This is a genomic window from Patescibacteria group bacterium (assembly GCA_028717685.1).
In the GTDB taxonomy this organism is placed as follows: domain Bacteria; phylum Patescibacteriota; class JAQUNI01; order JAQUNI01; family JAQUNI01; genus JAQUNI01.
In genome coordinates this window covers 1-115,343 of the sequence record JAQUNI010000003.1, presented here as the reverse complement: position 1 = coordinate 115,343, position 115,343 = coordinate 1, and the positions used below count along the sequence as shown (strand labels likewise).

107 protein-coding genes are annotated in these 115,343 nt (G+C 39.2%); 78 read left to right on the top strand and 29 right to left on the bottom strand.

Annotated elements, in window-relative coordinates; genetic code table 11:
- Positions 1-88 precede the first annotated feature (88 nt).
- The 16 genes from PHW01_04755 to PHW01_04680 all read left to right on the top strand — a co-directional run bounded on the left by PHW01_04755 (position 89) and on the right by PHW01_04680 (position 15,728).
- Positions 89-847 carry a Wzz/FepE/Etk N-terminal domain-containing protein gene (locus tag PHW01_04755; GenBank protein MDD5627288.1) on the top strand — a complete coding sequence of 253 codons (759 nt, stop codon included), beginning with the start codon at positions 89-91 and terminating at the stop codon, positions 845-847.
- Positions 848-1,088: 241 nt separating this feature from the next.
- The gene (locus tag PHW01_04750; GenBank protein ID MDD5627287.1) at positions 1,089-1,913 is read left to right on the top strand and encodes a hypothetical protein; all 825 of its coding nucleotides are present in this window, start codon (positions 1,089-1,091) and stop codon (positions 1,911-1,913) included.
- Positions 1,910-2,650, top strand: coding sequence for a hypothetical protein (locus PHW01_04745; protein MDD5627286.1), 741 nt, complete (start codon positions 1,910-1,912; stop codon positions 2,648-2,650). Before PHW01_04750 ends, PHW01_04745 begins: the two co-directional genes overlap by 4 nt.
- A gap of 96 nt (positions 2,651-2,746) precedes the next feature.
- Complete coding sequence (locus PHW01_04740; protein MDD5627285.1) at positions 2,747-3,586, top strand: hypothetical protein; 840 nt, start codon at positions 2,747-2,749, stop codon at positions 3,584-3,586.
- Between the two features lie 123 nt (positions 3,587-3,709).
- Positions 3,710-5,077 carry an O-antigen ligase family protein gene (locus PHW01_04735; protein ID MDD5627284.1) on the top strand — a complete coding sequence of 456 codons (1,368 nt, stop codon included), beginning with the start codon at positions 3,710-3,712 and terminating at the stop codon, positions 5,075-5,077.
- Positions 5,067-5,945: a glycosyltransferase family 2 protein gene (locus PHW01_04730; protein MDD5627283.1), complete on the top strand. Its 879-nt coding sequence runs from the start codon at positions 5,067-5,069 to the stop codon at positions 5,943-5,945. The genes PHW01_04735 and PHW01_04730 overlap by 11 nt, the downstream gene beginning before the upstream one ends.
- A gap of 66 nt (positions 5,946-6,011) precedes the next feature.
- A complete protein-coding gene (locus PHW01_04725) occupies positions 6,012-7,226 on the top strand; it encodes a glycosyltransferase family 4 protein (protein ID MDD5627282.1) in 1,215 nt (404 codons plus the stop codon).
- Between the two features lie 68 nt (positions 7,227-7,294).
- Positions 7,295-8,479, top strand: a complete 1,185-nt coding sequence (locus PHW01_04720) for a glycosyltransferase family 4 protein (GenBank protein MDD5627281.1) — start codon at positions 7,295-7,297, stop codon at positions 8,477-8,479.
- 9 nt (positions 8,480-8,488) lie between these two features.
- Positions 8,489-8,944 (top strand): dTDP-4-dehydrorhamnose 3,5-epimerase family protein, encoded by a 456-nt coding sequence (locus PHW01_04715; GenBank protein ID MDD5627280.1) that lies wholly within the window; start codon positions 8,489-8,491, stop codon positions 8,942-8,944.
- A 38-nt stretch (positions 8,945-8,982) separates the two neighbouring features.
- Entirely contained in the window at positions 8,983-9,561 is a 579-nt protein-coding gene (locus PHW01_04710; GenBank protein ID MDD5627279.1) for an NUDIX hydrolase, read from the top strand.
- Positions 9,562-9,605: 44 nt separating this feature from the next.
- Entirely contained in the window at positions 9,606-10,634 is a 1,029-nt protein-coding gene (gene rfbB, locus PHW01_04705) for a dTDP-glucose 4,6-dehydratase (protein ID MDD5627278.1), read from the top strand.
- A gap of 13 nt (positions 10,635-10,647) precedes the next feature.
- The gene (rfbD, locus tag PHW01_04700) at positions 10,648-12,054 is read left to right on the top strand and encodes a dTDP-4-dehydrorhamnose reductase (GenBank protein ID MDD5627277.1); all 1,407 of its coding nucleotides are present in this window, start codon (positions 10,648-10,650) and stop codon (positions 12,052-12,054) included.
- A 71-nt stretch (positions 12,055-12,125) separates the two neighbouring features.
- Positions 12,126-13,019 carry a sugar phosphate nucleotidyltransferase gene (locus PHW01_04695; GenBank protein MDD5627276.1) on the top strand — a complete coding sequence of 298 codons (894 nt, stop codon included), beginning with the start codon at positions 12,126-12,128 and terminating at the stop codon, positions 13,017-13,019.
- A gap of 30 nt (positions 13,020-13,049) precedes the next feature.
- Positions 13,050-14,345 (top strand): UDP-glucose/GDP-mannose dehydrogenase family protein, encoded by a 1,296-nt coding sequence (locus PHW01_04690; GenBank protein MDD5627275.1) that lies wholly within the window; start codon positions 13,050-13,052, stop codon positions 14,343-14,345.
- A 91-nt stretch (positions 14,346-14,436) separates the two neighbouring features.
- Positions 14,437-14,916, top strand: coding sequence for a hypothetical protein (locus tag PHW01_04685; protein ID MDD5627274.1), 480 nt, complete (start codon positions 14,437-14,439; stop codon positions 14,914-14,916).
- A 116-nt stretch (positions 14,917-15,032) separates the two neighbouring features.
- Positions 15,033-15,728: a topoisomerase DNA-binding C4 zinc finger domain-containing protein gene (locus PHW01_04680; GenBank protein MDD5627273.1), complete on the top strand. Its 696-nt coding sequence runs from the start codon at positions 15,033-15,035 to the stop codon at positions 15,726-15,728.
- A 249-nt stretch (positions 15,729-15,977) separates the two neighbouring features.
- Here PHW01_04680 and PHW01_04675 read toward each other — a convergent pair whose 3' ends face one another.
- The 3 genes from PHW01_04675 to PHW01_04665 are packed head-to-tail and all read right to left on the bottom strand — an operon-like array spanning position 15,978 to position 17,512.
- Positions 15,978-16,190 carry a hypothetical protein gene (locus tag PHW01_04675; protein ID MDD5627272.1) on the bottom strand — a complete coding sequence of 71 codons (213 nt, stop codon included), beginning with the start codon at positions 16,188-16,190 and terminating at the stop codon, positions 15,978-15,980.
- Between the two features lie 4 nt (positions 16,191-16,194).
- A complete protein-coding gene (locus PHW01_04670; protein MDD5627271.1) occupies positions 16,195-17,040 on the bottom strand; it encodes a hypothetical protein in 846 nt (281 codons plus the stop codon).
- A 19-nt stretch (positions 17,041-17,059) separates the two neighbouring features.
- Positions 17,060-17,512: a DNA polymerase ligase N-terminal domain-containing protein gene (locus PHW01_04665; GenBank protein ID MDD5627270.1), complete on the bottom strand. Its 453-nt coding sequence runs from the start codon at positions 17,510-17,512 to the stop codon at positions 17,060-17,062.
- A 118-nt stretch (positions 17,513-17,630) separates the two neighbouring features.
- Here PHW01_04665 and PHW01_04660 point away from each other — a divergent pair, with 118 nt between their 5' ends.
- From PHW01_04660 to PHW01_04490, 35 genes are all read left to right on the top strand, one after another.
- Complete coding sequence (locus PHW01_04660) at positions 17,631-17,954, top strand: YerC/YecD family TrpR-related protein (protein MDD5627269.1); 324 nt, start codon at positions 17,631-17,633, stop codon at positions 17,952-17,954.
- A 72-nt stretch (positions 17,955-18,026) separates the two neighbouring features.
- Entirely contained in the window at positions 18,027-18,554 is a 528-nt protein-coding gene (locus PHW01_04655) for a TIGR00725 family protein (GenBank protein ID MDD5627268.1), read from the top strand.
- A complete protein-coding gene (locus PHW01_04650; GenBank protein MDD5627267.1) occupies positions 18,538-19,242 on the top strand; it encodes a hypothetical protein in 705 nt (234 codons plus the stop codon). The genes PHW01_04655 and PHW01_04650 overlap by 17 nt, the downstream gene beginning before the upstream one ends.
- A 204-nt stretch (positions 19,243-19,446) precedes the next feature.
- Positions 19,447-20,406: a GDP-mannose 4,6-dehydratase gene (locus tag PHW01_04645; protein MDD5627266.1), complete on the top strand. Its 960-nt coding sequence runs from the start codon at positions 19,447-19,449 to the stop codon at positions 20,404-20,406.
- Entirely contained in the window at positions 20,403-21,704 is a 1,302-nt protein-coding gene (locus PHW01_04640; protein MDD5627265.1) for an oligosaccharide flippase family protein, read from the top strand. The genes PHW01_04645 and PHW01_04640 overlap by 4 nt, the downstream gene beginning before the upstream one ends.
- Before the next feature lie 5 nt (positions 21,705-21,709).
- On the top strand, positions 21,710-22,471 hold the full coding sequence (locus tag PHW01_04635) for a glycosyltransferase (protein MDD5627264.1): 762 nt from the start codon (positions 21,710-21,712) through the stop codon (positions 22,469-22,471).
- Positions 22,472-22,601: 130 nt separating this feature from the next.
- Positions 22,602-23,555 carry an SDR family oxidoreductase gene (locus PHW01_04630; protein MDD5627263.1) on the top strand — a complete coding sequence of 318 codons (954 nt, stop codon included), beginning with the start codon at positions 22,602-22,604 and terminating at the stop codon, positions 23,553-23,555.
- Positions 23,556-23,647: 92 nt separating this feature from the next.
- Positions 23,648-24,640 (top strand): glycosyltransferase, encoded by a 993-nt coding sequence (locus PHW01_04625; protein ID MDD5627262.1) that lies wholly within the window; start codon positions 23,648-23,650, stop codon positions 24,638-24,640.
- 3 nt (positions 24,641-24,643) lie between these two features.
- The gene (locus tag PHW01_04620; GenBank protein ID MDD5627261.1) at positions 24,644-26,122 is read left to right on the top strand and encodes a radical SAM protein; all 1,479 of its coding nucleotides are present in this window, start codon (positions 24,644-24,646) and stop codon (positions 26,120-26,122) included.
- 5 nt (positions 26,123-26,127) lie between these two features.
- Positions 26,128-26,550, top strand: a complete 423-nt coding sequence (locus PHW01_04615) for a hypothetical protein (protein MDD5627260.1) — start codon at positions 26,128-26,130, stop codon at positions 26,548-26,550.
- Positions 26,551-26,596: 46 nt separating this feature from the next.
- Complete coding sequence (locus PHW01_04610) at positions 26,597-27,610, top strand: glycosyltransferase family 2 protein (protein ID MDD5627259.1); 1,014 nt, start codon at positions 26,597-26,599, stop codon at positions 27,608-27,610.
- 439 nt (positions 27,611-28,049) lie between these two features.
- Complete coding sequence (locus PHW01_04605; protein MDD5627258.1) at positions 28,050-28,733, top strand: class I SAM-dependent methyltransferase; 684 nt, start codon at positions 28,050-28,052, stop codon at positions 28,731-28,733.
- Between the two features lie 42 nt (positions 28,734-28,775).
- Positions 28,776-29,294: an adenine phosphoribosyltransferase gene (locus tag PHW01_04600; protein ID MDD5627257.1), complete on the top strand. Its 519-nt coding sequence runs from the start codon at positions 28,776-28,778 to the stop codon at positions 29,292-29,294.
- Positions 29,295-29,299: 5 nt separating this feature from the next.
- A complete protein-coding gene (locus PHW01_04595) occupies positions 29,300-30,103 on the top strand; it encodes an S-methyl-5'-thioadenosine phosphorylase (GenBank protein ID MDD5627256.1) in 804 nt (267 codons plus the stop codon).
- A gap of 46 nt (positions 30,104-30,149) precedes the next feature.
- Positions 30,150-30,605: a DUF4430 domain-containing protein gene (locus tag PHW01_04590; protein ID MDD5627255.1), complete on the top strand. Its 456-nt coding sequence runs from the start codon at positions 30,150-30,152 to the stop codon at positions 30,603-30,605.
- Between the two features lie 21 nt (positions 30,606-30,626).
- Positions 30,627-31,193: a hypothetical protein gene (locus PHW01_04585; GenBank protein ID MDD5627254.1), complete on the top strand. Its 567-nt coding sequence runs from the start codon at positions 30,627-30,629 to the stop codon at positions 31,191-31,193.
- Positions 31,194-31,215: 22 nt separating this feature from the next.
- The gene (locus tag PHW01_04580) at positions 31,216-32,655 is read left to right on the top strand and encodes a radical SAM protein (protein ID MDD5627253.1); all 1,440 of its coding nucleotides are present in this window, start codon (positions 31,216-31,218) and stop codon (positions 32,653-32,655) included.
- Positions 32,656-32,693: 38 nt separating this feature from the next.
- Positions 32,694-33,830 carry a glycosyltransferase family 4 protein gene (locus PHW01_04575; GenBank protein ID MDD5627252.1) on the top strand — a complete coding sequence of 379 codons (1,137 nt, stop codon included), beginning with the start codon at positions 32,694-32,696 and terminating at the stop codon, positions 33,828-33,830.
- A 3-nt stretch (positions 33,831-33,833) separates the two neighbouring features.
- Positions 33,834-34,487: a class I SAM-dependent methyltransferase gene (locus tag PHW01_04570; protein ID MDD5627251.1), complete on the top strand. Its 654-nt coding sequence runs from the start codon at positions 33,834-33,836 to the stop codon at positions 34,485-34,487.
- A 170-nt stretch (positions 34,488-34,657) separates the two neighbouring features.
- Positions 34,658-35,428 carry a glucose-1-phosphate cytidylyltransferase gene (gene rfbF / locus PHW01_04565; protein ID MDD5627250.1) on the top strand — a complete coding sequence of 257 codons (771 nt, stop codon included), beginning with the start codon at positions 34,658-34,660 and terminating at the stop codon, positions 35,426-35,428.
- A gap of 23 nt (positions 35,429-35,451) precedes the next feature.
- On the top strand, positions 35,452-36,573 hold the full coding sequence (rfbG, locus tag PHW01_04560; GenBank protein MDD5627249.1) for a CDP-glucose 4,6-dehydratase: 1,122 nt from the start codon (positions 35,452-35,454) through the stop codon (positions 36,571-36,573).
- A gap of 223 nt (positions 36,574-36,796) precedes the next feature.
- Positions 36,797-37,228, top strand: a complete 432-nt coding sequence (locus PHW01_04555; protein ID MDD5627248.1) for a WxcM-like domain-containing protein — start codon at positions 36,797-36,799, stop codon at positions 37,226-37,228.
- Positions 37,215-38,351: a DegT/DnrJ/EryC1/StrS family aminotransferase gene (locus PHW01_04550; GenBank protein ID MDD5627247.1), complete on the top strand. Its 1,137-nt coding sequence runs from the start codon at positions 37,215-37,217 to the stop codon at positions 38,349-38,351. The genes PHW01_04555 and PHW01_04550 overlap by 14 nt, the downstream gene beginning before the upstream one ends.
- The gene (locus PHW01_04545) at positions 38,348-38,830 is read left to right on the top strand and encodes an acyltransferase (protein MDD5627246.1); all 483 of its coding nucleotides are present in this window, start codon (positions 38,348-38,350) and stop codon (positions 38,828-38,830) included. Before PHW01_04550 ends, PHW01_04545 begins: the two co-directional genes overlap by 4 nt.
- Positions 38,831-38,851: 21 nt before the next feature.
- Positions 38,852-40,042: a glycosyltransferase family 4 protein gene (locus tag PHW01_04540; GenBank protein MDD5627245.1), complete on the top strand. Its 1,191-nt coding sequence runs from the start codon at positions 38,852-38,854 to the stop codon at positions 40,040-40,042.
- Positions 40,043-40,384: 342 nt separating this feature from the next.
- Complete coding sequence (locus tag PHW01_04535) at positions 40,385-41,314, top strand: NAD(P)-dependent oxidoreductase (GenBank protein ID MDD5627244.1); 930 nt, start codon at positions 40,385-40,387, stop codon at positions 41,312-41,314.
- A gap of 25 nt (positions 41,315-41,339) precedes the next feature.
- Entirely contained in the window at positions 41,340-41,783 is a 444-nt protein-coding gene (locus PHW01_04530) for a dTDP-4-dehydrorhamnose 3,5-epimerase family protein (GenBank protein MDD5627243.1), read from the top strand.
- Positions 41,784-42,021: 238 nt separating this feature from the next.
- Entirely contained in the window at positions 42,022-43,041 is a 1,020-nt protein-coding gene (locus PHW01_04525; protein ID MDD5627242.1) for a glycosyltransferase family 2 protein, read from the top strand.
- An 803-nt stretch (positions 43,042-43,844) separates the two neighbouring features.
- Positions 43,845-45,824 (top strand): hypothetical protein, encoded by a 1,980-nt coding sequence (locus tag PHW01_04520; protein MDD5627241.1) that lies wholly within the window; start codon positions 43,845-43,847, stop codon positions 45,822-45,824.
- 234 nt (positions 45,825-46,058) lie between these two features.
- Positions 46,059-47,525 (top strand): hypothetical protein, encoded by a 1,467-nt coding sequence (locus PHW01_04515; protein MDD5627240.1) that lies wholly within the window; start codon positions 46,059-46,061, stop codon positions 47,523-47,525.
- Positions 47,518-50,151, top strand: coding sequence for a hypothetical protein (locus PHW01_04510; GenBank protein ID MDD5627239.1), 2,634 nt, complete (start codon positions 47,518-47,520; stop codon positions 50,149-50,151). The genes PHW01_04515 and PHW01_04510 overlap by 8 nt, the downstream gene beginning before the upstream one ends.
- Complete coding sequence (locus PHW01_04505; GenBank protein ID MDD5627238.1) at positions 50,139-50,885, top strand: glycosyltransferase; 747 nt, start codon at positions 50,139-50,141, stop codon at positions 50,883-50,885. Before PHW01_04510 ends, PHW01_04505 begins: the two co-directional genes overlap by 13 nt.
- A gap of 138 nt (positions 50,886-51,023) precedes the next feature.
- Complete coding sequence (locus tag PHW01_04500; protein ID MDD5627237.1) at positions 51,024-52,322, top strand: nucleotide sugar dehydrogenase; 1,299 nt, start codon at positions 51,024-51,026, stop codon at positions 52,320-52,322.
- Positions 52,323-52,353: 31 nt separating this feature from the next.
- Positions 52,354-53,967 carry a murein biosynthesis integral membrane protein MurJ gene (gene murJ / locus PHW01_04495; protein MDD5627236.1) on the top strand — a complete coding sequence of 538 codons (1,614 nt, stop codon included), beginning with the start codon at positions 52,354-52,356 and terminating at the stop codon, positions 53,965-53,967.
- Positions 53,954-55,090, top strand: coding sequence for a hypothetical protein (locus tag PHW01_04490; GenBank protein ID MDD5627235.1), 1,137 nt, complete (start codon positions 53,954-53,956; stop codon positions 55,088-55,090). Before murJ ends, PHW01_04490 begins: the two co-directional genes overlap by 14 nt.
- A 317-nt stretch (positions 55,091-55,407) precedes the next feature.
- Here the strand turns inward: PHW01_04490 and PHW01_04485 are convergent, their stop codons facing one another.
- From PHW01_04485 to PHW01_04475, 3 genes are all read right to left on the bottom strand, one after another.
- On the bottom strand, positions 55,408-55,854 hold the full coding sequence (locus PHW01_04485; protein MDD5627234.1) for a hypothetical protein: 447 nt from the start codon (positions 55,852-55,854) through the stop codon (positions 55,408-55,410).
- A gap of 148 nt (positions 55,855-56,002) precedes the next feature.
- Complete coding sequence (locus tag PHW01_04480; GenBank protein ID MDD5627233.1) at positions 56,003-56,953, bottom strand: glycosyltransferase family 2 protein; 951 nt, start codon at positions 56,951-56,953, stop codon at positions 56,003-56,005.
- A gap of 18 nt (positions 56,954-56,971) precedes the next feature.
- Positions 56,972-57,829 carry a ChbG/HpnK family deacetylase gene (locus PHW01_04475; GenBank protein ID MDD5627232.1) on the bottom strand — a complete coding sequence of 286 codons (858 nt, stop codon included), beginning with the start codon at positions 57,827-57,829 and terminating at the stop codon, positions 56,972-56,974.
- A 125-nt stretch (positions 57,830-57,954) separates the two neighbouring features.
- Between PHW01_04475 and PHW01_04470 the strand changes: the two genes are divergently transcribed.
- The 8 genes from PHW01_04470 to PHW01_04435 all read left to right on the top strand — a co-directional run bounded on the left by PHW01_04470 (position 57,955) and on the right by PHW01_04435 (position 68,615).
- Positions 57,955-60,435 (top strand): YfhO family protein, encoded by a 2,481-nt coding sequence (locus PHW01_04470; GenBank protein ID MDD5627231.1) that lies wholly within the window; start codon positions 57,955-57,957, stop codon positions 60,433-60,435.
- Between the two features lie 122 nt (positions 60,436-60,557).
- On the top strand, positions 60,558-61,742 hold the full coding sequence (locus tag PHW01_04465) for a CDP-glycerol glycerophosphotransferase family protein (GenBank protein MDD5627230.1): 1,185 nt from the start codon (positions 60,558-60,560) through the stop codon (positions 61,740-61,742).
- A 163-nt stretch (positions 61,743-61,905) separates the two neighbouring features.
- Positions 61,906-62,661, top strand: coding sequence for an acylneuraminate cytidylyltransferase family protein (locus PHW01_04460; GenBank protein ID MDD5627229.1), 756 nt, complete (start codon positions 61,906-61,908; stop codon positions 62,659-62,661).
- 54 nt (positions 62,662-62,715) lie between these two features.
- Complete coding sequence (locus PHW01_04455; protein MDD5627228.1) at positions 62,716-64,593, top strand: N-acetylneuraminate synthase family protein; 1,878 nt, start codon at positions 62,716-62,718, stop codon at positions 64,591-64,593.
- A 28-nt stretch (positions 64,594-64,621) separates the two neighbouring features.
- Positions 64,622-65,665 (top strand): GDP-mannose 4,6-dehydratase, encoded by a 1,044-nt coding sequence (locus PHW01_04450; GenBank protein ID MDD5627227.1) that lies wholly within the window; start codon positions 64,622-64,624, stop codon positions 65,663-65,665.
- Positions 65,665-66,366 (top strand): polysaccharide deacetylase family protein, encoded by a 702-nt coding sequence (locus tag PHW01_04445; GenBank protein MDD5627226.1) that lies wholly within the window; start codon positions 65,665-65,667, stop codon positions 66,364-66,366. The genes PHW01_04450 and PHW01_04445 overlap by 1 nt, the downstream gene beginning before the upstream one ends.
- A gap of 136 nt (positions 66,367-66,502) precedes the next feature.
- A complete protein-coding gene (locus tag PHW01_04440) occupies positions 66,503-67,378 on the top strand; it encodes a glycosyltransferase family 2 protein (GenBank protein ID MDD5627225.1) in 876 nt (291 codons plus the stop codon).
- A gap of 82 nt (positions 67,379-67,460) precedes the next feature.
- The gene (locus PHW01_04435; GenBank protein ID MDD5627224.1) at positions 67,461-68,615 is read left to right on the top strand and encodes a glycosyltransferase family 4 protein; all 1,155 of its coding nucleotides are present in this window, start codon (positions 67,461-67,463) and stop codon (positions 68,613-68,615) included.
- A 225-nt stretch (positions 68,616-68,840) separates the two neighbouring features.
- On the opposite strand, the gene PHW01_04430 is transcribed toward PHW01_04435, so the two are convergent.
- The 12 genes from PHW01_04430 to PHW01_04375 form a co-directional block, all read right to left on the bottom strand.
- The gene (locus PHW01_04430; protein MDD5627223.1) at positions 68,841-70,019 is read right to left on the bottom strand and encodes a glycosyltransferase family 1 protein; all 1,179 of its coding nucleotides are present in this window, start codon (positions 70,017-70,019) and stop codon (positions 68,841-68,843) included.
- A 75-nt stretch (positions 70,020-70,094) separates the two neighbouring features.
- Positions 70,095-71,372, bottom strand: a complete 1,278-nt coding sequence (locus PHW01_04425) for a glycosyltransferase family 4 protein (GenBank protein ID MDD5627222.1) — start codon at positions 71,370-71,372, stop codon at positions 70,095-70,097.
- Between the two features lie 74 nt (positions 71,373-71,446).
- Positions 71,447-72,631, bottom strand: a complete 1,185-nt coding sequence (locus tag PHW01_04420) for a glycosyltransferase family 1 protein (protein MDD5627221.1) — start codon at positions 72,629-72,631, stop codon at positions 71,447-71,449.
- Positions 72,632-72,863: 232 nt separating this feature from the next.
- Positions 72,864-74,906: a glycosyltransferase family 39 protein gene (locus PHW01_04415; GenBank protein MDD5627220.1), complete on the bottom strand. Its 2,043-nt coding sequence runs from the start codon at positions 74,904-74,906 to the stop codon at positions 72,864-72,866.
- A 49-nt stretch (positions 74,907-74,955) separates the two neighbouring features.
- A complete protein-coding gene (locus PHW01_04410; GenBank protein MDD5627219.1) occupies positions 74,956-75,990 on the bottom strand; it encodes a glycosyltransferase family 4 protein in 1,035 nt (344 codons plus the stop codon).
- Between the two features lie 200 nt (positions 75,991-76,190).
- Complete coding sequence (locus PHW01_04405; GenBank protein MDD5627218.1) at positions 76,191-77,324, bottom strand: glycosyltransferase family 4 protein; 1,134 nt, start codon at positions 77,322-77,324, stop codon at positions 76,191-76,193.
- Positions 77,325-77,485: 161 nt separating this feature from the next.
- Positions 77,486-78,481, bottom strand: coding sequence for a GDP-mannose 4,6-dehydratase (locus tag PHW01_04400; protein ID MDD5627217.1), 996 nt, complete (start codon positions 78,479-78,481; stop codon positions 77,486-77,488).
- A complete protein-coding gene (locus tag PHW01_04395) occupies positions 78,445-78,945 on the bottom strand; it encodes an adenylyltransferase/cytidyltransferase family protein (GenBank protein ID MDD5627216.1) in 501 nt (166 codons plus the stop codon). Before PHW01_04395 ends, PHW01_04400 begins: the two co-directional genes overlap by 37 nt.
- A 123-nt stretch (positions 78,946-79,068) precedes the next feature.
- Positions 79,069-79,539: a hypothetical protein gene (locus tag PHW01_04390; protein ID MDD5627215.1), complete on the bottom strand. Its 471-nt coding sequence runs from the start codon at positions 79,537-79,539 to the stop codon at positions 79,069-79,071.
- Positions 79,540-79,553: 14 nt separating this feature from the next.
- Complete coding sequence (locus PHW01_04385) at positions 79,554-79,988, bottom strand: hypothetical protein (protein MDD5627214.1); 435 nt, start codon at positions 79,986-79,988, stop codon at positions 79,554-79,556.
- A 6-nt stretch (positions 79,989-79,994) separates the two neighbouring features.
- Positions 79,995-80,936 (bottom strand): glycosyltransferase family 2 protein, encoded by a 942-nt coding sequence (locus tag PHW01_04380; GenBank protein MDD5627213.1) that lies wholly within the window; start codon positions 80,934-80,936, stop codon positions 79,995-79,997.
- Between the two features lie 99 nt (positions 80,937-81,035).
- Complete coding sequence (locus PHW01_04375; protein MDD5627212.1) at positions 81,036-82,484, bottom strand: polysaccharide biosynthesis C-terminal domain-containing protein; 1,449 nt, start codon at positions 82,482-82,484, stop codon at positions 81,036-81,038.
- Between the two features lie 240 nt (positions 82,485-82,724).
- On the opposite strand from PHW01_04375, the gene scpB reads away from it, so the two are divergent.
- The 14 genes from scpB to PHW01_04305 all read left to right on the top strand — a co-directional run bounded on the left by scpB (position 82,725) and on the right by PHW01_04305 (position 95,234).
- Positions 82,725-83,243: an SMC-Scp complex subunit ScpB gene (scpB, locus tag PHW01_04370; GenBank protein MDD5627211.1), complete on the top strand. Its 519-nt coding sequence runs from the start codon at positions 82,725-82,727 to the stop codon at positions 83,241-83,243.
- Positions 83,244-83,314: 71 nt separating this feature from the next.
- Complete coding sequence (locus PHW01_04365; protein ID MDD5627210.1) at positions 83,315-84,220, top strand: D-alanyl-D-alanine carboxypeptidase; 906 nt, start codon at positions 83,315-83,317, stop codon at positions 84,218-84,220.
- A gap of 142 nt (positions 84,221-84,362) precedes the next feature.
- Positions 84,363-85,436, top strand: coding sequence for a phospho-N-acetylmuramoyl-pentapeptide-transferase (mraY, locus tag PHW01_04360; protein MDD5627209.1), 1,074 nt, complete (start codon positions 84,363-84,365; stop codon positions 85,434-85,436).
- Between the two features lie 18 nt (positions 85,437-85,454).
- Positions 85,455-86,198 carry a peptidoglycan editing factor PgeF gene (gene pgeF, locus PHW01_04355; GenBank protein MDD5627208.1) on the top strand — a complete coding sequence of 248 codons (744 nt, stop codon included), beginning with the start codon at positions 85,455-85,457 and terminating at the stop codon, positions 86,196-86,198.
- A gap of 7 nt (positions 86,199-86,205) precedes the next feature.
- Positions 86,206-87,747, top strand: a complete 1,542-nt coding sequence (gene murD / locus PHW01_04350) for a UDP-N-acetylmuramoyl-L-alanine--D-glutamate ligase (protein ID MDD5627207.1) — start codon at positions 86,206-86,208, stop codon at positions 87,745-87,747.
- Positions 87,748-87,795: 48 nt separating this feature from the next.
- Positions 87,796-88,401 (top strand): phosphate propanoyltransferase, encoded by a 606-nt coding sequence (gene pduL / locus PHW01_04345; GenBank protein ID MDD5627206.1) that lies wholly within the window; start codon positions 87,796-87,798, stop codon positions 88,399-88,401.
- A 90-nt stretch (positions 88,402-88,491) separates the two neighbouring features.
- Complete coding sequence (locus tag PHW01_04340) at positions 88,492-89,538, top strand: acetate/propionate family kinase (protein ID MDD5627205.1); 1,047 nt, start codon at positions 88,492-88,494, stop codon at positions 89,536-89,538.
- A 43-nt stretch (positions 89,539-89,581) separates the two neighbouring features.
- Entirely contained in the window at positions 89,582-90,673 is a 1,092-nt protein-coding gene (locus tag PHW01_04335) for a ferredoxin oxidoreductase (protein ID MDD5627204.1), read from the top strand.
- A 118-nt stretch (positions 90,674-90,791) separates the two neighbouring features.
- On the top strand, positions 90,792-91,496 hold the full coding sequence (locus PHW01_04330) for a thiamine pyrophosphate-dependent enzyme (protein MDD5627203.1): 705 nt from the start codon (positions 90,792-90,794) through the stop codon (positions 91,494-91,496).
- Between the two features lie 157 nt (positions 91,497-91,653).
- Positions 91,654-92,205: a 2-oxoacid:acceptor oxidoreductase family protein gene (locus tag PHW01_04325; GenBank protein MDD5627202.1), complete on the top strand. Its 552-nt coding sequence runs from the start codon at positions 91,654-91,656 to the stop codon at positions 92,203-92,205.
- Between the two features lie 35 nt (positions 92,206-92,240).
- Entirely contained in the window at positions 92,241-92,705 is a 465-nt protein-coding gene (locus PHW01_04320) for a type II secretion system protein (protein MDD5627201.1), read from the top strand.
- 55 nt (positions 92,706-92,760) lie between these two features.
- The gene (gene recJ, locus PHW01_04315; GenBank protein MDD5627200.1) at positions 92,761-94,488 is read left to right on the top strand and encodes a single-stranded-DNA-specific exonuclease RecJ; all 1,728 of its coding nucleotides are present in this window, start codon (positions 92,761-92,763) and stop codon (positions 94,486-94,488) included.
- Between the two features lie 11 nt (positions 94,489-94,499).
- Entirely contained in the window at positions 94,500-94,931 is a 432-nt protein-coding gene (locus tag PHW01_04310; protein MDD5627199.1) for a ribonuclease HI family protein, read from the top strand.
- Between the two features lie 42 nt (positions 94,932-94,973).
- Positions 94,974-95,234 (top strand): hypothetical protein, encoded by a 261-nt coding sequence (locus tag PHW01_04305; GenBank protein MDD5627198.1) that lies wholly within the window; start codon positions 94,974-94,976, stop codon positions 95,232-95,234.
- Between the two features lie 155 nt (positions 95,235-95,389).
- Here the strand turns inward: PHW01_04305 and fmt are convergent, their stop codons facing one another.
- The 6 genes from fmt to amrS all read right to left on the bottom strand — a co-directional run bounded on the left by fmt (position 95,390) and on the right by amrS (position 101,406).
- Positions 95,390-96,328: a methionyl-tRNA formyltransferase gene (gene fmt, locus PHW01_04300; protein MDD5627197.1), complete on the bottom strand. Its 939-nt coding sequence runs from the start codon at positions 96,326-96,328 to the stop codon at positions 95,390-95,392.
- Positions 96,329-96,531: 203 nt separating this feature from the next.
- Entirely contained in the window at positions 96,532-96,978 is a 447-nt protein-coding gene (gene def / locus PHW01_04295) for a peptide deformylase (GenBank protein MDD5627196.1), read from the bottom strand.
- Positions 96,979-97,060: 82 nt separating this feature from the next.
- The gene (priA, locus tag PHW01_04290; GenBank protein ID MDD5627195.1) at positions 97,061-99,052 is read right to left on the bottom strand and encodes a primosomal protein N'; all 1,992 of its coding nucleotides are present in this window, start codon (positions 99,050-99,052) and stop codon (positions 97,061-97,063) included.
- A gap of 66 nt (positions 99,053-99,118) precedes the next feature.
- Positions 99,119-99,637 carry an AmmeMemoRadiSam system protein A gene (amrA, locus tag PHW01_04285; GenBank protein ID MDD5627194.1) on the bottom strand — a complete coding sequence of 173 codons (519 nt, stop codon included), beginning with the start codon at positions 99,635-99,637 and terminating at the stop codon, positions 99,119-99,121.
- Positions 99,638-99,716: 79 nt separating this feature from the next.
- Positions 99,717-100,328 (bottom strand): class III extradiol dioxygenase subunit B-like domain-containing protein, encoded by a 612-nt coding sequence (locus tag PHW01_04280; GenBank protein ID MDD5627193.1) that lies wholly within the window; start codon positions 100,326-100,328, stop codon positions 99,717-99,719.
- Between the two features lie 10 nt (positions 100,329-100,338).
- On the bottom strand, positions 100,339-101,406 hold the full coding sequence (gene amrS / locus PHW01_04275; protein ID MDD5627192.1) for an AmmeMemoRadiSam system radical SAM enzyme: 1,068 nt from the start codon (positions 101,404-101,406) through the stop codon (positions 100,339-100,341).
- An 80-nt stretch (positions 101,407-101,486) separates the two neighbouring features.
- Here amrS and thpR point away from each other — a divergent pair, with 80 nt between their 5' ends.
- Positions 101,487-102,035 (top strand): RNA 2',3'-cyclic phosphodiesterase, encoded by a 549-nt coding sequence (gene thpR / locus PHW01_04270; protein MDD5627191.1) that lies wholly within the window; start codon positions 101,487-101,489, stop codon positions 102,033-102,035.
- Here the strand turns inward: thpR and PHW01_04265 are convergent.
- The gene (locus tag PHW01_04265) at positions 102,002-102,307 is read right to left on the bottom strand and encodes an HTH domain-containing protein (protein ID MDD5627190.1); all 306 of its coding nucleotides are present in this window, start codon (positions 102,305-102,307) and stop codon (positions 102,002-102,004) included. The two genes, thpR and PHW01_04265, sit on opposite strands and share 34 nt — an antisense overlap.
- A gap of 18 nt (positions 102,308-102,325) precedes the next feature.
- Here PHW01_04265 and PHW01_04260 point away from each other — a divergent pair, with 18 nt between their 5' ends.
- The gene (locus PHW01_04260; protein ID MDD5627189.1) at positions 102,326-103,273 is read left to right on the top strand and encodes a glycosyltransferase; all 948 of its coding nucleotides are present in this window, start codon (positions 102,326-102,328) and stop codon (positions 103,271-103,273) included.
- Here PHW01_04260 and PHW01_04255 read toward each other — a convergent pair.
- Positions 103,270-103,743: a hypothetical protein gene (locus tag PHW01_04255; GenBank protein ID MDD5627188.1), complete on the bottom strand. Its 474-nt coding sequence runs from the start codon at positions 103,741-103,743 to the stop codon at positions 103,270-103,272. The genes PHW01_04260 and PHW01_04255 overlap by 4 nt on opposite strands.
- A 48-nt stretch (positions 103,744-103,791) precedes the next feature.
- Here PHW01_04255 and gltX point away from each other — a divergent pair, with 48 nt between their 5' ends.
- The 3 genes from gltX (at position 103,792) to PHW01_04240 (ending at position 107,130) form a co-directional block, all read left to right on the top strand.
- Complete coding sequence (gene gltX, locus PHW01_04250; GenBank protein MDD5627187.1) at positions 103,792-105,300, top strand: glutamate--tRNA ligase; 1,509 nt, start codon at positions 103,792-103,794, stop codon at positions 105,298-105,300.
- A gap of 84 nt (positions 105,301-105,384) precedes the next feature.
- The gene (locus PHW01_04245; GenBank protein ID MDD5627186.1) at positions 105,385-106,719 is read left to right on the top strand and encodes a peptidoglycan DD-metalloendopeptidase family protein; all 1,335 of its coding nucleotides are present in this window, start codon (positions 105,385-105,387) and stop codon (positions 106,717-106,719) included.
- A 12-nt stretch (positions 106,720-106,731) separates the two neighbouring features.
- Entirely contained in the window at positions 106,732-107,130 is a 399-nt protein-coding gene (locus PHW01_04240; GenBank protein ID MDD5627185.1) for a nucleotide pyrophosphohydrolase, read from the top strand.
- A 449-nt stretch (positions 107,131-107,579) separates the two neighbouring features.
- On the opposite strand, the gene nifU is transcribed toward PHW01_04240, so the two are convergent.
- The 3 genes from nifU to PHW01_04225 form a co-directional block, all read right to left on the bottom strand.
- A complete protein-coding gene (gene nifU, locus PHW01_04235) occupies positions 107,580-107,945 on the bottom strand; it encodes a Fe-S cluster assembly scaffold protein NifU (GenBank protein MDD5627184.1) in 366 nt (121 codons plus the stop codon).
- A 66-nt stretch (positions 107,946-108,011) separates the two neighbouring features.
- A complete protein-coding gene (locus PHW01_04230) occupies positions 108,012-109,193 on the bottom strand; it encodes a cysteine desulfurase family protein (GenBank protein MDD5627183.1) in 1,182 nt (393 codons plus the stop codon).
- Positions 109,194-109,453: 260 nt separating this feature from the next.
- Positions 109,454-115,343 (bottom strand): hypothetical protein (locus PHW01_04225; GenBank protein MDD5627182.1); only part of this gene is annotated, 5,890 nt, incomplete at its 5' end.

The following is a 115,343-nucleotide window of genomic DNA, read 5'->3' as shown; positions in this document are numbered from 1 at the left end:
ATCTTACTCAAAAATCTGTCAAGCACAAAAAAGCTTGACAGATTTTTAGATTTAGTGTACAATGTAATTTCACAAATCTTATGATCTTATGAATTATCAACAATATTTACAACGGATCCGCCAAAGCTGGCGCACTATTACGATTATTACTCTTGCCACGATTGTGGTAAGTTTAATCGCAAGTTCCCTTCAAAAACCGCTTTACAGAGCAAGCGGCCGGATTTTGATTACCCAAAAAACAAATGCCGACCTAGATATGTATAAAGCAAGCCAGTCTGCCGAGAGGTTGGCTATGCTGTTTGCGAAAATTATAAAAAGCAGTTCTTTTATGAATGATGTCTTGAATTCTGGGTTTCCGATTGATTCAATTTATTTTCCAAAGAAAGAAAAAGATCTCCGGGAAAAATGGGCTAAAATGGTTAGTTCCCGCGTTTCCACGGACACAAGTATTATTGAAATCAATGTCTATCATCCCGAAGCCTCGCAAGCAAAAAATATTATGAACGCCATTATTTACAATTTTTCCAAAAAAGGCAAAGCTTATTATAATTTAGGAGATGAAGTCGGAATCGTGGTTTTAGACACGCCGCTCGTCTCGGAGCGGCCCGTGAAACCGAATATTTTGCTAAACATTATCTTAAGCTTATTCGTAGGCCTTGCGATTAGCGCGATAGTAATTCTTTGGAAAACCCAAAGTCTGTCGCAAAAACCAACGCCTATTATGCCCCCCGAACCGCAAGAAAATGAAAAAACAGAGGTTATGGAGGTCGTGCAAAATGGCGATACGACAATAGAAGAGAAAAAGTCAGACCACTACATTGGCGGCTTAAAGATTGTTGAAAAATAATTTTTTAGTTATAATTTTAAGAATGTTCTTTGAAAAATAATTGAACTCATATTCTATAGAACTACATCATCTGTAATAAGGTGGGCATTTCCGTCATTGCGAGAAGGGCTTTCAAGCCCGACGAAGCAATCTCATCATAATATAAAAACGAGATTGCTTTGGTCGGCACTTTGTGTCTTCCTCGCAGTGACGGAGTGTCTTAATTAGAACTAAAGATTCTACAAGATCGAGAGGTGATAAAATGAAAAAATTGCTGGTGGTTTTGGTAATGATGTTGATGTTAGTGGTCAAAGTTTTTGCAGACGCGGATACGGCAAAATATCTATACACCGAAGCCCATATGAAAATAGATGAGCCGGTGTTCTTTGATATCATCCACAGCCGTAATTTCCGTGATGAAGAAAATACGGTGATGTATATCGTAATGCAAAAGCCGTTTGACCTGCCATGGTGTCTTTCTTTGGACGGCGGACCAATGGTCCACATCCAAGGTTATCAAAAATGGAATCCCCAATTTGCGAGACTAGAAAAGGATGAAAAAATAATCTTGGGCGCTTTCATCGTGCCAGAGATTAATCTGAATTGGGGATTAGGTAGTGTTTGGTGCAATGTCAGGACGCGCGATGAATTAAAACTGAAATGGAACGGTGAATTTGACACGAATTTATTTCTCGCCCAGATGCGAGCATGGCACCGTTTATTTAGTTTTGATGCCGCCTATACCACATTTGACCTCGGTAAACTCGGCGGTATCCGTTATCCCGGAACAGATAGTGAACTGCGTCTACGTCTAGGCGTGAATTTTCAACAAAGTCTGGAAATAGGTCTTCAAACAACTTGGGCCTATTACCAGAGTGAGATTTGGGAAAGTGAGCTTAGACCCAATGGCGGAGTGTATGCCAGAATTAATCTTCTCCCATTCTGGCTGGAAATTTCTTGGGAGAGAATGTTAGTAAAAGAGAAAGACCGACGGATGGGTAAAATAAATCCCGAATTTGATCAAGACAGAGTCTTGATCGGAGTCGGTTTTTCGCAAGATCCAAATGCAAGGAGGTTTCTCAAATGAAAAAGGTTTTGTCTGTTCTGTTAATAGGTTTATTTCTTAGTCTCACAATTGTTCTGATGGGTTGCGCTGTATACCCCTCAAAATGCAGCAACGATAATGAGATAATAGTCACCAAGGCAATGGCTGCTCGCGCGTTAATGATGCAAATGGAGCAACGCGAGCCCGTGAATTGGCACTGTACGCCAGGGTATCAAGGTCCTGTAGTGCACCCAGAGCCAAAACTGCGACTTTTCGGACAATCATCCGCGGCAACAGCGGCAACGACAGCATCTGCATCTGCTTCCGCAGCCGCCGCAGCTTCAGCAACGTCAACGTCTTATATTGCACCAACAGCATCTATTACTCAAGGTACGGGAGACTATATTATTGACATTTCTAGCGATGGTAATAATCTCCTTGTAGCTGTTGACGCAAGACTTATCCGACAACCCGGACCTGGTGAAAGAATCTATTTTGTTGACAGCTCCACAGCTTGGCGCCCAGCCCAAGGCAGGGAAATGACCTACAACCCCAATACAAAATGTTTGGAGGCTTCATTCCCCATGCCACCTGCGGGAGATTATCAAGGAAATGCCACAATTCAAGTATTAGGCATAGAACTTCAGACGGCTGACTCCTTCTGGGCAGCGGTGCATAAATCTAGTAGTAAGTGGGTTAAAATCAACCCGTCAACCCAGAAAGGGAGTATTAATTTCCGAATCGAAGGGGACAATATTGAACCCGGACCAGGAATATAACCATTACGTTGGTTCAGGTCTCCTGACCTGTCATCCCTAACGGGAGATCACCCGTTAGGGTGAAACCGTAAATTTCTGAACTGGAGGTATTAAGTAATGATAAGGATAATAACCACCTGCCTGATGGTGGTTTTACTGACATTTCTGTTCTTGGGCTGCGATCAGGCACGCAACCCATTTAGTAGTATTCTAGGCGATGAAATGGGAGAGCAGGTTTCCACCATTATTGCTAGGTTATCTCTGTCATACCCGGAAGGGACGATATTGCCCAGCATAACCACGGAAAGTAAAATGGCGCCATCCGCAACCGGAGCCATTGAAGTGGAAAGTAATCTTTTCGCAGACGGGAATGAATATCCTAATGTGAAAAAAATTACTTTCAACAGCATCAATGAATTTAACTCCTGCCGTGTTAAGGTATGGACCACTCTACCGGGTTATATTAAGGCATCATTCATTGGCGGTAGTGTCATCTATGATTTGTGGGTTAATAATGTCAAATTACAAAACATAGACGGCAGCGGTTCTTTCCAATTAATGTTTGACACTGATAGTAAGGTTCTACAACTGTCCGGTGGTGTAGGTATCCTCAATGTCAAATTCACTTTAACAACCGCAGAAAGTATAGGAACAACCATCTACCTCTCTTCAGATGTGACAGGTTGGGCAAGCGTGCCAATATCATATAAGAACGGCAGTTGGGAATGGAGCGGATCATACGTGCCAGATAAAGAATTTGCCTTCGTGCTTTGGTCAGATAAAAGAGCAAGATACACATCCGAGGTGAAAGTCAATGGCACAACGGCTGTTTATCTCATCAAGGTGGCAGATGGAACATCTAATAAATATCCGGTTTACCAGTTCAAAGGTAAATTGGATAACCGCGGCACCTTTATCAACTCCGGCGCTGACAATCGCACAGCGATTGTCAATTAAGGCACGGAGCAGGGTAAGGAGATTAAAAAGATTTTCAATTCAATTTAATTCTCTCCTTACCCTATTTTTTTACCATTTTATTTGACAAAAACTGACTTTTGATGTATAGTAAAGCTTAAAACTATGGTCAAAAAAATCCTTCTTATTTCCATACTTATTCTATTATTCGGTATCCTTATACCCTTGTTTTCTAATTGGGGAGACGAGGGATGGGGGCATTTACTCTTAACTTTTGGCATAATTTTTGGTCTCGCCATTCTTATCTTCCTTTACCTCAAAAACCCTGTTTTTGTCCTTATTCTGATTCCGCCTGCTATTGTCTTCGGTCAAATAGCTACCATCCGCATCCAGGATTGGTATTACCAAGTAAGCCTCGCTGAAATTTTGGTCATTATTTTAACTTTATTCTTTATTTTGAAGCTCATTGCCCAAAAACAATTTAAGCAAATAAGATTTCCTTTACTCTTAGGATGCTTTCTTTTGTATATCTTTCTATCTGTCTTATCTTTGGGCTGGGCGGATAATCTTTCCCGTGCCGTCATTGCCCTGCGCAATCTTGGTTTTCATTTTTTAATCTTGCTTTTAGCCGTAAATCTCATCAAAAACAAAAGGGATTTTAAAATCGCTCTTTTTTCTATCCCCATAACCGGATTGTTGGTTGCTACCCAGTTAATTTTCAAAGTCATCTCTCTGGGTGGTTTTCAAGGAGACTATGCCCTAGCCCGTGAAGCGATAATCACACCGGTAGGGAAATGGGTTTACATTGCGGCCATTATTATTATGACTCTGCCATTCACTTATATTCTATTATTAACTACCCGTAATAAATGGTTGAAAATGCTTCTCTTTGCCGAAACGATTGTGGGTGGAATGGCTACCTTCTTAACCCTTGGTAAAGGCGAGATTTTTTCCCTGATGGCTGGTTTTATTTATATTTTCAGAAAACAAAAAGTTAAAAAACTCTTTGCTATCCTTTTTATCTGCGTCCTTCTTGCCGTAATCGCTATCCCCCTTGCCTCTTATTCTGATAAATTTTTAGATCGTCTGACGCGAGTTTTGACGGATCCCAATACCCGTTTTCGGATAGTGGAATTCCGTTCTGCTTATCAAATCTTTGTTCATAATCCCATCTTGGGTGTAGGCACGGGCAATTTAAAATTGGAATACAAAAATCTTTTGCCTTGGTCCGTGGAAACGGAAAGTAATAATTTTTTTCTGCAAGTGCTTCTTGAACTCGGAATAATCGGTTTTGCCGCTTTTATGCTGGTTATTCGCGCCATTTATTTAGAAATTAAAAAGGCTCAAAAAATCTCTTTGAATCCGGAGGAAAAAATGCTTTATCTGGGATTTGTTTCCACGCTCATTATCGTGCTGCTAAATTCAATGGTGGAAGCTACCTTAATTGGGCTGTACTATGGAATGGTATTTTGGTATATTATAGGATTACTCGCAATTTACAATCAGCTAATTAACCAAAAAAATGCGAAATAAGATTAAACTTTCTATAATTATTCCTTCATATAATACCTGCACCCTGACTTTAGAATGCCTATCTAAAGTATTCGCGGCTTTTCTTAAAATACCTATTGAGGCAATTGTCATAGATAACAATTCTGAAGATAACTCTGTCGGGAGAATTAAAAAAGATTTTCCTCAAGTAAGGCTGATTATCAATGAAAAAAATCGCGGGTTCGCCGCCGCTGTGAATCAAGGAATCAAGATCGCGCGAGGCGAATATCTTTTGCTTTTAAACACCGACGCTTTTGCGCATCAAAATTTAAACAAGATTATTACCTTTTTAGACCGCCATCCAGACGTGGGCATCACTTCGCCCCGCCTGACTCTGCTAGATGGAAGCATCAATGCTAATTTTGGAAATTACCCCTCCCTCGCGACAGAATTTTTAGACCTAACCTTACTCTACAAAATCCTTCCCTGGGGCAGGGTAGTGATGCCTAATCTTTGGACACGTAAAAAATTCTACCAGACTCGGAGGGTAAAGTGGCTTTCTGGCACCTGCCTTTTCATCCGCCGATCCGTTTTGGAAAAAATTGGGCTTTTTGATGAAAATTATTTTATGTATTTAGAAGACATTGATTTCTGCAAAAGAGCACGGGAGGCTGGCTTTCAAATTATCTTCTGGGGAGAAGATGAAGTAATTCATCATCATCACGGATCATCCCAAGGTTCTCTCGCGCCTTGGCTATATTTGCGAAACAGCCTTCTATATTTTTGGAAAAAACATTACCCTCAACGAAGAATAGGTTTTAATATTATAGTTCTCTTAAGCTGGGTGAAGTTGAGAATAAAAATATTAAAAGTCAAATTTCAAAAGTCAAAAGTGAAATCTACAAGTTAAAAGTAAAAAGTTTTTACTTTTACCTTTCAGATTTGCCTTTTGCGATTTAACTTTTAACTTTCCCTGATGCGCATTCTCAACATCAACAAATTTTACCACATTCAGGGCGGAGCAGACCGTCATTATTTTGATTTAACTAAATTGCTAGAAAGGCACGGCCACAAAGTAATTCCTTTCTCTATGCGTAGCGATAAAAACGAGCCTTCTCCTCACGCGCAATATTTTGTAAATGAAGTGGATCTCTCGCGCCCCAAATTTTCCTTCAAGACTCTCGCGACCCTCGGCCGTATCTTTTATTCACTGGAGGCGAAAAGAAAAATCCGAGCTTTGATTCAAAAAGAAAAACCAGAGATCGCTCATATTCATAACATCTATCATCAAATTTCACCTTCTATTTTAGGAATTTTAAAAAAGCATAAAATCCCTATCGTAATGACAGTGAATGACTACAAACTTATTTGTCCAAACTACCAGCTTTTTCAGCATAATAAAGTGTGCGAAAAATGCAGAAAGAAAAAATATTATCAATGTTTTTTAAATAAATGCGTGAAGGATTCTTATCTTGCTTCTCTTGTTAACACTCTGGAAATGTATTTTCATAAAGCCTTTCATTTTTATGAACGTTATGTTAACATTTTCATCTGTCCGAGCAAGTTTATGCGCCAAAAACTTACAGCATGGGGATTGCCGCAAGCAAAATTAGTAACCCTGCCTTATTTTATTAAAGAAGAGAATCTGCTATCTGCGAAGGAAAAAAATTATATTTTATTTTTCGGCCGCCTTTCGCCCGAAAAAGGCTTGGATCTTTTAATCTCCGTGATGCAAAAACTGCCAGAAATTAAATTGAAAATAGCCGGGGAGGGTCCCGAGAAAGAAAAACTGGAAGCTTATATTCAAAAAAATTATATTACCAATATTCAGTTTCTGGGTTACAAGCAAGGAGACGAACTCAAAAAGATTATCCGGCAATCCCGCTTTGTGGTCGTTCCGAGCAGTTGGCAGGAGGTTTTCGGATTAGTCGTCCTAGAATCTTTTAATTTAGGTAAAGTGGTGCTCGCGAGCAAAAAGGGCGGTCTTCAAGAAATCATCCGCGAAGGAAGTACTGGTTTCTTTTTCCAGAATGCCGCGGAACTCGAGAAAAAAATCCAATCCCTTTATCAAAACCGCGAAGTCACGCGAAAGATCGGTCAAAGGGCAAAACGGGAAATTAGGCGCTACAATCCGGAAATCTATTATCAAAATCTGATGAAGATTTATCAATTTGCACGCCAAGGGCATTAGAACCAAAAGCTCTTGACTTATAACGATTTAAGATGTATAATAACTCTTCTACTATAAATCCCAAAATAATGAAAATAGCAATTATCGGCTCTAAGGGCATTCCCTGCCGCGATGGCGGAGTGGAGAGACATACCGAAGAACTAGCTGTCCGCTTGGTAAAAGCAGGGCACGAAGTTTTGGTTTACTCCCGCCGCCATTATACACAAAGCCGCGTTAGGCGATATAAAGGGGTGCGAATCATTTATACCCCTTATATCCCCACAAAAAATTTAGCCGCGATCACGCACACTCTAACCTCCTTAATTCATGTCTTATTTCAAAAGGTGGATATTATTCATATTCATTCAGTTGGACCCTCGCTCCTCGCTTTTCTGCCTCGGCTTTTAAAAAGAAAGACTCAAATCATCGCCACCTTTCATTCGCGCGACCGCTTCAATAAAAAATGGGGATATATTGCCCGCCTTTTTCTTGCTCTGGGGGAATGGGCCACGGTAAAATTTCCTCACGCCACGATTACGGTCTCAAAAAATCTGTATTCTTACTGCCGCCGCAAGTATCCGACCGCTCACATATTTTATATCCCCAATGGCGCACCTCTTTTCCCTCCGCAAAAAGCGCAACGAATTAAAAAATGGGGACTAACGGAAAATAGCTATATTCTTTCGGTTTCTCGCCTTATTCCTTTAAAAGGTATTCATTATCTTATTCGTGCTTTCCAAAATTTGAATTTGAATAAAAAGCTGGTGATTGTGGGAGATAACCCTAAAGAAAATCAAAACTATCTTGACTATCTTAAAGAATTAGCTCAAAATAATCCTAATGTAGTCTTTCTAGGCCACCAACAGGGAAAAATTTTGAACGAACTCCTTTCTAATGCCTATCTTTATGTTTTACCTTCGGAAGTGGAAGGATTATCTATTAGTCTTCTGGAGGCAATGGGATCTGGCCGTTGCGTTTTAGTCTCCGACATCCCGGAAAACCAAGAGGCGATTGGAGAAGCGGGTTACACCTTTAAATCAAAAAGTTTTGTTGACCTTACTCAAAAAATCTTATTTTTAAATGATCATCCAGAATTAGTTTTAAAAAATGGCCACCTGGCGCGAGAAAGGGTGAAAAGAAACTATAATTGGCAAAAAATCACGCGCCAAACTTTATCCCTTTATGCAATGCTTAAAGCGAAAAATCCAATAAGAATTAAAAATTCCCTGCCGAGGATTGCGAAAACTCATCCTATATATCTTAATCCAAAATAAATTCAATTTATGATTACTGATGTCCAAATCAAAAAATTAAATGTCCATCCCGACGAGCGCGGCAGAGTAATAGAGATTTTACGCCAAGATGACGACTTTTATCAAAACTTCGGACAGGTCTATCTCACCACTACCTACCCGCAGGTTGTGAAGGCTTGGCATTTACATAAAATTCAAACCGATTACATTTGTTGCATTCAAGGAATGATTAAACTTGTTCTCTATGATGGCCGTTTAAATTCTCCGACCTTGGGCGAAGTGAACGAATTTTTTATCGGTGAGCATAACCCAGTTTTAGTCCAAGTTCCCAAGGAGATTTATCATGGTTGGAAATGCATTTCCGACAAAGAAGCACTCATCATTAATGTTCCAACCCACCCTTATAATCCGCAAAAACCAGATGAATACCGCTTACCATATAATACCGAATTAATTCCTTACGATTGGAAGATTAAAATGGGATGACTTGCCCTTCTAGGACTTTTTCTGGTAAACTTAAATAGATGAGAAGAACACAGCACACATTAAAAAATATAAAAACAACCCGCTGGCGGAAGATATCTTCCCATAAAATTTACAGTTGCCAATACCTTGACCTTTTTAAAGATAAAGTAATCAATCAGTTGGGGAAAAAAGTAAACTATTATTATATTCGGAAAAAACCTTTTATAGCGATCATTCCTAGGGATGTAAAAGGCAATATCTATTTCGTGCGCCAATATCGCTACACCCTGAAAAGATACACCTGGGAAATCCCGATGGGGCGCAAAGAGGACAAAGAAAGCTACCTTGCCGCGGCAAAAAGGGAATTGGCGGAAGAAGCCTGTCTTAACGCCAAAAAATGGACTAAAATCGGCACGGAATTTGTCACTTCTACCGCCTATCCCCAGCATTTTTGGATCTACCTTGCAGAAGATATGTCTCCCATCCACAAAAAGCCCGATCCTGCGGAAATAGATAGGGTGCAAAAGTTCACCCCCGCGGAAATTGAAAAAATGATCATGAAAAATCAAATTCTGGGCGCTTCCATCTTAGCCAGTCTCTATAAATATGATCTCTATCAAAAATCATTGCCTCGTTAGAAATACGATTTCCGCGGGGAAAATGATTAACATACAAAAAATATATGCCAAGAAAAAATAATTTTATTTCTAACAGGGTGAAATTATTAATCACCGGTGGTGCGGGGTTTATCGGCAGCAACTTTATTCACTACCTCCTCAAAAAATATCCCCGTTACCGAATCACTAACCTAGATAAATTAACCTATTGCGGCAACTTAGATAATTTAAAAGACATCAAAACCTCTCGCTATAAATTCGTGAAGGGCGACATTACTGATGCTAAGCTGGTAAACAAAATAGCGAAAGATGTAGATGGGATTTTAAATTTCGCTGCCGAGACGCACGTAGACCGCTCCATTATGGGCGCTGATGATTTTATCCGTACCGATATTCTGGGTACTAAAAATCTTCTGGAAGCAGTAAAGGAATTCAAGATTAAAAGATATCTCCAAATTTCTACTGATGAAGTTTACGGCAGCCTCACTAATGGCAAAGCGAACGAAGAATCATCTTTAGCGCCAAATAATCCTTATTCAGCCTCTAAAGCCGGCGGAGACCTAATGGTTCGCGCCTATCACCGCACATTTAACCTCCCCGTATTAATTACGCGAAGCTCTAATAATTTTGGACCTTACCAATATCCGGAAAAGCTGATCCCTCTCTTTGTAACAAACATTTTAGAAGAAAAAAAGGTTCCCCTCTACGGCGATGGTAAAAATGTGCGCGACTGGATTTACGTTGAAGATAATTGTACGGCTCTTGATCTGGTGTTCCATAAAGGCAAGATAGGTGAAATTTATAATATCGGCGGCGATAATCCGAGAACGAATCTTGAAATTACTAAGTTAATTTTGAAAACCCTAGACAGAGACAAAAAAATGATTGAATATGTTAAGGACCGTCTCGGCCACGACAGACGCTATGCCCTAAATTCAAGCAAAGTTCGCCGTTTAGGCTGGAAACCGCAGTATCAGTTTCAAAAAGCAATGAAATGCACTATAGAATGGTATAAAAATAATGAAGAATGGTGGAAAAGAATTAAGTCCAAAGAATACCTTAAATATTACAAAAGACAATATGGTAAAAGGTGAATGAAATTTCATTATGAATAACCCTGATTTAAAAAAAATTACCGCCTACCTGAAGAAGAGTCTATCGGAGGATAGATTTTTTCATAGTCTATCCGTGGCAAAAACGGCGGAAAAAATAGCAAAAATCATCGGCGGTGTGAATCCTGCGAAAGCCTATTTTACCGGCTTAATTCACGATATGGCGCGCGATTTGTCCGAAGAAACTTGGATTCTGCTCGCCAAAAAGTACCGCATTAAGATAGACATTTTTACCAAAAAACACATTCTGCTTTTGCATGCCGCGGTGGGCGCGAAATTGGCTCAACAAGAATTCAATGTCCGTGACAAAACAATCCTCCAGGCGATAGAAAGACACTGTGTTCCCAAAATAAATATGGATATTTTGGACAAAATTATTTATCTCGCGGATGTAACCGCGCCAGCGCCAAAAGGCGGAGTTGGATCAGTTGAATTAAAAGAAGTCCTGTCTCTTGCCCGAAAGTCCTTAGATCGCGCTCTTCTCTATACTTATAATGAAGATATCAAAGAATTTGTGCGCAAGGGAATAAAAATCCATCCTGATCTTATCCGCAGCCGCAATAAACTATTAGAAAATTTCGGGAAAAAAATCTTAGTTTTAGGAAGCAAGGGTATGCTAGGCAGATCCCTAGTTCAAGAGTTTCAAGATTGCGAGCTCACTTCTTGGGATAAAAATAATGTGGATATTACCAGAAGAAAGACTCTGCGAAATAAAATTTCCCGTCTGAAACCAGACATTATCATTAACGCCGCCGCTTACACTAATGTTGAAGAAGCAGAGGGAAACCAAGAGCAAGCCCTAAAAGTGAATGGCAAGGCTGTCGGATATCTTGCGCAGATTGCAAAAAAACTTAATGCTGTTTTAGTTCATTATTCCACGGATTATGTTTTTGAAGGAAAAAATCGTAAAGGATATAAAGAAACTATCCAACCCAATCCAATCAACGTCTATGGAAAATCTAAGTTTTTAGGAGAAGCCCTTTTGCGCCGCCATTGTGAACAATATTATCTCATCCGTAGTTCTTGGTTATTTGGAAAGGAAGGAATTAATTTTGTAGATAAAATATTGCAGAAAGCACAGAGCAATGCTACACTTACGGTCGTTAATGATCAATGGGGAAAACCGACCTATACCCGTGACTTGGCCCGCGCGACCCGTCAAATTCTAGAACAGGAAAGACCTTTTGGTATTTATCATATTACTAATGAAGGTAAAACCAACTGGTATCAATTCGCGCGTAAAATTCTTCTCCTTAATGGAATTAAGGCAAAAATGAAGCCGATTTCCAGTCAAGAATATCGTTCCCGCGCCAAAAGACCGATGTATTCAATTTTATTAAACACGAAACTGCCTCGCTTAAGGCATTGGGAAGAAACATTGGAAGAATACCTAAATTCGTAATCGGTAATCGGTAATCGGTAAAAGGATAAATTCCCTGATTACTAATTACTGATTACTGATTACTAAAATTTATGCTTAACAAAGAAAATTCACAAAAAATAGCGACTCTCACTCGCGCAACCAGTAAAACTCACATCATTATTGAGGGAGAAAATCCCCGAACGGTAGTGATGGATATTGAGGAATATGAAAGATTAAGGTCGCAAAAAAAGGAACGCGCAGCAGAAACAGATGTCAAGGGAATTATTTTAGCTGGCGGCACAGGCACAAGGCTTCTGCCTGCCACCAAGGTGACCAATAAACATCTCCTCCCTGTCTACAATAAACCGATGATCTATTATCCTTTGCAGACTTTAGTTAATGCGGGAATCAAGGAAGTGATGATTGTCACGGGCGGCAATAGTCCAGGTGACTTTTTGCGTCTTTTAGGCAATGGCAAAGAATTCGGCCTGCGCGAATTAAGATATGCTTATCAAGAAGGGGCGGGAGGTATTGCTGAAGCTTTAGGTTTGACTCAAGATTTCGCCGATGACCAAAAGGTTGTTGTGATTTTAGGTGACAATATCTTTGAAGACAATATTGGTCCGGCGGTAGAAAATTTCCGCAATCAAAAAAAAGGAGCAAGGATTTTTTTGAAAGAAGTGCCTGATGCTAAACGTTTCGGTGTGGCTGAAGTTAAAAATGGCAAAATTATTAGTATTGAGGAAAAACCTAAAATACCAAAATCAAACCTGGCGGTAACTGGTATTTATATGTACGACAGCTACGTCTATGAAATAATTAAAACCTTAAAACCTTCCGACAGGGGAGAGCTTGAAATCACGGATGTGAATAATCAATACATTAAAGAAGGAACAATGGAATACGAAACACTGCATGGCTGGTGGACCGATGCTGGCATCCCGGAAACCTTATATCGAGCAACGACTTTAGTCAGGGATAAGGCATTAAATGAATCAAAATAACAATTTTCAATTTTTAATTATCTCATCACTATGAAACTCGCTGTTATTGGCACTGGTTACGTCGGCTTAGGCGTAGGGGTTTGCTTTGCTGACTTAGGTCACAAAGTAACCTGCGTAGATGTTGACAAAGCCAAGATCACCAAACTTAAAAAAGGGATCCCCACAATCTATGAAGAACATCTGCCAGAAATGCTCAAAAAAAACTTAAATAGCGGCAGAATCAATTTTACCACTTCTTTATCCGAAGGCATTAAAGACGCGAGCATAGTTTTCATTGCTGTCGGCACCCCTCAAGATAAAAACGGCAAAGCGGATCTTCGGTATGTCCTGCAAGTCGCGCGCGATTTAGGAAAGAATCTAAAAGACTACAAAGTAATTGTAGACAAGAGCACCGTGCCGATCGGCACAGGAAAGATGGTGAGGGAAATGGTCGCGAAAAATTACAAAGGAAAATTTGATGTTGTTTCCAATCCTGAATTTCAGAGAGAAGGGACTGCCATTTCCGATTTCCTCCATCCCGATCGTATTGTTTTAGGATTTGAAAAACCGAACGCCCCTGCCATAGAAATAATGAAAAAACTATATGCCCCATTTAAAGCACCGCTTGTTATTGCCAACTTAGAATCGGCAGAAATGATTAAGTATGCCGCCAATTCTTTTCTCGCTCTCAAAATCTCTTTTATTAACGAGATTGCCAATATTTGCGATAATTACGAAGCAGATGTGAAAATGGTGGCCAAGGGTATCGGTCTAGATTCCCGCATCGGCGACAAATTTTTAGACCCGGGCCCTGGCTATGGCGGCTCCTGTTTCCCGAAGGATGTCTCTGCTCTCTATTATTTTGCCCGCGCCGGCGGTTACTGGTTTAATCTTCTGGAGGCAGTAATGCAAATCAATCAACACCAAAGGGAAATTGTTGTGGCTAAGATCAAAAATATCTTAGGTGGTAAACTCCAAGGCAAAAAAATCGCGGTGCTAGGTCTCGCCTTCAAATCCCATACTGACGATGTGCGCGAATCGCCTGCTATTGACATTATTAACTTGCTTTTCAAACGCGGGGCTAAAATCAAAGCTTATGATCCTATCGCCGCGAACAACGCCCGCAAGGCGCTTGGTAAAAAAATTAGCTACGCGGGTAATCCTTACCTTTGCGCTAAAGGAAGCGATGTCCTGCTCATCGCCACCGATTGGCCGGAATTTCAAAATTTGAGTTGGACAAAAATCAAAAGATTAATGAGAACTCCCAATATTGTGGACGCGCGCAACATCCTTGAGCCTGCTAAAATTAGAGAAATGGGCTTTAAATATGTAGGGATTGGGAGATAAAGGAATTGCCTACAAATGAATTCTTTGCTAAAATATTAATAGACTTGAATAGCCGCTAAATTCCCAAGAGAGGAGGGCAGGGTCAATCCAAATGAATAAGCTTTCTAAAAAACAATTGCTCTTTTATAAAATTATCGCCGTGATTGCCATTCTTTTTTTGGTTGGCTTTCTGCGCTATGCGGGTGGCATAAAGCTGTTTTGCGCCCAAGATGGCAGTATCTTTGAAATCGCTAAAATAGTCTTTTGGGCAATGATTATCTATGGTCTTTTAGAATTCTTAATTCCAGGTTTTGCGGAAAGAGACAATATCTTTTTTGGCAAGCTCGCCGGCATCGTCAGCGCCACTATTTTGACTGCTGTTTTTATTATGATTACCCCTAGCGGTTTTACGACGGTATTTTTAAGCATAGCCATTGCTGTAATTATCGCTCAATTTTTGGAGCAATTTTTAAGCACTAAAGAACCAAACTGCTCGGTAATTTTAGTCACAACCCTTCTCTTTCTCTTCTTTCTAATAAGTTTTATCATCTTTAGCTATCACCCCTTGGGAGGTTTCCTTTTTAAAAGATAAGCTCTATAAATCTTTCTCAGTTTAATCTTTATCCTTAAAACCCCAAAGGTGAATTCCCAAGGCGGCTATTTTGGAAAATAAACAACACAAACCGCACTATAAAAATAACTCAAAATATGCTTGATTTGTACGCTTACCTCAAAAAAACTAAACTCGCTGCTTTTGCGGAAGAATATCGTTCTGCTTTTGACCGCGCGCCGGCAGCGGAAACCCATCATCATAATTTTACGGGCGGACTTCTTCTGCACACTACTGAAATTCTAGAAATAATGCTAAGGCTCAATAAATATCTGCCCTATAATAATCTATCCTATTCTCACCCCGATTTTACGGAAGAAGAGATGATTGTCGCCGCCTACCTCCATGATTTTGCCAAAATCGTAACCTATGTGGAAGATATTAAGGATGCTTGGCGATGGACAGACATTGAATTGCCAGCCGAGGTTTGGACCCTCAATGAGTTAGCCAAAGCTGGTATTGGCCTTAGTGATAATGAGCTTAATGCCCTGCTTTATGCTGAAGGCGGCTGGAGCGATTTTAAAGAATTCATTAAAAATATGAAACCTTTGGCGGTTATTCTCCATATGGCGGATATGTGGAGCGCTAAAGTTTTGTATTTTTCCGAGGAGGTTACTTGTCCTGCTTGCGGCGCTCCGATGCGCAAACGCCAAGGGAAAAACGGAGGAAATATGTTTTATGGCTGCACCCGTTACCCCAACTGTACGGGTTTAAAAAATATTGACGATGTGGAAAATGAAAGAAAAACCCTTCAGGCAAAAATAAAAAAATACCAGCATATTTATCTAAAATAAAGCTCCACGGGTTTCTAAGCCCGTTGCCCGCCCGGCCATGCAAGCCGAGCCTTGCGAGGCGTTGCGAGCGGGCTAATGGAGCAAAACCCTGTACCGTCCCGAATTTTTGAAAAATGAGGGACTGGTGCGTTGGATGATTTTCATTTTGGACAAATAAAAAATATCAAAAAATAAAAAAATCCCTTAAGAAACAAAAATTGTCATAAGGAATTTTTAAACGCCCACCTACACCATAGCTGGACGTTTATTTTATTTTTTCGCCAATATTCCCCTCAAAACAGCAGTCATAATCCCCGATAGTAAAACAAGACCTAAAATGATATTTAAACTAAAATAATTGCTAATGCATTGATTATACGCGCGATCTAACCAAAGAAAAAAAAGATAACCCACTAAACTAATCACAAAAAAGTCGCTCACTATGGCATAAAATAATTTCGCTTTTCCAACTTCCAGTTTCATAAAATTAAGGCCTATTTCTAAATAAATTTTGCAATTTAAGGAAGTAACGAGAAGGGGGTTCGTAAACAACGGCCTTGATATTAGTAATCACTACCTCGGGTGCTAGCTCTCCAGATGAGGCGACATAATTTTCAAAAAATGGAATACTAAAAAGATATTTTATATACTGCCGCAGAATAAATGAGTTGGATAAATCCAAATGCATGGTGGTTACAAGCCAGCCATCGGGTGTCGTCTCGGCCTTCTTGTAAGTAGTAATTAAATAATCAATCTCCTTTACAGGGCTCTGAAAATGGGTGAGACTCTTCGCATTTTTAATTCGCTCATCACCGAAAAAATAAACCGCATTATTTTTATCCAAAGGAACATTGCCCAAATATTCTTGAACCGAGCTAAAGTGCTTCTCTTTCTGATACAAAAATACCCCGTTGTTCTCCACGCAAGGCCAGTCAAGATTTTGGATAAATGCGTTATAAAAAGGATAAGGCTTATATTCTAAATTGTCGCCTACAGAGACTGTTTCGCCAAATCTAATTTCCGGCACTTCACTTTTATATTTTATAATCAGGTCAAGTTTACGATCTTTAGCAACAGGATATAGGGAAAAATAAACCAAAGGACCCTTTAAAATTTGATACCAATCTCCTTTCGCATCGCGGTAATACTCCGAAACCCGCTCCTTGGGCAATAAAGGGCTGATAAAATGGTTAATCTTAGGTGAAAATTCGTAGTCATAAGATCGCGGGACGCCAAAAGGGTTAAAATTCTGATATAAAACAAAAAGTAGGATCGCCGCAAAAAAGGCGATAAAAACAACTCTGAAGATAAAACGAATTTTAGATGGCAACATAAAAGTTAACAAAAAAAAGTTATGCTTTTATCTTGAAAACCAGCCAGTTTTTACCCTTTTTTGGCTGTTTCCCTATTTTAACCAAAACATACTTTCCCGTCAATTTTTTGCCTCGCAAATAAAAAACAAGCTTGCGGGGCTCGCGACTTTCTAGTTTAAACTTACCCTGGTCCCAAATCTGAACCACGCCAGCGCCATAATTCCCTTCGGGGATTATACCCTCAAAAGTAAGGTATTGCACAGGATGATCCTCGGTCTTAATCGCTAAATGTTTCTCCCCTAATGATAAAGGTAAATTCTTGGGTACAGCCCAAGACTTCAAAACCCCTTCAACCTCAAGGCGAACATCATAATGTAAAGTCCGCGCTCTATGTTGCTGGATTACAAAACGATTGTCCTTAGATTTTGCTGCTTTTCCCCGCGGCTCCGGAGTTTTTTGAAAATTTCTTTTTTCCTGATATTTTTCTAACATAAATTTATTATATCATACAAACAAGAATTTTCAATCTGATATTTGATCTCTTGACAAAAAAATTTGCCTTGCTATACTTTACTTAGATAAAGTGCTTTACTATAATAAAGTAAACATTATGTCACAATGGGATAATCAAACAACCAAAGACCTATGCCAAGCGATTTTGGCTTTAAAAAACCTTCAAGAAGCCAAGTATTTTTTGCGCGATCTTTTAACTGAGCAAGAAATTATTGAATTCGGAAAAAGATGGCGGGCTGCGCAGATGTTGGATGAAAAAAAACCTTACCTGAAAATTGAGAGAGAAACTGGATTAAGTTCTACCACAATAGCCCGAGTCTCAAAATGGCTCAATAGAGGTAAGGGTGGCTATCAATTAATTTTAAAAAGATTAAAAAACCATCATCACAATCTTTCTCCTTACGGGAAAAGGTTGGGTTGATTTTATTTGGATTTTAAAAATCATTTCATCCTCTTCCCGCAAGGGAAGAGATTTTTTATTTAACTGAAAAATATGAAGCAAAGAAACATTCAAATCGGCATCATTGGACCGGAAGAAAAAAACCTGCGAGGCGGGCGCCGAAGAAAAGAGGCAACCTTGGCTCTCGCGGAAGAAATTGGTCGCGCAGTAGCGGCCGCCAAAGCGATTTTAATTACCGGCGGCTGCTCGGGCGTGGTAGAAGCGGCTTGTCGCGGCGCTTATCAAGCCAGCGGCATTGTGGTCGGAACGCCGGGTCGCAAACGGGGTTTAAGCGTTCCTTGGGTTACGGTAGAAATCTGCACACCCGTTGACATTGGCGATTACATTTTCGCCGGAATTTTAAGTTCTGACGCGATTATCGTGATCCCAGGGGACGCGGGCACGCTCGCCGAGTTCGCGATTGCCTACCGTTACCAAAAACCTTTGATATTCATTAAAGGTTTTGGCGAGGATTTTTTGTCAATCTTGCAATTAGAGAATTGGCGAAAATATCCGTATTATGTTGCGCGATCCGCGCAAGAAACAGTGAAGCTGGCAATGAAGATTGCCAGAAAAAATTAGAGGAGGCATCAAGATGTCTTGGCAAGAAAAGGTGAGAAATAGACTACCGAATCTTGTGGTGAACGAATTTTGGTGGGTAAAAGGTAATATCTTTATTGACGATATCGGCTTGGATCAATTGGGATTTAGCAACGACATTCCCGAACTTAAAGCGCCATCTCAAATACTGACTCCAGACATGTTAAATGATCTGCTCTTAAAAATTTGGCAACCAGAGCTATTCCAAACAATTATTTGGCCAGGCAAAGGAGCCAAGTTTATGCGATGCACTCTAAAAATCGCCCAAGGCGTCAATATTGCTGCGGAGCGTCTTGGTTATAAAAATCCCGAAGCCTGGATTGCTGATTTTCAAGCGCCAAAAGATTCAAATATTGCGGTTGTTGACGATGTCGTCTCAAGCGGCATCACTGCGCGCAGAGTTTATGAAAAAGGCAAACTCACTAAAGCCTCGCTAGCTGCTTGGATTATGCAAAATCCAAGTGATATCCTGCTTCGTTGTTATGAAAAAATTTTTATCGCTTGTCTGGTGCGCGGGGATAATGGCAAGGTACCGATCAATTCCTTATCTGCTTTTTTAGAAAAATCAGAGGTACTGGAAGATTATGCTAAGCGATATGCGTGTAATGCGCAAGAATTTATAGAATTTTTTACTTGGTTAAAGGAGGAGGGATTAGGTCGTGAGGTTTGAATCTTTCCACCGTTCTTTCGGCGGCGCTGGCCCGCACAAAAGTGAAAAGGGAGAGGATATCTTTAAGATTCTTCTCCCTTATTTTTTTATATTTTGGCAAGAAATTACTAAATTATTATTCTTGACCAATCTATCTCTTTTCAGTTACAATAAGATAAGACCTTATCTATAGGGCTCAATTTTTTAATATATAAACCAAACTTTATGCCGACGGTACTTGTTACTGGAGGGGCAGGTTTTATTGGCGCGAATTTAGTCAAGAGATTATTAAAATTAAAACACAAAGTGTTAGTGATAGACGACCTTTCCACGGGCTTCCGCCATAATCTTCCTCTCACAAATAAAAATCTGGTCTTTTACGAAAAAAACATTAACGAAAATTTAAGACCAATCTTTCGCAAGTATAAAATAGATTATATTTTTCACCTGGCGGCCCAAATGGACGTGCATAAATCCCTCCAAAAACCAATCTATGATGCCAAAGTGAATATCCTAGGGTCCTTGAATATCATTAGAGAAGCGGCGAAAATTAAAATAAAAAAATTTATCTATGCCTCTAGCGGAGGAGCTGTCTATGGCGAACCCATAAAGATCCCTGTTCCGGAATCACACTCTGTAAATCCTCTATCTTGCTATGGCATTTCCAAATATACGGCGGAAAAATATTTAGAGATTTATCATAGGCTCTATGGATTGCCCTACATTACCCTGCGTTATGCCAATGTCTATGGTCCCCGCCAGAACCCTTTGGGAGAAGCGGGGGTGATCGCCATTTTTATTAATAAATTAATCCGAGGAGAAGCGCCTTCTCTTTTTGCTTATGGCAAAAATAAAAGGGATTATATTTTCGTGGAAGACATAGTGGAAGCTAATATCCAAGCAATGATCTCTCATCGAAACAAAACCTACAATATTGGCACGGGAAAAGCGACTACCACAGAACAAATATTTCAAATAATTAAAAAGGAATTGCAAAGTGAGATAAAACCCCAATATCTTCCTTGCCGCCCAGGTGAAGTAGATAGAATAAGTTTAGATGCGAGTCTCGCCCAAAAAGAATTAAAATGGAAACCGCGCTATTCCCTGGAAGAAGGAATCAAAAAAACCATAGAATGGTTTAAATCTAATCAACACCCTTCGCAAAGTAGTAGAGAGATAAAATGAATATTTTCCAAACCATTAACCTGAAACTGAAAAAAAATAAGCTAATTAAGAATAGTTATATTCTGTTCCTTGGCTCAATGTCAGCCAGCGTGGGGAATTATATTTTTCATCTAGTGGCAGGAAGAGCCTTGGGACCGGCGGACTATGGCGTTTTAGCCTCCTTAATCTCCGTGAGTATAATTTTATCCATCCCGATGTCCACCGTTAGTATGGTCATTGTTAAACTCGCGAGCAATCTGAAAGTCAACAAAAACTATGGAGAACTCCATTTTTTACTGCGATATCTTGTAAAAAATTTAATCCTGGTGGGTTTAGGCGTGTTCTTGGCTCTCTGCATTATGGCACCATGGCTTGCTCATTTCTTGCAAATACCTTCTTTAAAATTAATTCTGACTCTGAATTTTATCTTGCTTCTGGCTTTTGTAGTGCCAGCGACTCGCGGCATCCTTCAGGGTTTGCAACTTTTCAAATCCCTCGCCTGGAATTTGTTGACAGAGGCGTTAATTAAAACCTCTCTGGGCGCGGCTTTGGTTCTGACGAGCCTAAAAGTATATGGCGCGCTGGGCGCAATGGTTGTCGCGAGTTTAATTGCTTTTATAGTGAGTTTCCTGCCCCTTAGATTCATTTTTCTTTACACTCCGCGAAATAAAATTAAGGATTATAAAATTATATCCTTTGCCTTACCCGCATTGATTACCCTCTTCTGTCTCACGGCGCTTTACAACATTGACGTTATTATGGTGAAGCACTTCTTTTCCGCTCACGAAGCAGGGCTTTATTCAGCTCTTTCTAAATTAAGCCAAATTATCTTCTTTGCCACGGGCGCCATTGCGGCGGTGATGTTTCCAATGGTGGCGGAAAGGCATAAAAAGGGCAAGGATCACCAACATCTTTTAAAACAGTCCCTGAAAATAGTCGGCTTTGTTTCAGGCTTAGGGGTAATAGCATATTTCCTTTTTCCCCAACTAATTATTAAGATGCTTTTTGGCTCTTCTTACCTTGTTATTTCCCCTTTAGTGGGCTTTAGCGCTATCACTATGTTTTTCCTCTCGCTGGATAATATCTTAATTAATTATTATCTTTCCGTTCACAAATTTAAATTCATTTATATCTTAATCGCAACCAGCATCTTGGAAATCCTGCTTATTTTAATGCGTCACGGCTCAATCAGACAAATTGTTTTTAATCTCCTGATCTCCCTCGCTGGATTATTCGGAGGACTGATGATTTTCTATTTCTGGGAAAGAAGGGGAAATCTTGCCTTAAATAAATCAAAAAATACTTCAAATCTTCTGTAATCATAATGAAAATTTCCATTCTGATTCCTGCTTATCACGAGCAAGACAAAATTAGCCAAACAATTGAGGCGGTCCAGAATACCATTCAATCGCTCCCGTACCTCACGGAAATTATTGTAATTTGCGATGGCAAACAAGATAAGACCTACGAGATTGCCTCTGCTTACAACTCTCACTCTATCATCATTCTAGGCTATCCTCAAAATAGGGGAAAGGGTTATGCCCTAAAATATGGCTTCAATCATACAAGCGGCGATTTAATTATCTTCTTTGATGCTGGTCTGGAATTTGACCCCGCGCACATCATTCAGATTATCAATTGCTATCAGAAATTCAAAGTACCCGTGATTATCGGCTCAAAGAGACATCCGCAGTCGCGAGTGATTTACCCCCTAAAGCGTCAAGTCTTGAGCCGCGCGGCGCAGCTTATGGTTAAAACCCTCTTTCAAATGGATATCAAAGACAGCCAAGTGGGCTTAAAATTATTTAAACGCGAAGTGCTTGCCGAAATCTTCCCCAAGGTCCTCGTGAAGCAATATGCTTTTGACATTGAACTGCTCGTCTTGGCTCACCATTATGGTTACAAAATTATGGAAATTCCAGTCAATCTTGAAATGGATTTCAACCACAGCTCTATTTGTCTATCAGCAATCAATAAATCATTTTGGGACACTATGGCTGTTTTCTATCGTTTAAAAATATTGCGGTATTATGATCAACTATCGGAAAAACGGAAAAATATATCAAAAAAATATCAAAAAAATTGACATTAATCACTATATTAAGCTAAAATTTTAAGATTAATCCTTCGGCAAAATTCAGGCCGTTCAGGCTCTGAAGAGCCTTCAAGCTCGAAGAGGTACTGAGCAAGGCCGAAGCATTAAAAAGGTAAATTATATGGACAAAAAAACTATCTTAGTCACCGGCGGGGCGGGATTTATCGGCTCTAATCTGATTCGCTATCTGCTTCAGGAAAAGAATAAAATCCTGTGCATTGATAACCTTATTACCGGATCTTACGACAATATCAAGGAGTGGTTTTCTGACCCTAACTTTGTCTTTATGGATCACGATATTACGGAGAACATCCCTCCTTTGCCGGATAAAATTGACGAAATTTATAACCTAGCCTGTCCCGCTTCTCCCGTGGATTTTCCGCGTTATCCTACTAAGATTTTAAAAGCCTGCTCCGAGGGAGTGAACCGTCTTTTAGATTTAGCAATGGAACATCAAGCCATCTTTTTACAAGCCTCCACCTCTGAAGTTTATGGTGATCCTCAAGTACATCCCCAGAAAGAAAGCTACCGCGGCTATGTTAATACCTTAGGTCCCCGCTCTTGTTATGATGAGGGTAAACGTTTTGCCGAAAGTCTGATTATGAGTTATGTCCGAAAATACAGACTCAACGCGAAAATTGTCCGAATTTTTAACACTTACGGTCCGGGTATGCGCGATAATGATGGCCGCGTGATTCCTAACTTTATCAACCAGGCTCTAGATAATAAACCTATTACCGTTTATGGCAAAGGGAAGCAAACCCGCTCTTTCAGCTATGTTGATGATATAGTCATTGGTTTAATCAAGATGATGAAGAGTAAAGAAATTGGACCTTTTAATCTGGGAAATCCCCTGGAAACCAAAATTGATGATTTAGCCAGAAAAGTGATAGAACTCACCGGCTCTCACTCTAAAATCAAATTCTATCCTCTCCCCGAAGACGACCCCGTAAAAAGAAAGCCAGATATCACTCTAGCGCGCACAAAATTAGGATGGACGCCAAAGGTAAATTTAGAAGATGGCTTAAAAAAAACGATTATATATTTTGAAAAGCTAAAAACTAAACGCGATTAAAAAGTAAAATGGAAATGCAAAATTAGTATGTAAAATTTTAAATTTTGATCTGTCATTTTACATTTTTCATTTTTAATTTTATACTTTCAAGGATGCCTCAATTTTCTATCATCATCCCAGTAGTCAGAATCAATGATTATATCCACGAAACAGTTCGCCACCTTTTAAACCTTACCCATCAAAATTTTGAAATTCTAATTTTTCCTGACACAAAGTCAGAAGAAGCATTCCCCAAAACGAAAATTATCCCCACAGGGAAAATCGGTCCCGCAGAGAAAAGAACGCTAGCGCTTCAATACGCGGAAGGAGAGATTCTCGCTTTTCTGGATGATGACGCTTATCCACAAAATGACTGGCTGTCGCAAGCGGAAAAAAATTTTCAAGACCCCAGGATTGCCGCCCTAGGCGGTCCTGCCATTACCCCCCAAGACGATTCCTTGCACCAAAAAACCTCCGGCGCATGTCTTGCCTCCTCTTTCTGGGGAGGAATTGCGGACCGTTATATTCCAGGTAAAAAAAGGAAAACCGTGACCGACTGGCCTTCGGTAAATTTTTTAGTGCGCAAACACATATTCCAAAAAATAGGGGGTTTTAACTCCCAATATTGGCCCGGAGAAGACACAAAATTCTGTCTGGATCTAACTCAGACAGGCGGTAATATAATTTATGACCCTAAGCTCATTGTTTACCATCATCGCCGCAAAACTCTCTTAAGCCACCTGCGACAAATTGCGGGTTATGGCTTGCATCGCGGTTTCTTTGCCAAAAAATTCCCCGCAACCTCCTTGAAATTTGCTTACTTTATTCCCAGTCTTTTTGTGCTATTATTAGTCGCGAACCCGCTAATAGGCTACTTAGCAAAAAAGGATGGTTATATTCATTTCCTATATGGTGATATTATCATCTTACTGCTATATCTTGGCATAATGCTCTGGGCGGCGATTGAGTCTGCTTTCCGAGAAAAAAATCCTTTAGTCGGCTTATTGGTCATTCCTTATATATTCTTAACCCATTTAGTCTACGGCGTAAAATTCCTCCAAGGTCTGTTATTTACAAAAACCCTAAAAAGCAAATTAAGAATGTAAAAAATGTCAGAACACTTGAAAACTTTAATTACTTATCCACCTCTGCCATCTAAAAAAGGTTATCCTCTATTATCCCAGAACCGCCAATTCCAATGGTTTCGCCGCCATTGCCCCATTTATCCAGTGGTGCCGGCGCAAGCTGCCACTTTACTTCAAAAAAATGGTTTTAAGGTGATTTGGAAAGACGGCATTGCCGAAGAAATGAGATACGCGGAATGGTTGGAATTTGTGAAAAAAATTCAACCAAACATTGTGGTAATGGAAACGAAAACTCCAACCGTAAAAAGGCACTGGAAAATCACCAATGCGTTAAAAAAAGAAATCCCTGCATTAAAAACGATTCTTGTCGGCGACCATGTCACGGCGTTGCCTGAAGAATCATTCCAGAACTCCAAAGTGGACTTTGTTTTAACTGGCGGCGATTACGATTTTCTGCTTTTAAACTTCCTTCAAAATCTAAAACCCAATCTAGAACCTGTCCCCCAAAATCTAGAGCCAGGAATTTATTACCGCGATAATGAAGAGATTAAAAATACGGGAAAATTTGCGCTCAACCATAATCTCAATACCCTGCCCTTCATTGACCGCGAACTAACAGAATGGCAAAATTATGCCTACGATGTAGGCAATTTCTCCCGCACACCAGGAACTTATATTATGGCTGGCCGCGATTGTTGGCATCACGAGTGCACTTTTTGTTCTTGGACCACGCTTTATCCAAAATACCACACCCGCACCCCAGAGAATGTCTTGGATGAAATTGGAGAATTAATTAAAAAATATCAAATTAAGGAAATAATGGATGATACAGGCACTTTCCCGATAGGGGAATGGCTGCAAGAATTCTGCCGCGGGATGATTGAACGCGGCTATAATAAAAAAGTGATTTTGGATTGCAATATGCGCTTCGGGGCCCTTAACAAAAAAGAATATGGGTTAATGCGTAAGGCAAATTTCCGCTTTTTGCTTTTTGGTTTAGAATCAGCCAGCGAGAAAACGTTAAACAAGATAAGTAAAAATATGACGGTAGAGAAGATCATCTCATCCTGCAAGCTGGCGCGTAAAACAGGATTGTCTCCCCATGTAACAATTATGTTTGGTTATCCGTGGGAGACCGAAGAAGAAGCGCGGCAAACTGTGCGCTTGGGAAAATATCTCCTGCGCAAAGGCTATGCTAAAACACTCCAAGCCACTATTGTCATCCCTTACCCGGGTACCCCTTTGTTTCGTGAATGCCAGCAAAAAAAATGGCTCACTTCTGAAGACTGGAACCGTTATGATATGCGCGAGGCAATAATGCAAACCTCTTTTTCCTCCGCGCAATTGCAAAAATTTGTCCAGGACACCTATAAAGTCGCTTTCCATCCTGAATTTATCCTGCGCCAGATTGTCTCGCTGCGCGACCTCAATGATTTGAAATATCTTGCCCGCGGGGCTAAAGCTGTGTTCTCCCATCTTGCCGACTTTGAACAAAATTATTAAAAAATATGCGAATAAAAATACATGTTCTTTCCTCAACCCTCCTAGCCTTCACCTTCTACTATTTTACCCGCTCTTTAACTGGCGCGATTGCACTTCTTTTCACTGGCGTTATTCTTGACCTTGATCATCTTTTGGACTTCTGGAAAAGCAGACCCCGCAATCCTTGCAACATCAAAGAATTTTTGCATCCGGAAAACTATATGCGCCGAAATTCAAAAGTCCTGGTGCCATTACATTCGTACGAAATTGTCATTCTGCTTTGGCTCATCACCTGGCAATTCCATGAGCGAGCCATTTTAGTCGCTCTTGCCTGCGCGTTCACCCTGCATCTTATTCTTGATGATATTGGCAATGAACTCAAAACTTTTTCTTACTTCTTAATTTACCGCATATATAAAAAATTTAGAGTATTTAGTGAAGGAGAATAAACCCCGTTAAAAATTTATTTCTAAACGGGGCAAAAATAAAAAAGTTATGAATCTTCCTTCTATCTCTGTTATTATTCCTACTTATAATTCCACAAAAACTCTCTCTCAATGCTTGCACTCAATAATTAGGCAAGATTATCCCCGAGATCGGATAGAAATTATTATTATTGATGCTGGTTCCCAAGATAATACCTTAAAAATTGCCTATCAATACACTAATAAAATTCTCAAAAATCCTCTAAAAACCGGGGAGGCCGGAAAAGCCATAGGAGTAAAACAAGCGCAAAATAATATTATTGCTTTAATTGACTCCGACAATATTTTACCTTCTTGTGATTGGCTAAAAAGAATGGTTGCCCCTTTTTCTGATCCGGAAATAATAGGGACGGAGCCTATCCGCTACACATATCGCAAAAAAGATGGTATGATAACCCGATATTCCGCTTTAATGGGAATGAATGACCCCCTTTGTTATTTTTTAGGCAATTATGACCGCGAAAACCTCCTTTCTGAAAAATGGACCGGTTTTCCTGTTGTAAGTGAAGACAGGGGAAATTACCTAAAATTTAAACTAATACCACCCCAAATTCCTACTATAGGAGCTAATGGGTTCTTAATTAGGAAAAAGTATTTAGAAAAAGTTCCATTTAAAGACTACTTTTTTGATATTGATATAATTTGGTGCCTCACTCAAAAAGGATATTCCACTTATGCTAAAGTTAAAATAGGCATTATCCATATATTTGCCGGTAACATAGGAAGTTTTATCCAAAAACAAAAAAGAAGAATCAAGGATTATCTTTACTATCAAACAAAGGGCTTAAGAACTTATCAGTGGAAAAATTTTCCACGAGGGAAATTAGTTAAATTTGTCCTTTATTCTCTGACTTTCTTTCCCACCCTTTTTCAAAGCTTAAAAGGGTATTGGAAAAAACAAGACTCTGCTTGGTTTTTTCATCCTCTAGCCTGTTTTTTATCCTGCTTTATTTATGGCGGGATTAAGATCAAATCTATAATTTTTAAAACCAAAATTCAATCAAGGAAGAGTTGGCAGATATAAATGGAAAAGCTGGATAAAGTAGAAGTAATCAAAAAATACTAAAGAAATAATTTACCCCGTTAGAGAAAGCCGCTGACGAAATCGGTGGTAGGAAAAATATGGATGCTGACCCCGTTAGAAATAAATTTCTAGACGGGGTTAGAGAACGAAATTCTCTAACGGGGTTTACTAAAGTTCTCATCTAAACCTTATGCCTACCCAACCATTAGATTATATTTGTTGTTATAAATGTAAATCTGATTTAGAGAGAAAAAAAGAATTTCTGATTTGTAAGAGTTGTGGCAGAAAGTATAAAATAATTGATAATGACATCTTCTGTATTATGCCCCCCCTCCCTCCCGATGCGGAATTATCCCGATCTAAGTGGGAAAAATCATATCAAAATAATTTTAAAAATAAAACTTATCTGAAACTTTATAGAACATTTAAAAAACAAAATTTGCCTAATACATATCCCCAAATAACTGAGGTTAAAAAGATTAATAAGGATCTAACATTTCTAGAAATCGGCAGTGGTTATTTCTATACAGGGGAAGTATTAGCCAAAAAGGTAAATTTGGTTATTGGTCTAGATTTTAGCCTTAGCGCGCTTAAAGTTGCTAAAAAAATTCTACAAGCTCACGGCATTAAAAATTACTTATTTATTCAAGGAGATGTTGCTCACCTGCCGATTAAAACAAATCGCGTTGATTTGATCTACGGTGGAGGGGTTATTGAACATTTCAAAAATACTCAGCAATGTATTAATGAATTATATCGTGTCTTAAAAAAAGATGGTATTTCTTTCAATGCGGTTCCCTGTTTAAATCTTGGTTCCTTAACATATCGTCAAATTTGGGGCAACATTCCTTATTTTCCAATTTTAAAACAAATAGCGGAATTTATTCATATCAAGGTATTACAAGGAAAATATATGATCTTTGGTTATGAACTTTCTTTCTTAGGGTCAACCCTAAAAAAAATGCACAAGCAAGCAGGGTTTAAAGATGTTCTTATAGGTAAATTTAATGTCAAATTAACTTTTGATTTTATTTCCTCCAGATTACTAAAAAATGCTTTCATTAAAATAGCAAACAACAGCAGATTATTTTGGCCAATGATAAAGGTAATTGCCAAAAAATAACCATTTTGCAAAAATTTTAATTCTGTTTAGTCCAATATAAATATGGATTTAAAAAAATTTATTCGCGCCATTCCTGACTTTCCTAAAAAGGGGATTAGTTTTAAAGACATTACTCCTCTTTTAGAAAACGCGCGGGCTTATCATTATACTATCGATAAACTTGTCCAACCTTTCCGAAAGAAAAAAATTCAAAAAGTGGTGGGGATTGATGCGCGTGGCTTTTTGCTCGCCGCCGGAGTCGCCTATAAACTAAACGCGGGTATTTCCATTGTGCGCAAAAAGGGTAAACTGCCCCGCCAAGTCATTCAACAGACTTATGATTTAGAATATGGAAAAAATATTCTAGAGATGCATACCGATACAATTAAGGAAGGGGAAAGGGTTTTGATCGTGGATGATGTCCTTGCCACTGGCGGCACGCTCGCGGCGACAATAAAACTGGTCAAAAAGATGCAAGGTAAAATTATAGGCATTGCCCTTTTAGCTGAACTCATCTATCTTGATGGCAAGCGAAAAATTAGAGGATATAAAAAACATGTGCTTCTAAAATTAAATACCTAACTACTATGCCCCTTTTTAAAGCAGAAATTGGCGTCTTTGGCGGTTCTGGTTTCTATTCTTTAATCTCCCAAGCGAAAAAAATAAAAATAGATACTCCTTTTGGTAAACCTTCTGGTCCTCTTACGATTGGAAAATATAAAGGAAAGAGTATTGCGTTTTTACCCCGCCACGGCGAAAAGCACGAACTCCCGCCGCATAAAATTCCTTATCAGGCGAATCTTTGGGCATTTAAAAAAATAGGGGTCAAACAAATTATTGCGCCTTGCGCTTCAGGCAGTCTTACCCCCAAGATTCAACCCGGTGATTTTGTTATTTGCGACCAGTTTGTGGATCGCACGCGAGATCGAGCGGATACTTTTTTTAATGGTCCCCGCGTCGCCCACATCGGAATGGCCGATCCCTATTGTCCAGTTTTAAGAAAATTAGCCATAACAACCTGCGCCGAATTAAAAATTTCTCATCACGAGGAAGCGACAATTGTGGTCATCCAAGGTCCTCGTTTCTCTACGCGGGCAGAAAGTAAATGGTTTCAAACCCAAGGCTGGCAAGTGGTCAATATGACTGTCTATCCAGAGATAGTTTTAGCTCGAGAACTGGCTATGTGCTATGTTAATATAGCCTTAATTACGGATTATGATACAGGATTGGAGGGCTATCAAGATATAAAACCGGTAACTACGGCGGAGGTATTAAGAGTTTTTCAAAAGAATAATCAGAAAGTAAAAAAATTAATTTTAAAGATGATTGAAAAAATACCAAAACGTCGCGCCTGTCCTTGTCCCCAGGCTTTAGATAATGCCTTTATTTGATCTCTAACCAAATCTAAGTTATAATGCCATAATTAATGTTAAATTTATGCAAAGAAAAAATATTACTCTTTCTGCTTTGTTCATAATCTCCCTTTTGCTGCTCGGCGGCTGTGGAAGCCAAACTAATCTTAACCAAAAACCAGCTGAACAAGATGCTGCCCAAAATCTCCGAACCTCCCCCTCTGATATTTCCAAAAAAGAAGCAACCATTTCTATTAATTTCGGTAATGATCAAGTAAAAAATTTTACTTTAGAATTTCTGCCTGAGGAAACGGTCTATAATCTTTTGGAAAAATTAGCTAATCAAAATGAAATCAATTTAGAAACTAAACAATACGATTTGGGGACGTTGATTGAAGCCATTGATGGAATCAAAAATGGTCAGGACAATAAATATTGGCTCTATTATGTGAATGGGCAAATGGCGCCTGTAGGCGTTACGGAACAAAAAGTATCGCCTGATGACAAAATAGAATTTAGATTTGAAGAGAGTTCTTTCTAAATTCTTCTCCAAACTAAACTTATGCTTGCCAAACGAATTTCAAAAATTAAGCTCATAATCGCTATTTTCCTTATTGCTTTTGGCGCTATAGGTCGGATTATTCTCAAAGATATCCCGAATGTGGAAACCGTAATGGTAGCCAGTCTTCTGGCTGGTTCTCTCTTGGGAGGCGCATATACCGTCATCGTTCCGCTCACCATTATCGCTTTAACTGATATGTATATTGGCAACGATCTAATCTTAATCTTCACTTGGTCAGCCTGGGCAATGATTGGTTTTTTCGGCTGGCTCGTGCGCAAAAAGAGGGGATACAGTTATAAGTTTATTTTAAGCCTGACGGGGATGGGAATAGCAGCTTCTTTATTCTTCTATCTTTATACTAACTTTGGGGTTTGGTTGCTCTGGGATATGTATCCCCATACTTTGCTAGGGTTAATCCAATGCTACTTTATGGGCCTGCCTTTCTTGCGCAATAATTTAGTAAGCGACCTCATTTTCATTCCGACCACAAGCGCTGCCCTTGTTCTCTTCCTAAAATACTATTCAATCAAAAAACGCGCAATCTATGCCTGCAAACAAAAAACATAAAATATTTTTCTGAATTCATTTTATGACGCAAGTTTTATTAATTAATTGTCCTATAACTTTTAGCAGAAAAAATGAGCCGATGGGCGATGAAGTCAGCGATCCTCCTTTAGGACTCCTTTATATTGCTGCTTATTTAGAGAAACATAATATTTCGGTTAAGTTGTACGACGTCACAGTGCAAGGATTAACTCTAAAAAAACTAATGCAAGAAATCGAGAAGGAAAATCCTAAAGTCGTTGGCTTATCCGCTTTATCACCCAGTATTCGTTCTGCTTATCGGTTAGCCTCGGAGATGAAGAAGGAGTGGGGGAACCATGGTCCCATGGTTGGTTTAGGTGGTCCCCACATCAGTGCAGATCCGGATTTCGCCCGGCGATTCCCGATTTTTGATTTTTATGTTATTGGTGAAGGAGAGCTCACTATGTTGAAAATTGTTCAGAAAGTATTAGCTGGCAAGCGTGTGAAAGGAGTATTTTATGCAGAACCAATACAAAATCTTGACGATTTACCATTTCCCGCCCGACATTTGACCGATGTTTCTAATTATCACAGAGGAGTTGAAACCAAATTGACAAACGATGCCGCGGCAATTTATAAAAGAGCCTCAATGATTGGCTCACGTGGCTGTCCTTTTCATTGCTGTTTTTGCAGTCGGCCTGTCCATAAAACAAACTATCGTTTTCGATCGGCAGAGAACATCATTAAGGAAATGGAAACTATATATAATCAATATAATGGAAAATTCCATTTCCATGATGACACTTTTAGTTTAAATCGAGAAAATATTAAAAATTTTTGCCAATTATTAATCAAAAAGGGATTAAACGCTACGTGGGGCGCAATGACTAGGGCAAATAGTGTTAACGAAGAATTGATTAAATTAATGGCAAAAGCTGGCTGCAATAACCTACTCTTCGGTGTTGAGTCTGGCAATGAAAGAATCCGTAATGAAGTCATCCACAAAAATGTTAACAATCGAGATATCTTTAACGCGATTAGATGGTGCAGAAAGTACGGCATTCAAAGCAACATTTTTCTGATGCTAGGTTTTCCTGGAGAAACTAAGAAAGAAATTAAAGACACAGTCAATTTTGGTCTAATTTCTAAGGTGGATGTCATGGGTATACATATAACTGTTATTATGCCTGGAGCGGATTTGTACAAAACTGGCGTTGAAGAGGGAAAAATCAATATTAATTTAATTGATCGGTACATCAGAGGGGAATTGGGGGATGAGTTCAAATCAATTTGGCCCAAGTATATTCCCCGCGACCTGACACTAGAAGATTTAGTAAAAGCCAAAAAGCAAGCTTACCGCAGATTTTACCTCAACCCCGAATGGATTTTAAGAAGAATCTGGTGGGATTTGAGCAACTTCGATTTTCTTCGTGAAGATGCAAGACTCCTAAAGGCCGCCTTTCAAGCAATAACTCAAGGGGGAACGAAATCAGCAATGTCTTAATCGCCATTTGCAAAATTTTGAGTAAAATTTTTTAAATTATGAAAAATAAAAAAGTATTAATTTTAACTCCTTTCTTTAGCCCAAACGTAGGCGGCGTAGAAACACATCTAGATGATTTGGTGAAAAAATTAGATGATTTGGGCTATTATATCTTTGTCCAAACTTACTCACCCCTAACCAGCTCAATAAAGGCATCAACTCGCGAAAAGAAAGGTAAAAATATCTATATAAAAAGATATAGATGGTCTGGCAAAAACTTTTTTCATAAAGTAGAAAAGTTTCCCCTTCTTGACTTTTTATATTTAACACCATATTTATTCTGCAGAGTATTTATTTGGATCTTAACTAATAAAAATAGAATAGATGTAATCCATGCCCACGGCCTCAACGCCGCTTTAATAGGAGGAATTTTAAAAAAATTATTCCATAAAAAATTAATTGTTAGCATCCATGCTATCTATGAATTGGACAAAGATTCAAAAACAGCGAAAAGAATTGTCTACATATTAAATAAAACTGATAAAGTTCTATGTTTATCCAAAGGATCATATAATGAATTAATCTCTTTTGGTCTACACAAAGCAAAATTGGACTTATTTAAACATTGGATTGCCCTCAATATTTTCAAACCTCTAAATAAAACTTTGTTGAGGAACAAACTAAATATTGCGGATAAATTTACGGTTCTTTTTGCAGGAAGACTGCTAGAAAAAAAGGGGGTAAAAGTCTTGGTTAAAGTGGCAAAAAGATTGCCTCAAATTAATTTTGTTTTTGTTGGTAATGGTCCGGAGGAAAAATTTTTAAAAGAGCAAGAAAGAGAATTAAGTAATTTGAAATTTATTGGGTCCGTCGAAAACAAAATAATGTACAAATATTATAATATAGCAGATCTTTTTTGCGCTCCTTCACAATATGAGGAGGGATTTGGTAGATCAATAATTGAAGCCGTGGCCTGCGGACTACCAGTTGTTGGATCAAATAGAGGCGGAATCCCGGAGGCATTGGATAAGAGTGTTTCACTATTACTAGATCCAACTGTTGAAAATATTAAAGCCGCGATAGAAAAATTGTACATCAATAAAGAATTATATTTGAGATTATCTCAAAATTGCAGAAGATATGCTGAGACAAATTTTTCAGAAAAAAATATAAATTCCATTATCAAATATTATTAAATTATGAAAGATAAAAATTATTATGATAAATATTGGAATAAAAATATAAACGGGGGTATGTTATATTTACCCCCTCAATGGACGGAGGAAAATCTTCTATGGCATTTAGAATTTTTTAAAAACTACATTGGTAAAACCGTTTTAGATGTAGGCGCTGGCGATGGTACATTTTTAAACTTTTTAAATTCAAAAACCACAATTATAAAAAAGGCTGTTGCCTCTGAATTATCAAAAAAAGCATTAGAAATCGGAAAAAATAAATATAAAAATTTAATCTTTAAACAAGAAGATCTTGAAAGTTTAAGCTTTCAAGATAATTCTTTTGATACTGTTTTCGCTGTAGAAGTAATTGAGCACTTATTAGATATTGATAGATGTCTATCGGAAATTAATAGGGTGTTAAAAAAGAATGGTTTCTTTTGTATTACAACCACAGATTTTAATTTATTGAAAAAAATTATCATTGCTACATTTTTTTGGGATAAATTCTTTTATCCGAATAATCCCCATATTAGATTCTTGACTAAAAAAACACTTATCAATATTTGTAAAAAGCATAATTTTGAATTAGTAAATTATAAATGGAATAAGGGCTATTTTGGCATTATGCCAAAAGGACAAATGATTGTGTTTAGAAAAAAAATGCTTTTGTCTTAAACATATTGTTTTAAAGAAGGATACTATGACGGATGACAAAAAATTTGATTTCCATTTATAACAGTAAGGGGATTATTTCCACAACTCTAAAGTAAAAGCAGCAGCTTGCCTTGCATTAAAAAAATGATTCTTATTTTTTACCTTTAATTAACACATTATTGGAAAACAAAATGAAAGTAGTCATTTTAGCCGGAGGGACCGGAACCCGCTTAAGTGAAGAAACGGTCAACAAACCAAAACCAATGGTGGAAATAGGAGATAAGCCGATTTTATGGCATATCATGAAAATCTATTCTCATTTTGGATTGAATGACTTTATAGTTTGCTTAGGATATAAAGGATATTATATTAAAGAATGGTTTAATAATTATTGCCTGCACCATAGCGATGTCACTTTTGATTTTATAAACAAGAAGACCAAATTTTATAAAAATCGCGGTGAGCAATGGAAAGTAACTTTAGTTGACACTGGCGAAAATACGATGACTGGTGGCCGTATTAAAAGAGTCAAGGAGTACATAGGCAAAGGAACTTTTATGGCCACGTACGGAGACGGGGTAGGGAACGTTGACCTTAAGAAACTTTTAAAATTTCATCGCAAACACGCTAAAATTGCTACGCTGACTGCCGTCATCCCCGAAGGACGTTTTGGTGCTTTGTCTTTAAACCAAAAATCCAGAATAACAAAGTTTAGCGAAAAAACAGATAATCAAACTTATATTAATGGCGGCTTTTTTGTCTTAGGACCCAAGGTTTTTGATTATATCCAAGGCGACGATACAGTCTTCGAAAAAGAACCTTTGGAAAATTTAGCAAAGGACAATGAACTCTATGCTTTTCCTCATCATGGCTTTTGGAAACCTATGGATAAACTATATGACAAGAAAGAATTGGATAAAATGTGGGAAAGCGGCAATGCCCCCTGGAAAATATGGGATTAATTATATCAATTACAATTTAAGTGATGGGGAAAAAAAGCTTAAAAAAATTCTTTCGCGGCAAAAGAATCCTAATCACGGGACATACTGGCTTTAAAGGCGCGTGGTTGACTCAAATTCTTCTCAATTGGGACGCAAAAATCTGCGGCTGTGCGCTAACGCCAAACACAAATCCTAATCTATTTAACATCCTTAATTTAAAAGATTATATAGAACATCACCAAGTTGATATCCGAAATTTCCACCAGCTTAATCGGATAGTGAAAAAATTCAAACCCGATATCATTTTTCACCTTGCCGCTCAAGCCTTGGTCAGAAACTCTTATGATAATCCCCGCTCTACCTACACAACCAACGTTATTGGAACAATCAACGTGTTGGAGATTATCCGCCTTAATAATATTAGAGCAGGAATTATTATTACCACTGATAAGGTTTATCAGGATTTAGAAAAAAATGTCGCCTTTAAAGAAGATGACCGGCTTGGAGGTTACGACCCCTATAGTAACAGCAAAGCTTGCGCGGACTTGGCAGTGAATTCTCATATTTGCTCCTTCTTTAATTTCAAAAATAATCAAGCCGGAAATTATCCTCTGGTTGCTTCCGCGCGTTCCGGCAATGTTATTGGTGGAGGAGATTGGAATAAAGACAGGCTGCTTCCGGATTTAATTAGAGCCTTTTTTATCAACAATCAGAATCTCGTTATTCGCAGTCCCGACGCCATTCGCCCTTGGCAACATGTTCTGGAACCATTAAGGGGCTACCTATTATTGGCTCAAAGCTTATATGAAGGTCATACGGACAAGATGGGCTCTTGGAATTTTGGTCCTCAAAATGAAAGTATGCTGGATGTCGTTAGTGTAGTCAATATGGCAATTGATTTTTTGAAGAAGGGGAGCTTCACCGTCAGTGAAGACAGTTCAAAACACGAAACTAAAATACTGAAATTAGACAACTCCAAAGCGATTCATAACCTTAAATGGAAGCCCAAATTGAATGTTGCCAAGGCGATCCGGGAAACCTTATTATGGTACAAAACATTCTACTCAAACAAAATAGATATGCAAGCTTATACAACAAGACAAATCAACAGATATTTCAATACTGGTAAGGGCGAGTGTCTTGATGCTGAAAAAAAACGAAGTTAATTTTCAAACTCTCAATATTGGCTCAGGTGGACCGCTTAAAATTAAAGTTGTGGCTTTTAATGTGAGACATTACTATGCAGATATTAAAAAGGTGAAAAGAATATTAAAATGGAAACCGGAGATCAAATTCCAAATCGGAATCCTAGATGTGAAAAGATGGGGTGAGTTAGAAAAATTAATAGATTGATAAAGCGCATAATAAACTGCAAAAAGGGAAACTGGTTTGAAATATCTTTTATATCCTAACTTGATTATGGATTTTCAACTTCAACAATTGGAAAAATATAATGATGACCGAGGGCAATTAATCGTTTTTTTACAACGCAGAGAATTAAACAAAAAGATCAGAGAGTTTGGCCAAATATATTTTGTGACCTTTGATAAGGCAAATATAATAAGGGGAAATCATTATCATAAAAGATGGAGAGAGTGGTTTGGTATTATTTCAGGCCAACTAAGGGTCCATCTCAAAGATCTAAACACGGGAGAAGAAAAAAAATTAATCTTAAATGGGAATTCTAACAAATATAACCGTCTGGAAATTGGCCCTAAAATTGCCCATGTCTTTCAAAATATTTCTAAAACTGCTGCTTTATTAAATTATACAGACAAAGAATGGACAAAGGGTGATACTTTTAAATATAAATTGTTATAAATTTACGCAAATTGATTTTGTTAATTTAAAAAGACAATATCAAGCCATAAGATCAGAAATTGATCACGCTATCCGAGAAGTGCTGAATACTGCTTCTTTTATCGGAGGAGAAAAGATTCAAACTTTTGAAAAAGAGTTTGCAAAATATTGCGGGGCTAAGTATTGCGTGACGGTAAATTCTGGCACTGATGCTTTGAAATTTATTTGCCAAGCTTTAAATATTCAAGAAGGGGACGAGGTGCTTGTGCCAGTTAATACTTTTATTGCCACAGCCCTAGCTGTGAGTATGACCGGGGCCAAACCTGTCTTTGTGGACTGTGATGAAGATAGTTACAACATTGATACAAATTCAATTGAGCCAAAAATTACTTCAAAAACAAAGGCAATAATAGCTGTGCATCTCTACGGACAGCCAGCAGAGATGGATGAAATTTTAAAAGTTGCCAGAAAGTATAAACTGCCTGTCATTGAAGATGCCTGCCAGGCACACGGAGCAATTTACAAAAACAAAAAGGTAGGAAATTTTGGCATTGCTGCGGCTTTTAGTTTTTATCCTGGAAAAAATTTAGGAGCTTATGGTGATGGTGGGGCAGTGGTGACTAACAACCTAAAAATGGCTGAAAAAATTAAAAGATTAAGAGAATATGGACAAAAAGAAAAATATGTTCATTGGGAAAAAGGCACTAATTCAAGACTGGACGCTCTTCAGGCGGCAATTTTGGCAGTAAAACTAAAATATTTGGATGAGTGGAATAAAAAAAGACGAGAGGCAGCTGCATACTATATAGAACAACTCAAGGATTTGCCTATAAAATTACCCATGATTGAAAAAAACCATAAACATGTTTTTCATCTATTTGTTATAGAAACAGATCTACGTAACGAGATGATGGAATTTTTACAAGAGAGAGGCGTTTTTTGCGGAATTCATTATCCTTTGCCTATTCACTTGCAAAAAGCATACAAAGAACTGGGATATAAAAAAGGGGATTTTCCCATAGCAGAAAAATTATCCAAACGAATTTTATCTTTGCCAATGTATGCAGAATTAAAAAAACAAGAGATCGATTATCTTAAAGTGGAGTTAAAAAAATTCTTTTCCAAAAATTTATTAAAAATATGAGAAAGCTCACTGAAAATAACCCAAAGCAAAGTATTAAAAATGTTTTGGTGGGTCAAAATGTTAAAATCAATGATTTTGTCAACTTATATGGCTGTAAGCTTGGAGATAATTGTATGATCGGTCCCTTTGTTGAAATTCAAAACAATGTAAAAATTGGCAGAAGATGCCGCATCCAATCCCATAGTTTTATCTGTAGCGGGGTAACGATAGAGAAGGATGTATTTATCGGACATAATGTCACTTTTATTAATGACAAATGTCCTTCCGTGGAAAATGCTTTAAAAAAAACATGGAAATGTTTACCTACTTTAGTCAGAGAAAAAGCTGTTATTGGCAGCGGGGCAATCATTTTAGGAGGCATCACAATAGGTAAGGGTGCTTTTATAGGAGCTGGGTCTGTGGTTACAAAAGATATCCCCGCGGGCGTTACTGTGGTCGGTATTCCCGCCAAACCCTTAAAAGATAATCTGCATCATTAAAAAAATTTTGAGATAAGCTCAATGTACAACAAATCAGTTTTAATTCTATCACCATTTTTTAGCCCAAATATAGGCGGTGTAGAGAGTTATTTAGATGATTTAGTGCAAGGATTGACAAAAAGACAATGGAGGACTATCGTTATTACTTATTCCCCTTTAACTTCTTCCTTTAAAGCTCCTCTCTACGAAAAAAAGTTGGGATTGCAAATCTTTCGCCTGCCATGGATAAAATTTAATTTATTCTATAGATTGACAAAATATCCAGCCTTACAGTTTCTTTATCTGTTTCTGGGAATTTTTATTTTTAGCGTTTTTTATACCACTATTCTTTCTAGAAGAATTCAAGTTATTCATGGCCATGGTCTATCCGCAGGATTGGCAGCGGGTATAATCGGTAAATTGTTTTCAAAAAAGTCCATTATTAGTTTATACACAATATATAAATTTAAAAAAAAATCATTATCAGCAAAATTTGCTAAAAAAATCCTAGATAAAGCTAATATTATTACTCTTTTATCAAAAAAATGCGGCCAGTGTTTAATTTCTCTGGGTATTTCAGCCAAGAAAATAAAAATTTGTCATTGTTGGATTGATACAATTAAAATATTCAAACCCCGAAACAAAATTAAGATAAGAAATAAACTAAATCTTCAGCAAGGCTGTTTTATGGTTTTATTTATTGGCCGACTAACTGAAGAAAAAGGTGTGCATGAAGTAATAAAAATCATTAAACAAACATCAGAAAAGATTCAGTTTTTTATTATTGGTGACGGACCCTTAAGGATGGAGGTGGAAAAATTAGCGGCTACTCACAAAAATGTTCACTATCTCGGCAGCGTACCAAACAAGAAGATCCCTTTTTGGCTTTCAGCGGCTGATTTACTGCTCTGGGGGTCAGTTGATCAAGATTACGTCGGTCGTGTAACAATGCATGCTTTGAGTTGCGGAGTACCCCCTATTTTACCTGATCGGACTAAATATTTTGGTGAAGAGAGAAAAGTGGGATTAAATATTAAAAGCGGTCATGGAAAAATTTGGTTCATAATGCGTCCCCACATAAAAAATATAAGCCATGAACTTGAAAAATTAAGCCAAAATCCAAAAAATCTTGACCAAATGCGTATTAATTGCAGAAAATTTGCCTTAGAAAATTACAGTGAAGAAAAAAATATAAAAACAATCATTAATGCTTACCAATCGTGTTTGGTCTAAATCATAATAAGAAAATATTAGATGTTATCTTAGTCTATACCCCCAATATCCTCCAAAAAACATAGAAGAAATGACGAATTACAAAATGGCCAATAAAAAATAGGAGCATGACCTCCTTGAGGGCTTCATTATTTAGCGACCTGCCTGTGCAAACAAAAAATTAATACGAGAATTTTAGATACTTTTACGAAAGGATAATAAATTACTCATCCGCAGCAAGTTGTGGGAATAAATTTTCTGTTCTACTCAAACAAAATAGATATGCAAGCTTATATAACAAGACAAATCAACGGATATTTTAATACTGGATAATGGCCATAAAAACATTAAAAATTTAAAAAAATGATAAAAACAGTCTTAGTTACAGGAGCGGCCGGTTTTATTGGCTCTCACTTGTTAGAAAATTTATTGAAAAAAAATTACAGGGTCATTGCCTTATTGCACTCTGCCTCCAATAATACACGAATAGAGCCCTTCCGCCGTGCAGTTAAAATTTATTACTCCGACAAAAATGAATTAGGTTTAATTTTTAAGGAAAGCCATATTGATTGTATAATCCATCTCGCCACGAAATATATTAAGAAGCACAATAATCTTAACGAAGTGGAAGAGATGATTGACACAAATGTCAAATTTCCTTCCCTTCTTTGTCAATTGGCTATTCAAGCGGAGGTAAAATATTTTATCAATACTGGCACATTCTCCGAATATAAGATGAAAAATCTCCCCCTTAAAGAAGAGGATGAAAAATGTGCTTATAATCTTTACGCTGCCACCAAACTATCTTTTGCAGAAATTTTAAAGTACTATGCCAATAGTTATAATTTTAAAGTGATCGATTTCAAACTATTTGCCCCTTTTGGTGATCGGGATAACGAAAAACTGATGGCTTTTCTGATTAAATCTCTCAATAAAGGGGAGGAAATCGAGTTTTCTGGCGGCGAACAGAGATGGAACTTCACCTATGTCAAAGACATCGCCCAAGCTTATCTTTGTGCGCTGAAACATTTTAATAAAATTGTTAAATTTGAGGGTTTTAACGTAGGTTACGACAAAGCATACAGCATTAAGGAAATAACAAAAAAAATCGAAAAGATTGCTAATAAAAAATTTAATATCATTTGGGGAGCGAAACCTTATATTGAAAATGAGGTTTACTATGTAAATTGCGACAATTCTAAATTAAAAAAAATACTTAAATGGAAACCGCTTTATAACTTAGATTATGGTCTAGAAAAAACTTATTATTATTATCTAAATGGCAATGGATGAACAAATCTCCGGGATTAAGGGGCAGATGATCCAAGGAGTAATTATTAAAAAATTAAATATAATCCCTGATGAAAGGGGACGCATTTTGCATATGCTCAAAAAGGAAGACAAGGAATTTAATGGTTTTGGGGAAATTTACTTTTCTAGCGTATATCCGGGAGTGATCAAGGGATGGCATATTCATACAAAAATGGAATTAAATTATGCAGTCATCGCGGGTAATATAAAGCTAGTGCTCTATGATGACCGAGAGAATTCTGAAACCAAAGGTCATCTAACGGAAATTTTTACGGGGGAAGACAATTATCTCCTCATTAAAGTACCCCCCTTGGTTTGGAATGGCTTTCAGGGTTTTGGAAAAAAAGAAGCCCTGATAGCCAACTGCTCGACAATTTCACATGACCCTCAAGAAATCCGAAGATTAGATCCTTTCTCAAAAAAAATACCCTACGAATGGGGCTTAATATAAATCAAATATTGTATCCCGCAACCAAAAGAAAATGAACAGGAAACGAATCCTGCTAACCACAGGCTTCCCGTGGGGTAATAGAGATGCACATCACATCAGACTTTATTTTTTTTTAGAGGAGATCCCGATCTTGTCACTAAAGTGATTGCCTTAACTCGCGACATGGATATCTTTTACTAGAACCTTATGTGTCTCCTCATCAATAAAAACTCCAATAAATACTATTTAAAATAGAGTTATGGCTGCCTTAAAAAACAATAAGATGAATCAATTAGTCTCAATAATTTTAACTAACCACAACGGGAAAAAATGGCTTAAAAATTGTTTGGATTCCTTATACGCTCAGACATATAAAAATTTTGAAATTATTCTGGTGGATAATGCTTCCGATGATGACAGCATAGATTTTATAAAAAAGAATTATAAAGATATGACCGTGATCCAGAATGATAAAGACTTAGGTTTTGGAACCGCTAATAATATCGGGGTTAAAAATAGCAAGGGAGACATCTTGTTTCTTTTAAATAACGATACCCGATCCCCTAGTGATCTGCTCGAAAAGCTCATTGATTTTAAAAATAAAAACGATTTTGATTTAATTGGACCGCAAGCTTCAGGTAAAAATAAAATTGATTTATCAAAGAAGCAATACCCGGGGATGGATTTTCTGGGTTATCCAATTAGTGTGCCTTATCGAAAACTGTTTTACATTGATGGCTGCGCCTTAATGATTGACAAAAAAAAATTTATCAAACTAGGTGGCTTCGATGAAAAATATTATATGTATAGCGAGGATACAGACCTATCTTGGAGAGCCCACTTATTTGGCATGAGATTAGCGATTTGTCATAATGCTCATTTATTTCATTTCGGCGGCGGTTCGTCAGAAAGGACAAGATATAAAAAAAATAAACGTCATATTATTCCTACCTTTCGAAGATATGAAGTCAATAAAAATAATTTAAGAAATTTGTTAAAAAACTATAGACTAATAAACCTGTTTTGGATTATTCCCTTATCCATAAGCCAAGATATTTTAGAATCGCTATTTTACTTTGTTTCCGGTAATTTTAAAATGTTTATAATTGTTTGGAGAGCAATTTTTTGGAATATTATTAATATTCAAGATACTATTAAACAAAGAAAAATAATCCAAAGGAGAAGAAAAGTGGGTGATTTAAAAATTCTATCTATTATGAATTGGAATTCTGGCAAATTAAAAACTTTTCTAATGATCGGGGTGCCTAAATTTAAATAATGAATGAATATAAAATGAGACGCTTTTAAGAATTAAAAACTGATACTTGAACTATAAAAAAATTTTGAGCATACTCACAAAATCAAATAAAGAGTATACAGTTCTAAATAGTAAAAGTAAATACTTCTTAGCGAACAATGAGGCTTCATTTTGCGAGAATGTTTGACGCTATCTTACTGAAGGGTTTTATTTGCGCCGCTATAAACTACCAGTGATTAAAGATTAATATGAAAAATTTCATTAGCAACCTGAAAAAAATTTATATTTTTTTCGGAAAGCATAAATTATTAAAACGCCTTGCCATCTTTCTCTTATTATTTTTAATACCGTTTGCTATTTTTATAATTTTTGTAAAAAAATATGCAGTCGGCCTTGGTGACGACACCTCTCTCTTAGTATTCGGGAACTATTATTTCCAAAAACATAAATTTACCTGGAATCATGATTGTTTAGGCGAAACATCATTTCTTTCTTCCTTAATTTGGTACCTTTCGCAATTCCTTCTGTACAAAATCTTTAACTCTGATGTGGTTGCTAATCTGTCAATGCTTTTTATATTTCAGTATTATCTTCCTCTTGCTGGGATGTATTATTTCTTGAGAAAGATATTCAAATTAAATATAGTATATTCTATATTGGGCTCTTTATTTTACGTTTATAATCCCTTTCACCTTATAATTTTTTTCAGTCCGATTTATTCTCCCATTTTGTCTTTCTTCCCCTTTACATTTGCCTTTTACATCCTTGCTCTTAGGCAAACCTTGAAAAAAGTTAGTATAAAACAGCAAATTTTTTTCATAGGGATGATAAGTATTTTATTATCTTTAGCAATCAATGGCGTTAGCCACATTTCCTATGCGAATATTTATCTATTCGCTTTTGTATTTTATTACCTTTATACCTTAATTAAAATAATCAAAAAGAAGGCATATCATAAATTAATTCCCTTGCATTTAACGATTGTTGGAATAATCTTCTTAACAATTTTATTAAACCTTTATTGGCTTTATAATGACATTGAATTATTCCTGGGAACTTTAACAAACATCCAAGGTGGATTACTGCGAACCTTTGATACATCGGCAATGGAGTATTATGAGGCAATCCGTCTGCTTGGCAACTGGTCTTTCAGAGCAGCCGCATATTATGACTATTATCATCCTTATCACTATTACTTCTATACTCCTCTGGGCCTGTTTTTAACCTACGCCTTGGTTGTATTCATCTTCCTGCCCATCTTCTTCATTAAAAAAAACACTAAGCTGGTATTTTATTATGTTTATCTCTTTTTTGTGCTCTCAATCGCGGCCGGCGTAACTTCTCCATTGGGGGCGGTATTTAAGTATTTTTATGTTCATTTTAACATTTTTACAATCCTAAGAAGCCCCGATAAAGTAAATTTAAATATTATTTTTATCTATGCAATATTGCTTGCTTTTGCTCTTAAACTCCTCATTGAGAGAACTAAAAACAAAACCCTTAAAATCACTTTTGTCTCCCTCTTTATTCTTTCTTTCCTTTATACAATTTGGCCAAGCATGGCCGCCTACAACCTAAATAAAATGCATTTAAACGGCTCATTGGCTTCCCCTTATGAAAAAGTGCCAAGCTATCATTATGAACTAAAAAAAGATTTAGAAGACAAAACATTAATTAATAGGACGCTCATTTTGCCATATTATGTGTATGGGACTAAACAATACTGGGAAAAGGGTTCCAATCAAGGCTGGCCCGCTCCTTATTCTTTAATTAATAAACCAATATTATCAATCCGAAATATTGACCCTCCAACTTACAAAGAAGGGCTTTTGACCGGGGAATCCATTTTGAAACCGGAAATTCTAAAAATACTTAATGTGAAAAATATCATTCTATTAAGAGATGTTGACTCTCGCTATAATCAATATTATAGCAAAAAGGATTCCACAACCGAATACTATGACTATCATTTCTTTGAAAAAATTTTGAATAGCGAAAATTTTATCAAAGAAAAAGATTATTTTCTCTTCACTCCAAAATATGTCAACTCCCTGCCCAATGATGTGAGATCGCCGTATGAAATATATAAAGAAATAAATGATCTTAAGGGGAAATATGCAATCACTCTTTACCAAGTTAAAGATGAAAATTTTTTACCAATCTTTTATATTCCGAACCGTATAGTCTATACCCCTCCTCAAAAAGCAGACATTGAAGAAAGTAAAGATAAAAGAATTGCATATATTAAGAATGCCCCTGATTTTATTCAACAAAATTTAGAAAAAACTTCAGAAAATAACGCTCTGATTGAATATAAAGAAATATTCCCCTATAAATATAAAATCAGAATTTCAAATATTACTAAATCTTTCCCCCTTATATTTTCCAACCAATTCCATAAATTCTGGAAAATATATCCAACCAGATTTACTGAAAATAATAAAAACAACGAGTATATATCGCCAACCTTTCAAAATGCAACACAGGACAATAATATCCCTTCTGGCAAACTTTTGGAATCAATATCCTTGCGAGCTCTGGATGAAAAATATCACTTCCAAGTCAACGGTTATGCGAACGCTTGGTATTTAGATCTTGATTATCTTCAAAATTCATTCCCGGAATTTGTTCAATTAAACGAGAATGGTTCCCTGGATATAGAATTAATTATTGAATTCAAGAAACAAAATATTATCTATATTTGTTTAGGGATTAGTCTGCTTACATTATTCTTACTGATCATCTTTGCAATCTATTTCAAATTAAATTCAAGGCGTCAGCGGTTTTTAAAGACAATTTCTTAAAATATCCAAATGTTCTCAAAAGTAATAAAAAGTATTAAAAATTTTAGGGTTCGCCATCCACTCCCTTATTATTTCCTGTGGCTTAGCATTGTGTTAATCTCGCTCTATCTTTTGAATGCGCCCATTTATATTCTTGTGCTCACTGGTGCCCTTGTCAGTTCCATTATCCTTAAAATTTCAATCAGGCTTTCAGCTGTTTTGGGTTTGATTTCTCTGAGTCTATGTCCGATCTTTATGATCTTTAAGGATCTCATCCTGGCTGATCTCGCCGCGAAGTTTGCCTATTTATTTCTTGCTATCAGTGTTTTAACCTATACTAAAATATCTCTCACAAAACAAAAAATAGAAAAAGATAATCGCATCCCTTTAAAGACCTTTAGAAACATAGATTATGAAAAAATCAATGTTGCTATCTTAGTCTTTCTAACCTTAGTTCTTTTTCAAAAAGTTTTAGTAAGTCAAGGTCAGATTGAGATAGGGGATATTAGTTTTCCCATCCAGCAAGAAAGGGTTCTCGGGAATATATGGTTTTTGTGGAATAATGACGGAAGCTTCACCGAAGGCATAACAACAAATATATTTCCATTTGTTTTAATCAATTCTTTATTTAATCGTTTGTTGCATTTGTCAGCAGAATTGACTATAAAGCTTGTGATTTCAGAAGTACTGTTTATAGGTGTACTGTCTTTATATTTTTTAGGAAAGAAAATTTTAAAAAATTTTATTAAGCAAAAAAATTATCTAGAACTTTACAGCTCATTTTTGGTAATATTTTATATCTTTAATCCCTATGCGCTATCCCGTATTTCTCATTTTTATCACTGGATTGCCTACCTATTTCTTCCTCTGATTTTACTTATATTTATCAAACTCATTGAAGTCCAAAAAGCGCGTTTTGCTGTCATTCTGGCTTTTCTTTTAAATTTTATCTCTTTTTCTCCTCATTATTTAGTATATGCGTCTATAATGTTAGGATTATTCATAATTATTGAAATCCTAAATGCCCTTTTGAAGAATGGGTTAAAGGGGCTCAATTATTCAAATTTTTTAAAAAATATCGCTAATATCTTTATTTGTATTCTCTGTTTTATTCTCTTCTCCAGCCATTGGCTCATTCCCTATGTTAAAACAAGTTTTGCGAGAAACACTCCCCAAACTCCTGGCTATATGCTGACCAAAGAATATATTGAAAAACCAAAAGAAAAAATTAATCCCATTATCCAAACTTTAAATTTAAATGCAAAACCTACAGAAAGTAAAGTTTTAAATCTTTATTTTAAAATTTTGATTTTTATCCTGCCTTTTATTCTTCTAATCCCTTTATTTCCTTCCTTAAGAAACAAATATACAATCTTTTTTTCAATTTTAGGAATTTTTGCGGCCATTATGTCCACGATGCCAATCTGGCATTATAATTTATATCAAAAGTTCCTTTTTGACATTCCTTGTCTTAAAAATTTTGGCTGGCTCTTTCGGGAATCCTCCCGAATAAACGGCTTACTCGCCCTGTCTTATAGTTTTTTATTAACTTTTTTGTTTTTAAGATTTTTCGGAACAACCTATAGAAAAAAAATCAAGGAAAAAATTGATCTTTTATCTAAAAAAATGCGCAAAAAAGAGCTTAAGATTAAAAAATTAAACTCAAAGATTGAAAAAATGAAAAAGAAGTTGCAAAAAGTTAAAAATAGTACATATGCTTAAAAAATATTCCCGATACATTATCATTGGTTTTTGCTTTTTCTCCCTTTGGATTTATCTTCAAGGAACAGTGGATAAAGTTTTATTCCATGAGTTGGTCCCAGTAAAAATCCCAGAGGAATTTTATCATATCAATAACTGGCTAAGCGCTCAAAAAAATGATTTTAAGGTTACTTGGCTGCCACCGCAATTTGATGCGAGAATTTTAGACTGGGCATCCGATCGTCAAATCAACGATTTTGTCACCCGCTCTTCTGGAAAGCCTACAATTAATCCCTTATCGCCCTATTCTAAACTCTATTATTTATTTTTTGAAACGGCTATTGGTAACGTCTCTCACCTGGATAAATTCTTTGATGTCCTAAATACTAAATACCTTATTTTTAGAAAGGATTTGCCTGAAGATTATAGTGAATCGTTGCTTAATAATCTAAAAGATAATCCGGATTTAAAGGAAATAAATCTAAAAGAGATAGATCCAGGACTATTTTGCCAAAAATCTACTCTTACAGAAAAAAATTCCGGAGATATCCAAGAAAAAAAATATTTTGCAGTTTGTGATGAAGATAGAGAGAGCTATTTACAAATTTTTGAGAATAAAAATTATGCTCCTCAATTTTGGGCACCAGAAAATGTAAGCTTGGTAGTGGGCGGAATGGAAACCTTGGATATTTTAAATTCCCAAGAAAATTTTAACCCCATAAACCAAGGATTAATTTTTGTCAACCAAGAACCAAATATTTTAAAAAAAATTAAAGATTTAAAATTTAAAAATATTATTTTTAATAATACTAGCTTAGATGATCTTGTTTTTTCTCTAATCAAAGATAAATATTTTATAGATCTAACTCCTTTCACACAAGAAGGGGAAGGTGAATGGCATAAAGCTTCTACGGAAGAACCTTTGCACGGTGAATGGCACAGGGTTATTGACGATTTAAAAATTTCTAATTGGGATTTTGATTTTAATAAAAGTTTAATTTATTCAGAAAAACCTAACGAAAAAATAAACATACCCTTACATATTGATCAAGACGGGGAATATCTATTTGTGCTTCGTTATTTCCAAAATAACAAAGGGGGCAGGTTCAAAATGGTTTTGTATAATCAAGAAAAAATAGTTGAGACACTAAATCTTAATAATAAATTCACCACTGAAAAATCTTCCCAGTATTTTAAAAAAGGGAATTACTTCTTAAAAATTGAAAATTTAGAAGGATTTAATGCTGTCAATTTAATCGCTTTGATTCCCATGAGGGAATACCAACAATATGAAATGGAAGCCAAGACCATTTTAGAAAAAAATCGCATCCTCTATATTCAAAAAATCAGCCCGGAAATGACTATTGAACCTTTAGAATTTAATCTGCCCCGGAAAAACAATTATGAAGTTTCTCTAAGACTAAGAGGTAATCAAAATCAAATAAATGAAAATAATAAAGAGGAAACACAGGAAAAAAAAGAGGAAAATAATAAAGAGAAAATAGAAGAAGATAATCAATTAAATGAAAATGAAAGAATTATAGATATAGAAAAATTGGAGAAAGAAAGTATAGAGGATATTAATCTATTTAATTTTGGAAATAAAAAATATAATTTAATCCCAAACCTTTCACAAAAAATTTTTTGGCAAAATTTAGGAAAAATGTTTTTGGGGCAAAAAGAAAAAGTCCCGATTTATCAAAGAACTAAACCAACTAGTATTCTAACAATGAACAATTTTTTCATTCTGGACCAAGGCAATTTGGAAATTAGAGAAAAAAATCTCAAAATTTCCAACCTGATCCCTAAAATTGAAGTTCTTAAAGGCTCACAAGTTTCAGAAAGAAAAGGTAGAATAATTACTGATGCTATAAAAGTAAAGGAAGACCAAAATTTCTATCTAGAATATAAATTTCAAGGAGAAAATCTAAAAGGCGTAGATGCTAGAATCTTATTTTATGGCGAAGATTATGACCCTATCTATCAGCGCACTGCTTTCGAGGTAGAAAACTTAATGAATGACCAAATGGGAAATGTAGAACAGAAAAAAATTTCACATTTTTTTGGGCTCCCTGAAAATACCTATTATATCAAAATAGAGTTTAAAGCCGAGCCCAATTTAGAAGAAGAATCTTGGTTTGAAATTTCTGACTTCAAACTCTTCGAGGAGGAATCTCTTAGCGGTATAGATGCCTTAATGTTTTCTGAAGATAAGGAAGAATCAGAAAAAACAGAAAGTAAACCTACTGTAAGCTACGAAAAGATTAATCCTACCCAATATAAAATCTCATTTTCCAAAGTAGAAGAACCTTTCATCTTAGCCTTTGCCGAAAGCTACGATCCAATGTGGAAACTTAAAGAAAAAAAAGAGGAAGGCTATTTTAAAAAAAGATTTAACTCTTTATTTTCTAAAAATAATGATATTTTTCCCCACTTTCCTCTATATTCCATAATCAACGGTTTTTATATTGACCCCCAAAAGCTCAAAACCAATGAACTAATAATAGAATATGAGCCCCAGAATTGGTTTGAAGCGGGGCTATGGATCAGCGCGGGCAGTATGGCAATCTCTTTCTTGACATTTATTGTTTATAGAGTGTATAAAAAGCGTAAGGGGAGGAGAGATAAAAAAATATGCTTAATCTAGCAGTCATTATTCCTACTTATAACGAAAGGGAAAATATCCGGAAAATCATTGCCGAGGTTTTAAAACAAGAGCCTAAAATCCCCTCATGCAACCTCTCTATTATTATTTCAGACAGTCATTCACCTGATGGAACAGGAAGAATTGTGGAAAAAATAAACCGAAATAACCCCAAAGTTCATCTTCTAGATGTAAAACAAAGAGGAATTGGTATCGCCTTGAAACGCGGTTATGATCTCGCGATTGAAAAATTGCAAGCTGATATCTTAATGCAGATTGATGCTGATCTTTCCCATAATCCTGATGATATCCCTCGCTTTATCCAAAAGATTGATCAAGGCTTTAATTTTGTCCAAGCTTCACGTTTCATTTCTGGCGGCGAAAATAGGCTGGAGTTCTATCGCGATGTTTTTAGCAGGGGCGCTAATTTTCTTTGCCGCGCTATGCTGGGTGTCCGCGAAATCTCCGATTTTACCCCCTCCTTCAGGGCTTTTACAACTCGCCTTTACCAAAAAACGGATTTATCCGACATCCCTTGGCAAAAAAAGAGCTATATCTTTCAGCCTTCATTTGCCTATGCCCTATATCGCGCCGGTGCCAAGGTGGCAGAGGTGCCCATTGCCTTTACGGATCGCAGATACGGTAAATCTAAACTTAACGCGGGACAATACATTTGGGACCTTTTGGAATTTACCACCAAAATAAGGCTAAAAAAAATAAAAAATTCCTTATCATAAACAAAGCGCCCAAAACAAAAAGCTATTCTAGAAGAATACTTGAACAAAAATCAAAAATATATTATAATGTGATTTATAGATGTGAGGTATAATCATTAAAAAAAGACCTCTTTATTTTTGTTTTGAATACTTAAAATTATGGGAAATAAAGTAAGAAAAACCCAAAATGCCGCTATCCGCATTGCTGTGGTAGGCTTAGGTTACGTAGGTTTACCCTTGGCTGTTCTTGCCGCCAAGGCTGGCTTTACCGTTTTTGGCATTGACAAAGACCGCCAAAAAATAGGAATGCTAAAAAAACAAATGAACTACTTGGCTGATGCCAGTCTTACAGAAGCTCTCCGCCAAGCTATCATAAAGAAAAAATTGACACCTATTTTACAATTCGAGGCATTAAAGCAATGCAACGCGGTCTTCATTTGTCTGCCTACGCCAGTGAATGCGCAACTTCAGCCAGATATCAGTCTGCTTAAAAACGCGACGGAAAAAATAGGCATCTATCTTCAAAAGGGTGCAGTAGTCATCAACGAATCCACGGTCGCAATTGGCACAACCCGCGAGATAATCGGCAATATTTTAGAAAAAAGGTCAAAGCTTAAAATGGGACGCGATTTTTCTTTGGTTTGCTCTCCAGAAAGAGTGGATCCCGGCACAAGAAATAAAACTGAAAATATCGCTAAGCTTATCGGGGGAGTTGATCAGCAAAGTAGTGAGAGGGCTTATCAAATTTATAAAAAATTTATTAAAGCGCCTCTTATTACCGTGGAAAGCCCCGAAGTGGCGGAAGGCGCCAAGATGTTAGAAAATTCTTACCGTGCCTTGAATATCGCTCTTGTTAATGAGTTTGCGCGCCTTTGCGAAAAAATGAACCTTGATGTGCTGGAAGTAATTAAAGCTGCATCCACAAAATGGAGTTTTCAAGCCCATTGGCCATCACTCGGCACAGGTGGACATTGTATACCCATCGATCCCCATTATTTAACTGGTTTGGCTAGCCAGTATGGCTTAACAATGCCCGCGCTCTCTGCGGCTCTTAAGACAAACCGAGAGATGCCTCAATGGTTTACGCAGAAAATAATCAACAATTATCATCCCGGGAATAAAATATTGTTATATGGCTTAGCTTACAAAAAAAATATTAAGGATTTGCGCGAATCACCCGCTTTAACCGTTGCTTTGGCATTAAAAAAGAAAAACATCCCTTTTCAGGTTTATGATCCTTTTTATTCTAAAATAGAAATCAAAAAATTAGGTTTTAAACCCGCGCTAAAAGCCGGTCTTCTAGCTTATGATCTTGTTATTGTCGCCACGGATCATGACGCGCTGCAAAGAGATTCCAAAAAACTCATCAGTAAAAACACGATTGTTATTGATGGAAAAAACTATTTTCAGAAAAAAATAGGTAAAAAGGTAATTGGGGTGGGAAGGATTCTGGAATAAACACTATTCCATTACTCTTTGGTTTTTAACAATGAAACAATTGAACAATGGAACAATAAAATTTATGCGTTATCATCAGGCTGCCAAATCTACGCTTATCATCACATTCGTCACCTTAGTGGCTGGTGTTTTAGGATTTGCCCAACAAACATTGACCGCCTATGTTTTTGGCGCTGGCAAGGAAATTGACGCCTTTGTTGCCGCCCGCACGATCCCTGATATCTTTACTAAAATCCTTCAAGTCGGCATCCTCTCCATCGTTTTTGTGCCCATTTTTGTCAAATATATTCATCGAAATAAAGAAAAAGAGGCATGGAAGATTGCGGTCAATCTATTCAATATTATCTCCACCGTTTTTGTGATTCTCATTGTTTTAGGAATGATTTTAACGCCACTCATCGTGAAAATTCTTGTGCCTGGTTTTGACTCCCTGACGCAAAAATTGACCACCAACCTTACCTTAATTCTTTTCCCCGCCATTCTTTTTAATATCCTTACCATCCTCGGTACGTCAATCTTGTATGCCTTTAAAAAATTCACCATCCCTGCCTTAATTAAACTTATTCTACCATTAGTAGTGATTTCTGCACTTCTTGTTTTCCGCCAAAAACTGGATGTTTATATTTTAAGTTGGGCGTTTTTAGCTACTGCTGTTTTGGAATTTCTGGTGATCTTTCAAGCTCTCTATAAACAGGGGTTTAGATATTCCTTATCTTTTAATTGGCGTGATCCCATCATTCGTAAAATCATTATTCTAGTTTCCCCTTTTATCATCTCCACAATTTTAGCTCAAGCGAGCACGGTAACTAATCGTATGTTAGCCTCGGAATTAACAAGCGGCAGTCTCTCTGCTTTGTATTATGCCGAAAGGATAATGAAACTCGTGTCCCAGATTTTTCTTTTCGCTATTCCCATCGTCTCTTTTCCCGTCTTCGCAGAAAAAATCGCGAGAGGAGAACGTCAGGAATTATTAAAAGCGATTAGCCTCACCATCAGAATGATTCTTTTTGCCATCATCCCCGTAAGTATTGGCTTGGTCATCCTCCGTCTGCCGCTTACCCAAATTATTTTCCAAAGAGGAGAATTTACCTTCCAAGATACAGAAGCCACGGCTTATGCCCTTCTCTTCTTCACTCTCGGTCTCTTTGCCACGGGTATTACTAATATTCTAGCAAATGTTTTTTACAGTCTTGAGAAAACTAAAATCTTAGTCAAAATTACAATTTTGGTAATTACTTTTAATATTGCCTTAAATTTTCTTTTGGTCCGACCTTTGGCTCACGGAGGGCTGGCGCTTGCTACCTCCCTGACCAATATTCTTTCTCTCCTCCTTCATTCTTATTTTTTAACTCGGTATTTGCCGCAGATAAAATCGGTGCTCTGGGATAAATATTATCTTAAAATTTTGCTGCCAAGCCTGTTGATGGGAATCTTTCTCTTTTTAAGTAAACCCCTTATTTATAGCCATATCGACCGCTCCCGTCTTTGGGATCAAAGTTTAGCCCTCCTCGCCGTCGTTATTCCCAGTGTTTTTCTCTATTTCCTCTGCGCTTATTTAGTGAAGCTTAAAGAGATGAAGCTTATTTTAGAACTGGTACGGGCGAAAATTAACCAAAAATTTTTCCAAACCAATGTCCAAGAATAAAATTTCCCAAAAATATATAGAAAAAATGAGATTTGCCTGTATTGAATATTCCACTAAAACCGGCAGAATTTGGCAACCCACCCCGGAAAAACCTAATTATCTTTGCGATCCTGAAACGGAAATTGACCCTACTTCTTTTGGCTGCTGGACATCGGCGTTCTCTGGAGAGCATATTCCGGTCAACTTTTTGCGCCGCCGTCAAAATCCCCATACCCTTTCTTATAAACTCGGCCGCAAACTAGATCTGACCATGGAAAAGATTCAAAGAAAACCAATTTATCGCAATTTGGATTATCTTAAAAAATTTAATCTTATTTTGTTCCTGGTGCACAGCTTCTCTATGCCTCTAATGGCAGATTTAATCAGAAAAACGAAAAAAGTGAATCCCAACGCGATCTATTTAGGTTCCATTGTCAGTCCTTTAGGAATATTGCGCGAGGTCTGGAAAAAGGAAAATGAATTTCGCGCTTTTAAAACCTTTGCTAATAATTGTAATATCTTTATTAATGTGAATCACGACGCGCAGGATTATCTCCAATCCTTTCTTCCCGCCAAAGTAGTTTATTTTCCGCAATTCTATCCTTTTGAATATGCCCACCGGTTTTTTAAAAAAAGAGAAGAAAAAGAAAAAGTTATTCTCGTGGCTGGCGAAACCGGACGGACAGATAATTTCGCTGGCCAATTCGCCGCAGTTCAAATCCAGAAAAAATATCCAGAGTTTTTAATCCAGGTGGTAGATTACCCCCGTTCAAATATTGCGCCACTTGAAACAGCGCATGCCCGCTTTGAGATTATTCCTTTCTTAAAGTGGCAGGAAAATTTAAAGAGACTGGCGTGCTTTTTCCTGGTTATTAATATGGACCAGACTTGGACCTTGGGCCGCTTACAGGCTGATTGCGCCGCCGTAGGCACGCCCAGTATCGGCATAAACGCCAATAATCAATTAGAATTCTTCCCAAAACTGTCCATTCCTGATATTGCGGGGATAAAGCAGGGGATAGAGCTTGCGGAAAAATTAATCTCTGACCCCGCTTTTTATCAAAATATTCAACAACACGCGTCAGCCAAACTATCCGAAAATAATTATGCAAAATCAAAAGAAAAACTATTAAAGATACTATGAATTACGAGGCGTATCGTCATTGCGAGGGATCCGCCTTGGGCGGAGACCGAAGCAATCTCCTAAATCTGTATTAATATAGCTTGATGAGATTGCTTCGTCGGGCTTAAAGGCCCTCCTCGCAATGACGAAATATCAATGATTTAAGATAATAAAAAAGACCTCATGCATTTCCGCGTGAGACCTAAAATTGTAAGCGCATAATATTCCAATGACTTTAGTTCCAAAAATCCAGAAGATCCAAGAAACAAAGTCTTAAAGTACTAGCCCTTCCTCCGTCAGGCCGTTCGGCTCTGAGAGCCTCAGGCTCGAAGAGACTTTCAGCTTTCGAGCAACGCCGCGGGTTCGAAGTCGCTCCAGTCACTGTCAAGACCGTAGCAGCCCCAGCCCCAATTGCCATCGCGGAGAAAGAGGCAACGGACACAGAGGCTACCGCAGGAGTGGCGGAAAATGACTGCCCAGAAAAAGATAAAGACGTAATAGTGCTTACCCTTTTTCCAGTCCTCTGGAATAAACTTTGGACGATGAAGAATAAGAACGTCTAGAATATTCGGGTGGAGCACGGGCTTTCCTAAAAGTTCCTTACGAAGCTCACGCCCACTCATCCGGCCATTCTTCTGTTTTTCTGATAAATACAAAATAACTTTGTGGTCATCTATATATAAGCCGTCTTCGCGTTTTTCAACCTTAACCCATCCACCACCGATATTCTCTTCAACGCTCGCGTTATTAAAAGGCAGTTCCGGTGGAACGTCCAGGTTAACCATAATAGCTGTTTCGTTCAAAACCTGAATTCGTTCTTCACTATTTTCCATTATAATTCTCCCTTCTTAATACAAACAAAGCCATTCGTTGGCTCCATAGTTCCCGAGCGAAGCGAGGGACTGTGGAGCCAAAATGCAAGACGTTGTAATACTATTCTAAAACCTTCTCCACTGAACACACTTCCTGTTGATTTTCCCTTTGATAAATCCTTGTCAGCATTTCGGCTAAAAGCCCGAAGCTCACCATTTGAAAACCAACGATTATTAAAAGAACCGCGAACACGAGCAAGGGCCCGTGTTCTTTCATAATTTCAATATGATAAACAAATTTTCTTGCCAATAAATAAAAGCCGATTATTGTCCCTAAAAAACCAAAACCTATTCCGGCAACACCGAAGAAATGCAAGGGCTTGCGGGAATAGCGAACGAGGAAATAAATCGTGATAAAATCCAAAAGGCTTTTGAAATATTTTCCGCTTTTGTATTTGCTTCGGCCCCACTTACGGGGGTGATTTTGCACTGGAATCTCGCCCACCCGATAACCCGCATCATGCGCCAAAATCGGAATATAGCGATAAAGATCGCCATAAAGATTTAATTGCTTGGCTACAGCGGCGCGATAAGCTTTTATGGGACAATTCAAGTCGTGAACTTTAAGGCCCATAAAAAAGGTGATGAGACGGTTAAAAAAACGAGAGGCTAAAAATTTAGCGGGTGAACTTTTACCTGTATTTTTCCAGCCCGTGACTAAATCATAACCCTGGCTCAAGGCTTCTAAAAGACGGGGAATATCATGCGGATCATCCTGCAAATCGCCATCCATAGTGACAATAATCTGGCCTCGCGCCATCCGGAAGCCGGCACTGTAAGCCGCGGCTTTGCCAAAATTGCGAGTAAATTTAATAACCTTCACCCTTCGGTCCGCAAGATGTAATTCTCGTAAAATTTTGAAGGTTTGGTCATAGCTTCCGTCATCAACAAAGATTACTTCCCAATCTTTCTGCAAACTAAATAGAACCTGCTTTAATTGCTTATAGAGCAGGGGAACATTTTTCTCTTCATTCAATACCGGAATAACAATGGAAAGATTAAGAGACGGCATAAATTAATAACCAAAATTCTAGATATCTTGATAATTTATCAGTTGAATCCCTTGTTCCTGAATCTTGGCTTGCACCAAAGGATGGGTCAAAATCTTAAGCTCCTCTTCGCGCGTTTCCACAAGATGATTATTGAGTCCGCGAGCAAGATCCTCTAATTCCTCGTCCACATAGCCGGGATGGACCATTAATTCTGAATTCCCAGGATCTAACTGTTCCAACAATTTCAGAAACCCTTGCAAATTAATCTTTCCACTATATAATATTCCGTAGAAATTGTCAACGAATTTGATTTTATGTCTTTTAAATTCCGCGGCCAAAAAATTAGAGCGGAAGGCTAAATATTGCATTTTATAGAATTGGGAAAAGAAAAGGTCAGATAAATGCTTAGGCGACCACTTTTCCCGCGGCAGACGCACCCTCGGAATATTAAAATAAGCCGCGAGATGAGCCACCACCGGCGCAATAGTCGGCAGAGCGTGAAAATGTTTTTCACTATCGAGGTGGGTAACCACCACGCCCGCTTCTTTGATTTTCGCAATCTGCGCTTTAAACTCTGCCTCCACCTCTTCGGAATGCACCTGACCCAAATAAATCCGCCGCACCAGAGCAAAAGAAGCCAAAAACATTCCCTCTCTGTTTACTAAAGAGGGGATTTTATCTGGCGGTAAGACAGGCCTGCCCCGATAAATATTCAAATGCGCGCCAATATCCAAACCTGTATTTTCTCGAGCGAGCCGCGCAGCATCTATAAATCCCGGCATATTCGGCATTAAAGTAGCGCTCCTCACAACGCCCTTTTGAAAACACTCAATAATGCCGCGATTGACGCTTCGCGATAAGCCGAAATCATCCGCGTTAATAATCAATTTTTTCATAAAATCTTTCTTTCGCTTATTTAAAATATAAGCATATGGTAGCACAAACTGACAAAAAATGAAATATCTAAAACCTTGATTTCCCCCCTAATTTGCCTTAAACTAGTATAATGAATATATACAATATGCTCAAAAAAATTCTGCCATTTCTCTTCATTCTTCTCGTAGTGCTAGGCTTCTTTTATAAGGTGATTTTTGAAGACCACGTGCTGGTGGATATGTCAGCGCTATCCGATAAACTCCCTTGGAGCGCTTATTTGCCCACTTTTTTTGAAGGGGAACGTCCACCCTATACCAGTAGTGACTCCTCAACCGTCTATTTTCCCACCTTTAAATTCTACGGTGCGGAGTTTCAAAAGGGTCATTTTCCGCTTTGGTGGCCTTATCTTACAGGAGGCTATCCTATCTTTGCCAATAGCACAAGCTTAATGCTTAGTTTTACAAGCCCGTTATTCATCTTCTTTGCCCCGGAAATTGCTTATTCGTGGTCAATTATCATCAAGATCTTTCTTGCGGGTATAGGTTTCTTTTTGTACTTGCGACTCCTCAAAATTAAGGCTTGGGCAGGGGTCTTCGGCGCTCTGGCTTATATGCTGAACACACTCGTGATGCTGAAGCTTGAAATCCCTTGGATGACCCAGACGCTTTGGAGTATTCCTTTTATTTTCTTCTGCTTGGAAAAGGTCTTCCAGACCCGCAAGTTTTTCTACAGCGCTCTGGCGACTGTCTTCTTAAGCCTCCAATTCATTGCCGCCCACCCCCAGACGGGATTTTATGTCACTGGCTTTGCTTTCTTATATGTTTTAGTGAAACTTGCGAAATCAGCCAAAACCGCTAAAAATCTCAAAAGGCTCTTGGTTTATTCTATTCTCCCTTTCATTTTAATGTCTGCTTTGGCGGCGGTCCAACTTTTGCCAATGCTTGAGCTCCAAAATTTAGGCCACCGCAGCCCTAATGAACTTGCGCAATGGATTACGCCCTGGCACCTTCTTACCGCCTTAGCGCCGCAGGTGTTCGGTGATACCCAAACCAACTTCCAAGCCTTCGCCAAAATAGAAAGAAACGCCCTCCATCTTCTCTATCTAGATTTCCCTCCCATCTCTCTCCCATATATCGGTTTTCTGCCTTTTCTTTTCGCCCTCATAACCATAAGTAAAAGGACGCGGCGAAAGGCGGAAATCAAATTTTTTCTGGGAATTTCTCTTTTTTTGGTTCTACTTCAAATTTTTACTCCTCTCTGGGCAAAGGAGGCGCTCCATCTTCCCCTAATAAACAAGATGTGGAATACCTATCGCGCCAATATTATCTACGTCTTCGCCTCTTCTGTCCTCGCCGCGTATGGTTTGAATTATTTTTTTCAAGAAGCCCAAGCAAACAAAAAAAGAATTTTCGTTATCTTAAAGGGTTTTAGCGTGGTCTTGGTAATTTTACTTGCGTTTTGTCTATTTTTAAGACTTCCATGGGTCAAAAATTTATTCCTCCAGACAGGGGAAAAAATTTCCGCAACATATTTTCTAAAAACAAATCCAGAGCAAGGAATAAATTATTACCGGAATGAATTACTGAATTGGTACCAAATTTTGAAAAACCACTTTAGTCTTTTTAATACTAGTATTTACATACCATTAGCGCTCCTTGCTGCCACTTCCGCACTTTTAATTTTATTTTACCAACGTAAGATAAAAATTGGCTCTCTCAAAATTATTTTTCTACTCCTTACCCTGGCGGATCTTTTCTATATTGGTTGGTTTTATAACCCTATACCCACCAAGCGAAGGGATGTCTTCCCAGAAATTCCGCCGGTTGCCTTCTTAAAGCAAGATCACAGCCTGTATCGTGTGAGCTCAACCGATGGCTGGAATGTCATCTTTCCAAACGCTCTGGCTAACTACAATATTGCCGACATTGGCGTGGAGTACAATATCTACCCCTTGCGCTATGACGAATATATGAGCTTTATTGAAAACAATGACCGCGCCAATCTCACAAATCAATTTCACACCAATCTTTGGCTCACCCGCTATAATTCTCCTCTTCTTGATCTTTTTAACGTGAAATATATCCTTACTCCGCCCAAACAAGAAATTAAAGATGAGGGCTTTAAATTAGTCTACAATCAGGAGATTAAAATTTATGAAAATCAAAAAGCCCTGCCCCGTGTTTTTCTCGTTCCTCAAATAGAAGTAATTACAGAGGATATTAAAATATTAGAGCGCTTGAATAATTCCTCTTTTAACCCTTTGAAAACTGCCGTATTCGAAGAAACGCCGCATCTGCAGGGAAGTCAGGATCTCCAAGATTCCTACGCCATAATCACTCAATACGCGCCCAATCAAATTAGCATTAAAACCGATTTAACTCACAATGGCTTTTTAATCTTCAGTGATCTCTACTATCCTGGCTGGCAAGTTTATATAGATGGGGAAAAAGATAAAATTTACCGAGCCAATTACCTTGCTCGCGGCGTAGCCCTGACCCAAGGGGAACATAATGTGGTTTTCAAGTTTGAACCCAAAAATGTCAAAATAGGAGCCTACATTTCCGCGGGCACATTTCTGCTCCTCATCGCAATAGGAATAATATCTCTGCGGCAAAAAAGAAAATAAACATAAAGATGTTAACTATAACATTCTTCTGCCTTAGTGGTTAAAAAATTTTAATTGTAAAAGGCATTAAATTTATGCTATGCTAAAAAAGCTTACCCTCTTCCAAAAGATAAAAATATTCTATGAAGACCATTTTTTTATCCGTTCCCTCGGGCTCTCACTCTCGCGCGCTTCTTAAACCGTTGCGACCTTTTTTTGAACAAGCAATTCGGGAGCAAAAAATAAAATTAATCATTGTCAGCCCGATGAGCAGATATCCGGACCTCACTCGCGAATTTCAAGGCTCGGGTTTTATTTTTGTTACATGGGAACCTTCTATCTTTGAACAATACCAACCCACGCTCGTTGTTTCCACAACCACTGGTCTTGATGAATGTGATATCCCTATTCTCAAAGAAGCGAAAAAACGCAAAATTCCGACATTCACTTATATAGAAAGCTGGGATAACATTTGGAAAATGCAACGCCGCCAAAATGAAATGGTCAAGGTAGACACCCTCTTGGTCTGGAACGAAATGATGAAGGAACATGCACAAAGAATCTTTGGCTACAAGGACAACCAAATTCACATAGTTGGTTCGCCGCGCCTTGATTACTTTTGGCATAAAGATAAAATCCCTTCGCGCGAAGAATTATGCCGTTACCTCAATGTTAACCCTAAAAAAAGGTTAATCCATATTGCGACGGTTGAACTTTACGATATCTCCTATGTAGTCAAAATCATTGCCGAAGCGCGCGATCAAGAAAAAATAAAAATGCCTGTGGAAATCTATTGTTCGGTTCATCCCGGAGGAGATATTACCAAACACGAACAGTATGCTCGGATATGCAAAGTCAAACTGCGTTATAGCTTTGGCAGAAAAGATTCTGCTCCGCACCCTTTGTTCAAATACAATCCTACGGATCAAGATATGTATATGCTTGTGAGCCTTTGGATTCATAGCGACCTCATGGTCAATTTCTCTTCCACAGCGGCCATAGAATCAATGCTCGGCGACACACCGACCATCAATGTAATGTTTGGTAAACCATTTGACTTTTGGCGATGGCGCAAAAGCGCGGTGTACCACGATTTTAAAGAACATTATAAAGATATCATTACGGAGCAGGGAACCACAGTAGTTAAAAATAAAAAACACTTCCTCGCGGCGATTAATCAATATCTAGTCCGCCCGGATTTGAATCAGGGAGGACGGCGCAAAACCTGTCAGAAAATGCTCACCTTTTTGGATGGTCAATCAAGCGAGCGGGTCTTTAACCTCATTCTCCAAAAATGTGAAGCTTCACGAGTACAGTCCGGGGAATAATTCTTTTTCCAAAAATCCTTTTTTCTTTTACCCTTGCTAAAACGGAAAAAATGTATTAAAATAAACTACACTGGTCTTTTTAAGAAAAGCTTATATTAGACCATTGTTTTAGTATTGAGTCAATCCCTTACCTTAAAAAATAAGCTTAAGGGACAAGTCCCTAATGTACAAAAAAGAGAATATTTTAGCTATTATTCCAGCGCGCGGCGGATCTAAATCCGTACCCAAGAAAAATATCCACTCCCTTCTCGGCAAACCGCTTCTCTATTACGCCATCAAAGAAGCAAAAAGGTCAAAATACATTGACCGCTTGATTTGTTCCACAGATAGTAAGGAAATTGCGGCGGTGGCGAAAAAGTATGGCTGTGCAGTGCCTTTTCTGCGTCCAAGCCGTTTTAGCCGCGACACAAGCCAAGATATTGAATGGTACCGCCATGCTTTAGTGTGGCTTAAAAATAAGGAAAATTACGCACCGGATTTGGTTGTTAATTTAAGACCAACCGCTCCTTTGCGCACTGCCGAACAAATTGACCAAGCGATTAAAATAGTCATTGATTATAATGCTGATGGCTTAAAAACCGTAGCGCAAAGCGACAAACACCCCCACAAAATGTGGCGGATTAAAAAGGGAGTATTTTTAGAACCCTACCTTAAAACATCATTTCGTTTAAAATATGGTCCGGATGTGCCCAGGCAAAAATTAGAGCCAATCTATTGGCAGAACGCGGTTATTGACATCACCCGACCGAAATTTATCCTCCAAGAGAACCGCGTTTTCGGAAATAAACTCGTCACTATGGCAATGAGCCTTGAAGATTCTGTGGATTTAGATTCAATCTTGGATTTCAAAATCGCAACGCAAATTATGCGGGAAAGACAAAACAGAATGAGGCAAGCAGGAAGCAGGAACAAGGAATAATAAATTATAAAATTCAATTCCTAATTCATGATTCCTAATTCATGATTCAATTTTATGATCAAAGAGATTACCATAGATAATAAAAAAATCGGCACTCTGCACCCTTGCTATATCGTCGCCGAAATTGGGGTCAATCATAATGGCTCGGTGCAAATTGCCAAACAACTTGTTGATGTCGCGATTAGCGCGGGAGCCGATGCGGTTAAATTTCAAAAAAGAAACCTGGAACATATTTATACCGAGGAAATACTTGATAACCCCAATCTAGGCGAGCAAAATTTCCAATACATGATCCCTTTGCTGCGCGAATTTGAACTCACGGAGGAAGATTTCTTTTTCTTAAAAAAATATTGTGATCGGAAAGGAATTACTTTTTTATGCACGCCATTTGACCTGAAAAGCGCTGAATTTCTAGAAAAGTTACGGGTCCCAGCATACAAAATCGGGTCCCCTGATCTTACTAATTTCGCGCTTCTGGAAAAAGTGGCAGCAACCAAAAAACCGATGATTGTGGCAACGGGAATGGCTTATTTAGATGAAATTGAAAAGACAGTGGAATTTTTGGAAAAGAAAAAGGCCCAATTCGCGCTTCTGCATTGCTCTTCCACTTATCCCGCGCCTTGGGATAAATTAAACCTGCGCTTTATTGAAACCCTACGCCAAAAATTCAATGTTCCGATCGGTTATTCCGGTCATGAGCTGGGTATCTCAATGTCTATTGTCGCCGCAACGCTAGGAGCCAGTATTATTGAACGCCATTTAACCCTGGATCGTTCCATGAAAGGTCCGGATCACGCCGCTAGTCTAGAAGCCCAAGATTTTAAGCGTCTCGTGCGCGATATCCGCTATGCGGAACAGGCTTTAGGCGACGGAAAAAAATATATGAGCCGCGGTGAAATCTTAAACCGCGAGGTTCTGGGAAAAAGCCTAGTCGCCGCAGAAGAAATAAAAAAAGGGGAAATAATCCGTCGCAAAATGATTGCCGTCAAAAGCCCAGGCAAAGGTTTGTCGCCTCAACTTCTGGATGCACTAATTGGCAAACGTGCGCAAAAAAACTTCAAAAAAGATGATCTCTTTTTAGAAAACGACATCCATAAAGTGAAACAACCTAATTTTAGTAAAAGCTTTCAATCCTTCTGGGGGCTAAAAGTGCGTTTTCATAATTTAGATCAAATGATGGCTTTGAAGCCCAAAATGGTGGAATTTCATTTTACGGATAAAGATTTAGAATACAAATTTAAACCCAATCAAAAATATCCTGCCGCGCTTTATATCCACGCTCCCGAATATCATTTCCGCTCCATCAATGATCTTTGTTCCCCGGAAAAAGAATTACGCGACGAAGCTATTGTCATAATGCGAAAAACCATAGAACGAGCAAGGGAAATGAAAAAATATTTTGCCCCCGTTAAGCCAAAAATCGTTTTTCATCCCGGCGGAATGAGTATTGACCCTATCAAAAACCGAAGGGTACTTTGGAAAAATCTTGAAAATTCACTAAAAAAAATAGATAGCCGCGGCGTGGAATTATTACCTGAAAATCTGCCGCCCCGGCCTTGGTATTTTGGCGGCCAATGGGTAGACAACATTTTTGTGGATCTGGATGAAATTCGGGAATTCTGCAAACGGACTCGCATTAATTGCACTCTTGATCTCTCGCATGCAAAATTATACTACAATCTCATCGGGGAGGATTTTTACGCCGCACTCCGAAGAATTAAACCCTATGTCCGCGAACTGCACATCTCTGACGCCTACGGCACCGATGAGGAAGGATTGCAAATCGGGGAAGGGGACATAGATTGGGCTAAAATCCAAAAAATATTTAAAGGCTATCAATACGGCTGGATTCCGGAAATTTGGCGGGGTCATCAACGCGAAGGGCAGGGTTTCTTTATCGCCCTGGAAAAGCTAACCAAATATTTTAAATAACCATTTAGTGGAGGAGAAAAGAAAATCAATGTTGAATAAATTTCTAGTCATCGGCGGCGCCGGCTTTATTGGTACGAATATCGCAGACTATCTCTTGCAAAATAATGCGGAGGTCATTATTTTTGATAATCTCTCACGCAAAGGCACTATTGAAAATCTGAAGTGGCTGGAGGAAAAACACAAAGGAAAAAAATTGGAGATGGTTGTCGGGGACATCCGCGTGGACAAAAGCAAACTTCTGGAACTCATTCAAAAAGTGGACGCAGTTTACCATCTCGCCGCGCAAGTGGCGGTTACCTGTTCGGTCAATAACCCTTATGAGGATTTTATGATTAACGCCGTGGGGACTTTTAACGTCCTAGAGGCAGTCCGCCACGCCAAAAGTAATCCTATCCTCATCTTTGCCTCCACAAACAAGGTTTATGGCGGCATGGAAGATATTGAAATTGCCGACAAAGGCGATCGTCATGAATATAAAAATCTGCCCTTAGGGATCCCTGAAAATCGCCTTTTGGATTTCCATTCTCCTTACGGCTGTTCCAAAGGCGCGGCGGATCAATACGTCCATGATTACAGCCGCATCTATGGCTTGCGCACCGTAGTCTTCCGCCAAAGCTGCATTTACGGCAAAAGGCAGTTCGGCATTGAAGATCAGGGGTGGGTAGCTTGGTTTACAATCGCGGCTGCTCTTGGGTGCCCCATTACGATTTATGGCGACGGCAAGCAGATTCGCGATGTTTTGTATGTGGAAGATTTAATTCAAGCCTTTGTGATGGCGACCAAAATGATTGATAAAACCGCGGGTAAAATCTACAATATCGGCGGCGGACCAGAAAATACAATGTCCCTTTTAGAGCTTATTAGCTACCTCAAAAAAATGCTTGATCAAGACATCCAATATAGCTTCGCCCCTTGGCGGCCTGGCGATCAGCCGGTGTATGTTTCCGACATCCGCAAGGCGAAAAAAGAATTCGGCTGGGAGCCGCAAATCTCGGTAAACCAAGGCGTAAAAAGACTAGCGGATTGGGTCAGCCGCAATCAAGAACTCTTCCGTAAATTAAAACTAGTATAATGTTTAAAATCTTTTCCCAAAAATCAAATTCAAGAAAAAAGGGGGCGTGCTCCCTTGTTTTTGATGACGGTTATAAAGAAACATTGGTTAATGTTCTGCCTATCTTAAAAAAATATAACTTGAAAGCCACCTTTGCTTTCGCGGCTAATCCGCGAGCAATTGAAAAAACTGAAAAAATACCCACGGCTTCCTTGGAAATCGCCGAAAAGATTAAAACCCTCGGCCACGAAATCGCCAGCCACAGCGTTAACCATGTGAATTTAAAAAACACTTCCGATGCGGATTTAGAAAAAGAGCTCAAGCAATCCCATGAAGTCCTGAAAGCTAAAACTATTGTTTACCCGGGAGGTGCTTTTAATAAAAGAGTGATTGAAACGGCTAAAAAATATTATCTTATTGGCAGAGGCGTGGAAGAAGAATTAAATCATATCCCGCCGATTGACTTTTTCAGTCTCAAATCCTTTGTGCCTAATCAAGGAACGAATTGGAACGATTTAAACAAAGAGGCAAAGAGAGCGGCTAGGAAAAATCTCTGGCTGATTGAATCCTATCATTTAATCGCGAGTCGCCAAACGGATTATCGCTTCACCGTTACTCCGGAGGCGTTTGAGGAACATTTACAAAAGCTAATTGAACTTAATCTCTGGATCGCGCCCCTAGTGGTGATAGGGGAGTATATTTTGGAGAAGACAGGAAAATAATAATTTTTGATTTTTACTTTTTAACTAATTTTTATTGAATTATTTACTTATTGTTGTTTATTAAGTAATAAAAAAATTAATTCATTAAAAATTCAATAAAAAATTAAAAATTAAGAAATAAAAATTTTATTCCATTATGCCTAAAATTTCCACCTTAATCATTACCTATAACAACGCAAATAAAATTAAAGATTGTTTGGAATCCGTAAAATGGACGGATGAAATTGTAATTGTGGACGCGGAAAGCAATGACGGGACGCAAGAGATCATTAAACCGTATACCGATAAAATCTATACGCGCCGATGGGACAGTTCTTACGCCAAACAAAGGAATTTTGGGTTGCAGTATACAACAGGCGACTGGATTTTACAGATTGATCCTGACGAAAGGATAACCCCAAAACTTCAAACTGAAATCCTAGCAACCTTGGAAAAACCCGCCCAAAATTTCTATTGGATTCCTTTCCAAACCTATTTTTTGGGCCACCCTTTGCGCCATGGCGCTTGGTATCCCTGCCCGCACCTAAGACTATTCCGTAATAATGGCAGCCATTGGGTGCGTGATGTTCACGAACAAGTGGCAGACAAAGAGGGAAGAATCGTCAAGCGCGAAGACCGAGATTCAGGATTTTTAAAAAATCATTATTTGCATTATTCTTTTGATACCGTCAATCATTATTTTGAAAAATTTATCCGCTATATAGAAATTGACGCAAGGGAAATGGTGAAAATAGGAAAAGACCGTTATGGTCGCGAGATTAAAGTGAACCTGCATAATTCTTGGTCTTTAGCTTGGTTTTTTATTTACCGCCCCTTGCGCTTTTTTATCTCACGCTATTTTCGGCATCAAGGATATAAAGATGGCATCCACGGCTTCGTCTATGCGCTGTTTGGGACGTTCTATGAATCCGTTACCCGTATCAAATATTGGCAAAATTCTTCTCGTCTATTAGCGAGGAGCGACCCCAAAGAGCGACGCGGCAATCTCATAAAATTAAATAATTTTGGATGACAAACCTTTACTTTTTTAGGAGATTGCTTCGTCGTCAGGCTTCGGCTTCGCCTTCCTCCTCGCAACGACGATCTCATTATCTATGTCAAGAAAACTAAATATCTTAACCACCTGTCTCCGCTATCCTCCCGCTCCAGGCGGCGCGGAAGAAATTGCTTATCAATCCACCGAAGGTTTGCGTAAAAGAGGCCACAATATCCAAGTTTTGACCTCCAATCTTAGAAGCCATAGTATTCCGCCTGTCTTTTTAACCACAGAAGAATACCAAAATGGTCCTCCCTATGTCCGCCGCTTTAGGGCAAAATACTGGGGTAAGTTTCCTTACCCCTATTTTCAGGGAATGCTGAAAGCGGCGCTTCAGGCGAAAAACCTAGATTTAATCTACGCCCACAATTTCTATTACTATTCCTCGGATATTGGCTGGCTTCTTTCTAAAATCAAAAGAGTGCCGTTTATTTTGCACCCTTATTTTTATCTAGAAAGCCGCGAGGCGAAAAAATGGTTTTGCTATCGCAAGATTTTCGGCAGCCTAACTATGGCTGCGGACTGTGTTATTGCGATTTCAGAATTTGAAAAGGCGTTAATCTTAAAAGATTACAAACCCAAGAAGATTATCATTATCCCGCCAGGCATTGAACCAGCCCTCAAGCAAAAAATTCCTTATAATATTTTTGAACAATATAACGTACAAGATAAAAATATTATCTTTTTCGCCGGGCGCATCTGCTATGGCAAGGGGGTTGATATTTTAATCAAAGCCCTGCCTGAAGTCTTAAAAAAACATCCCAATACCATTGTTGCTATTGCCGGCACTGACTTTGCTGATAAAGAAACCTTCATTCATCTAGCCATCAAATATAATGTCCAGGATAAACTTCTTTGGCTCGGAGAGATAAAAAGGGAAGATCTGCACTCCGCTTATCAAAATGCCACTATTTTCTGCCTGCCGACCAAATATGAGGCTTTTGGCATTGTCCTTGCCGAGGCGATGGCCGCGGGGCTACCGATTGTGTCCACTAACCACTCCGCAGTCCCATATTTAGTACCAAACAATGAGGCTGGATTTTTAACTCCCGTAGGTGATTATAAAAAAACAGCCTATTACATCAATAAACTGCTTAGTAACCCCCCTTTGCGCCAAAGAATGGGTGAGAGGGGTAAAAAAGAAGCGGCAAAGTATGATTGGAATAAAATGGTTGGGCAAATTGAGAAAATTTTTCTCGCAATTACAGAATAGAAAGGAGAGAGAGAAGATGGACTTCTCTAATATCACCTCAACTGTCCTTATTTTATGTTTTTTGGGAGCCTGGCATAAAAAACATAAACCTATTTCAGAACTGTTTAAATGCTGGGCTGATTATTCCTGCGGCTCTTTACTAATACTGTTTCTTTTTTCTTCTGTCTATTTTATTCTGGATTTTTTCAATGTTAAAATTGTAAATCCTACCGCTCTCTAATAAATTTACGAGCGGTTTTTTATTAAAATAAAAAGTGTCTCCCGGCCGCATTTTTGCCAGCTAAAATTAGCCAAACGCGTTTGACCTTTTTGAATTAAATCTTGACGCAGGTTGTTACTTGCCAAAACCTCCCTTATCTTTCGCGCTATATCGTCCACATTCTCGGGGTTAAAATAAACACAAGCATCACCACCAATTTCAGGCAAAGAAGAAGTGTTGGATGCCGCAACCGGTACATCCGCGGCGAATGCTTCTAAAAGCGGCATACCAAAGCCCTCATAAAAAGAAGGAAAAATGAATACCGCGGCGGATTGCAAAATCTGCCATTTTTCTTCTTCAGGAACATATCCTTTCTCAATAATATCTTTTTGATCAGGCGAACTTAAAATCGCTTTTTTTATTTCTGAATAGCCATAGCCAGGCTTACCAACAAGGACCAACTCACCGCGGAAGCCATCTCCTTTTAACAATTCAAAAGTCTTGATTAAATTGATAATATTTTTGCGCTTTTCCAAACGGCCAATGGAGAGAAGAAAAGGATTCAGAACCTCCCTCGACCCCTCCTTGGAAAGGAGGGGAAATTCACTCCCCCTTTCTAAGGGGGAGATGGAGGGGGTTCTGACACTCCCCCTGCCCTGAGCGGGAAGAAAAGAGGAGGTGGGAGCAGAAACACTAAACCCATGATAAACCACTTTAATTTTCTCCGCATCTCCACCATACATTTTAATCAAATCCTTTTTTGTATTTTCCGAAACAGCAATAATCTTCGCCGCATGTTTTAAACTAAAACGAGTCGTCCAACGCAAATAAAATCTGCGCCAAGCCGAATAAGATTCTGGATAATGTTCATATTCTAAACCATGTAAAGTGACAACCGTTTCCCGCGGATAAAAAATCGGCATCGCCTGCGCCGGAATAAACAAAACATCAAGCTTATCCCGCCAAGCTGCTATACACAAAGCTAGATGCACCCAAAGCCGCGGAAAGGGGATATTTTTTAATTTAAAATTTGAAGGCCACACAATCCCTCGCGCCACTTCTTCATTTTCTTGGCCATTTAAATACAAAATGTATTGATTTTGAGAATCAACTTTTATTAACGCCTTAACAATTTGATAAGAATATTCCTCCACTCCCGTGCGTTTCTTTAAGAAACCACGCGAGGCATCAATACCGATGAGCATAATAGAATCAAGAATTAAGAATCATGAATCAGGAATAAAAAAGAATTGTATCCCTGATTCCTAATTCCCTATTCCTTATTCGTTATATTGATAAACCTTTTCGTATTCTTCCGCAATTTTCGCGGGATGGAATTTTTCCAAAACATCTTTTCTCGCGTTCTCGCCAATTCTGCGCCGCTCATCGGGATTCTGCAAAAGGAAAATAATGCGCTCGGCTAGCTCCAGAACATTACCAGGCTCAATAAGGATTCCGGTCTCGTTATTTTGTATAAATTCTTGCGGAGCGCCGTGGCGCGTGGAAACGACCGCCTTTCCATAAGCCATACCTTCTAAAGCCGTGCGGCCAAAGGGTTCAGGCCAAAGGGAAGGCATCACCACAAGATCCGCCTTGCGGTACAAATCCGGCATTAAACGATAGGGGATAGCGCCTAAAAAATTCACTTTATCTTCAATGCGCAAATATTTTGCCATTTTTTTATACTTCTCAAAAAGAGGACCAGTGCCGGCTAAAATACATTGAAAGTCAGCCTTTAAGGCGATTTTACTTAAGGCTTTTAATAAAAATTCTACGCCTTTGTGAAGATCCAAAAGACCGGCAAATAAAATTGTTTTACCCTCAGCATTAGAACCCGATGTGTAATTCTCTATTTCTAGGGGAATAGAATTATAGATTACCTTTTTTGCGGAAAAAGGAAAAGAGATATTGCGGGATTTTTTAATCTCATCGCGTAGGGCCTGGCTGATGTAGATTACTTCGTCCAGCTGCTTCAAGCTCTCCTGCCTTTGGGGAATATTATAATGATACCGCCACATTCTTAAATATTTCTGGATCAAATTGCCGCGGGCAACCTTCGGACAATCCTTAAAATCGCGAAAATTTTTGCACCCCGGGCAAACCTCGCCGTTTATTTTGACTTTGCCATAGCCGCAAACAGGCCAATAATCCCGCACAGTGGCGATAAAAAGTGGGTGGCAAGGGATAATCTTTTTTAACTCCGCACCAATCAATGCTGAATGAAAATCGTGGCTATGGATTATCTGCGTGTCCCGCGGGATATCCTGAATTAGAATTTGCGCCTGTTTTTTCGCCCAACGTCTTTCAAAATTCGGCACCTCTGCGGTGAAAAGTTTTTTTCGCTCTAAAATCTTTAAATTCTTGCTCTCATTATAATCTCGGTTCTTTTTGCCTCTCTTGATCACCGTAATTTGATGTCCTTTGCCCGCTAAGCCTAACGCCAGATAATAAGCCGATATTTCACCACCCCCGATAGAATCAGGGGGGAAGTATTTGGTTAAAAAAATAATATTCATGGAAAATTTATAATTTTCAATTTCTAATTTCAAAATTTTCAAACCTTTGGAAATTTTGAACCCCTAATAGAGTAAATTGATTCATTGAAAATTTAATAAAAATTGAAAATTAAAAATTATCTTCTGACCAATTGTTTTAAAACATCTTTGTATCTCTCCCAACTATACTCCTTCACCTTCTCCCTACCCATCTGCGCTAGTCTGTTTCGCAAGTCCTGATCTTCCAATATTTGGTTTATTTTTTCCGCCAAATCCTTAGGATTCTTCGCGTCAAAATAAAGTCCCGCCTCGCCTAAAGTTTCCGGAATGGCTCCATAACGCGAAGCCAAAACTGGTTTTCCATAAGCCATTGCGTCAACCAAAGGCCAGCAAAAACCCTCATGTAAACTTGGCATCACAAAAACATCGCAAGCGCGGTACCAACTCACTAACTCTTCTTGCGATACCTCACCCGTAAAAATAATCCGATGCGGTATTCTTAAATCCCGCGCCAAAGCGAATAATCTTTCTTTTTCCGCGGCTAGAGAACGGTGACGATTGTTGCCTACCACAATAAAATAAACATCGTCCCGCGAAAGGTTCCCTAAACTTCTAACCACCACTTCCAAATTTTTATGAGTGGAGATGCGGCCAATATAAAGCAAAATTTTCTTCTTTTCTAGTCCATATTTGTGGCGCAATTGCGCGGGATGTGCATCTCGACACTCTCCTCCTAAAAATGGCAGGGGATTTAACACTATTTTTCGGGGATGACCAAAACCTTTTAGCTCCTCTGCCATAAACTGTGACCGCACCAGAGAGATATCCGCATAATCCGCGCCCTCTCTCGTGACCTCAATCGTTTTTTGGGCAATCAGTCTTTTCCCTCGCGATAAAATATGTTCTGGCGGTGTCACGCCGTGATAGTCAAAAATCAAACGCGGCCTTTTCTCTAAATGCGTCAAGAATGGCAAAAGATGAATGGCTTTATGGTAAAGACCCCATTCCACTAAGACAATATCATAATTTAAAAACTTCCTTGCCTCGTGCTGGAAAGCTAATTTTTCAAGCGGTCTCAAAAACCATTCCAGCGCCTTCAACCGCAGCCCCAATCTCCATTCCAACATATACAAACTCATCCAAGGATAACGCTTAATGAAATAATAAGTATGGGTTGCGATTTGCGGATCCTCATTCCCGCGTTCTAAAAAGATTTCTGCTTCCGGAAAAACTTTTTTAATCAAATGCACGTGCTGACCCATCGCGTCCTTGGGACCAAAAGTGTTAGAAAAGATAGCAATTTTTAAATTGTGGGAAGACATATCTAAAAATTATTCTAATTGTTCTAATTGACCTAATTAACCTAAAAAATGACCAATGACCAAATCTTGAATAACCAAAATCCATTTTTAGACATTGGTCATTAGATATTGGGATTTATTTAGAATAATTAGAACAATTAGGTTAATTAGAATAATTTTAAATAAAATCCTAAGATTTTACATTGCCCGCCTGCAACACCTTACTTACATCTTTGATCATTGCTCTTTACACTTATTTGTACCGATATATATAAAGCGTGACATCCTCAATATCCTTTTCTCGCGGCAAAGCCTCTTGATACTTTTGCAGAAGAGTCACTGTGCTGACCGCGGTTTCCTTGTCTTGAATATAGTCAGTAAGATTGGTCGTGCTTAATAGTACAGGATAAAAAAGCCTGACTTCATCAAGGTACCGCAATTTCTCCTGGGAAAAACCGGGATAATCAATGATATTCTCCTCCTCTGGCCCTTTTTTACTGATGACATAAACTTGCCCATGACTTTGGATCAGTTTTTCCATCTCTTCCGCCGAGAACCGATCATACTCGGGCAAAACGTCACGACCATAAATATAATGCAAAGCATAGCCCCACTGCTGCCACTGCCAACCCGGATCCATCAAAATTAAACTATCCTTTTCAAAACGGGAAGCTAAATTCTCCAATTCCTTTTGCACTCCTTGATATTCTCGGAAAAACAGCACCGGTAACGAAACCCAAAGGTTCATCGCTAAAAGCAAAACAATGATAGCCGTTCTGGCCTTCTTTCCCAGTTTTAAATTGAATAATCCCCAGGCGGCCAGAACAAAAAGGAATGGAATTAGAGTGGGATAAAAACGCCTTAAAAACCAAGGCTGATCCAATCCCACAAAAGGGTCAAGGATAAAAATGATAATGGGCAGAAAAATCAGAGCGACATAATAGGCCTCTTTCCCTAAAAACCGCGGCTCCCAAAGTCTTATTAAAAAAACAAGAAAATAAGGAAGTAAAAAATATTCCCCTAAGATAATAAAAACATACTGAATCCGATAGGTCTGCCAATTCACGAATTCCTGCCAATGATAATGAGAGATTAAAATAAGGTTAAAAACGAGTAAAAAAGTTAAAACTACGGCAGTCAAAAATTGTCCCTTATTGAATCCCAGGGAAAATTTCCGGGCTAATACTAAAATACGCAGTCTAAAACGATAAGCCGCGTAAATCATTCCCGCGGCTAAAATCAAACCCAAGAAAACAAAAACTTTATAAAGAACAGCGTAACGGATAATACTTAAAAGATTAACCGGAATCCAGAGGACAATAAAATCACCCAAGTTGTACAAAATAGACACGGCGTGACCCCAAATATAACTCCCATTATAGAGAACAACATAGCGGAGAAAAAGAATTATAGTAGCTAATGGAAAAAGGAAAATTAAAAAGGATAACCTTTCTTTTTTAATCTGCCTTCTTAGTTTCCAAAGCGCGAATAAGAAAGCTAAAGTAAAAGTCGCCAGATAAAGTAACCCCTCCCCCCGCACTAAAATCGTGAGAGAAACCGGCAAGAAACCCCAAATAAGCCGCCGCAAACTTTTAGTCTCTATGCCCCTTAAAAAAAGCCAGATCGCGAACCAAATCAAAACCATAAATAAATTCTCGGAATTTGTCCTCCGCGGAAACCATAAAAAGGCAAAAAATGTAATTGTGAAAAATAAAGACAATAAGGCTATTTTTCTTTGTCTTGTAATTTTACAAGCTACGGCATAAAGGCATACCAAAAAAAGAAAAAATAAAATGGCGTTGCCCCAAAAGACTAAATTCAAACCCCCCAAGTGATACCAAAATCCTAAAAATGCGTTATAACCCGGCAAAAACTGCGAGGTTACCACGTCTTGACCTAAATTGACTTCGCGATAAGGGTGATAAGGGCGGGAAATTATATCCTGAAAATGCAGCTTCCCTGCTTTCGCCAGCATCACGCCGGCGGTTAGATACCCGATATTATCCCGCGAAGAAGGAATACTGTGGTGATAAAAGGCGTTGAACAAAGTTACAATGATTAAAAGCAGCAAAATTCCCTTGTGCCACCGCGAAATCAAAATATGGCGGAAGGACCTCAAATACCAAATTCTCACTCCTATCGCCATCAACAACAAAAAGAATGCCAAAAAAACCAACCATCTGAAAAAAATCCCTAAAATGGCAAAACTTAAAAGAATAAAGAAAAAAATAGTAAATATCAAAAAAAATTCCTGGATGGTGTCTTCTAAATTTTTAGGACGATTTAAGGAATTCATATTTATAATTACTATAACCTCGCCAGCTTTTATTTAAAGAGTAAGGTAGTTACGGGCGGCTAGCTACTAATTTTAAAAATACTCTGTGCATCTTATCTGCCGATTCTTGCCAACTTAGGATAGGATAGGGGCGCTCTCGGGGAATCACTTTCGCGCCCGCCACTTTAGCTTCCAAGGGGGCGATACCAAAAGGTTCATTTAAAGCAGTAAAAATAAAATAATCGCACGCCGCCATATATTGAACCGTCTTTTCCCCTAAAACCACGCCAATAAACTTGACCGCTTTTTCCAAATGCATTTGCTTAACTAAACGTTTCAGATTATCCTCTTCAGGACCTTGGCCCGCGATATAGAATGCTGAATTTTGGTCCTTCCTTCTTCTTTGAAAAATTTCTAAGGCTTGATCCAGCCTCTTTCTTTTATGTAGCTTTGAGATTGACAAAAAAACTTCCCGATCCAAAGGAATATTTAAAATCTCCCTGGCCTCTCTCCGCGTGTATCTCTGAAAACGTTCAATTTCCACGCCCGGATAAATCTTCACTGAATCGCGGTTATAAACTTTTTTCACTTGTTTTTGGATATAGTCAGAAATACTGATAATCACATCCGCCGCTCGCACGCTTGTGCGGTCAATCCGTTTTACAAAAAAAGCAGTCAAACGAGCAAGTAAAGAGTTGCCCGTCACGGTTTGAAGATCATAAATAAAACGCGGCGGCTCAAAACAATGATAAACCAAAGGGGTTTGACTAAAACATCTGCGCACCTTGCGAAGCCACCACAGTGCAAAAGCCGCCTGCCAAGTCATTCCCAAAATAAGCTCATAATCACACAGAATCTTATTGGCCACCCAAGGCATCGCCAAATAAGCAAGAAAGGTATCTAGGTTATGCCGTCCGAATTTAAATGCCCGTGAATGGATTACCGTAATACGCGGATCAAGATGAGACGCGCAGAGCGCATTATATTCATAAACATAAAGGGTGACTGCGTGCCCTAACCTCACTAATTCGTCAGTCACCTTAATCAATATTTTTTCCCCACCATAAGGACCAGAAAGCCGTGGGAAGATGATGGCAATTTTCATAAGACCTTTTGCGAAATAATTTTTCGTTAAGAAATTGACAGATTTCGAGCGAAAATGTTGAAGGGTGAGGAAGCCGTATTTGGCTAAAATACGGCGACGAGCCCTGAAACATTTGCAGCCGAAATCTGGCAATTGCAGTAGAAAAGGTTATTTTGTAAAAGGTCTATAATTACTGATTACCGATTACTAATTACTGATTACTAACTACTAATTACCTTTAAAAATTCCTCATAATACCGCTTGGCGATTATTTGCCAATCATAGGTTTCCCTCGTGAATTGAGCAGCCTGGTCACCAAAACTCTTTCTGTATTCCTGGTTCCTTAAGAACTCCAAAATCTTTTTTTGAAAAGCAGCGGAGTTTTCTGATTCCACCAAAATACCATTACGTCCCGAAATCACTGCGTCACGGATACCCTCAATACCCGCGGCAATGACCGGTAGACCATTTTGAGCCGCTTCCACAGCCACAAGCCCAAACCCTTCAACATCCCCTTGGACCTTAATATTAGGCATAATAAATAAATCAGCGAGGCTATAAACTATTTTTAAATCCTCTTCAGAAATTTTACCTAAAAGATAAACTCTTTTTTCTAAACCTCTCTCTTGAATCAAGGTTTTAATTCTCTCTCGTTCCGGCCCCTCGCCAACCACTAAATAAATAATATTGGGGGACAAAGTAGACAACACTCTATCAATAAACCAATATACTCCTTTCCTCCGCACCAAACGACCAACGGTCAACAAATAATATTGGTCTCGGGGTAAATTATATTTTTTGTAAAAAGCAATTCTTAAAACTTTTAACTTTTCCGCGCCCGCCATGCAAGCCGAGCTTGCAAGGCGTTGCGGGCGGGCACTTTTAACTTTTAACTTATTTGTGTCCACGCCAACAGGAATCACCGCGCAAGGAGAAAAACCCACCTTTCGCGCTTCTTCCAGGGCATAGCTGGAAATACAAATATAACGATCAAACTTTCGACCAAAAAGCTTTAAATACCACTGGTATAAAAAGAGATTAAAGGTTACGTCCAAACCATGAATCGTCACCACAACGGCTTTATGGTAAAACACACGCGCTAAAAAACCAATCAAAGAAAGGACGGGGTCGCCCAAATGAACAATATCCATTGTTCTTGCCTTCGCCAGCGTTAAGAATAAAGCATAAGGAAACCACCAAAATAAATGCCACTGACTCCTGTTAAGAATAATTGTCTCTATTTGGTCGCCCCTTTCTCTGCCTTGCTTCAGAAAATTTTGAATAAGGTTATAGGACAGGTTCTGCATTCCACCGACAGAAGGAGGATGTTTACGTGTGATAAAAAGGATACGCATAAAATCAGTGCAAAATTCAAAGTGAAAAGTGCCTGCCCGCTCACAAGCTTCGCTTCAGGCGAGGCGGGCGGGCAAAGTTACATTTAAAAATTGGGGGTTGTGTATCAATACAAACTTTGAACTTTAAACTCAACTTTTAACTTTGCACTTTGAACTTTTAACTAAACTCTTTCTCGCCAGTAGTTTAGAAGATCCTTTAAAGTTTTTTCAAAAGGAATGGTAGGGCGCCAACCTGTGGCTTGACGAAACTTCCGAGTATCGCAAATTAAAACCGGGACATCCGAAGGCCGCATCCTTTCTGGTTCCTGTTCCACTCTAATCTTCTTCCGGCTCATCGAAAGCAGGATGTTTAACATATCGCCGATCTTATAACCTTTCCCTGAACCGATATTATAAATCTCCCCGGGTTTGCATTTCTCGGTGGCTAACCAGTAGGCCTTTACCATATCTCTGACATCCGTAAAGTCACGCACCGCGTCCAGATTACCAACATGAAGCACGGCTTCTTTTTTCCCTTTTTCAATCTCGGCAATTTGTTTGGAAAAATCGCTGGTAACAAAGACGTCGCCGCGGCGCGGACCCGTATGGTTAAAGGCGCGGGTACGGATAATCTTTAAACCATAGGATTTGAAATATTGATAGCCCAAAAAATCTTGGCCGATCTTGCTCACGGCATAGGGAGAAAGAGGGCGCAGAGGGTTTGTTTCTGAAACTGGCACCTCATTTTTCTTGACTAAGCCATATTCCTCGCTGGATCCCGCAATCTGGATTACAGGGTCAATGCCTACCCGACGCACTGCCTCAAATAAATTTGCTTCCCCGACAATATTGGTCTCCAAAGTTTCAGCGGGAGAAACCCAAGAAAGAGGGACGAAACTTTGGGCTGCTAAATGGAAAATTTTAACCGGTCTCACCCTTTTTAAAATTTTAAATAACTCTTCAATATTCCGAATATCGCAACTATGATAGATAGCGCGGGGATTTAAATGCAAAATGGGTGTGTGGCGCGGATACCAATGGCGGATACCGTGGACCTCATAATCATTTTTATTTTTCAGTATCCAGTCCACTAGATGCGAGCCGACAAAACCCTCGCTGCCGGTAATTAGAATGCTCTTTTTTATTTTTTGTGATGACTTCTTTGGTTTTTTAACCATAGTGTTTTTGAGATTTGATTAATAATCTTAGTTGTAGAATATTTTTTAAATAGGGAAATAATTGCAATCTTTCCCTTGTAAGCTTGAATCGCTCTTTGATATTCTAAGGATACTCTATTTAACACCACTATTTCCGGTTTAAATCTTTGGATAATATCTAACCCTTCCTGATGACTAAAAGAGGAAACGAAATCAACCACCTCTAAATTTGCCAAAAAATCCATTCTTTCTTGTTCTGAAAATAATGGTCGATTTTTCCCTTTTAATTCTCGTACAGATTGATCAGTATTGACCCAAACCACCAAGATATCCCCTAAAGCCTTGGCTTTTTTTAAATAATAAAGATGGCCTGGGTGGAATAAATCAAAACAGCCGCGCGCGAAAACAATCTTCTTACCTTTCTTTTTAAAGTCTTTGAGGACTTTAAAAAGCGTAGAACGAGACTGGATTTTCCGGTAAACCATAAAGGATGATTTTTAATTTTTTGTTCTTAATTTTTAGCTAATTTTTATTGAATTATTGAATTATTGTTTGGTTGATGATAACAATAAAAATTAAGCAAATAAAAATTAGTTAAAAATTAAAAATTAAAAATTTTTTCTTACCTTCCTTCCTCTAAAATATAACTCCAAAGCGTAAACCATAACCGTTGCTAACAACAAGTAAGGTATAAACTGCAGACTCATTTCCGGCCAAAATAGACCCCATTCCGCGGTCTGAAAAGAAAAAGGAAACAGCCAATAATAGCCGCCGCCCAAATGTCTCTGGAAGGAATCAAAAAATAAATGTAAAAGAACGCCTAAAAATAAAGCCCCAAAAGCCTCTTTCACTCTTTTGAAAAATAAACTGAAAAGTAAAACAACAAAAAAAAGAGGAAGGGGGGAATGGAGAACGCCAATCCACCAAGCGCAACGGTAACACTCGCTGAAAAAAAAGAGGGGAGCCCGCGTCAAAACATCGGGAAGGATAGTGCCAATCAAAAAGAGTAGTAAATATTTTTTAAACTTACCAAAAAATAATATCCTGCTGACCAAACAATGTGAAACTAGATCAGGCATAGTAGTCTCAAGACTTACTTTTTTTCAAAATAAAACTCGCGCTGATTAAACTTATATTTTCTCGCGAACCAAAATAGAATCACCAATAAAGGAACCAACGAGACTAAATATTTAAAGCCTCGCTCTTTGTGAATATAAACTTCGTTCGTTTCAATATAACCATCTTTTCTCACCTTGCCTTGGTAGCTGATAAAATCCCCCGGCTCTAATGAAAGGCGAGGATCAATTTTCAAAACAACATCATGACCGAAAGGACCGACCGTCCAGTATCCGCCTCCCCCTCCGATAATGCGATTATAGCCAGCATTAATCTCGCGACCCTCATACTTTTCGGGAGTGCCCACGGCTTCCCAGGAAGTAATCTCCTCGCGCGGACCCTGCCAAGCGGCATACGCGCCGAGAGCAATGATAATAATCAACAGAAATATAATTGCTAATATGCGCGACATATAATGTTAAAATTTAAATTCCTGCTTCTTGATCCGATACAAAATTTCTTCCATCATTTTACGCGACCAACCAATGGCCGAGGCTACTAAACCCAAGACAATGGTCTGAAAACCAATCATCATAAACACGGAAGCAATGATTAAGGATTGAATATGACCCTGACCTTCCGCCACAATCCAAAAATAAAAAAAACGGACTATAAAAGCAAAGCCAACTAAGAAAAGAATTAACCCTAGACTCAACATCACCCTTAGAGGCTTATAGACTGTAAAAGTGCGGATAATCGTCAAACCCGTCTTCACAATATGGCTCCTTAAATTGGAGATTAAACGAGAATGACCTGCTCGCCTTCTAAACTCAATCGGAATCTGCACCATCTTCAAACCTTGATCCGCGGCCTGAATCAAAGTTTCGTGAGTATAGGTATGCCGAGTCATTACGGATAAACGCAAAGCCGCTTCGCGCGAAAAAGCCCGAAAGCCGGTAGAAGCATCAATAATATTCAAATTCAAAAGCCTGCGAATAAACCAACTACCTAATATATTACCATATTTGTTGCCAAAGGGCATATGCTTAAGCTTAGCCACCTGGCGATCTCCCAACACAATCTCCGCTCTATTCTGAAGAATTGGCCGAACGAGACACGGAATCTCTTGGCTATTATACTGGGCATCCGCATCAATATTGACAATAATATCGGCATCTGATTTTAGCGCCTCTTCTAAAGCAATCTTGAAATTAAAAGCAAGACCCGCATTGGGATGGGAAATCACAAAATCAGCGCCGCTTGCCCTTGCTTCTTCTACCGTATGATCAGTTGACCCATCATCGGAAACTAAAACTAAGACCTCGGAAATACCTTGAATCTGCCGCGGGATTTCAGTAATCACGCGACCGATGGTCTTTTCTTCATTATAAGCCGGAATAATAACAATAAGTTTGGTCATAAATTCTTATAACTTATAATATGTAACTTACCTGCCCGCTAACGCCTGCATGGCGTGGCGGGCGGGTGACACAAGGTGAATTATCTTTTAAGTTACGGATTACAGCTTGAAAAATTCCTTTATTTTTTTTCTCTCTTCTTTCTCAAAAAATCTTTCACCCCAAAGCAAGATTAAAAATAAAATTAATAACCCGATTTTAATTAATATCGCTGCGATCGTAAAATGGGATATCGGATAAAACACGGAAAAGCCAAAAACCGCTAAACCTGTTATCGCAATCTTCAATAATCTCTTCCATTCGTAGCGCACGGGATAAAAATGGTTAGAAATAAAATAGGTCAGGATCAAAACGAAAATAAAAGCAATAAAGGTCGCTTCAGCAGCGCCCCACATTCCATAAATAGGAATAAGTAAATAATTTAAAAGAAGATTTAAAGCCGCGGGAAAGATGATTGCTAAAGGGTAATATTTTGTTTTTCCTTCAAGATGAATACCAGGCGCTACCACAAAATGCATCCCATAAAACACATAGGCCAAAGCGACAAGGGGAACAATGAACGCGGCGCTCGCGTAATTCTTTGGCGCGATAATTTCCACGATTTCTGGGGCAAAGAAGGATAAAGCTAAAAAGCTGAATATACCAATAAAGAAAAAATAGGTTAAAGTGCGTGCGTAAATCTGGCGATGATTTTTGTATTTGGCAATCCGAAAAGAAAAAGGGGGCCAAGCAAGCTGAAAGGGGATAACTAAAGCAAATTCCAAAATAAAACCAATGCGATAACCCACCGAGTAAACGCCCACCATTTCTAAACTGCCAAAATGACTTAAAAAATAACGATCAGACAGATCCATAACCCACATCGCGATTGAAGCAGGCAAAATAGCTAAACCAAAAGATAACAATTTTGTCAAGGCCAACTTAGAATAGCTAATTTTAACATAATTTTTAAGGTATGGCAAGAAAGTAAGGAAGGTGAAAATTTGAGCTGCTAGATTACCCAAAAGAGCGCCAAAAAGACCCCATTTAAGACCCACTACAAGATATATGGTGATTCCCAAAGTTAGAATAAAACGTAATAAAAAAACCACGGTATAGGAGCGAGATCTCTCTTCTGCGCGCAAAAAAGAAAGTTCCAATTCCAATAAAGCGGCAAAGATGGAAGCGGCAATTACGGTATAAATCAATAAACCGAAATTTGTTTTAATCAGAAACTGACTTAAGGGATGCACAAAAAAAAGCAAGATTAAAGTCTGCAACAACCCCGCTACAAGAACAAAAAAGAAGGCTGTACTCGTAAGAATTTTACGCTCGGTCTGGCTTTTGGCATCGCGGTGATAACACTTTAAAATCGCCGAGGGCAATCCTAAAGGGATTAAGAACAACAAAACTTTTAAAAAGGTTTGTAAAATTTCCAAACGACCATAGTCTGCTTGGCTCAAATATCGCGTGTAAAAAGGAATTAACAAAAAAGAAAGACTGGCTTGAGCAATCGCACCGATTGCATAAATACCCGAATGCTTGAATAATTTTTTGAATTCGGAAAACATAAAATAGTAATCAGTAATTGGTAATCGGTAATCAGTAATGGGGGTCAATTCGCCGCGAAGCGGCGAAAGTTACTAATTACCAATTACTGATTACCGATTACTAGTCACAAGATTCCCCATTGTGCCATAAATTAGCTGAAAAAGCAAATAAATTAACATTTAAAGCAACATAATTTACGTTTTGTCAATATTTATCTTCCTCTCTTTCTCTGTTAAAATAATTAATATCAATAATAAAAAATGATGAGTCTTATAAATAACCTGCCGGCAATCTTAGAAGCAATGCTTTTTGCGTCCACCCAAAAAGAAAGCATTGAAAAACTTGCGCGAATTTTAAATGTGAAAACACAGGATATAAAAGAAGCGCTTGCCGTGATGAAGGAAGATTGCTCCCGGAGAGGAATAATGATCTTAGAACACAATGGCCAAATTCAGATGGTCAGCAATCCCCGTTACGCTGTTTGGATCCAAAAATATCAACAAAAAGATTTACGTGAAGAACTTTCCCCGCTTGCACTGGAAACTCTGGCGATTATTGCCTATAAAGGTCCTATCTCGCGTTATCAAATCGAAGAAATCCGCGGCGTCAATTCAATTTTTGTCCTGCGTAATCTCCTGCGCCGAGGATTGGTGGAAAGAAAAATAAAAGGGAAAAAAGTGGAATACCAAATTGCTAACGATTTCCTACGCCATTTAGGTTTAAGTAAAACCGCGGAATTACCAAAGTATAACGAGTTTAATAAAGGGAATCAGGAATAATGAATAAGGAATCAGGAATTTATTTCTACAATTTCTGATTCATGCTTCATAATTCCTAATTCCTACTGCCAATGTTACTCCAATTTACCAGTCTTATTGCTCTTCTCGCTTCTAACTATCTCGCTCCGGCGCAAAGCGCGCGTCTGCCGCTCCAAGCGAAAGAACCCCCGAGACAAGAAATACTGGCGGCGCAAACATCAAAAGGACCAATCAAAAATCCGAAGATGCTGGGAGTAAAACTAACTGCTACCGCCGCCATTGTTTTGGATAAGGAATCGGGTAAGGTGCTCTTCGCGAAGAACATCCACCAAAAACTGCCGCAAGCGAGCTTGACTAAAATTATGACCGCCGTAACAGTCATGGATAAGTCCCCGCAACCCGACGATATCGTGACTGTGGGAAAAGGTCCGGCGTACGTGCAGCCGCAAGGCGCGCATATGCGCCTTGCTCCGGGAGAAAAAATCTCGGTTTATAATCTGCTCCGCGGCCTTCTGATGTCTTCGGCTAACGACGCGGGGGTAGCTTTAGGGGAATATATTGCGGGAAGTGAAGCAAAATTCGTGGATTTAATGAACCAAAAAGCGCGCATCCTTGGATTAAAGGATTCCCATTTTAAAAATACGCATGGTATTGATGCTGAAGGGCATTATTCCTCGGCTTACGATCTAGCCGAGATTACTCGTTATGCTTTAAAGAAAAAAGTCTTTCGTGAAATCATTAATACTCCCACTATTAATTTTACAACAAATATCCGCAACCGCTTCCTTAAAAACAGCAACAAATTATTACAAAGCTCTTATCTTAATATTATTGGCGGTAAAACAGGATTCACGGATAATGCCGGATATTGCCTTATTGAGGTAGCTTCGGATAAAAAAGGCCACGAAATTATCACGGTTGTAATGAACAGTAAAAATGAATGGCAGGAATCCAAGGGATTAATCAATTGGACTTTCCGGGCTTATCAATGGAAATAAGCGGTCATCTCCCTAAAACACATTTTAGAATTATATCCTAATCTTTTTGTATAGAAAATATTTTATTGCTTCATTGTTTCATTGTTAATTTTTTCCTAAAAACACAACAATGCGACAAATTAAACAATAAAACAGTTGAACAATGGATACGACTCAAGGCATGCAATATTTCCCAGGACTCACCAAGGTTTTTTTGTTATCCGGACTTTCTTTCTTGATCGCTATTTTATGGACCCCTTTATTGATCAAATTTTTAAAAAAATACAAAATCGGCAAGAGTATCCGCACCGACGGCGCTCCTCTTTATACGAAACTCCACCAAAAAAAAGAAGGCACGCCTACGATGGGAGGAATGCTGATTTGGATCACGGTTTTATTTCTAGCGATTCTGTTCTTTGCCTTGGATAAATTAACCCATATTCCTTTCTTCCACTATCTGAATTTCTTAACCCGACCGCAAACGCTTCTCCCCCTCGGAGCATTAGTCGCGACGGCTTTGGTCGGCGCCATGGATGATCTCTTAAATGTTTTCAAGATAGGACCCAAGGGGGGAGGACTGCGTATGCGCCATAGGTTAATCCTCTACACGATTGTGGCTATATTCGGCGCCTGGTGGTTTTATTACAAACTTGCTTGGGACGTTATTCACATTCCCGGCATTGGCGATTTTGCTATCGGCTGGTGGTATATTCCGCTTTTTATTTTGATTATGGTGGCGACTTCTTTTTCCACTAATGAAACTGACGGTCTTGACGGTCTTGCTGGCGGTGTTCTCCTGTTTGCCTTTGCCAGTTTTGGTGTCATCGCTTTCGCCAAAGGCAGAATTGAGTTAGCCGCTTTTTGCGGCACCATTGCAGGCAGCCTTCTTGCCTTCTTATGGTTTAATATCTATCCCGCGCGCTTTTTTATGGGCGATACGGGCGCAATGAGCCTCGGGACCACTTTAGGAATTATCGCAATGCTTACCAATTCCGCGCTTGTTCTCCCTCTGATTGGCATTGTGCTAGTCATTGAATCCGCATCCGTGATTTTGCAATATACGGCTAAAAAGGCATTCAAGAAAAAAATTTTTCTCTCCAGCCCCATTCATCATCACTTTGAAGCCAAGGGATGGCCCGAGCCTCAAGTTGTGATGCGCTTCTGGATCATTGCGGTTTTAGGATGTTTAGTCGGACTGATTGTAGGATTAATCGGTATGGGCACGCCGCCAAAGTAAAATCAGGAATAAACTTTAATGAAAATCATTACATCACAAAAACTTTCTTCTTTTCCAAATTTAGTTCACGGATCTTCCACAAAATCCTGCGGACCTTTAAACTTTTACCTTGATAAAGACAGAAAAAAGGTTTTATCTAACCGGGAAGCCTTTGCACGGAAATTAGGGTTTAAAATTGAAAACCTTGTTAATTGCTTTCAGACCCACGGTGACAGGGTAAAGATAGTCACGGAAAAAGATAAAGGCCGTGGCGCTAAAGACCCTATAAGCGCTCTCCAAAACTGCGATGCCATCGTTACCGACAAACCTGATGTAATCCTTTCTATATTAACTGCGGATTGCGTCTGTATATTTCTTTATGACCCCAAACAGAAAGTGGTTGCCCTTGCCCATGCCGGCTGGCTGGGCACAAGTCGCGAGATTGGGGTAAAAACCGTTTCAGCGATGCAAGAACATTTTCATTCCTCGCCGCGTGATTTGATTGCCTATTTAGGACCTTCTATTGAAGGCTGTTGTTATAATAATGAACATCATCCTGAAAGGCTGAAATTATTTCAAAAAAAATGGCCTGCCGCAGTTTTAGAAAAGAAATATATTGACATAAAATTGGCTAACAAAACTCAACTGGAAAAAATAGGGGTTCGCGAAATTGAAACAAGCCCCCATTGCACATATTGCGAAAATGAAATTTTGCCGTCCCATAGACGTCAAGGAAAAAAAAGAAAAATAAGCATTATGAATGTGATTGGAATGAAGTCTTAAAATCTTTATGGAAAAAATTGATTTAAAAAATAAAAAGGTGAAGCTCCACGGACTTATGGGACACCATGTGAGATATCCCACTGTGGCACCCGTGGCATCTTTTCCTACGGGGTTTCATGGAGCGAAAACCCGCTACCCTAAGCCACACCATTCATCCACGGACTTACACCCGTGGCTTTCTGGTGCGCGGGTAACAGTGATGGGTCTAGGCTTGCATGGCGGGGGAGTAGGCATCGCGCGATTTTTAGTAAAGCAAGGAGCGCGAATAACAATCACGGATCTAAAGAGCGAAAGAGAGCTTGCTCCTTCACTAAAAAAATTAGCAGGTTTGCCGATTCAATTTGTCCTAGGCAAACATCGCGCAAGGAATTTTACGGAAGCGGACTTGATTATCAAAAACCCGAGCGTGCCCGATGACTCCCCTTACCTTGCCATTGCCCAAAAACACAAGATCCCCATTGACACCGATATGGGGCTATTTTTTAACTTTTGCCCTTCAAAAAACATTATTGGCATTACGGGCACTAAAGGCAAAAGCACCACCACGGCTTTAATTTATGAAATGATTCAATCTGAAAACAAGGAAGCAAGGGTCGCGGGTAATATCCGCATCTCGCCATTTGATATCTTAGACAAAATTAAAAAAGAAACGCCGGTAATTTTAGAGCTTTCTTCTTGGCAGCTGGAAGGTCTCGCCCTCCATAAAATAAGCCCCCATATTGCCTGCATCACCAATATCTTCCCTGACCACTTGAATCGCTATCCCAATATGGAGGCATATGCCGAAGCGAAAAGAAATATCTTTAAATTTCAAAAGGCGAAAGATTATGTTATAATGAACTATGATAATACGATTTTAAGAAGTCGTGAGTTTTCTTTGAATTTAAAAAATATTTACTGGTTTTCGCAAAAAGAAAAAGTGAATCAAGGCAGCTTTCTCCAAAGGGAACACATTATTTTCCGAGAGAGAAATCTGGAGCACTATATTATCTCATTGCAGGACATTAAACTTAAAGGAAAACACAATTTAGAAAACATCCTAACCGCCACGACGGTAGCGTGTGTTTACGGAATAAAAAGAATAAATATCCAGAAAGTCCTCAAAAATTTTGCGGGCTTGGATTCGCGCCTGGAACTAATCCGGGAGTGGCGGGGCGTTAAATACTATAACGACACTACTTCCACCACGCCTACCTCCACGCGAGCCGCCCTCCAAACTTTTCAAGAACCCGTGATCTTAATTGCTGGTGGAGCAGACAAGAATCTTGATTTTCAAGAACTGGGAAAGTTAATTGCCAAAAAGGTAAAATACCTCATTCTGCTTTCAGGCAATGCCACCCCTAAACTCAAACAAACGGCGGAAAGATACTCTCCAAAATTACCTACTATAATGGCGCGATCAATGTCGGAGGCAGTTCAGCTCGCTAAAAAACAAGCCCAAGCAAAAGATATTATTCTCTTGAGTCCTGCCTGCGCCAGTTTTGGTATGTTTCAAAATGAATTTGATCGCGGAGAACAGTTTAACCAAAACGTGAAAGCATTAAAATAAATTTCCGAAAATTAAAATCAAGACGGGAAAATTTTTTAAGCTAATTATATGCTTACTGCTAACAAAAAAGAGGTGTCTTCTCAAATGTTAATATTAATAGAGGTTTCCGCTCGCCATATTCATTTATCCAAACCTCACTGCGCGAAAATTTTTGGCAAAGGCTATGAATTAAAAAAAATCAAGGATCTGTCTCAACCCGGTCTTTTCGCGTGCCAAGAAACCGTGGATATCCAGATTGGTCAGGAAATTTTAAAAGAGGTGCGGGTGGTGGGACCTTTTCGCTCACGGACTCAAATCGAAATCTCACGCACCGACGCCCATCGCTTAAAAATAGATGCCCCTTTAAGGCTTTCAGATGATTTAGAAAATTCCCAAGGGTGCGCGGTTACCGGACCCCAAGGAGTGGTCAATTTGAAAGAAGGACTGATTATCGCCAAACGACATCTCCATCTTAATCCAGAAGAAGCGCAAAAACTCAACCTTAAAAACGGTCAAGAGATATCTATTAAAATAAAAGGGGAGAGGGAGCTTATTTTTCACAAAGTGATAACGCGGGTGGATCCAAACTATAAAGCCGCGGCGCATCTGGATACTGACGAAGGCAACGCGGCAGGAATAGAAAAGGGAGGGGAGGGGGAAATTATGGTAAAGTGAGAAGTCAAAAGTTAGAAGTGGAATATTTTATCCTTTTTACTTTTAACTTACACTTTTACCTTTTGACTTTTGCAATTTAACTTTTCATTTATGAAAATCTTAGTCATCAACTCCGGTAGCACTTCTTTAAAACACAAACTCTTCCAAATACCTTCCCTGAATGTTTCGGCAGAAGGCAATTTCCAGAATATCAAAAGCCATGAAGAGGCAATAAAACAGGCTTTGAGAGATATTGGCGATTTGCGCGATATTCAAGCAATCGGCCACCGCGTAGTGCACGGTGGAATTTATTTTAAAAAGCCAGTTTGCATCACGGAAAAAGTTTTGCAAAAATTGGAGGATTGCAGTGATCTAGCTCCTCTTCACAATCCGGCGAATCTGGCGGGGGTGGCTGCCTGCCAGAAATATTTACCCGACATTCCAAATTATGCCTGCTTTGACACTGCTTTTTTTGCTGACCTGCCAAAACGCGCAAAGATCTATGCCCTGCCTTGGGAATTTTATAAGAAGCAACACATTCAACGTTTTGGCTTTCATGGCCTATCCCACCAATACGTCGCGCAAGAAGCCGCAAAGAGATTAAAAAAACCTTTCGAGGAATTAAAAGCCATTACTGTCCATTTAGGGGGAGGATCCAGTATGACCGCGATCCAAAAAGGGAAACCCATAGATACAAGCATGGGTTTTACGCCTCTGGAGGGCTTGACAATGATGACGCGGCCAGGCGATCTGGATCCAGGGGTAATTTTATATCTGCTCAAAAACCATACCAAGACAGAGTTGGAAAATATCTTAAACCATCAAAGCGGACTCAAAGGACTGGCGGGTTATGAAAATTATTTAAACCTTCTGCGGGCGGTAGCGAAAGGACAAAAAAAGGCTTGCCTTGCTTTTGAAAATTTTGTCTACCATATCCAAAAATATATTGGCGCTTATTTTGCTATTTTAAACGGCATTGATGCTCTGGTATTTACAGGCCAAATTGGCGCGGGAGAAGCAATAACCCGCAATACCATCTGTGCTGGTTTGGAAAAAATATTAGCCGGCGTGAAGGTAATGGCGATTAAAACCGATGAAGAAAAAATGATTGCCAAGGAAATTGAAAAGGAATTAAAAATTAAGAATCAAGAATTATAAAAATATATCCACTAATAAAAATGAAATAAAAAAAGTAATCACAATGTCCAAAGAATTTCTTATAGGCAATGAAATAATCGTTAGGGCTTGTCTCGCCGCCGGCGCCGAGATTATGTTTGGCTATCCCATCACTCCTACCACCGAAATAATGAGCTATTGGACAAAAATTTCTGAAAAGGATGAAAATGACCAGATTAAATTTTTACAGGCTGAAGACGAAATGGCGGCTGGTTTTGCAATGATCGGCGCTATTTTGGGAGGAAAAAAGGCTTTCACTGCCACAAGCGGTCCCGGTACAGTTTTAATGCAAGATCCAATGTCTATGGCGGAAGCGATGCGCCTGCCTACCGTCACTTTTATTATGCAACGCGGCGGTCCATCCACAGGCACCGTTATTTACTCCCAACAAGAGCTCATTTTGACCTCTCACGGCGGAAACGGCGAAGGAATGCGGATTGTTTATGCGCCTGCCACCCTGCAGGAGCTTTATGATTTATCCATTAAGGCTTTTGATACTGCCTGGCGATACCGTTTTCCCGCTTTTATTTTAGGGGATGGTTATATCGCTAAAATGCAAGGCGAAGTAGAAATCTGGAGTCCCGAAGAAAGAAGGATAGAGTTAACTCCGGCAATTCCTTACCTTGGCGAAGGTAAAGACACTTCCTTAATCAGAAAATTCCAGCCCACTAAGAGTTTTGCGGTTAAAAATAATTATGTAAATTTAAGAAACTGTTTCAACCTGGAAGAAGAAATACTGCGAATCAATATGGACATTAAAAAAGCCTTTGATGAAATAACATCTAAGATATCAGAATGTGAAGCATATAATTGTGAAAAGGCGGAAAAAATTATTATCGCCTATGGTATTGTCGCCGCAGCTGTAAAACAAGCTCTAAAAGAAACCAAACAGAAAAAATTTGGTCTTTTCCGTCCGATTACTTTAAATCCTTTTCCCAAAGAAGAAGCGCGCGAAATTACCCAGCAAACGAAAAAAATCTATATATTAGAATCATCTTTAGGACAATTTGCAAGTATGGTCAAAGAAAATCTCTATGGCTTAACTACACCTATTGAAGCACATGGGAAACCTGGGGTGGGGTTTACACCGGAAGAAATAAAGGGAATACTTCTTTAATTCTTGAAACTTGTAACCTGTAACTTATAACACAAAAAAACTTGAGTTACAAGTTTTAAGTTACATGTTACAAAAATTTTATTTGTAGCTTACTAACTTATTTAAACCAGTTAGAATTATGAATACCCCTGCCTTTCCTCAATGTTGGAAAAAGGAAACTAAACCTTCCAAATTTTGCCCCGGCTGCGGCCATCTAATGGTCCTCCGCGCTTTAGGCAATGCTATTGACGAGCTCCAAATTCAAAACCAAACCATTTTCGGTGTGGACATCGGTTGTTCACTGCTTGCTTGGGATTTCTTTGATATTGACACAATTCAAACCCATCATGGCCGCACTATTCCTGTAATGGTAGGAGTAAAAATAGCTAAGCCCCAAAAACTCGCCATTGCTTATCTTGGCGACGGCGGGGGTTATGCTATCGGCGCCCAACATTTAGTGAACAGTGCTCTGCGCAATGATCCCCTTACCGTCATTTTAGTTAATAATGCCAATTACGCGATGACTGGCGGCCAGCAAGCGCCGACCACTCTTCTGAAGCAAGTGACAGAAACTACGCCCTACGGCAAAAAAGGACAATCTCTAAAAGGACCAGAAATGGTCAAAGTAATTAACCATAAAACCTTTGTAGCGCGAGGCACAGCTGTAAGAATAAAAGAAACCCAGGATTTAATTAAAAAAGCGCTCCTCCATCAAAGGGAAAATAAAGGTTTCAGTTTTGTAGAAATCCTTTCTCCTTGTCCCACGAATTGGAAATTACCGCCCACTGAAATTGGAAAATTTTTAGAAACAATGCAACAATATTTCCCACTAGGAGAGCTTTAATCTATTGCTCCATTGTTATTCAATGCATTTCCACCAACAATGAAACAATCGAACCCCGAAGGAGTCGCTTCGCGACCCTCCTACGGGGCAAGCAATAAAACAATGAGTTTTGTTTAGTTTAATAACATCTCTAAAGCGAAAACACCTCTAAACATCAATGTCTATCAATACTAAAATTCTCATCGCCGGCGAAGGCGGGCAAGGGATACAAACAGTCGGCAAAATTCTAGGGGAAGCCGCTTTCGAACAAGGATTAAAAGCGCTGTATGTCCCTAATTTTGGCGTAGAACAAAGAGGAGGTGTCTCGGTTGCTTTTGTGCAGATTGCACCCCAAGAGCTCACTTATCCCAAATTTGACAAAGCGGATATCCTGGTGCTTTTAAGCGAACGTTCAGTTAAACGCTCCGAAACTTATATCAGCCTGCGAACTCAAATAATCTCTAACAGCTCCCTCGTCCCCAAAAATATTCTCCCCACTCAAAACACTATTATTGAAATAGATGCAACTAACATTGCTAATAAAAAATTTACACCTCAAACTTTAAGCATAATTGTTCTCGGGGCTATCCTGCCTTTTGTGCCCATACTGCAAAAAGACAATGTCAAAAAGGCAATTAAGAAGCAACTGGGCAGCAAATTTAAAGAAAAACCAGAATTGGAAGAATTGAATTATAAAGCATTGGAAAGAGGCATAGATTTAGCCAAATAAAATGAAATGTATTAAAAAATATGCGCGCCAAAAATATGCGCCAAGTTAAAAACCGTAAATTTCTAACGGGGTTTACCTTAATAGAGTTATTAGTCGTTATCGCCGTGATTGGGCTCTTAGCGACGATTGTCATGGTTTCCTTAAATAGCGCCCGCAAAAAAGCAAGAGATGCGGAAAGAAAATCAGATTTAAAACAGATAAGTCTTGCTCTAGAAATGTATTACGACAAATATAATGGTTATCCAAACGACACTTTTAACGGCTGGGAAAGTCCTTGTAACACCACCACAAATGATATCGGCAAACTAGTCACCGAAGGATTCATCCCTAAGATTTCCTGTGATCCCTTAAACTCCACCACTAACCGTTATTACTTCGATCCCGACGGTACTTGCAGTGGAGGTTATTGTTCAAATTATTGTTTTTATACTACTTTGGAAACAACGGGAAACAATTATGGAATCCAAAACGGGGGATATACGACTTGCCCAGGCATATAAACAACAGCTGTTATATTGAAATAACACTGCAAGATAAAATTTACTGTATATTTCTATGTCTTTTGAAAAAATCTGGGAGCTGGCTCACCCTGCACCGCAGGAATTTCGAGAGAATATCAGCGGCTTAACCCCGCTCATTGCCCAACTTCTCTATAACCGTGATCTTAAAGATAAAAATGCGATCGTCAACTTTCTGAACCCGGATTATAAAACCGGATTATATGACCCCTTCCTGATCCAAGATATGAAAAAAGCTTGCGACCGCATTTTGAAAGCTATCCAAAAAAAAGAGAAGATTGTGATTTACGGCGATTACGACGCGGATGGCATCACGAGCACAGCCCTTCTTTGTAAAACTTTAAAATTTTTGGGGGCGGAAAATCTGGAAACATATATTCCTCATCGCCAAAAAGAAGGCTACGGTTTGCATAAAAAGAATGTGCGAAGGTTTAAAAAACAAAAAACGCATTTAATTATTACCGTAGACTGTGGAATTACTAATGTGCAGCAAGCGGCGGAAGCGAAAAAACTCAATATGAATTTGATTATTACTGATCATCACGAAGTGCCTCCGAAACTCCCCTCTGCTTACGCGATTTTAAACGTAAAAAGAAAAGATGATCAATACCCCTTTAAAGGATTAGCTGGAGTGGGCATTGCCTTTAAGCTTGCTCAAGCGCTATTAAGCAAAACAGCGGACAAGCTACCTCTTGCACGAGAAGCTTTTGAAAAATGGCTTTTAGATCTAGTGGCTATCGGCACTATTGCGGACCTGGCGCCTCTGCTTGACGAAAATCGCACCCTAGTCAAATATGGTTTAATTATTCTGAACCAAAGCAAAAGATGGGGTTTAAAAAAACTATATGAGCAGGCTGGCTTAAGGCCAAAGCTAACTCCTTTAAATACTTATAATATTGGTTATCAAATTGCTCCGCGCTTAAATGCCGCAGGGAGAATGAAGCACGCTAACGCCGCTTATAACCTCCTCCTTACGGAATCGGAATTAGAAGCAGAAAAACTAGCCTCCGAATTAGAAACTACCAATCGCAGCCGCCAGAAACTTACTGCCGAAATTTTGGAACAAGCCAAAGAACAAATTGGCGATATGGAAGAAAAAATGATTCTTCTAGCCAGTCACCCCGCCTGGTCATCCGGCATCGCTGGACTCGTGGCGGGGAAAATCTGCGATGAATACTTTAAACCCACTTTAATCATTGAAAGAGGGGAGAGAGAATCCACCGGCTCCGCGCGCAGTATTGAGAGTTTCAACATTGCCAAAGCTTTAGCTGAATGCGAGGAGTTTTTAATTCGCTACGGCGGGCACAAGACCGCAGCCGGTTTTACTTTGGAAACCGCCAAAATATCTCTTTTCTATCAAAAATTAGAAAAAATAGCGCGCCAAGAAATAGGTTTGGAAGAACTCAAGCCCACGCTTCTTATTGAAGCAAAGCTCGATCTCTCCGAGATTAATGAAAAAACCTTTGAACAGATTGAAAAATTTCAACCCTTCGGTGAAGCTAATCCCGTACCGCGGTTTTTAGCTCAAAAGATATCGGTAATGGAAATCCGCAGCGTGGGTGCGCAACAAAAACACTTAAAACTAAAATTAAAGGATAAAAATAACCGCTACTTTGAAGCGATTGGTTTTGGTTTAGGGGAATGGGTCAAGAAACTCCTTCCTGGCGACACTATAGACTTAGCCTATGAAATCCTCGTCAATGAATGGAATGGCCGAAGGAAATTAGAACTCAAAATCGTTGATTTAAAAATTTCGGAAAATTAAAAAAATCAAATATGGCAACAAAACGCAGGCACACGACCCGCCTGACGGCAGTCAAAATTTATAGCGATGGAGGAGCGCGCGGCAATCCTGGTCCTGCTGGAATCGGAGTGGTAATTTGCGACAAAGATGGAAGATGCAAAAAATTCTCGCGCTTTATCGGCAGAGCAACCAATAATCAAGCGGAATATCAAGCCTTGATTTTTGCTTTAGAAAAAGGGCGGGAAATGCAAACCCAAGAAATAGAGTGCTTTTTGGATTCAGAACTCATTACAAACCAGCTAAACGGTGTCTATAAAATAAAAAATAAGGCTTTAAAACCCCTTTTTGAAAAAGTAATCGCTCTTTCCATCTTCTTTAATAGCGTCTCCTTCCGCCACATCCCGCGCGAAAAAAACAAAAAGGCGGACAAGCTTGTTAATCAAGTTATTGACGCTCACACCTAATTTTTAGAACATCAGCCCAAAGCTGAAAAGGAGGGATATAAGATGTATACCTTGATTATTCCTGCTATCTTAGCTGTTCTAACAGTAGCAGTCATCACGTTCCCCACAGTTATTGTATGCTTAAAAAGTTTTCGCGAAACTAAAATGAGGATACAAAAAGAAAACCTTGTCCTGCGCGCTAAACTTGCCATCGCTTACAGCAATCCCAAAGAACAGGATGACAATATTGATCTTACAGGATGCGGTATGTTTTCTCATCTGCAAATTCTATTGGGCGGCAACTCTGATGAGGAAGATAATTGAAAACAAGAGTCAGGAGAAAAAAATGACAAAATGGGAATATATCTTGATGATTTATAGTCTCTTAGCTGCTTGGTTCTTTCCTGCCCTTGTCTGGATCTCCCGGCAAGGAAAACGCGATTGACACCTCAACAGGCACCGATCAAATGCCTGTTTTTTTAATGTAAAACCGCCCCAATAATTGCGGAGTAACCCCTTAAAAATTCTACTCCCGTGACTTGTTTTTTTCCCTCCAAGCGGAGTTTTTTTATTTTTAAGATCCCTTCCCCGCATTGAATACATAATTCAGCGTCAATTTCAAAGACCTCGCCGTTTTTCTCACGGTAACGGTCTGCATTTTTGGCTTCAGCCTCTAAAATAATAATTCTTTTTTCTCCCCAAAAAGTGAAGCTCCCCGGCCAGCCAAGACAAGCGCGGATTTTGCGCGCGATTTTCGCGGCATCTTCGCTCCAATCAATCTGACCATCTTCTTTTTTAATCATTTTCGTCAAAGTAGCTTGAGTGTGATCCTGGGGCACAGGTTTAATCTCTCCTCTAAAATATGATGGTAAAATTTTAAGCAACAAATCTGCTCCATATTTCGCTAATCTCTCGCTCAAAGAAAAAATATCATCATCTTTCTCTATTTTTATCTTTTTTTGCGCCAAAATTGGCCCGTGATCCACTTTTTCATCCAAAAGCATAATTGTAACCCCCGTTTCTTTTTCCCCTTCAATAATCGCACTCTGAATAGGCGAGGAACCGCGATAGCGGGGGAGTAAGGAAGGATGAACATTAAGACAGCCAAATTGCGGAATCTCCAAAATTATTTGGGGTATAATTAAACCATAGGCGGCGACAATAATTAACTCTGGTTTTAAATCCTGAATTTTACCCACTATTACCTTATTTTTCAGGTTCTCGGGCTGGAATAGGGGAAAATTGTATTGAGAGGCTATGTTTTTCATCGCGCAATGTTGATATTTTAATCCTCTTCCTTTCGGACGATCCGGCTGGCAAAAAACACCGACAATATTAAAACTAGAAGACGCGAGTCTCTCCAAAATTGGCACAGCAAATTCCGAAGTGCCCATAAAAATAACTCTGTATCTTTGCATAACTTTATTCAAAAATATCACTTAAAATAATTAAATTCGAAAATCGCTTCAAATCAAAACTCAAAAATATAATTAAAAATTCAAAATTCTTAAATAGATTATTTTTGCATTTTAAACTTTCATTTTGCATTTTGATTTTTACATTTTAATTTTTTCAACCCCTCTTACTCTCCCCCTATCAGGGGAGAAGTCATCCTCACTATTTAATCCTTTACTCTATCGTTAATTAATATCCCCTCCAAATGGTCAATCTCATGCTGTAAAACGCGGGCAAGTAAGCCCTTAGCTTTCATTTTTATCTTCTTACCATTTTGATCTAAGGCTTTCACCCGCACCTTCTTTGACCTCTCCAGATTTAAAAACACGCCCGGCAAAGAAAGACAACCTTCCTCGCCCATTTCTTTCTCCCGCGAGGCAGAGGTTAAACGCGGGTTGATTAAAACATATTCCTCCCGCCAAAGTTTCACTAAAATTACCCTTTTGTTCACTCCCACCTGGGGAGCGGCTAAACCAATCCCTTTATGCTTCTCTAAGGTATCCCGCATATTCAAAACCAGCCCTCGAATAAAGGGATCGGAAACGTCATCCACTTCAGCACACTTTTTGCGTAAAATCGGATCGCGATCGGTTAAAATACGTAAAATCGACATATTTAGTCCTATTGTTCAATTATTATCTTTGACCAATTTTTATTTTTCAACAATGGAACAATAGAACAATGAAACAATAGAATTATAATAAACTTTCCGGCTCCACATCAATAATCCAATCCACGGGCGCTAATCTCAAAACCTGTGACTTTTTTGCCCATTCTTCTGGCGGAAACATTAAAATTAAATGATAACGGTAGCGTCTGCGAATGCGGGGAATAAAGGTGGGAGCTGGACCTAAAATAGTCAGCGCTAGCTTGTTCCTTTTTATATAATTTCTGAAAATTCTAGCCAAGCGCAAACTCTCTTTCTCTGCTTTGTCCTTTTTGTAATTTTGATAAATGAGCTTGACAATTTTAGAAAAAGGCGGAAAGGCAAGCTCCTCGCGCATCTTCAACTCTTGTTTGAAAAACAGCTTATAATCGTGCTGCGCCGATGCTTGAATCACAAAAATATCAGGATTATAGGTCTGGAGAATAACCTTGCCTCGCTCTTTGCCGCGACCAGTGCGTCCCGCAACCTGCGTTAAAAGCTGAAAGGTGCGTTCGCTGGAGCGAAAGTCTGGCAAATTAAGATCTGCATCCGCCGCGATTATACCAATTAAAGCTACCTTTGGCAAATCCCAGCCTTGAGCAAGCATTTGGGTGCCAATTAAAATATCGATTTTATGGTTTGAAAAATCATAATAAAGGTTTTGATGGGCGTCTTTGCGCGCGGTAGCGTCACGGTCAAAACGCGCGGTCCGCGCTTTTGGAAAAAAAGCCCTAATTTCGTCTTCTATTCTTTCTGTCCCAAGCCCCCCGTATCGCACATAAGGGCTTTTGCAATTGGGGCAGAAGGCGGGCGGGGAAATATTATAACCGCAATAATGGCAAAGGAGACGGGAAGAACCGCTCATATGGTAAGTTAAAGAAACATCGCAATGCGGACATTTTAAAGTAAAACCACAATCGCGGCAGAAAACAAAACTCGCCGCGCCCCGACGATTAACGAACAGAATGGCTTGTTTTTTTTGAACAAGAACCCTGTTCAACTCTTCCTTCATTTTTTGACTCAAAATAGAGCGGTTGCCTTTCTGAAAATCACCTCTCATATCAACAATTTCCACTTCCGGCATCTTTTCTTTGTTAATTCTTTGCGGCAACTCCAATAATTGAAAGGTGCCTTTTATAGCCTCATAATAACTTTCCACAAGGGGAGTGGCGCTGCCTAAAATCACTTTAGAATGGGTGAGCCTTCCTAACTCCAAAGCTACCGCGCGAGCGTGATAGCGGGGATTCTGGTCATACTGTTTAAAAGAAGGGTCATGCTCTTCGTCTAAAACGATTAAACCTAAATTCCGCGCTGGCGCGAAAACAGCGGAACGCGGTCCAATAATAATCTGCGCTTTCCCGCTTCTAATTCTCTCCCGAGCTCCCAGTCTTTCGCCTTTGGTTAAACGGCTGTGAACCACGGCAATTTTCCCCGGAAAACGCGCGCTAAAACGGTCAATGGCTTGCTGTGTCAAGGAAATTTCCGGAACGAGAATAATGACTTGTTTTCCTTGATTAAGTATATAATTGCAAAGTCGCAGATAAATTTCAGTCTTGCCTGACCCAGTAACGCCGTGAAGTAAAAATACCGACTTGCGAGAATTTAAAATTGTTTTTAAAACTTTACTTTGGCTCGCTGTGAGTTTCACTTTCACATCCCGAATCTTCCGAGAAAATATAATATCTTTACCTTTCTTCACCTGCGGCGGAAGCATTAATTTAATTACAAGACCTAAAGAACAGTAATAATATTGCGATATCCAAAGGGCAAGTTTACGCGCGTTTTTGTCTAAAACAATTTCCTCTGCTTCCAGCATCTCCGATACTTCCAGCATCTCCGACCTGACAATTTTGCCTATCTCTTTGGTTTTAAATCGAGGTTTCTCCGTAAATCCCCAAACTACTCCCCGGAGAGCGAGCGAGCGAAAGGGGACGATTACTTCTTGACCAATTTTAATCTTCTCCTCCGAAGTTTGATAAGTAAAAAATTGATTTTTACCAAATGGAATATTAGACACTGGGACTACTTGAACATATTTCATAAACTTATAACGTATAACTTGTAATGTGTAACGTAAAAATATACCCCTTGAGTTATAAATTACACGTCACCCATATTTCTGCACTGTAAAACGATACAAAGAAACCTTCTCCGCTTGGGGATCAATCCCTCCTTTTTCCAAACAAATCATCACCTGCTTTTCAACTGTGTTAATCCCAGGAAGATCTGGGAGAAGAAGACCTCTCCGCCCAGTCTTCTCGCCGCGCACGATTAATCCATATTTTTTATGATCCAAATCTTCTAATTCTTGAACCTTTGTTGGTGCAGACAAAAGGGAAACCGTGAACGTCAGTTCCGCGATCTCCGACAAATTAATAGGGATAAAACGATTATCTTCTGTGCCCGCGGCAATGGCATTATGAATAATCTCTTCCGCAATATTAGCATATACAGGCAAAAATGTGCCAATACAGCCCCGCAGTTCCCCGCTTTTTTCAAGAGTTACAAAAACACCGGACTTTTGCTCTAACATTGCCCTGGGCATACTCTTTCGCGCCTTCATAATTTTGCCAGTTTCAAGATAAATTTTTAAAGCCTGTTTGGCTAAGGAAGAATAAGGGTTCATAAATTGGAATCTGGAATAGGGAATAAAATAATTTTCGCTAATCCTGATTCATAATTCCATATTCATGATTCACGATTCCTTATTCCAATCTAATCTCCGCCACCAAATATCCTACCCCAAAAGGTCCTTCGTAAGACAAAATCTCTGGCTGCCAACCGATTCCCGAGGCTTCCAGAATACCCAAAACAAAACAAAATGATCTCAAACCGCACTCTCCGGCATCGGGATATTTTTCATCTAAAGTCAAAAGATTTTGAATATCTTTTTTCTTTAAAGAATCAATGAATTCTTGGTCAAATTTGGGACCATTGGGATGAAATCCATACGGTCCTTCGTCTTTAAGGCAATGGGAAAGATCCCCTGAAGCAATCAGGGCATACTTCTTATTTTTCTCTAATGCGTTAAACATCTTCTTGCCCTGTTCAAAATAATATTTTGGCGACTCTATATCCGTTAAATAAGGCTTAATCTCGCCTTTAAAACCATTAGCGAGAAAATGCAGAGGAACATTAAAACCCCAATCCGAATGAGGAGAAGAAATAACAATTATGTCAGGCTTAATTTTCTTTAACTTCTCTCCTAAAAATTCTAAATTTTTGATCGTCTTTCGAATCTTCCGCCGATCTTCTGCAGAACCTACGGCAGGCAGTAAAAGCGGCGGGTGAGGGGAAATATAAACAAAAGAAAGCATGAAATTAGATTCAAATAATAATATTTAGTTCCTCTCCGCATTTCTTACATCTGCCATCCTTATTTAATCCCGTCAAATCCACTTTGTAACCTGCGCGTTCAATAATAAGATTGCCGCAACGGGGGCAAATGGTATTTTCACCAGGATGGCCAGCGATATTGCCTAAATAAACGAATTTTAAGCCTGCTTTTTTACCAATCTCTTCGGCGCGCTCTAGGGTTTCAATGGGTGTCATTGGGAGATGCTTTAAGCCCAGACAAGGGAAAAAACGAGTAATATGCCAAGGGGTCTTTTCTCCTAAATTTTTACAAATCCACTTCGCGGTTTTTTCCAAATTAGTATCCGAATCGTTTAGTGTAGGTATTATATTGGTCACCGCTTCAATATGCATTTTCCATTTCTTTTGAGCGCGGATTGTATTCTCTAAGATAGGGGAGACCCGAGGCACTTTGGCAATCTCTTGGTAGAATTTATCCTCCATACTTTTAATATCCACCCGCCAGACATCTAAATAAGGACCAATGGTATCCAGGGCTTCGGGCGTGGCATAACCATTGGTAACATAAACTGTATAAAGCCCCTCCTTCTTAGCAAATTTGGAAGCGTCTAAAGTATATTCCAGCCAAATTGTGGGTTCATTATAAGTCCAAGCAATGCCTTGGCAACCTTCTTTTCGTGCTATTTCAGAAATCAACTTTGGCTCTAATATCCCTTTTTTAGGAATATCTTCTGAACTATTTTTTTGTTCAAAAACCCTTTCTGCAGTTTTTTCTAAACGATTGCCATTTATATAAGTGATGTCATAATTTTGACAAAAGACACAACGCAAATTGCAACCCCAAGCGCCAAGGGATAGCACCTTAGTCCCTGGCTGATAATGAAACACGGGTTTCTTTTCAATTGGGTCTATACACACAGAGGAAGCTAAACCGTAAATCAAAGTATAGAGCTTGCCTCCCTGATTCAACCGCGTTTCACAATAGCCACGGCAACCTTCGGAAACTACACAACGGCGGCTGCAAACATTACAGCGCACCTTTTGGTCTTTTAGTTTTTTGTATAAAATTGCCTCTCGCATACCTCTATTTTAGCACTTTTTTGATTTTTATGGTATGTTAGAGACGTTGTATTACTACAACGTCTCTACATAATCATTATATGCCCGTTACACGTTTTTTCATTGCCTTAATCCTGCCTCACGAGGTAAAAAAGCGCATTCAAGGAATCCAAAAAGAGCTTGCTCCGCTTTTTCCTCCTCAAACTCATTGGATTAACGCGGAAAATTTACATCTTACCCTTGCTTTTTTAGGGGATCGCAGGTTAGAGGAAATAGCTACAATTAGCCAAATTCTCCAAGATTTGGCTCCAAAAACCAGCCCCCTTGTTTTAAAGCCCCATTATTTAAAGAGTTTTGGCTCTGTTTTAGGAATTAAAATGCTTAGCAAAAAATCCCAAAAACTTCATCAGAATTTAGTAAATGCTTTTCGAAAAGCCAAAATTATTTACCACGAAAGCCATAAATTTACCCCCCACATCACCATCGCAAGGCTTAAAACGAGACCCCTAAAAAAAGTTAAAAAAAATATTCGTTTTCCTGCCTTTAAACTGGAAGAAATCACCCTCATAAAAAGCACCCTCTTCTCAAAGGGTGCAAAATATGATGTAGTCCATCACTATTCTTGCAAGCGCACTATAAGGCAATCTTGAACATCTACCGCCTTATCTCCTTCAGGTGTTTTGAAAATGACTTTTTTTAATGCCCAGCCTTCAGGATACAAAGAGTATTTAAACGCAGAATCCTCCTTAAAACGGACAATAGGAACACCCGATCGCTTCAACTCTCTGAAATACCGCCATACAGTCCTTTGATTTAAATCAAGAAAATCAACTATTTCTGATAGTGTCCGGGGTGTTTGCAGTAAGCGCAATAACCGGATTACACCATCAGTTTTTGTGAATTTACCGCAACGCACAGCCATTTTATACCCTCCCTTAATATGATTACTTTAATCATCACGGCTTACAAAGAGCCAAAAACTTTAGAAAAACAACTTATAAACATAACGCGCCAATTATCCAAGCGTAATGTCTCCGCTGAAATTTTGGTTTGCGCTCCAGATCCCGGAACTCAAGAAATCGCTTTAAATTACCACAAAAATAACCCTCAAGTCAAGTTATTGAAAGATAAAGGAATAGGGAAGCCTGCCGCTCTAAATATTGCTTTTTCAGAAGCAAAGAACGATATCCTAATTTTAACTGATGGAGATGTAGAAATAGGGGAAGAAGCGATTTCGGAAATCTTAAAACCATTTAAAAACCCAAAAATAGGCGCGGTTTCCGGACGGCCAATTTCAATCAATCCCAGGTCAAATATTTTTGGTTTTTGGGCTTATATTCTAACAGAAATGGCGCACAAAATTCGTCTTCAAAGAGCAAAAGAGGGGAAATATATAGATTGTTCTGGCTATCTTTATGCTATGCGCGGTAATTTAGTCAAAAATATTCCCGAAAATACTCTTTCTGATGATGCTTTGATTTCCAGCCTGATTCATCACAAAGGTTACCAAATTGCCTATACCCACGAGGCAAAAGTATACATAAAATACCCGGATAATTTTAAAGATTGGAACAAGCAAAAGAAGAGGTCAACGGGAGGGTATGTGCAATTGCCGGATCTTCTCGTAGGGGCAGGTCTTGTACCTGCCATCCCCAAGGCGACCTCAAGGGTCACCCCTACAGAAATGCGTAGCTTTCGCCAGGAGACCCGGGGGATTTTCCAGATCTTTAAATACGCCCGAAATCCCCAAGAATTCTGGTGGACGATCCTTCTAATCTTTGCTAGAATATATCTGTGGTGGCTCATTTTCTGGGAGCTAAAAATAAAAAAAACACCCTTCGTGAAAATGTGGCAAAGGGTGGAAAGTACAAAAATAAATCCGAATTAAGAAGGATCAACTCTGCAATCTTCATGCAGTTCCACTCCAAAATCCTGACTATCCTCTAAACCGATATTAACCAGCACAAATCCATTCAAATGAACCTCCAAGCTTTCAGCAACCATTATGGCGGCTACGCTTTCTAAAATATTGGTATCTTTCATAATCTTATTAATCTTCTCTGTAACATCTGCTGGATCATGACCAGCGGCTACAATGGCATTAAAAACATCCTCATAAGACCAAACCTTTTCTCCCTCGGGACCCACTCTTCGGATAATCTCTTGCTCCAGTACTTCCATATAAGGATGATTTCTGCCTAAAGAGTGACAAGATGCCCAATAATGCAGAGCCAAAAGCTGTTTAATATTCAAGCCGCCCCTTCCATCTTTTAGAGTTTTTAAGTCTATTTGACCCACTATTCGTTTTCCATCCTTATCATAAACCGGAATATCCGCCTCGGTATATATTTCGTCCACAATAAATACCTCCTATTTATAAATAATTGGGAACCACTCCACACAACAATGCAACCTCAAAGTAGCATAAATATTATGGAAAATCAAATAAAAATCCGCGTCCGCATTGCTCCAAGCCCCACCGGTCCTTTGCATATCGGCACAGCGCGATCCGCGCTTTTTAATTATCTTTTTGCAAAAAAAAATCAAGGAAAATTCATTTTAAGGATAGAAGACACAGATATAGAACGTTCCGATCCCAAATGGGAAAAAGATGTAATTAAAAATTTAAAATGGTTAGGCATTAAATATGATGAAGGACCGGATCAAGAAGGAGAATATGGACCTTATAGGCAATCGGAAAGAATCAAAATCTATCATAAATACTTGGAACAACTCTTAAAACAAGGTAATGCTTATTATTGCTACTGCACGGAAAAGGAATTAGCTGACGAACGGCTTTTACAACAGACTAAAGGCGAGCCGCCGCGTTATTCCGGCAAATGCCATAATTTAATCTCTGCGCAAACTGAACAATATGAAAAAGAGGGGAGACAGCCAGTAATCCGTTTTAAAATGCCGAACCAAAAAATCAAATTCCAAGATTTAATCCGCGGCGAGCTGGAATTTGACGGCGCGCTCATCGGGGATTTTGTGATTGCGAAAGGCTTGGATATACCCCTTTATAATTTTGCGGTCGTTATTGATGATTACACAATGAAAATCTCCCACGTCATCCGCGGCGAAGACCATATTGCCAACACTCCCAAACAAATCGCAATGCAAAAAGCATTGGCTCTAGGGACGCCCCAATATGCCCATCTCCCTTTAATCTTAAATCCGGATCGCTCCAAAATGAGTAAGCGCAAAGCGCAGAATGGGGGAGCGGTCATTCCAGTCGCCGTCCAAGAATTCAGGGCAGAAGGCTATCTGCCCGAAGCGCTTATTAATTATATGGTTTTCTTGGGCTGGAATCCTAAGGATAACCGCGAGATTTTTACTCTAGCAGAGCTAATCAGAGAGTTCTCTTTGGAAAGATTGAATAAAAGCGGGGCTGTATTTAATCTTGAAAAATTAAACAATATGAACGGCTACTATATCCGCAAGATGAAAAGCGGGGATCTGACGCAACTGATTCTGCAAGGAAAATTCTTGAAGTATAACCTCAAAGCCTATTCAAAAACTTATCTTGAAAAAGCGATTAAAACCGTACAGGAAAGATTGAAAAAACTCAATGAAGTTCAGGAATTTAGCCATTTTTACTTCCAAAAACCGAATTATAATCCTGAACTTTTAATCTGGAAAAATGCACCGCAGAGAGATATAAAAATAAATTTGGAAATAGGAGAAAAGGCATTATCTGCCCTGAAAGACCAAGATTACACAAAGGAATCTTTAGAAAAAACTTTAAGAAAAACAATTACCAAGCATAAAATCGGAACAGGGGAATTATTGTGGCCCCTGCGTGTTGCTTTGACCGGAGAGAAAGCCTCGCCCGGCCCTTTTGAAGTGGCAGAGGTTTTAGGAAAAAAAGAGGTCTTAAGCCGTATAAATACAGCCATTGAAAAATTAAAATAAAATTTTTAAATTTTTAATTTGATAATTATTAAACCGTTTGAAAATTAATACATTAAAAATTTAATGAAAATTAAAAATTGCAAATTGAAAATTTTTGTTGCGGCGATAAAACGGAAAGTAATATTATTTTTGATAATACTTTTAGCTGTTAACTCTGTTTCCCTTAAGCCTATCCGAGCCCAAGATAATTCTGAAGAGGAGAAAGCGAGCATCCTTGATCTCCAAAATCAGATTCAAGACAAAGCCGGTCAAATTGACGAAATCCAAGATAAAATTGCTGCTTATGAAAAAGAAGTTGATAATCTCCAAAACAAAGCCGCCACCTTGAAAGGGCATATCAACATTCTGGACAGCCAAATTAATAAAACCGAAGATGAAGTCAACCTTCTTAATAGCGAAATCCAACAGAAAGAGCTGGAAATTAAAAAACTGGCTCTAGATATCAACCTTACCCAAAAAGAGATTGATAAAAAGCTAGAAGAAATTGAAACAATTCTCCAAGAAATTAATAGTCTAGATGAGGACTATCTGGGAAGCGAGGAAGCAGAAAGCCGCGGTATTATTGATATCATTATTCAATTTTTTAAAGTAATTATTAAATACAACAGTTGGGCTGAATATGAAAAGACAGTAGAGGATACCAGTACAATCAACGACATTTTGAAACAAAAACGAGATAAGCTTAGTGACCTTCAGGCAAATCTAGAGGCAGACAAGAAGATGACGGAAAACAAGGTAGCGGAACTCACTGATAGAAGAAAAGAGTTGGAAAATAAACAACAGGTGCTCGCCGAGGAAAAGACGGCTAAAAAAGAAATCCTCTCCCAGACGCAAGAGAATGAGGAAAAATATGAAGCTCTTCTGGAAAAAGCGGCGGCGGCTCAAAGAGCTTTGAACCAGGAAGTAGTTACCTTAAAAGAAGAAGTAAGGAAGAAGATCGCCACCTTGCAGGAGGGAGCGCAGAACTTGAATGCGATTCTTACTTGGCCTATCCCTTACCGCCGCATTACCTCCACCTTCCATGACCCCTCTTATCCTTACCGTCGTTATTTTGAGCATAATGCCATTGATATCGCCTGTCCCCAAGGTACACCGATCTATGCTCCTGCCGCGGGATATGTCGCGCGTACGCGCGATGCCGGTTATGGCTACAATTATATTACCCTAATTCACACTGAAAAATTACAAACCCGTTATGGCCATGTTTCCGCCTTTGCAGTCCAAGAAGGGGATTTTGTAAAGGCAGGGCAGATTATTGGCTATACTGGCGCTACACCAGGTACGCCCGGCGCTGGTTATTTTACCACCGGTCCTCATCTCCATTTTGAAGTCCATATTGGCACAGACGAAATTGACAGCGCAAGCGGACAAACTTACACACACTGGGAGGCGACAAATCCGCTTCAATATTTACCTTAAATAATGAGAAATATGCCCCAAAATACCAAAAATAACATCGGAATAGAAGAGATGCTGCTTTATTCTCTTAAGCTCTGGAAAAAGCACCAAAAAGAGTGGTCTCCTCTGGAAGCAAAATATGCCAAATACAGGCTCTTGTGGCTTATCGGCGAATTAGGCGAGGTGATAGATATCATTAAAAAAGACGGGGAAAAAGCGATAATGCAAAATCAATCCGTGCGCACTAAACTCATAGAAGAAGTCACAGACTGTTATATGTATCTCGCAGACACTCTAAATTGCTATAAAGTGACAAGTAAAAAATTTAGTCAGATTTACCATCAAAAAATGAAATATAATCTGGGAAGAGAATATAAAAAAAGAAAATATCTAAAACGAGAGGAGGAGTCAACAGAAGAAAGGACGAGGTAATAATTTTGATATTATTATAATAAAAAAATTAAAATAAAGGATAAGATTATAGGGAGTTATACAAACAAAGCCTAAGATAAGAAGATAGGAGATATGAAGAAAGGATCTGAATTTGGGTATTGATTTAAAGTCGTTTAATGTAGCTTTTACGACATTATAGTTATCCACAGATTTAAAAAATGATAAAAAATAAATATTATAGTCGCCTTTTATTATTTATTTTATTTTAATAAATAAAAAATAATTCCTTAAATATCCCTCTCCCTCCAAGCGCTTCCCTACTCTAATGTTTAGAGCTTTGCGGGTATATTTGTGGAATTATTTTATTTTTCTTTTAAATAAATAGGGGGTCCTTCTCCCCCGCGTCTTCGCTTACTCCCCCCAGAGTTATCTTTTAAGAGGAAAAGGGGGTAGTGTGTCCCCTCTTAAAAGACCTATAAGGCTTTTATTTAACGCCTGCGACGGGAATCTTCAATCGCTTTCTTTAGGGCGTCGGCGGCTAAATTAGAGCAGTGCATTTTCACAGCTGGCAAGCCCCCTAATTCATTGGCAATGTCTTGGCGGGAAATTTTTACTGCCTCTTCCAAAGTTTTACCGCGAGCTAGCTCGGTAATCATTGAAGAGGTGGCAATCGCCGCGCCGCAGCCCAAGGTCTCAAATTTAATATCACTGATTTTATTATCTTTAACTTTAATATAGACCTTCATAATATCTCCGCAAACTGGGTTGCCTACCTGACCCACTCCATCGGGATTTTCTATTTTTCCTTGATTGCGAGGATTTTGGAAATGGTCTAGAACTTTTTTTGAATACATTTTTTAAAATTAAAAACTAGTAAATTTTAAATTGCAATTTTACATTTTTCATTTTAAATTTTTAATTTACTTTGGTGCCATTTTACGGAAACGCTCTACAATTTTCGGTAAAATTTGAATTAACTTATTAATTTCCGCGGCAGTAGTATATTTACTTAAAGTAATCCGGATACTACCATGCGCGATTTCCGGCGAAATGCCCATCGCGGTTAACACATGGGAGGGCTTTAAATCATGAGAAGTGCAAGCCGAACCCGTGGAGACCGCAATCCCCTCCAAATCTAAATCCAAAACAATACTCTCGCCTTCAGCGCCTTTAAAGCTAAAATTAACATTATTGGGCAATCTCCGCTCCTCTCTCGGACCGTTGAGTTGGCAATGAGGGATATCTTTTTCAATCTTTTGAATCAAATAATCACGTAATTTAGCTAATTTTTTGCTAATCCGAAGCCGATTTTGAGCCACGAGCTCACAAGCCTTTGCCAATGCCACAATATAGGGCACATTTTCCGTCCCTGCCCGCAAATCATATTCTTGAGAACCGCCCTGTTGAATGGGAACAATCGGCGTCCCCTTCTTCACATATAAAGCGCCCACCCCTTTGGGAGTATAAATCTTATGCCCAGCTAAAGTGAGTAAATCAACCCCTAAACTATTTATATTACAATCTAAGTATTGTACGGCTTGCGCCGCATCGGTGTGAACAAAAATTTTGTTCACCCTTTTCAAATTAATCTTTTTGACCATTTGACCAACTTCTGAAATCGGCTGGATTGCTCCGGTTTCGGAATTTGCGTACATCAAACTAATTAAAACCGTATTATCCCTAATTGCTTTCCGCACTTCTCGCATCTTCACAATCCCCTCCCCGCTCACAGGAAGATAAGTCACTTTATATCCTTCCTTTTCTAAAACCTGCGCGGGTTCCAAAATCGCTTTATGTTCAATTTGAGAGGTAATAAGATGACCCTTTTTACCCGTTTTTTGAAAACAAGCCTGCATTACTCCTTTTAAAGCTAGATTATTTGCTTCCGTGGCTCCACTTGTAAAAATAATTTCTTCTTTTTGACACCCCAAAAACCGCGCGATTTTTTCCCGCGCCTCTAAAATCGCTTCTGCTCCCTCCTGACCAAGAGAGTGGACCGAGGATGGATTGCCAAATTTTTCGCTAAAATAAGGCAACATTGCTCGCAATACTTCCCGATCAACGGGCGTAGTGGCTGAATTATCTAAATAAATTTTTTGCATACAATTATTTTTGTACCTTCAGTATATATCAAAAAAAGCGCATAAGCAAACGAAAGAAGGTGGGAGCTTGGAGGATTTTTAGACCCCTCCCAAACCTCCCGCACGTCAAGGGGAGGATGATGCACGCTCCCCCTTACCAAGGGGGAGATGCCCGCCCGCCATCGCTTCGCCCGCCCGCAACGCCTTGCGGCTAGCGTGGCGGGCGTGGCTTCAGGCGAAGCGGGCGGGGAGGGGGTCTTTTCTTTTAAGAAAATCTCAAATCATTCATCATATTGGGTTTTATCTATTATCACCCACCAATTAAACTGAATATCTTCTTTGGCTGGTTCCAAAGCGGAAACAGTAAAACCTTGTTTTGATGTCTCGCTGTCTGCCTCGCTTCTGATTTCCGAGACGTAAAGGGAGGCGGCGGATAAAGGAGTGACGCCGATAAATGAATCTTCACTCACTGCCTCGGTTTCAATTATTGCTTCCTTTTCGCCCGCTTTAATAACGCCTTTGCTGGTAATGATATTTTTATTTTCCGCGGCTTGCGTATCGCTGGCGCCGGCAATGATTTTACCGCCAACCTTTAGATCGCCTTCCACTATCATCTCCTTACCTTTCACCACCACTTTCGGTTCGGGCACAGTGTCATTTGCTTCCCCGGGATTCAATTCCAGAATGCCAGTTTCCGAGAGAATCCTGCCCGAAACAAGCTTTAGCTCCCCTTTCACCTTTACATTCCCGTCCTTATCTACCGCGAAGTTCTCGCTATTAATCTCTAAGCCTGTGGCAGCATCCAGAACAAGGTATTTGTTGGGGTCGCCGATTATTACTTTGTCCTCCACAATCTTTACAATCTGCTGTAAATTCTGTGTTTCTTCTTCTAATTCTTGAATTCTGGCAGTATTCGCTTGGTTGGATTCCATTACTGTTAAAATGGAGGCGCTTAAAGTGTTTAATTGGTTAGAGACATTCTCCAGATTACTCAAACTATCTACTAAGGTTTGGAGGGTACTTTGTAAAGATGCTAAATCCACTTGCTCGGAAGAAGCTCCCTCTACTATTTGTGCTGGCGCTGTGTCAGCATCATTTTCCGTAATTCGTGATTCGTAATTCGTAATTCGGGTCTCCAGATCTTGAATCCTTGATTCTTGATTATTGATTCTTGATTCTAAAGACAGAATTCCTGATTCCTGATTCCCTATCCCTAATTCCAAGCCAGTGAGACGAGAGGTAGAGTCCGAAGCCCCTAGACCCAAATCATTTTTCACGAGCTGTAAATCAGAATCCATTACTGAGAGCTTTTGCTGCTGCTCCTTGAGCACCTCGTTTTGATAAAGCGAGATCCGTTCATATTTGATTGCGTCAGGTCTGCCTTGCTCGTCATATATTACAAGGTTAGAAAGGCCTAAAGCGTCAAATTCTTCGGCAATAAAGCCGACATCTCTTCTTCCTGTTGCTTTATCAATAAAGGAGGTAGGTCTGGCTTCTAGAATCTTGGTAAAGTCATCTTGCAGGGTCTGCACATCATCTTTGTATCGTAAAGAGGAAGTGGAGCGATAGACACTGCCCGTGGTCGTATCAATAAACATATTGGCGGCGGAAGCCGAGGTTTCCAAACTTTTGACGGCGAATTTGGTGCCGGGGTTCGTCGTCCCGATGCCAATATTGCCTGTGTCTTTGATTGTTAATACCGTTTGTCCCGTTGTTAAACTTTGGGTATAAAGGCTGGTTTCGTCCTCAAACATTCTCCAAATATCAGGACCATTGTCATTTGCCCTAAACATTATATCTCCGGTGGTATATGCCTGGGCAATCATTCCGCCTTCAACATGAAGCTTATATGCTCCAGGCGCCGCCGTCCCGATGCCGACGTTGCCGTTATCTTGAATTACTAATTTCGTCCCCGGCGTACCACTGTTTTTATAAAAACCTATACTGTCTGCTGCACCAAAAAGGTCGGAACGATTCGTCATAATGTACCAATTCGCATTTGCTGCTCCACCAATAAGTTGAAAGGCTACGGTGTCTGCAGCACCAGTTGTTTGACTTGTTATTACTGTCGTGCCTGTACTATAAACATGAAGATAATTACTTGGTGACGGCGTCCCGATGCCGACCTTGCCACCTGAGTCAACATAAATGCCTTCATCCCCGCCGTCGCCCGAGAGATAATTAGAACCAAGTGCGATATTAGCAGCAGAACCTGTCATAGTAAGAGTAGAGTCAAACCCTGCCGTGCCGGCCACATCCAAGAGGTAGTCGGGAGTTGCATCTCCGATGCCGACGTTGCCGGCATAATTCCAAGTCATAGCCTGCTGGTCAGGAATATCAGTTGTATTGCCAGCGCCGTTGATGTATAAATCTAAATTTGACCCAGTAGTGCCAGGCCCTCCGTGGCCAATTCTAAATTCAGCGTGTTCATTGTATGAATAGTTTGTAGTACCATTCCTCGAAAGCTTTAAAACCGATTTTGTGGCTGCAACCACGCCACCGGGCTTGCTGCCAGATGTTTCCCAAATCTGCAGCAACGAGGTTGGACCTGCCGTCCCGATGCCGACGTTGCCCGAGGGATTTAAAACCATTTTTGTACTTAAAGCGGCTCCTGTATTTCTTACTTGAAATTTCAAGCCGCTCCCATATTCCGCGGTAGTGCCGTTTTCCTTATACATTTTTATAATAGCTCCTTCTGTATAAGCACCAGCGTCTGTGTATTTGTATCCTAAAACTATTTGACCTCCCACTCCGGCAGCCTGAGCAGTACTATCATAATGAGCGAGCCCTGTTCTTACATCATCGCCTGCCCCAATAGCTGAATAAAATTTCGCATTTCCTGAAACATCCAATTTCGCACCCGGCACCGCCGTCCCGATGCCGACGTTGCCATAGTTCGTTGTAATAACACCTGTAAGTGGATTTTCAGATGGAGTAATTGGCAAATTCGTTACGCTCACACTTGCCAACTTACAATAATTTCCCACACCTGCTGTCCCTGAACCATCAGTAAGATAGAATCTAACATATAAGGGAGTTGCAATTGATGCCACTGTATAAGTAAGAGTCTGCCAACCTGTATTCGCGACACCAGTTGTTTGACTTTGTGTAGTCCAGTCTGTTCCGTTAATGCTTGTTTGCAAATAAACAGTAGTTGCCCAGTTACTACCGCCCTTTGCTTGAGCTGTGACAGTGCCTGACCATCCAATAGGAAGGATAGCCATATTTTTTCCAAGTTGTAATGCTCCTCCTACAGCGTAACCTGCTACTCCAGGGAGCTTCACTTCTGTACCTGCGTAAGTAAAAGACGAATACGAACCCAACCAAACATCAAAATACTTTAGAGCATCTGCTAATGAATTAATTTGGATAGTAGAATTAATGACTTCAAATTGCGTGGATATAATTCCTCTTACATCTAACTTAGTTACTGGCGCCGCCGTCCCGATGCCGACGTTGCCGTCATTTTTAATGTAAAGCCTAGAGGTCCCGCTCTTTTGGATATCCAAGATAGGCCCGGAGCCGGTTTGGTTAAGGAGGGTCATCGTAGAGGCAGTGCTGTCCGAGACTTTGAAGACATCGCTGACAAATACGGCTCCGGCATTGGCGGCAAGCAGAGTCAAATCATAATTACCATAAGGCGATTCCGTTTCAATATAGCCAGCGCCTTGAAACTTAATATACGCCGTGCCGGGGTTAGCCATTATCAAATCATAAGAAAAAGCCGCGTCCCCCGCCGAATTAAAGGAGGTGGGGACATTGAATTGGGCAGTGGTCACGTCAAAATCATAAAGCGTGGAGGAGCCCTCAACTAGTTTAAGGAAAGTCATGTCCCCTGAAGCGCCAGAGGGTAATTCTAAGTTTAAACCTGTAATATTGTAAGTTGATGGGGTAACATTGGTGGAGAGGTCTAAATCCAAACCCGTTAAGCTACCAGCTAAAGTAGCAGCGCCCTCATAAGAAATCTGCTCCAAAATGCCCGAGGTTTGAGTTGCCATCACATCTAACATTGCTTCTGAGCTCGTATCACCAATCCCGACATTGCCTTTGAAATAATTATTTGCCCCGCCTGTTTCATAAATGCCATATCTTGTAACATCAGTATCATCTAAATTAATATAAACCCCGTATTGAGTACCTCCTGCGGAGGAATTATCATCTTCAACAGATACCCCATATCCTGTATCCCCACTATAGGTTTTAAACCAACTTCTATATCCATATATTTTCTGATTATAAGCATCGTTGGCAGTATTCATATGGGCGTTGATACCCCCAACATATTCTCCTCCACCATTAATTTGCATTGCATTAGTAATACTCGCATCTAGTCCGACTAAACCATGATATATAGTGCCAGATGCTGAAATAGTGCCATGAGTATACAAGCCAGTTATATTATCATTAGAAGATGATGGTGAAGTATATGACTCGGCATTGACCTCTAGTCCATAAAAATTACGGTTTCCAGCGGCGTTATCCATTTTTACATTATTATAAGTCCCCCACATATTCCCTTGGCTAGTGGTAATAGATGATGGGAAATCAACGTCATTATAAATACCATATACATATGGTCGGTTACCGCCGGCGCCATAATTGGCAGGATTTCTTAGTACATTATACATCGCATAGGCATAACGGTTGGAATCTGCGCCACCTGTTCCAGCATTGACGGAAGTGTATATACCATAAACATCGTCGCCGTTTGTATTGGCGGAAACTGTCAGATTAATCCCTTTCTGATTATCTTGATCTAATGTAGCAATGTTAAGGGCGTTAACAGTACCTTGATTTATATCAAGTTTATAGCTTGGCGTCGTCGTCCCGATGCCGACGCTGCCCGCGCTTGTTGCTCCGCTGCCTGTTAATCCCGTGCCAAAAATAAGATTCCCGATGTTTAAAGTATTGGCCGAAGTGGCTGTCGGAGCGTCTATATTATATCCAATGACTATATTTTTAGCTCCAGTGGTTAAATTATCCCCTGCTTGATACCCTAACAATATGTTATTATCCCCGCCTGTTAGTAATGTCCTGCCTGCTCCATAACCCACTAACACCGAGTTACTGATACTAGAACCGCCTGAAGCTCCAAAACCTGCAGTGGATCCTATCGCAATATTATTAGAGCCAGTATAGTTATAGTAGAGTGCGCCAGGACCTAAGCCCACGTTGTCGCTTCCAATTGTGTTGTGGCTGAGAGCGGCATACCCAACAGCATAGTTGTTGCTTCCAGTTGTGTTATTCATAAGAGCGGCCCAACCTCCTATGGCAGTATTAAAGGCTCCAGTAGTGTTGTAACGGAGATTCCACAATCCTATGGCAGTATTAAAGCCTCCAGTGGTGTTGGCAGAGAGAGTCTGATACCCTATGGCATTATTGTAGATTCCAGTGGTGTTGGCATAGAGAGTCTGATACCCTATGGCATTATTGCCGCCTCCGGTGGTGTTGGAGTAGAGAGCCTGATTCCCCATGGCATTGTTACTATTTCCTGTGGTGTTGGAGTAGAGAGCCTGATTCCCCATGGCATTATTATTTGTTCCACTAACATTGAACTTCCCTGATTCCACTCCCAAGAACAGGTTGCCTGTTCCCCCCACTCTCAACTCATTTTGGATGCTGCCCGCGCTGTCGCGGTTAGTGGTATTTGCCAGAGAAGCGGAAATTTCTTTGACCACTACATTATCCACTGTTCCGGCAAAGGTGGCATCGGCGATAAAAGTAAGGTCGCCTGTGCCAGAGGAGTAAACATATATATTTCCAGCTCCCGTGTCAGAAGCAAATGAGGTGGAATGGGTAACTCCGCCAATGCTTACTGTAAGGGTTCCCGCGGTTCTGGTGTAGTCAAAAGTGATGTGATACATCTTACTGGCAGCTTCGCCTAGGTCTTGGGAGAGATTGCTGGCAGTGCCTGCTACTTTGGTGGCTACTCCTCCTGCTATAGTCCAGCCAGTGCCTTTATCCCAGTTAGCATCTGAACCAAAAGTGCCATTGGTGACTAAGTCTACTCCTTCAGTGGCTACAGCTCCGCCTTTTATGTCTAAGGCGGAGGCTGGCGCGGTTGTCCCGATGCCAATATAGCCCGTGGCTTTATCCAAATAGAGGTCATCCGTAAAGAAGGCGATGTCCGCGTTGGTCGTGGCATCGGTGGAGAAATTAAAGAGATCGCTG

Coding starts and splice junctions, on each gene's coding strand:
- PHW01_04685 (MDD5627274.1), top strand. CDS start 14,437: ATGAATAAGCTTTCTAAAAAACAATTGCTCTTTTATAAAATTATCGCC.
- PHW01_04580 (MDD5627253.1), top strand. CDS start 31,216: ATGACGCAAGTTTTATTAATTAATTGTCCTATAACTTTTAGCAGAAAA.
- PHW01_04600 (MDD5627257.1), top strand. CDS start 28,776: ATGGATTTAAAAAAATTTATTCGCGCCATTCCTGACTTTCCTAAAAAG.
- PHW01_04695 (MDD5627276.1), top strand. CDS start 12,126: ATGCTTAACAAAGAAAATTCACAAAAAATAGCGACTCTCACTCGCGCA.
- PHW01_04455 (MDD5627228.1), top strand. CDS start 62,716: ATGATCAAAGAGATTACCATAGATAATAAAAAAATCGGCACTCTGCAC.
- recJ (MDD5627200.1), top strand. CDS start 92,761: ATGTCTTTTGAAAAAATCTGGGAGCTGGCTCACCCTGCACCGCAGGAA.
- PHW01_04645 (MDD5627266.1), top strand. CDS start 19,447: ATGCCGACGGTACTTGTTACTGGAGGGGCAGGTTTTATTGGCGCGAAT.
- PHW01_04545 (MDD5627246.1), top strand. CDS start 38,348: ATGAGAAAGCTCACTGAAAATAACCCAAAGCAAAGTATTAAAAATGTT.
- PHW01_04305 (MDD5627198.1), top strand. CDS start 94,974: ATGTATACCTTGATTATTCCTGCTATCTTAGCTGTTCTAACAGTAGCA.
- PHW01_04630 (MDD5627263.1), top strand. CDS start 22,602: ATGGACAAAAAAACTATCTTAGTCACCGGCGGGGCGGGATTTATCGGC.
- PHW01_04540 (MDD5627245.1), top strand. CDS start 38,852: ATGTACAACAAATCAGTTTTAATTCTATCACCATTTTTTAGCCCAAAT.
- PHW01_04480 (MDD5627233.1), bottom strand. CDS start 56,953: ATGCCGTCTCTTAATCTTTCCATTGTTATTCCGGTATTGAATGAAGAG.
- PHW01_04655 (MDD5627268.1), top strand. CDS start 18,027: ATGAAGCAAAGAAACATTCAAATCGGCATCATTGGACCGGAAGAAAAA.
- PHW01_04610 (MDD5627259.1), top strand. CDS start 26,597: ATGAATCTTCCTTCTATCTCTGTTATTATTCCTACTTATAATTCCACA.
- nifU (MDD5627184.1), bottom strand. CDS start 107,945: ATGTATTCAAAAAAAGTTCTAGACCATTTCCAAAATCCTCGCAATCAA.
- PHW01_04525 (MDD5627242.1), top strand. CDS start 42,022: ATGGCTGCCTTAAAAAACAATAAGATGAATCAATTAGTCTCAATAATT.
- PHW01_04325 (MDD5627202.1), top strand. CDS start 91,654: ATGTCTATCAATACTAAAATTCTCATCGCCGGCGAAGGCGGGCAAGGG.
- PHW01_04735 (MDD5627284.1), top strand. CDS start 3,710: ATGGTCAAAAAAATCCTTCTTATTTCCATACTTATTCTATTATTCGGT.
- PHW01_04635 (MDD5627264.1), top strand. CDS start 21,710: ATGAAAATTTCCATTCTGATTCCTGCTTATCACGAGCAAGACAAAATT.
- PHW01_04690 (MDD5627275.1), top strand. CDS start 13,050: ATGAAACTCGCTGTTATTGGCACTGGTTACGTCGGCTTAGGCGTAGGG.
- PHW01_04240 (MDD5627185.1), top strand. CDS start 106,732: ATGCCCCAAAATACCAAAAATAACATCGGAATAGAAGAGATGCTGCTT.
- PHW01_04515 (MDD5627240.1), top strand. CDS start 46,059: ATGATCTTTAAGGATCTCATCCTGGCTGATCTCGCCGCGAAGTTTGCC.
- rfbF (MDD5627250.1), top strand. CDS start 34,658: ATGAAAGTAGTCATTTTAGCCGGAGGGACCGGAACCCGCTTAAGTGAA.
- PHW01_04755 (MDD5627288.1), top strand. CDS start 89: ATGAATTATCAACAATATTTACAACGGATCCGCCAAAGCTGGCGCACT.
- PHW01_04660 (MDD5627269.1), top strand. CDS start 17,631: ATGTCACAATGGGATAATCAAACAACCAAAGACCTATGCCAAGCGATT.
- PHW01_04715 (MDD5627280.1), top strand. CDS start 8,489: ATGATTACTGATGTCCAAATCAAAAAATTAAATGTCCATCCCGACGAG.
- PHW01_04420 (MDD5627221.1), bottom strand. CDS start 72,631: ATGTCTTCCCACAATTTAAAAATTGCTATCTTTTCTAACACTTTTGGT.
- PHW01_04265 (MDD5627190.1), bottom strand. CDS start 102,307: ATGGCTGTGCGTTGCGGTAAATTCACAAAAACTGATGGTGTAATCCGG.
- PHW01_04530 (MDD5627243.1), top strand. CDS start 41,340: ATGATCCAAGGAGTAATTATTAAAAAATTAAATATAATCCCTGATGAA.
- PHW01_04475 (MDD5627232.1), bottom strand. CDS start 57,829: ATGAAAAAATTGATTATTAACGCGGATGATTTCGGCTTATCGCGAAGC.
- fmt (MDD5627197.1), bottom strand. CDS start 96,328: ATGCAAAGATACAGAGTTATTTTTATGGGCACTTCGGAATTTGCTGTG.
- PHW01_04430 (MDD5627223.1), bottom strand. CDS start 70,019: ATGCTCATCGGTATTGATGCCTCGCGTGGTTTCTTAAAGAAACGCACG.
- PHW01_04310 (MDD5627199.1), top strand. CDS start 94,500: ATGGCAACAAAACGCAGGCACACGACCCGCCTGACGGCAGTCAAAATT.
- PHW01_04675 (MDD5627272.1), bottom strand. CDS start 16,190: ATGAAACTGGAAGTTGGAAAAGCGAAATTATTTTATGCCATAGTGAGC.
- PHW01_04465 (MDD5627230.1), top strand. CDS start 60,558: ATGAAGACCATTTTTTTATCCGTTCCCTCGGGCTCTCACTCTCGCGCG.
- PHW01_04375 (MDD5627212.1), bottom strand. CDS start 82,484: ATGTTTTCCGAATTCAAAAAATTATTCAAGCATTCGGGTATTTATGCA.
- PHW01_04500 (MDD5627237.1), top strand. CDS start 51,024: ATGGGAAATAAAGTAAGAAAAACCCAAAATGCCGCTATCCGCATTGCT.
- PHW01_04710 (MDD5627279.1), top strand. CDS start 8,983: ATGAGAAGAACACAGCACACATTAAAAAATATAAAAACAACCCGCTGG.
- PHW01_04485 (MDD5627234.1), bottom strand. CDS start 55,854: ATGGTTAACCTGGACGTTCCACCGGAACTGCCTTTTAATAACGCGAGC.
- murD (MDD5627207.1), top strand. CDS start 86,206: ATGGAAAAAATTGATTTAAAAAATAAAAAGGTGAAGCTCCACGGACTT.
- rfbB (MDD5627278.1), top strand. CDS start 9,606: ATGCCAAGAAAAAATAATTTTATTTCTAACAGGGTGAAATTATTAATC.
- amrS (MDD5627192.1), bottom strand. CDS start 101,406: ATGCGAGAGGCAATTTTATACAAAAAACTAAAAGACCAAAAGGTGCGC.
- pduL (MDD5627206.1), top strand. CDS start 87,796: ATGCTTACTGCTAACAAAAAAGAGGTGTCTTCTCAAATGTTAATATTA.
- def (MDD5627196.1), bottom strand. CDS start 96,978: ATGTCGATTTTACGTATTTTAACCGATCGCGATCCGATTTTACGCAAA.
- PHW01_04320 (MDD5627201.1), top strand. CDS start 92,241: ATGCGCCAAGTTAAAAACCGTAAATTTCTAACGGGGTTTACCTTAATA.
- PHW01_04740 (MDD5627285.1), top strand. CDS start 2,747: ATGATAAGGATAATAACCACCTGCCTGATGGTGGTTTTACTGACATTT.
- PHW01_04460 (MDD5627229.1), top strand. CDS start 61,906: ATGTACAAAAAAGAGAATATTTTAGCTATTATTCCAGCGCGCGGCGGA.
- PHW01_04745 (MDD5627286.1), top strand. CDS start 1,910: ATGAAAAAGGTTTTGTCTGTTCTGTTAATAGGTTTATTTCTTAGTCTC.
- PHW01_04340 (MDD5627205.1), top strand. CDS start 88,492: ATGAAAATCTTAGTCATCAACTCCGGTAGCACTTCTTTAAAACACAAA.
- murJ (MDD5627236.1), top strand. CDS start 52,354: ATGAAACAATTGAACAATGGAACAATAAAATTTATGCGTTATCATCAG.
- PHW01_04670 (MDD5627271.1), bottom strand. CDS start 17,040: ATGTTGCCATCTAAAATTCGTTTTATCTTCAGAGTTGTTTTTATCGCC.
- PHW01_04665 (MDD5627270.1), bottom strand. CDS start 17,512: ATGTTAGAAAAATATCAGGAAAAAAGAAATTTTCAAAAAACTCCGGAG.
- priA (MDD5627195.1), bottom strand. CDS start 99,052: ATGAAATATGTTCAAGTAGTCCCAGTGTCTAATATTCCATTTGGTAAA.
- PHW01_04450 (MDD5627227.1), top strand. CDS start 64,622: ATGTTGAATAAATTTCTAGTCATCGGCGGCGCCGGCTTTATTGGTACG.
- PHW01_04445 (MDD5627226.1), top strand. CDS start 65,665: ATGTTTAAAATCTTTTCCCAAAAATCAAATTCAAGAAAAAAGGGGGCG.
- pgeF (MDD5627208.1), top strand. CDS start 85,455: ATGAAAATCATTACATCACAAAAACTTTCTTCTTTTCCAAATTTAGTT.
- PHW01_04730 (MDD5627283.1), top strand. CDS start 5,067: ATGCGAAATAAGATTAAACTTTCTATAATTATTCCTTCATATAATACC.
- scpB (MDD5627211.1), top strand. CDS start 82,725: ATGATGAGTCTTATAAATAACCTGCCGGCAATCTTAGAAGCAATGCTT.
- PHW01_04470 (MDD5627231.1), top strand. CDS start 57,955: ATGCTCAAAAAAATTCTGCCATTTCTCTTCATTCTTCTCGTAGTGCTA.
- PHW01_04570 (MDD5627251.1), top strand. CDS start 33,834: ATGAAAGATAAAAATTATTATGATAAATATTGGAATAAAAATATAAAC.
- PHW01_04510 (MDD5627239.1), top strand. CDS start 47,518: ATGCTTAAAAAATATTCCCGATACATTATCATTGGTTTTTGCTTTTTC.
- PHW01_04585 (MDD5627254.1), top strand. CDS start 30,627: ATGCTTGCCAAACGAATTTCAAAAATTAAGCTCATAATCGCTATTTTC.
- PHW01_04395 (MDD5627216.1), bottom strand. CDS start 78,945: ATGGTTTACCGGAAAATCCAGTCTCGTTCTACGCTTTTTAAAGTCCTC.
- rfbD (MDD5627277.1), top strand. CDS start 10,648: ATGAATAACCCTGATTTAAAAAAAATTACCGCCTACCTGAAGAAGAGT.
- PHW01_04440 (MDD5627225.1), top strand. CDS start 66,503: ATGCCTAAAATTTCCACCTTAATCATTACCTATAACAACGCAAATAAA.
- PHW01_04415 (MDD5627220.1), bottom strand. CDS start 74,906: ATGAATTCCTTAAATCGTCCTAAAAATTTAGAAGACACCATCCAGGAA.
- PHW01_04260 (MDD5627189.1), top strand. CDS start 102,326: ATGATTACTTTAATCATCACGGCTTACAAAGAGCCAAAAACTTTAGAA.
- thpR (MDD5627191.1), top strand. CDS start 101,487: ATGCCCGTTACACGTTTTTTCATTGCCTTAATCCTGCCTCACGAGGTA.
- PHW01_04230 (MDD5627183.1), bottom strand. CDS start 109,193: ATGCAAAAAATTTATTTAGATAATTCAGCCACTACGCCCGTTGATCGG.
- PHW01_04535 (MDD5627244.1), top strand. CDS start 40,385: ATGATAAAAACAGTCTTAGTTACAGGAGCGGCCGGTTTTATTGGCTCT.
- PHW01_04390 (MDD5627215.1), bottom strand. CDS start 79,539: ATGCCTGATCTAGTTTCACATTGTTTGGTCAGCAGGATATTATTTTTT.
- PHW01_04615 (MDD5627260.1), top strand. CDS start 26,128: ATGCGAATAAAAATACATGTTCTTTCCTCAACCCTCCTAGCCTTCACC.
- PHW01_04590 (MDD5627255.1), top strand. CDS start 30,150: ATGCAAAGAAAAAATATTACTCTTTCTGCTTTGTTCATAATCTCCCTT.
- PHW01_04720 (MDD5627281.1), top strand. CDS start 7,295: ATGAAAATAGCAATTATCGGCTCTAAGGGCATTCCCTGCCGCGATGGC.
- PHW01_04595 (MDD5627256.1), top strand. CDS start 29,300: ATGCCCCTTTTTAAAGCAGAAATTGGCGTCTTTGGCGGTTCTGGTTTC.
- PHW01_04335 (MDD5627204.1), top strand. CDS start 89,582: ATGTCCAAAGAATTTCTTATAGGCAATGAAATAATCGTTAGGGCTTGT.
- PHW01_04505 (MDD5627238.1), top strand. CDS start 50,139: ATGCTTAATCTAGCAGTCATTATTCCTACTTATAACGAAAGGGAAAAT.
- PHW01_04490 (MDD5627235.1), top strand. CDS start 53,954: ATGTCCAAGAATAAAATTTCCCAAAAATATATAGAAAAAATGAGATTT.
- PHW01_04410 (MDD5627219.1), bottom strand. CDS start 75,990: ATGAAAATTGCCATCATCTTCCCACGGCTTTCTGGTCCTTATGGTGGG.
- gltX (MDD5627187.1), top strand. CDS start 103,792: ATGCAACCTCAAAGTAGCATAAATATTATGGAAAATCAAATAAAAATC.
- PHW01_04385 (MDD5627214.1), bottom strand. CDS start 79,988: ATGTCGCGCATATTAGCAATTATATTTCTGTTGATTATTATCATTGCT.
- PHW01_04680 (MDD5627273.1), top strand. CDS start 15,033: ATGCTTGATTTGTACGCTTACCTCAAAAAAACTAAACTCGCTGCTTTT.
- PHW01_04365 (MDD5627210.1), top strand. CDS start 83,315: ATGTTACTCCAATTTACCAGTCTTATTGCTCTTCTCGCTTCTAACTAT.
- PHW01_04725 (MDD5627282.1), top strand. CDS start 6,012: ATGCGCATTCTCAACATCAACAAATTTTACCACATTCAGGGCGGAGCA.
- amrA (MDD5627194.1), bottom strand. CDS start 99,637: ATGAACCCTTATTCTTCCTTAGCCAAACAGGCTTTAAAAATTTATCTT.
- PHW01_04405 (MDD5627218.1), bottom strand. CDS start 77,324: ATGCGTATCCTTTTTATCACACGTAAACATCCTCCTTCTGTCGGTGGA.
- PHW01_04520 (MDD5627241.1), top strand. CDS start 43,845: ATGATAAGTATTTTATTATCTTTAGCAATCAATGGCGTTAGCCACATT.
- PHW01_04620 (MDD5627261.1), top strand. CDS start 24,644: ATGTCAGAACACTTGAAAACTTTAATTACTTATCCACCTCTGCCATCT.
- PHW01_04750 (MDD5627287.1), top strand. CDS start 1,089: ATGAAAAAATTGCTGGTGGTTTTGGTAATGATGTTGATGTTAGTGGTC.
- PHW01_04380 (MDD5627213.1), bottom strand. CDS start 80,936: ATGACCAAACTTATTGTTATTATTCCGGCTTATAATGAAGAAAAGACC.
- mraY (MDD5627209.1), top strand. CDS start 84,363: ATGGATACGACTCAAGGCATGCAATATTTCCCAGGACTCACCAAGGTT.
- PHW01_04625 (MDD5627262.1), top strand. CDS start 23,648: ATGCCTCAATTTTCTATCATCATCCCAGTAGTCAGAATCAATGATTAT.
- PHW01_04640 (MDD5627265.1), top strand. CDS start 20,403: ATGAATATTTTCCAAACCATTAACCTGAAACTGAAAAAAAATAAGCTA.
- rfbG (MDD5627249.1), top strand. CDS start 35,452: ATGGGGAAAAAAAGCTTAAAAAAATTCTTTCGCGGCAAAAGAATCCTA.
- PHW01_04280 (MDD5627193.1), bottom strand. CDS start 100,328: ATGCTTTCTTTTGTTTATATTTCCCCTCACCCGCCGCTTTTACTGCCT.
- PHW01_04400 (MDD5627217.1), bottom strand. CDS start 78,481: ATGGTTAAAAAACCAAAGAAGTCATCACAAAAAATAAAAAAGAGCATT.
- PHW01_04330 (MDD5627203.1), top strand. CDS start 90,792: ATGAATACCCCTGCCTTTCCTCAATGTTGGAAAAAGGAAACTAAACCT.
- PHW01_04435 (MDD5627224.1), top strand. CDS start 67,461: ATGTCAAGAAAACTAAATATCTTAACCACCTGTCTCCGCTATCCTCCC.
- PHW01_04575 (MDD5627252.1), top strand. CDS start 32,694: ATGAAAAATAAAAAAGTATTAATTTTAACTCCTTTCTTTAGCCCAAAC.